This window comes from Pseudomonas sp. BCRC 81390, assembly GCF_030341915.1.
Classification (GTDB): Bacteria; Pseudomonadota; Gammaproteobacteria; order Pseudomonadales; family Pseudomonadaceae; genus Aquipseudomonas.
The window spans coordinates 318,058-401,574 of sequence record NZ_JATAAG010000010.1 but is presented as its reverse complement, the minus strand read 5'-3'; the positions used below and the strand labels follow the sequence as shown (position 1 = coordinate 401,574).

The window sequence follows — 83,517 nt, the reverse complement described above, 5'->3', positions numbered from 1 at the left end:
GGCCGCTCCTACAGGGATCGCGTTCCCCCCGCCCATTCCACTGCACAGGAGATGTTCTGCGTGCAGACGCCTATTCCCGTAACCGTACTCACCGGCTTCCTCGGCGCCGGCAAGACCACCCTGCTCAAGTACATGCTCAGGGCCGAGCATGGCCTGAAGATCGCCGTGATCGAGAACGAATTCAGCGAGGCCGGCATCGACAGCCAACTGCTCGGCGACGAGCCGGTGCAGGTGATGACCCTGGCCAACGGCTGCGTGTGCTGCAGCATCCATGGTGACCTGACCCGCGCCCTGTACCTGCTGCTCGAACGCCTGGATGCAGGCGAGATCGCCTTCGACCGCCTGGTAATCGAATGTACCGGCCTGGCCGACCCGGCGCCGGTGGCGCAAACCTTCTTCATCGATGAAGAGCTGCGTGAGCGCTATATCCTCGACGGCATCATCACCCTGGTCGATGCCGCCCATGCCGAGTTGCACCTGACCCAGGCCATCGCCCAGGCCCAGGTCGGCTTTGCCGATCGCCTGCTGCTGAGCAAGACCGACCTGGTCGAGCCGGCTGTGGTCGAGGCTCTTGGCGAGCGCCTGGCACGTATCAATGGCCGGGCCGAGATCCGCGTGGTCGAGCATGGCCGCATCGACCTGGCGGAACTGCTGGATGTGCGTGGGTTCAACCTCAACCCCGATCTGGGCGCGAACTTGAAGCCAGCGCTACGGCCACTGCTCAAACCCGCTACCCCGGACCGTATCTCCACCTTGGTGCTGCGCACGCACACCGCTTTGGACATCGACCGCCTCAGCGACTTCATGAACGCGCTGCTGGAAACCCACGGCAAGCAGCTGTTGCGCTACAAGGGGGTGCTGAACATCGCCGGTGAGGCGCGCAAGCTGGTGTTCCAGGGCGTGCTCAAGCTCTACGGCTTCGATTGGGATGCCGAATGGGCCGAGGGTGAAACCCGCGAAAGCGTGATGGTGTTCATCGCCGACGAACTGCCGGAAGCTACGATTCGGGCTGGGTTCGAGGCGCTGGCTGCGGGCTGAGCTGGCGCGGCGTCTGTGCCTGAAACCATTGCGGCCAGGAGCTGCGGTGGCGTGTCTCGACCTCGATGCACGGGATCAGGCGCTCGCTCAGCAGCGCCGTCTGCCGGGCCGCCTTGGCCGTGCGGTACTTGACGCTGTGAATGCACTCGCGATCGCCGAACTCGCAGCGGTTCAGCGCGGTCCCGCCGCAAGGGCCGTTGGCCAGGCCCTTGGGGCAGGTTTCCGGGCAGATGTACAGGGTGTCTTCCAGGCGGCAGCGGCCGCAGGTGTCGCAGCCTACCAGCGGGCGCTTAACCGCGCGTTCCACCTTGTGCAGCACCTGCGCGCCAAGGCGCGTGGTCCACAACGGCTGACGCACGGCCCAGCCGAATGCCTTGCTCAGGCCGTTGCGGCGGCTGAACAGCAGCGCGTGCATACCATGCATCAGGTGATAGCGCGCTTTCTCCGTGAACGAGGCAGCGACCCGTGACTCGCCCTGGCGCCAAGCTGCTTGTGGCGGGTGGAAACTGACCGCCGACAGGCCAGGCATCTGCCAACTGGCTTGCCAGGCCGGTGCCCATTGCTCCAGCGTTTGGATTTGCGTTTGCCAATGCTCGATGCGTGCTTCCAGCGCCAGCAGCTGCTTGAGTTCGTGAATCCCTGACAGGTGCACACCGGCATAGCCCATCAGCTTGACGCCGATGATCTGCAATGCCAGGCGGTCGACGCTACGGGCCTGGGCAAAGGCCTTGGACTGGGCCGCTTCAGCTTCGAGCAGGTCGCGCATGGACGGTGTGACGGTCACCCCGGCGACATGGTCGAGCATCGCCGCGCGCCCATGGGTAAGGCTCATGAGGCAGGCCAGCATCGGCCTGGGTGTGGCCTGGCGCCTCATCCAGTGCATGGCTTCCTGGTGTTTGCCGGCATCGAAGCCCAGTTGCAAGGTGAAAAAATCGGCGCCGGCCGCCAGCTTTTTCTCGGCCTTGAAGTACTGGGCGCCGCCTTCTTCCTCACAGTACTTGAACGGGTTGAGGGCCGCGCCGAGCAGCCAGTGCGGGCAGGCCTGGCGGGCAATCTGCAGGGCAGCGACCGATTCCAGGTAGCGCACCGGGCGTTGGCCAGGCTGGTGGCCTGGCAGGCGGTCGCCGGTCAGTAGCAGCAACTGGTCGAGGCCGGCCGCATCCATGCGTTGCAGTTGGGCGAGCAAGTGATGACGTTCACGATCCTTGCCGGAGAAGTGCGGCAGGGCCGGTACCGGGTTGCTGAACGAGGCGAGAGCATCCAGCGGTGACATATCCAGCGGGCTGCCGACGCGGTCGCCGATAGCCACCGTCATTGGCCAGCCGCACAGATGCGCGCGGGCCAGGATTGCCTCCATGGCAGCGAAACGTTCTGCGGACGGTTTCGGGACGAATTCCATCACGCAGACGAACTGGCGCTCGTGCAGCGCGGTTTTCAACAGGCTCATGGGCCGGATACCTGGTGGGGGCAGGGTGGCATTGTGCGCTACCGGGCCGGTGGGGTCATGCCCGGATGCGCAGGGTGATGCTTTGAATGAGACATCTGCTCCGAGCCTGTCGCGCCACACTATGAGTAAATCTTGTGTTCATCTCAAATTTAATGAGTTTGTCTCAAGATGTCGTCGCCCGGACAATCCCCTCATTCATTTTGCATGCTGAGGGACAAGACATGGCACTGGCACACAACCTGGGCTTTCCGCGTATCGGCCACGATCGCGAGCTGAAAAAGGCCCAGGAAGCCTTCTGGAAGGGCGAACTCGACGAAGCCGGGCTGCGCGCCGTGGGGCGGGAGCTGCGTGCCCGGCACTGGCAGATACAGAAAGACGCCGGCATCGAGTTGCTGCCGGTAGGCGACTTCGCCTGGTACGACCAGGTGCTGACCCACTCGCTGACCTTTGGCGTCATCCCCCAACGCTTTGCCAGCAACGACGCTGCCAGGCCCACCCTGCATACTTTGTTCGCCATGGCCCGTGGTGCCGTCGGTGACAGCTGCTGTGGCGGCGCCCATGCCCAGGAAATGACCAAGTGGTTCGATACCAACTACCACTATCTGGTCCCCGAATTCACTGCCGACCAGCAGTTCGTCCTCAGCTGGGAACAGCTGTTCGAAGAAGTAGAGGAAGCCCACGCCCTGGGCCACACGGTCAAGCCGGTGGTGATCGGCCCGCTGACCTACCTGTGGCTGGGCAAGGCCAAGGGCGGCGATTTCGACAAGCTGGAGCTGCTCGAGCGCCTGTTGCCGCTGTATGACCAGATCCTCAACCGCCTGGCTGCCCAAGGCGTGGAATGGGTGCAACTGGATGAGCCGATCCTGGCCCTGGACTTGCCCCAGGACTGGAAAAACGCCTACGAGCGCGTCTACAACATCATCCAGCGCGCGCCGCTGAAGAAGCTGATCGCCACCTACTTCGGCGGCCTGGAGGACAACCTTGGTCTGGCCGCCAACCTGCCGGTCGATGGCCTGCACATCGACCTGGTGCGGGCGCCCGAGCAGTACCCGACCATCCTCGACCGCCTGCCGGCCTACAAGGTGCTGTCACTGGGCCTGGTCAATGGCCGCAATGTCTGGCGCTGCGACCTGGAGAAGGCGCTGGAAGTATTGCGCCATGCCCATGAACGCCTGGGCGAGCGGCTGTGGGTGGCGCCGTCCTGCTCGCTGCTGCACAGCCCGGTGGATCTGGCCCGTGAAGACCAACTGGATGCCGAGCTGCAAAGCTGGCTGGCCTTTGCCGTGCAGAAATGCCAGGAAGTGGCACTGCTGGCCAAGGCCATCGACGACCCGCAGGCCACTGACGTCGCCGCTGCCCTGGCGCAGAGCCGGGCCGTGCAGGCCAGCCGCGCTGCCTCGCCGCGCATCCACAAGCCCGCCGTGCAAGCCCGCCTGGCCGCCATCAAGCCCGCCGACAGCCAGCGCCAGTCGGCATTTGCCCAGCGTATCGTCAGGCAGCGTGCGAAGCTCGGCCTGCCAGCGTTCCCGACCACCACCATCGGCTCGTTCCCGCAGACCCCGGCCATTCGCCTGGCGCGCCAGGCCTACAAGCAGGGCAAACTGACCGAGGCCGATTATGTCGAGGCCATGCACAGCGAGATCCGCCATGCGGTGAAAATCCAGGAGGACCTGGGCCTGGATGTGCTGGTACACGGCGAGGCCGAGCGCAACGACATGGTCGAGTACTTCGCCGAGCAGCTCGACGGCTATGCGTTCACCCGTTTCGGCTGGGTGCAGAGCTATGGCTCGCGCTGCGTGAAGCCGGCGGTGATCGTCGGCGACCTGAGCCGGCCGAAGGCCATGACCGTGGAATGGATCAGGTATGCCCAGAGCCTGACCGGCAAGGTGATGAAGGGCATGCTGACTGGCCCGGTGACCATGCTGATGTGGTCGTTTCCGCGCGAGGACGTGAGCCGTGAAGTCCAGGCGCGTCAGCTGGCACTGGCGATCCGCGACGAAGTGCTCGACCTGGAGGCGGCGGGGATCCGGATCGTACAGATCGACGAAGCGGCCTTCCGCGAAGGCCTGCCGCTGCGCCACGCTGCCTGGGCCCACTACCTGGAGTGGGCCACCGAGGCCTTCCGCCTGTGTGCTTCGGGCGTGCGCGACGACACCCAGATCCATACCCACATGTGCTACAGCGAGTTCAATGACGTGATCGAGTCGATTGCAGCGATGGATGCCGACGTCATCACCATCGAGACTTCGCGTTCGGACATGGAATTGCTGGCGGCGTTCGAGCGGTTTGCCTACCCCAACGAGATCGGCCCGGGGGTGTATGACATTCACTCGCCACGGGTGCCGAGCCGCGAGGAAATGGTCAAGCTGTTGCGCAAGGCTGCCCGGCGCATTCCCGCCGAACGCCTGTGGGTCAACCCGGATTGCGGGCTGAAGACCCGTGGCTGGCCGGAGACCGAGGCGGCGTTGATCAATATGGTGGCCGCTGCCCGTGAACTGCGTACCAGCGCCTGATCTGTGGTAGCCGGTGCCGGCCTTTTCGCGGGTAAACCCGTGAAGAGGCCAGGCCGGCCCAGATCAATCCGTGATCAGCGCTCGATCGCCAAGGCCACGCCTTGGCCGCCACCGATGCACAAGGTGGCCAGGCCTTTCTTGGCATCGCGTTTGATCATTTCGTGCAGCAGGGTCACCAGCACCCGGCACCCGGATGCCCCGATCGGGTGGCCAAGGGCAATTGCCCCACCATTCACGTTGACCCGCGCAGCATCCCACTCCAGCGCCTTGCCCACCGCCAGCGCCTGCGCGGCGAAGGCTTCGTTGGCTTCTATCAGGTCCAGTTCAGCCAGCTGCCAACCGGCTTTGGCCAGGCAGCGCTGGGTCGCCGAAACCGGGCCGATACCCATGATCGCCGGGTCGACACCGGCACTGGCATAGGCTGCGATCCGGGCCAGCACCGGCAAGCCCAGGGCCTTGGCCTTGGCGGCACTCATCAACATCACGGCGGCGGCGCCATCGTTCAGGCTGGAGGCATTGCCGGCAGTGACGCTGCCGTCCTTCTTGAACGCCGGGCGCAGTTTGCCCAGGGACTCGACGGTGGTGTCCTGGCGTGGTTGCTCGTCCCGCGCGAACACCTTGGGCTCACCCTTTTTCTGTGGCAACACGATCGGCGTGATCTCGTCGGCGAAGCGCCCGGCCTCGATGGCCGCCACGGCCTTGCGCTGCGACTCTGCGGCAAAGGCGTCCTGCTGTTCACGGCTGAGGCCGTATTTGTCCACCAGGTTTTCTGCGGTGATGCCCATGTGATAGTCGTTGAACGCATCCCACAGGCCGTCGCTGATCATGCTGTCGATGAGTTGGCCGTGGCCCATGCGCTGGCCGGTACGGGCCGAAGGCATCACGTAGGGAGCGAGGCTCATGTTCTCCTGGCCGCCGGCGATGACCACCTCGGCGTCACCACAACGGATCGCCTGGGCCGCCAGGTGCAGGGCCTTGAGGCCCGAACCGCAGACCTTGTTCAGGGTCAGTGCCGGTACGCTGTAGGGCAGGCCGGCCTTGATCGCCGCCTGGCGTGCCGGATTCTGTCCGGCGCCTGCGGTCAGCACCTGGCCGAGGATGACCTCATCGACCTGCGCCGGCTCCAGCCCGGTCTGCTCCAGCAGGCGCTTGATCACGGCGGCACCGAGGTCTACCGCAGGTACCGTGGCGAGGGCGCCCTGGAAGCTGCCGATGGCGGTGCGGGTTGCGGCGACGATGACCACGTCGTTCATGTTGTTGTTCTCCGTGCGATGGGCGTAATGCCGCAAGCATCGGTGGCTTTGGCTCATTTGTTAAGTTTGTTTTTCTTTGCGATTGATCTGGAAAGCCAATGAATGGGCGGAAGACACCCGGTACATCTAAGCTTGATAGGTTGTACTTCAATTTCGATGGAGGTCATGCTCATGCGCACGCGCGTACTGATAGCCCTGTCCCTGCTGCTCGGCAGCAGCACTGTTTTCGCTGCCACCGAATGCACCACCGCCGACAAGAGCACCTGGCAAGACCAGGAAAAGTTCCAGGCCCAGCTCAAGGAGCAGGGCTACAAGATCAACAAGTTCAAGGTCACCAAGGGCAACTGCTACGAAATCTACGGTTTCGACAAGGATGGCAAGAAGGTCGAGATCTACCATGACCCCGTGACGGGCAAGGCAGTCAAGACCGAGTACCACTAATGGACAGCGACGGCACGATACAGTTATGGGACCCCCTGCTGCGCCTGTGCCACCTGTCGATCGCCATGGTGTTCTTCGCCAACTACTTCTTCAACGAGGAGGGTGAAGACTGGCATCAGTGGCTGGGCTACTACGCCCTGGCCGTCGTGTTGGTGCGGGTGGTCTGGGGCTTTGTCGGGCCACGCAGTGCGCGCTGGGCCGACTTCTGGCCAACCCCGGCAAGCCTGGTCGGGCATGCCCGGGCACTGCTGCATGGGGAGCTTGACCATCATATGGGGCATTCGCCGATTGGCGCCCTGGTAATGGTGCTGATGCTGGCCGGCATCGCCGGCCTGGGCCTGACCGGGTGGGCGTCACAGGAAGTGGATGCGCTGTTTGGTGTCGACTGGCCGATGGACCTGCACAGCTGGCTGGCCAACGCGGTGCTGGTGCTGGTTTGCGTGCATGTGCTGGGCGCTATCTACGAGAGCGTGCGCCTGCGCGAAAACCTGCCGTGGTCGATGATCACCGGTCGCCGTCGGCGCCGCGATTGACTGCGCCGGCCTCTTCGCGGGCTTGCCCGTTCCCACAGGTATTGCGCAGCCTTCAGGATTTGCGCCGTCCCGGTGGGGCGGGTTCACCCGCGAAGGGGGCCGGAACAGGCCAACCACCGTTTTGCATCCCTATGTTCACCCCGTAATATGTGTCGGATAACCTGCGAGGGTAGTCTCACCCTCTGATCAATCGGAATCGCCCATGGCGGCGCTTCCCCCGGCATAAACCTGACGAGGTACAGACATTGGCCATCATTCATCCTAAGGTTCGCGGTTTCATCTGCACCACGACTCATCCGAAGGGCTGCGAGCTCAACGTCCGTGACCAGATCGAAGCCACCCGCAAGCTGGGCGTGCGCGAGGATGGCCCGAAGAAGGTCCTGGTCATCGGCGCTTCCAGCGGCTACGGCCTGGCAGCCCGTATCACCGCGGCGTTCGGCTTCAAGGCCGATACCCTGGGCGTGTTCTTCGAAAAGCCTGGCACCGAGACCAAGGCCGGTACCGCTGGCTGGTACAACGCTGCCGCCTTCGACAAGTTTGCCAAGGCCGAGGGCCTGTACAGCAAGTCGATCAACGGTGACGCCTTCTCCGACGAAGCCCGCGCCAAGGTCATCGAGCTGATCAAGAACGAAATGGGTGGCAAGGTCGACCTGGTCATCTACTCGCTGGCCTCGCCTGTGCGCAAGCTGCCGCAGACCGGTGAACTGGTGCGTTCGGCGCTGAAACCGATCGGCCAGCCCTACAAGTCGACCGCCATCGACACCAACAAGGACACCATCATCGAGGCCAGCATCGAGCCGGCTACCGAACAGGAAATCAAGGACACCGTCACCGTCATGGGTGGCCAGGACTGGCAGCTGTGGATCGACGCCCTGGCCGGCGCCAACGTGCTGGCCGAAGGCGCCCGCACCGTGGCCTTCAGCTACATCGGCACCGAAATCACCTGGCCGATCTACTGGCACGGTGCGCTGGGCCAGGCCAAGCAGGACCTCGACGAAACCGCCCTGCGCCTGGATCAGAAGCTGGCCAGTGAAATCAACGGCGGCGCCAACGTGGCGGTACTCAAGTCGGTGGTTACCCAGGCCAGCTCGGCCATTCCGGTGATGCCGCTGTACCTGTCGATGGTGTTCAAGATCATGCAGGAGAAGGGTGTTCACGAAGGTACCCAGGACCAGCTGGACCGCATGTTCCGCGAGCGCATGTACCGCGCCGATGGCGCGCCGGCCGAAGTCGACGAGAAGGGCCGTCTGCGCCTGGACGACTGGGAGCTGCGTGAAGACGTGCAGGACGCCTGCAAGGCCATGTGGCCACAGGTAACCACCGAGAACCTGTTCGAGCTGACCGACTATGCCGGTTACAAGAAGCAGTTCCTCAACCTGTTCGGCTTCGAGCGCGCTGACGTCAATTACGACGAAGACGTGGCGACCGACGTGAAGTTCGACTGCATCGAGCTGTAATCGCGGCTGACTTGTACCGGCCCGTTCCTGCGGGGTCTCTCCGCCCGCAGGAATGGGTTTACCCGCGACGAGGCCGGTACAGGCTACGAATCTTTGCTAGCTTTGGCGCACACCCCTAGGGAATGTGCCATGAGCAGCCTTAAACAACCTGCCACCGCCTTTCGCCACACCGCAGCCGACGGCTACAGCCTCGGCGGCTTTCGCTGGCGCCACGCCCAACCTGACACCCAGCGCCCGCTGGTGATCATCAGTGCTGCCACGTCGGTACGCTGTCGCTACTACTCGCGGTTCGCCGACTACCTGTTTGCCCAGGGCTGTGATGTGCTGACCTACGATTACCGAGGTATCGGCGAGTCCCGCCCACCATCGCTGCGCGGCTTCCAGGCCACCTGGAGCGACTGGGGCCGGCTGGATTTCGAAGCCATGCTCGCCTACGCCGCAGAATACTTCCCGGGTCAGCCGGTGGATGTGGTAGGGCACAGCTTCGGCGGCTGCGCGGTGGGCTTGGCGCCGTCCGCGGGCCAGGTACGCCGGCTGGTGATGGTGGGGGCGCAATTCGCCTACTGGCGCGACTACGCGGCCGACCAGCGCTGGCAACTGTTCGGCAAGTGGCACGTGGTGATGCCATTGCTCACCCGGGTGTTCGGTTATTTCCCCGGCAAGCGCCTGGGCTGGCTGGAGGACACGCCAGCCGGCGTGGTGCATGACTGGGCCACATGTACGCCGCGTTATGAGCAACGCCCCAGCGGGCGGGCACTGGCGATGCTACCGTTCGCCCAGGTACAGGCGGCGACGCTGGCGATCAGCCTGGCCGATGACCCTTTTGGTACCGTGGCGGCGACGGAGCGTCTGCTGGGCTACCTGCAGCAGGCTGAGCGCTGCCATTTGCGCATCGCGCCTGGGGATATATCGGTCGGGGAAATCGGCCATTTCGCGTTCTTCCATGATCGCTTCCGCGAGAGTTTGTGGCCGGTGGCGGTGCAGTGGTTGCAGCGGGGCAGGCTGGCAGTTGGCGTACCGGGGACAATCATCAATTGAGGTAATACAGACTTCGGCGGCCGCCTTGCGGCTCATCGCGACACAAGGCCGCTGCGGCTGTAGCAGCGGCCTTGTGTCGCGATGGGCCGCAAAGCAGCCCCGGCAATCTCACGCCTTGCGCGAAAGTGGCTGCCCGGCAAACTTCACACCGGCCAGGCCATGCTTGATCAGCGCGCGGATGTTGCCATGGTCGCTGCCGTCTGGCGTGGCCAGCACATCTCGGTAGTGCTCGCCAAAGGCCAGCAGCGCTTCCTGGTCGCTCAGCCCTTCCAGCAGCGCCAGGCCCAGGGTCTTGCATGAGCCTTCGTTCTGCCCGGCCGCATTCGCCACGCCGCCGTTGTCGAAGGCCTGTGGCTGGTAGTTGTAGTGGTCGGCAACGAAGGCCAGGGTATCGGCAAAGACGTGTTTGCCGCTGGCGAGGCTGGTGCGCAGGGTGTCGAGGTCAGTCACGAGGTTTTCCTTTTTCGAACGCCGCTTGTTGCTCGGCGCTGGCTTCTTTCTGGTATTGGGCTTTCCATTCGGCGTAGGGCATGCCGTACACGGCTTCGCGGGCATCGTCCAGGCTTACGTCGAGCTGGCGCTCGTCAGCCGCCGCCTTGTACCACTTGGACAGGCAGTTGCGGCAGAAACCGGACAGGTTCATCAGGTCGATGTTCTGCACGTCGCTGCGCTTTTGCAGGTGTTCGACCAGGCGCCGGAACGCGGCGGCCTCCAGTTCGAGCTGTTGCTGTGGGGTCATGGGCTTCTCTCAGGTCATGCGATTCTTCAGGTGGCGGCCACCGTTGATGACCACCTGGCTGCCGGTGCTGTACTGGCTGGCGAGCAGGTACTTGACCGTCTCGATCAACGGGCCGGCGCCGGGTTCGAACTCCAGCAAGGCTTTCTTCAAGGTTTGCTGGCGATAGGCTTCGTCACCGCCTTCCTTGAGGATCAGCAGCCCGGGCAGGATACCGTTCACACGCACCTTGGGCGCATATTTTTCGGCGAACGACAGCACCATGTTCTGCAACGCGGCCTTGGTCGCGGCATAACCGATATGGCTCTTGCTGCCGCGCGAAGAGGTTTCGTCGCAAATATGAATGATGTCGGCCTTATCCACCTTCGCCAGCAGCTCGCCCAGCGCCAGGTTGAGGTGGTAGGGCGCTTCGACGTGCAGGCGGAACATGGTCTCGAGGTTGTCGAGACCATCGTCGAGCCACAGCGAGGCGTTATGGATGATCGCGCGCAGGCCGTCGTAATGGCCATGCAAGTAGTCGATCAGGGCCTGGCGGTCGGCCGCCTGGCACAGGTCGGCCTGGAACTGCACGATGTTCGGGTGGGCCGCCTGTGGCTGGGCGCTGCGGCTGGCACTGACCACCGTATGGCCGGCCTGGGCCAGTTCAAGGGCCAGGGCCAGCCCGACGCGCTGGCTGGCTCCGGTAACGAGAATTGGGCTGTTCATGTTCGGGGCGGTCAACTGTCTGTCCTTGGGTTGCCGCCCAGCATACCCGAACTGTTCAGCGCGTGTACCGCTGGCCTCAGCGGCTGCGCAGGGCCCCCGTGGTGGGCGGCGACGCGTGCAGCCAGCCGGCCAGCAGGCGGGTGGACAGCGGGATGAACAGGTAGACCATCATGGGGGTCAGGGCCAGGGTGCTGAGCAGTACCCGAGGCAACAGTTCCAGCGCGGCCAGCCAGTGGCCGAACATCATGTTGAACACCAGTGAAACCGGGAAAAACGCCAACCAGATGGCCACGGCCTGCTTCCAGCGCGGTGGTTTCTGCCCCCTGTTGGTGCCGAACCAGTCATCAATGCCGCTTACGCGCGCCTCTCTGGGGCGCTCGAACAGGCCATTGCCGCGTTGCAACCAGGCCCGGCGCGAAGCGGAGTGCTCCCAGGCATGCAAGGTGGGTTCGTCGCCGAAGCGGAAGATGATCTGGAAATCATCGCCATCGTGGGGTGGGGCGAGGATGCCCGAGCCGAGGTAGCCGGGGAAATCGGTGGCCAGCTGCTCGCCTTCATGCAGCCAGGCCAGCAGGTCCTGGTAGCGGCCATGGGCGGCGCGGCGCGATACCATCAGGGTGACGGGTGGGGTAGACATCGTGTATCTCCTGGCAACAGGGCTGGCGGGTAGCTGGCCCTTCTGGCTGAGCCGCCCGGGGTGGTGGGCGACGCAGGCTTGCATGCAAGAATCGGGCGCGGATTATCGCGTATCGGCATGCTTCGGCCAATGTCATCCGGCAAACGGTCGATCCCTGTACCCGTTGCGGTCGTAGTAGACTATTGCTCGAACTTCCACAGGGTACCCCGTGCATATGAACGAACAGGGACGTAAGGCAGTGATCGACGCCGGCCTGATGCAGCAGGACCTGTTTCCGATCCGTGAAGTTTCCCGCCTGACCGGCGTCAATGCCGTGACCTTGCGCGCCTGGGAGCGCCGCTATGGTCTGATCCAGCCAACCCGCACCGACAGTGGTCACCGCCTGTACTCGCAGGCCGATATCGATGACGTACGGCGCATCCTCGGCTGGCTGGAGCGCGGTGTGGCGGTGAGCAAGGTCGGCAGCATACTTGCGCGCGACCATGCCCTGGCCGGGCAGGCAGGCGGGGCGACTGATGCCTGGGCACGCTGGCAGCAGCAGATTCGCCAGGCGTTGCAACGTTTTGATGCGGCAAGCCTGGATCGCCTGTTCGACGAGGTGTTTGCGGCTAGCGCCCTGGACCAGGTTTTCAGCGAAGTGTTCATGCCGGTGTGGCATGACCTTGCCGTCGGGCAGGGCGGCTATGGGCAGGCCAGCGAGTGGCTGTTCCTGGACCAGTTCCTGCGTGGCCGGGTGTTCGCCCGCTTGCGGCTTGCCCATGCGCCGCGCAGGCGCACGGTGGTGTTGGCGCCACTTCCGGGGCAGTGCCATGAGCTGGAACTGCTGGTTACCAGCCTGGCTCTGGGCTGCGACGAAGTGGGCGTGACCCTGCTGGCGAACGGGCAGCCGCTGGCGGAGCTGGCGCTGGTTTGCGAGCGTATGAAACCGGATGCCCTGGTGCTGTTCTCCCACCAGTCCCCCACCGTCGAACTCAGCCGGCGCCTGGCACGCCTGGTGGCCGGGCTGGAATGCCCGTTGCTACTGGCCGGTGAGGCGGCGGAACTGGCACAGGACAGCCTGGCTGGCAGCCCGATTGCCTGCCTGGGCGCACAAGGTAGTGTGATGCGCCAACGCTTGCGGCAGTTTCTGGCCGGTCAGCTCGATACCTGAGTGTGCAGTTCGGGGTGGGCCCGACGATGGGCCTGAAGAATGTAGTCGCGCAGGCGTTCGGTTTCTTCGGCCGCGCTTTGGCTGAGGTCGTAGGCGGCCAAGTCCGGGCCGATGCGCCGGCTCAACACGCCATGCAGTTCGATGGGACTGATGCCGCCAGGCGCGAAGCGCAGCTCGAAGCGGGCTGGCGCCGCCGGCAGGCCACGGACTTCAACCAGCGTTCCCTTGAACGAAATATCACGAACCCACAGGCCGCTGACCTGCCCATCGGCATCGAGCAACGCGCTCGGCTGCTCCATCGACAGGCGCCAGGGGCGCAGCATGGGGCCGTCTTCGTAGATTTCCGGCGAGCCCAGTTGCAGGTGCAGAGCGTGGAATTCGTCTTCCACCAGTTGCAGCGGGAAGCTGATCTGCTGGTTGTTGAACTGGGCCTGCAAGGTAACTTGCTCGTTGGCCACCAGACGGGTAAGCAAGCTCTGGATGCGGCGGTCGCCATTGACCAGCAGGCTCGACATGGGGTCGGCCAGGTTCAATTGCGGCGAATGCTGCATGTTCTGTATGAAGTCCAGTTCGTCCTGGGTAAGGAGCGCTTCTGCTTGCATGATCGAACTCAAGGGTGGCGTTTTCTTCAACGGGATTGACCGTGGCCGGCGTACTTGGTTCAGGTGCGTTCGTCGGGTTTCGGACGAGCGTGTAGCTCCGCCAGCTCGCGTTCCAGTTCGACCTGACGGCTCACGTCCTTCTGGATACCGATGAAGTAGGTGCGTTGTTCGGCATCGTGCCTCACCGGGGTGATCGACAGCTCGTTCCAGAAGGCGCTGCCATCCTTGCGGTAGTTGCGCAGCACTTCGCGGCACGGGCGGCCTTCGGCCAGCGCCTTGCGAATGCGGGCGCGGCCAAGCTGGTCACGGTCGTCGGCCTGCAGGAAGCGACAATCCTGATAGAGGATCTCGTCACGGCTATAACCGGTCAGGCGTTCGAAGGCGGCATTCACATAGATCAGGATGGTGTCGTCGCCTTCCTGTTCGGCGACCACGATCCCGTCGTTGGATGCGTCGACCATGGATTGCAGCAATTGGGCGTTGATCATTTTCGGGCCATTGGCGAAGAAGGGCTGAAGATGGCGACTTTGGTAGAGGCGGCCTTTTGCCAGCGCTGGGTGGTAGTATCCTACGATTTCACTCAGTTTCGGAATCCTCTACTTGATGAAAGTCGCCATTATTTCCGGATCGGTCTACGGCACCGCCGAAGAAGTCGCCCGTCACGCTGAAACGCTGCTCAAGGCAGCGGGCCTGGAGGCCTGGCATGCGGCACGCGCCACCTTGCAGGACCTTGAAGGTTTTGCGCCCGATGCCCTGCTGGCTGTCACCTCGACCACCGGTATGGGCGAGCTGCCGGACAGTCTCATGCCGCTGTACAGCAGCATCCGCGATGCACTGCCGGCAGCCTGGCGTGGTCTGCCAGGTGCGGTGATCGGGCTGGGCGATTCCAGCTATGGCGATACCTACTGCGGTGGCGGTGAGCAACTGCGCGAGCTGTTTGCCGAACTGGGCGTGCGCGAAGTGCAGCCGATGCTGCGCCTGGATGCCAGCGAGACGGTAACCCCGGAAGCGGATGCCGAGCCTTGGCTGGCGGAGCTGGCTGCTGCACTGAAAGCCTGACGGGCTGTGTCGCCGGTTCCGGTCTTTTCGCAGGTAAACCTGCGAAGAGGCCAGCGAGGGCAACTCATGCCCTGTCGTCGGGCACTGATCGTTCGCTCACCAGCGCCAACCACGCCTGCGCGGCTCGTGACAGGTACGCCCCGCGCCGCCAGATGAAGGCGATGTCCCAACGCAAGTCCTCCGGCGCGCGCAGCGGCAAACGCACTACCCCGGGGCGTTCCAGTGCGCTTGCCACCACACGGGGCAGCAACACCACGCCCTGGCCCGCCGCCACCAGCGCCGCGAGAAAGTCGGCCTGGCCACTGCGCCCGCCTTCCTTCGGGGTAAAGCCTTGCTGCTGGCATGCCTTCAGTAACCGGTCATTGAGCACGAAGCTGCGCTGGTAAAGCAGAAACGGGGTATCGGCCAACTGCTGCAGGTCCACCCCGTCCTGGCCCGCCAGCCCGTGGCTGGCCGGTAGCAGGGCATCCAGCGGCTCGTTGCAGAACGGTTGATAGTCGAAGGCTTCGTCAGTGGGTGTCAGGCTGCCGCCCAGTTCCAGTTCGCCACTTCTGACCGCCTGTTCGACGCTGCGGCTGCCGCCTTCGAGCAATTGCACGGTAATGTTCGGGTGACGCCGCCGGTACTCGGCGAACAACCCGGCGAACAGCGCGTCGCTGCCCAGCATCGGCAAGCCCAGGCGCAACTCGCCGCGGCCCATCTGGCTGAGGTCGTCCAGTTCACTCAGCAGCGCCTGACGCTGGCGCAGCAAGGCTTCGCCACGCTCCAGCACGATGCGCCCGGCCGCGGTCAGGTGCAGCTGTGAAGCCTGGCGTTCCAGGAGCGGCTGGCCCACATCTTGCTCCAGTTGAGCGACCTGTTTGCTCACGGCCGACTGGCTGATGTGCAGGGTTTGCGCCGCCTGGGTGAAGCCACCGCGGTGAACCACTTCGATAAAGCTGCGCAGTAGTTTGAATTCCATGATCGCAATTCCATTCTGGAATGGAGTTCAGTCTAACAATTCGCTTCTGGCCTAGGCAGCCGAATCCTAAAATGAGGGCCTGTTCGAGGAACCCCCCATGAAACCCGCGTTACTGAAAAAAGCCCTGCGCCTGCTGACCGAGCTGGCGACCCTCTGTGCCCTGTTCCTGCTTGGCGGCCAGCTTGCTTCCTGGCTGGGCTGGCCGATTCCGGGGGGGGTGATGGGCCTGGCCATGCTGCTGTTGCTGTTCGCTGCAGGGGTGCTCAAGCCGGCCATGCTGCAACTGGGTGCGGGCTGGCTGATGGCCGAAATGCTGCTGTTCTTCATTCCGGCGTTGATGAGCCTGCTCGATTATGGCGCCCTGATCCGTGACGAAGGCTGGCGCATCTTGTTGGTGATTGCCGTGAGCACCCTGATGGTGATGGTGGTCACCGCATTGACCGTTGAACTGGTGTGCCGCTGGAGGTTGCGCCATGAGCCTTGAACCCATGCCGCTGTTCTGGCTCGCCCTGACGCTGCTGGCTTATCTGGGCAGCCGCTGGTTGTACCGGCGCAGTGGGCGCTACCTGTTGTCGCCGCTGATCCTGGTACCGGTCTTGTTGCTGGCGGTGGCGGTGCCGCTGCACACCGCCTATGCCGAGTATGCCCGCAATACCCACTGGCTGATGAACGTGCTCGGCCCGGTGACCGTGGCATTCGCGGTGCCGATCTGGCAGCAGCGGGCCATGCTCGCACGCCACTGGCCGGCGCTGATGGTGGGCATGCTGGCCGGCAGCAGTGCCTCGATTGCCAGCTCCTGGGGCCTGGCTCACCTGCTCGCACTGGACAGTGCGACCAGCCTGTCGCTGGTGCCACGTTCGATCACTACGCCCTTTGCCATGCCGCTGGCGCATGACCTGGGTGGGGTACCGGAGCTGACCGCAGTATTCGTGATGTTCACCGGCGTACTCGGGGCCATGTTCGGCGGCGTGCTGCTGCGCTGGCTACCGTTGCGTACGCCGCTGGCGCGGGGTGCGCTGTTCGGCGTCGGCGCCCATGGCGCGGGGGTCAGCCGGGCACAGGAGGTGGGCCGCGAGGAAGGCTCGGTGGCGGGCCTGGTGATGGTCCTGACCGGGCTGCTGAACCTGTTCGCGGCACCGCTGCTGACCATGCTGCTCTGACCGTTCATGCCACTGACTCGCTCAGTCATCAAGCTGGCTGGCAACGCAAGTTCAAGGCCTTGGGCTGCTGGCTAGACTCAGCCTCGACTCAGAGAGCACATGCAAGTGCCGAGGTGACATGCAATGAGCGCAGCCTTGCCCTGTTCAGCCAACACCACTTCACCGGGACCCCGATGATGCCTATGGCCGAAATTCCATTGTGCGTCTGGCGGACCCGGGGGCAGAGTTTCACCTTCCGGGGCCAGAGCATCCGCTACTGGATTGCAGGGCAAGGCGAGCCCCTGCTGCTGTTGCACGGTTTTCCCACTGCCAGCTGGGATTGGCACTATCTGTGGGGGCCTTTGGCCCAGCGCTTCCGGGTGATCGCCTGTGACATGCTCGGCTTTGGCGATTCCGCGAAACCGGTCGATCATGCCTACAGCCTGATGGAGCAGGCCGACCTGCAGCAGGCCTTGCTCGCCGAGCTGCAAGTCGGGCAGCCGGTGCACCTGCTGGCCCACGACTACGGTGGCAGCGTGGCCCAGGAACTGCTGGCGCGGCATCACGAACAGCGCGCCAGTATCGGCAGCTGCGTGTTCCTCAACAGCGGGTTGTTTGCGGAAAGTTGCCGCCTGCTGCTGATCCAGAAACTGCTGCTCAGCCGTGTGGGCTGGCTGGTAGGGCGCTCGTTCGGGCGCGACGATCTGGTGCGCAACGTGACCCAGGTGTACGGGCCTTGCACCCATCCCAGTGAAAGCGCACTGGATGACCTCTGGAGCCTGATCTCCGCCAGCAACGGCACCCGCGTGTTGCACAAGCTGGTTGGCTACATGCCGGAGCGCAGGCTGCACCGCGACCGCTGGGTTGGTGCCATGCAGCGTGAAGGCGTGCCACTGCGCCTGATCAACGGCATGGTCGACCCGCTGTGCGGGGCGCACATGGTCGAGCGCTACCGGCAACTGGTGCCGGCGCCGGACACGGTACAACTGCAAGGTATCGGCCACTATCCGCATACCGAAGCGCCGGTTCAGGTCTTACGCCATTACCTGGCCTTTCGCGATCGGCCGCTGAGCTATCTGCCACAGAAGATGGCGTGGTCCTGACCAGGCGTTCCGACCATCGCATTGTGTTATTGCCAGGCATTCAGCCAGCAGGCGCTTGATTGTCCATTCGCCCTCGACGGCAGACACTCGGCTGACCTGAACCTGCCTGGAGCCTTGAACATGAGCGAGCCTGTCCGTCTGCAAGATCGCGTGGTGATCGTCACCGGAGCCGGCGGCGGCCTGGGCCGTGCCCATGCGTTGCTGTTCGCTGCGCGTGGCGCCCGGGTGGTGGTCAATGACCTCGGTGGCTCCACCCATGGTGAGGGTGCCAGCGCCTCGGCCGCTGACCGGGTTGTCGAGGAGATCCGCGCCGCTGGCGGCAACGCCATCGCCAGCCATGATTCGGTCAGCCAGGGCGCGCGCATCGTCGAACAGGCCCTGGACAGCTTCGGCCGGATCGATGTGCTGGTGAACAACGCTGGCATCCTGCGTGACAAGACCTTCCACAAGATGGAGGACAGCGACTGGGAGCAGGTCTACCAGGTACATGTCGAAGGGGCCTACAAGGTTACCCGCGCCGCCTGGCCGCACCTGCGCGCGCAGAACTGGGGGCGGGTGATCTTCACCGCCTCCACGTCGGGCATCTACGGTAACTTTGGCCAGGCCAACTACGGCATGGCCAAGCTGGGCCTGTACGGCTTGACCCGTACCCTGGCGATCGAGGGGCGCAAGCATGGCATCCTGGTCAACGCCATCGCCCCGACCGGCGGCACCCGCATGACCGAAGGGCTGATCCCGCCCCAGGTGTTCGAGCGGCTCAAGCCCGAACTGGTCAGCCCGCTGGTGGTGTACCTGGGCAGCGAGCAGTGCCAGGGCAGCGGGGAGCTGTTCGAAGTGGGCGGCGGCTGGGTCGGCAAGGTGCGTTGGGAGCGTAGCCTGGGCGTGGGTTTCGATCCGCGTGAAGGCTTTACCCCGGAGCAGGTGGCGGAGAACTGGGCGCGCATCGGCGAGTTCGAAGGGGCTGTGCACCCGCAGGACAGCTTGCAGGCCTTGCAGCAGATGATGGCGAACCTGCAGCAATACCCGTTGGGCTGAAACTTTTGCCGGCACAGGCGAAGAATATTTCCAGCGCAGATAAAAAAGGCCGCTGCAAGCCGCAGCGGCCAATCGAGACGTCAGATCAAGGAGCTTCAAAATCTACGTCGGTGAACCTCGCAGGCCTGAAAGGCGGGGGGGAGAGCCCTTCATGCCGGCCAGTGAGCTAAGAATAAGCGCTTGATCCTGTAGGAAAAATAGCGGCTTATGACATTCACCTTTACGCCTCGGGCAATAGTGCCGCAGGTGTATGACCCATCCGCCAGCTGGTTTCCCGTGCTGCCGCCAGCAGCCGTTGCGCCGCAGGGCCATGCTCGTCGGCATGGAAGATCGAGGTTGGCCCGACCACGGTCATCACCGCAGCGATCTGCCCCATGGCATTGAACACCGGGGCCGACAGCGCATCCACGCCGGGCATCAGCAGCCCGTGTACATGGTGCAGTCCACGTTCGCGAATGCCGGCCAGTACTGCCTGGTAATCGGCGGCACTGTGCTGCATGGCGGCCAGTTCGCGGTCGCGCAACTCCACGGTTTCGCGTTCGGGCAGGTAGGCGGCGAACACCAGGCCGGTGGATGAGCTGAGCAGCGGCAACACCGAACCGATCTGGGTGACCACGGTGACTGCGCGTACTGCCGGCTCGATGCTGACCACCGTCGCGCCCTGGTTACCCCATACGGCAATGAAACAGCTCTCGTTCAGTTCATCGCGCAACTGCGACAACGGCAGCGCGGCGATTTTCAGCACATCGATGCTGCCCAGCGCCGCCAACCCTACCCGCAGGGCCTCGCGCCCCAGGCCGTAATGGTTGGTGGCGGCGTCCTGTTCGGCAAAGCCGCTGGCGATCAATGCCTGCAAGTAACGGTGCACCTTGCTCGCCGGCATCTGCACATGCTCTGCCAGGCGCGACAGCGAGGTGGAGGGGGAAAGCTCCGCAAGGGCCTTGAGGATGTCGGTGCCGACCTCTGCCGAGCGGACTTTCTGCTTGCCGTTGTCGGCGGGGGAGCTGGCTTTGGTCATGGACATCTGCTTCCGGAGTTTTCGCGTCGCGCCTTTATAGCTTGACGCATTGCCCGGAGCAAATTACGTTATTCGTAATTTGATTACGATAAAAACAACGCAGACACGCTGCCAACCCGATCGGGACCGGTAGCCAGCTGCCAGCAACGGCTCGGCCAGAGCCCGGAGGCATCGATGAATCGCGATACGTCACCCGACCTTCACTACCTCAGCGGCTTTGGCAACGAGTTTGCCAGCGAAGCCCTGCCGGGTGCCCTGCCGGTCGGGCAGAACTCGCCGCAAAAGGCTCCTTACGGGCTGTATGCCGAGCTGCTCTCGGGCACGGCGTTCACCATGGCCCGCAGCGAGCTGCGCCGTACCTGGCTGTACCGTATTCGCCCATCCGCGCTGCACCCACGTTTCGAGCGCCTGGCGCGCCAGCCGCTGACCGCCCCGCAGGGTGCCATTACCCCCAACCGGCTGCGCTGGAACCCCCAGCCGATCCCCAGCGAACCGACCGACTTCATCGAAGGCTGGCTACCCATGGTGGCCAACTCGGCATCTGACAAACCGGCCGGCGTCAGCATCTACATCTACCGCGCCAACTGCTCGATGGAACGGGTGTTCTTCAACGCCGACGGTGAGCTGCTGCTGGTGCCGGAACAGGGCCGCCTGCGCATCGCCACCGAACTGGGGGTCATGCAGGTAGAACCGCTGGAAATCGCGGTGATCCCGCGTGGCATGAAGTTCCGCGTCGAGCTGCTCGACGGCCAGGCGCGTGGCTACATTGCCGAAAACCACGGCGCACCGCTGCGTATCCCGGACCTGGGCCCGATCGGCAGCAATGGCCTGGCCAACCCGCGCGACTTCCTCACCCCGGTGGCGCATTACGAAGAGGCCGCAGGGCCGGTGCAGCTGGTGCAGAAGTTCCTTGGCGAACACTGGGCCTGCGAACTGCAGCACTCGCCGCTGGACGTGGTCGCCTGGCACGGCAGCAACGTGCCGTACAAGTACGACCTGCGGCGCTTCAACACCATCGGCACGGTCAGCTTCGACCACCCTGACCCGTCGATCTTCACGGTACTGACCTCGCCGACCAGCGTGCATGGCATGGCCAACATGGACTTCGTGATCTTCCCGCCACGCTGGATGGTGGCCGAGAACACCTTCCGTCCGCCATGGTTCCACCGCAACCTGATGAACGAGTTCATGGGCCTGATCAACGGTGCCTACGACGCCAAGGCCGAAGGTTTCCTGCCCGGCGGTGCTTCGCTGCACGGGGTGATGAGCGCCCACGGCCCCGATGCCGAAACCTGCGAAAAGGCCATTGCCGCTGACTTGGCGCCGCACAAGATCGACCACACCATGGCCTTCATGTTCGAGACCAGCCAGGTGCTGCGCCCGAGCGTGCAGGCCCTCGAATGCCCGCAATTGCAGGCCGACTACGATAGTTGCTGGGCCACCTTGCCGAGCACCTTCAACCCGAACCGGAGATAACCCATGAACCAGACCGCCATTGCCCGTAGCTGGGTGGAGCACGCCAACGGGCACAGCGACTTCCCGCTGCAGAACCTGCCGTTGGGCATTTTCAGCCGGCCCGGGGAAGCCAGGCGCTGTGGCGTGGCTATCGGCGATGCGATCCTCGATCTCGAGGCAGTGCTGGCTGCCGGCCTATTCGACGGCGCCGCCAAGGCCGCTGTGGAAGCCACCCGCGGTGGCGCTCTGAACGCATTCTTTGCGCTCGGTCGCGGCGCCCGCGTGGCCTTGCGCGAACGCCTGCTGGTGCTGCTGGGCGAGCATAGCGAGCACCAGGCGGCGTTGCAGCCAGCGTTGTATCCAGCCAGCGCCTGTCAACTACATGTCCCGGCGCAGATCGGTGACTACACCGACTTCTATGTAGGCATCGAACACGCCAAGAACGTCGGCAAGCTGTTCCGCCCCGACAACCCGCTGCTGCCCAACTACAAGTATGTGCCGATCGGTTATCACGGCCGCGCCTCGACCATTCGCCCGTCCGGCACCGACGTGCGCCGCCCCAAGGGCCAGACCTTGCCGGCCGGGCACAGCGAACCAAGCTTCGGCCCCTGTGCGCGCCTGGACTACGAGCTGGAACTGGGCATCTGGATCGGCCAGGGCAATGACATGGGCCAGGCGATCCCGATCGGCGATGCCGCCGAGCACGTGGCCGGCCTGTGCTTGCTCAACGACTGGTCGGCGCGGGATATCCAGGCCTGGGAATACCAGCCGCTGGGCCCGTTCCTGTCGAAAAGTTTCGTTACCAGCATTTCACCGTGGGTAGTCACTGCCGAAGCGCTGGAGCCGTTCCGTTGCGCCCAGCCAGCACGCCCGCAAGGCGACCCGCAGCCATTGTCTTACCTGCTGGACAAGCGCGACCAGGCCGCCGGTGCGTTCGATATCGAACTCGAGGTGCTGCTGCTGACCGAGCGTATGCGCGAGCAGGGCATGGCCCCGCACCGCCTGACCCTGAGCAACACCCGCAGCATGTACTGGACCGTGGCGCAACTGGTGGCCCACCACAGTGTCAATGGCTGCCAGTTGCAGCCGGGCGACCTGTTCGGTTCGGGCACGCTGTCGGGCGCCACGCCAGGTTCGTTCGGCAGCCTGCTGGAGATTACCGAAGGCGGCAAGCACCCGGTGGAGCTGGCCAGTGGCGAGGTGCGCAAGTTCCTCGAGGACGGCGACGAGATCATCCTGCGTGGCCGTTGCGTGCGAGATGGCGTGGCCAGCATCGGCTTCGGCGAATGCCGCGGCACGGTCATCGCGGCCAACTGAGGAGGCAGGGGCATGGAGCTGTACACCTATTACCGTTCCACCTCGTCCTATCGGGTGCGCATTGCCCTGGCGTTGAAGGGGCTGGCCTACCAGTCCCTGCCGGTCAACCTGTTGCAGGGTGAGCAACGCGGTGCTGGCTACGTCGCCATCAACCCGCAGGGCCGCGTGCCGGCGTTGCGCACTGACGACCGTGAGCTGCTGGTGCAGTCTCCGGCGATCATCGAGTACCTGGAAGAGGTTTATCCACAGCCTGCGCTGCTGCCTGCCACGCCGGAGGCGCGCGCCAAGGTGCGCGGCGTGGCAGCGATCATCGGCTGCGACATCCACCCGTTGCACAATGTCAGTGTGCTCAACCGGCTGCGCCAGGCCGGGCATGACGAGACCCAGGTCAACCAGTGGATTGGCCACTGGATCAGCCAGGGGCTGGCGGCGGTGGAGCAACTGATCGGCGATCACGGCTTCTGTTTTGGCGATGAGCCAGGCCTGGCGGATGTCTACCTCATTCCGCAGTTGTATGCAGCCGAACGGTTCAACATCAACCTCGACGGCTTCCCGCGCATCCTGCGGGTTGCCGCCCTGGCCGCCGGGCACCCGGCGTTCGCCAAGGCACACCCCGCCCAGCAGCCGGACTGCCCGGCTCAGTGAATGGAACGGTTCGCCGCCGGAAGCTTGCCGATACGCTCGCACAGCTTCAGGCGCTGGACCGGGTCTTCCGTCAGCAGCAACGCATGCTCCAGGTCGAAGCGCTCGGCCTGTGGGCAATCCAGATGCTGGTAGAGCGAGGCGCGGGTCACATAGTCGCTGACTTGCGCCGGCCCCAGTTGCATGACCCGTTCAGCATCGATCAGTGCCGCCAGGTGGTTGTCATTGCTGATGTGCAACTGGCGTAGGTTGCGTGACAGGCGTTGCAATATCTGCGCGGGGCTGGCACTGCGCATATGCTCGGCAGTCAGTGCTACCTGCGGGCCAAACTGACGTGCCAGCAGTTCGCGACAATCGTTGGGGTACAGGCGTCGGCCGCCGCAGGGGTCGAGGAGGTGGTCGGCTCCCGGCACGCGCAGCAGGAAATGGCCGGGAAAGCCCACCCCCTCCAGGGGTATGGACAGGCGCCGGGCCAACTCCAGGGCGAGGATGGCCAGGGCCAGCGGTTGGCCACGGCGACGCTGCAGCACCTTGTCCATCATCGCGGCATGCGGGCGCAGGGGATGGTACTCATCCTGCTGGAAGCCCAGGGCATTGAGCTGGCGCAGCAGTGGCTGGGCCAGCTCGCACAGCGGCAGCATCGGCAGGCTGGCACTGATCTCGCGCTGCAGGTCATGCAGCGTGGCCAGGCTGGCCGCCGGCTCGATGCTGCGGTCATGCTCGGCGGCAATCCACAATGCGGCTTCCAGCAGGGCGACGGGCTCGCGTTCCAGGCAGGCCAGGCAGGCTTGACGTGGCTTCATGGGGCTTCTCCACACACGCTTGAGTATTAGCCGCGGCGCGCGGTTTCGTCCAGTGGTCCGGCGGCGGCGTCGGCCCAAGGGCCAAGCCTATACTGGAATGAGCACCTCTCAGGGGAGCCCGTCGATGTTTGCTCTGATGCAAAGCACCCGTACCCAGTCGCTGCACCTGTTCACCGACCCGCCCACCGGCCTCAAGGCTGTGGTGGCGATCCACAGTGAACAGTTGGGGCCGGCCATGGGCGGTTGCCGCTACCTGCCGTATGCCGACGACGAAAGCGCCATGACCGACGCCATTCGCCTGGCCCAGGGCATGAGCTACAAGGCTGCGCTGGCCGGCTTGCCACTGGGCGGCGGCAAGGCAGTGATCATGCGCAACCCGCATGTGGAAAACCGGGCCGCGCTGTTCGAGGCCTTTGGCCGCTTCGTCGATACCTTGCAGGGGCGCTTCATCATTGCCGTGGACAGCGGCACCTCTACCCTGGACATGGACTGCATTGCCCAGAGTACCCCGCATGTGACCAGCACCACGGCGTGCGGCGATCCTTCACCGCACGCGGCGATGGGGGTTTTCGCCGGCATACGTGCAACCACTTCGTTCCGGCTTGGCAGTGATGACCTGCAGGGGCTGCGGGTCGCGGTGCAAGGGCTGGGCAATGTCGGTTATGCGCTGGCCGAGCAACTGCATGCGGCGGGGGCGGACTTGCTGGTGAGCGACCTCGACCCCGGGCGGGTGCGGCTGGCAGTGGAACAGTTCGATGCCAAGCCGGTCACCAACGACGCGTTGCTCAGCACCCCTTGCGATATTTTCGCGCCCTGTGGCGTGGGGCCGGTGCTGAACGGGCAGAGTGTGATGCAGTTACGTTGCGCGGCGGTGGCGGGGGCAGCGAACAACCAGTTGACTACCTTGCAGGTGGCCGACCAGCTGGAATCGCGCGGGATTCTGTATGCGCCGGACTACGTGATCAATGCCGGTGGACTGATCTACGTGGCGCTTACCCACCGTGGCGTGGACCTGGGCACCATCACCGCGCACCTGGCGCGGATACCTTCGCGGCTGACCGAAGTGTTCGGCCATGCACAGGCGGAGAAACGCTCGCCGGCGCGGGTGGCGCAGATGCTGGCGGAGCGGCTGCTCTACGGCTGACGCCCGCTCCTGCAAAGACCAACGCAGCTATTACTCGGCTGCTGGCGCCTCGAGCAACTCGGCCAACGCATCCGGCTGGCTCTTGAACGCACGGGCGAACACATCGCGGTTCCTGGCCATGTAGATGCCGGCTTCCTCGACCTGCTGCTCGGTCAGCGAGGGCACGGCCTTGTGCAGCACTTCGGCCAGGCGCTCGGCCAGTTCGAGCATCTTGTCGTGACGGTCTGCTTCGGCCTTATCCATGAACAAGCGCTCCGGGTCGCGGCTGCTGCGGTACACCACTTCGACGGCCATTCATCACCTCTGTGCCTTTTTGCTGATTTATACTGTATCCATATACAGTAATAGCAATGTTGGTTGCTTCGCAAGCAGAAATTGTAGCGTGGCTTGAATCGAGCGCCGCGCGGGCGACGCTTGATATCACAAGCGCTGAACAAGTCGAGCCATCACTGCTTCATGCCCATTAGCCCGGTGATAGTCAGCTCGCGGACATAGCCGATCAGTTCCGAGGACTGCCCGCGGGCGTCCTTGCAAGGGATGCCGGGCTCGATGTGGAGCAGTGGGTGGGTGGGTGGGTGGGTGGGTGGGTGGGTGGGTGGGTGCCGTTCTCGCCTTGTAGAAGGTGGTCTTGCCGAGGGTGAACTGGTGTCGTCGGTAGTCGTTTTGTTGTTTTTCCTGGAGATTCTTGAGTGCCTGAACGGGCCTCATCGCGGGGTAAACCCGCTCCTACAGATACTGTGCAGGTCTTGAGACTGTGGTGATCAGGTGGGAGCGGGTTCACCCGCGACAGGGCCAGCCCTGGCGACACATCAATCAAGCTCAAGTGCAAAGTCCGTGGCTCTTCAGGCATCTGCTCCTAACCGGTGCCGTCTCCAGCTCATGCATCGAGGTCATCATCAGGATCCGGTGACTTGGGCTGCAGAAGCATTGCCTGATGCACGACGGTCGCAGCGCACAGCGCATAGTCCGTGGGTTTTGAAACGTGTCGCCTCAACGTGCCTTGCGGCAATCGGTCGCCTTCCAAGGCAAGGGCCTGGCCCTTTAACTGCATGGCACAAGCGTCACACCGGTGGCGCATCATCCTTCAAGACGTATCGGGGAATGGAACATCGTGAACATCAAATGGGCAGAAAAGCTGCGCAAGGGCCTGCACGGCTCGGCCGACTCGCTGGGCAACCTGTGCGTCGAGGCATTCCATTACCTGGCGCTGTTCGGCATTGGCGCGATTACCGCCTATGCAGCGGTGATGACCTTCCTGGACATGCTCGGCAAGGGCGGGGTCAGCGTCGATGACATTCTGCTGCTGTTCATCTACCTGGAGCTGGGGGCGATGGTCGGTATCTACTTCAAGACCAACCACATGCCGATCCGCTTCCTGCTGTACGTGGCCATCACTGCACTGACCCGCCTGCTGATCGGCGATGTCTCGCACCACAAGGCGCCGGACGCAGGGCTGCTGTACCTGTGTGGTGGCATCCTGTTGCTGGCGTTCTCGATCCTGGTGGTGCGCTACGCCTCGTACCGCTACCCCTCGACCAAGGTGCTGGATGCCAATGGCAAGGAAGTGGAGGAGGGCAAGTAGCCCTCAGTTGGCCATGAAATGGCGTGGCTCGCGCTGAGCGTCGCGGGTCAGCGCGGCCAGCACCTGCAAGGGGTTCTGCTTGTGTTCGATGGCCAGGCCCAGGCGGATGCTGTCGATCACCCGTTGCAGGCGCACCGGGTCGTTGCGCTGGGCCTGGGTGATGAGGCGCTTGGCGACTACGCCGCTGTCGTCGGACAGGGTCAGCATGATGCTGCCGTCAAGGTTGGCGATGCTCAGGTTGACCCGGTATTCGTGGGCGAATGCAGCACTGATTCGTTCGAATGGGTTGTTCATGGTCGTGCTTCTGCAATGAATGACTGCAGGGGTTGACCGACGTCTTCGGCAGTTGGTTCAGCGCCATTGATCGACACCAACGAAAACGCCCGGCACGAGGCCGGGCGTTGCTTGCATTGCCGATCAGGCGTCCGGGTCATTCAGTTCCAGGGCGCCGCGCTTGCTGCGCAGCTTGCCGTAGAAGTGTTCCAGCGCGTGGTTCAGCTTGGTGGCGGCACCATCGACTGCCTGGTCCAGCGAAGTGGCAGTATGGGTCACCGAGATCGGTTGATGGCCTTTGGGGCGAGCCTCCATCTGGCAGCGTTTGTCATGCGGTCCGGGCTTGGCGCCGTTCTCGTCGCGCAGGTGGACCTCGATGCGGGTGAGGTCGTCTTCGTAACGTTCCAGCGAGCTCTGCAGGGTGCTGCGGACCCACTGGTCGAGCCGGGCGTTGCCTTCGAAATGGTTGCTGCTGTTGACCTGGATTTGCATGATTCAATCCTTATTCAGCTTGCTCGCATGGAGACGCGCCTAGGCCTTTGAGACCCTTGGAAATTCTGCGTCTCTTGACTCTAAGGTCAGGCAACGGCGAAACGAATTCAAGCCCTTTTTGAAAATAAATTTCTTGTTGCATGAAGGGCCACAGCTGACCACGCAGCGCTGAGTCTTTGCTTGTGAGAATTGAAATCATTATTATTGAAAGCCCGATAACGCCCGACCGTTCGCCATGACGCGTAAAACCGCCAGCCTCCCGCTCAGCTATCGCCTGGCCGTGACTTCACGCAGCCTGGCTGCCTTGCTGGGCGGGAGGCTGGCGTCGATGGCCAGCGTCTGCATTGCTCTGGTAGCGCCATTGCCGCAGGTCGATGCCACACTCACAGGCCTGTTGCTGTCATTCGTCTTCTACCTGCTGGCGTTCATCTGGTGCTTCGCCTGCCGCAGCGCTTTGCGCGCCTGGCTGGGTGTGTTGGCGCCCACTGTGCTGCTGAGCGCGATCAGCGGCTTGGCCTACTGGATGACAAGCGCATGAAAGAAGGCTTCCGCCAGGCCATGGCCTGGCTGCACACCTGGACCGGCCTGATCTTCGGCTGGCTGTTGTTTGCCATCTTCCTCACCGGCACGCTGTCGTACTTCAAGGAAGAGATCACCCACTGGTCGAGGCCGGAGGTGCGTAGCCAGGCACTGGACCCGACCCATGCTCTGGAGGTGGCCCAGCGTTACCTGCTGGATAACGCAGGTGATTCGGGAACGTGGTTCATCCGCCTGCCCAACGCCCGTGAGGCGGGCTTGAATGCGGGCTACCGCGACGCCAATGGCGGGCCACGTGGCTTTGTCAGCCAGACCCTCGATACCCAGACCGGTGAGCCGCTGCAGGCACGTGACAGCCGCGGTGGCGAATTCTTCTACCGCTTCCATTTCCAGCTGCAGATGCCGCACCCTTATGGCCGCTGGCTGTCGACGTTCTGCGCATTCATCATGTTGCTGGGGCTGGTGACCGGCATCATCACCCACAAGAAGTTCTTCAAGGAATTCTTCACCTTCCGCCCAGGCAAGGGCCAGCGCTCCTGGGTGGATGGGCACAACGCCATCGGCGTGCTGGTGCTGCCGTTCCACCTGATGATCAGCTACAGCAGCCTGGTGCTGTTCATGTACATGGTCATGCCGGCGGGCATCATGGCCAGCTATGGCAATGACACTGGCAAGTACTTCAACGACCTGTTCGGCCGCAACGATGCGCCTGCGCCAGCCCATGTCGCCGCACCGCTGGTGCCGTTGGCAGGCCTGTACGCCAGGGTTCAGGAGCTGCAACCAGGCGCGCGTATTGGCGATATCCAGGTGCAGAACCCGGGTGACCGCAATGCCCGCGTAACCTTCACCCAATCGTCGGCCGACCACGTCGCCTACCGGCGCAGCGCCAACTGGACGTTCGATGGCACCACGGGTGCGCTGATGAGCCAGGGCAAGCCGGAGAGCGGGGTGATGATGGCCGCGTTCAGTTTCGCCGGCCTGCACATGGGCAATTTCGCCGGGCCCTGGTTGCGCTGGCTGTATTTCTTCTTTGGCCTGGCGGGTACCGCGGTGATCGGCACCGGGCTGGTGATGTGGCTGGGCAAGCGTCAGCTCAAGCATGCCGGGAACGAACGCCTGCCGGGCGAGCTGCGCCTGGTCGAGGTCCTCAACATCGCCAGCATGAGCGGACTGCTGCTGGCCGTTGCCGGTTTCTTCTGGGCCAACCGCCTGATCCCGCTGGGGGTGCAAGGCCGGGCCGACTGGGAGGTCAATACCTTCTTCATCACCTGGGGGCTGACGCTGGTGCACGCCATGCTGCGCAGTGGGCACCGGGCCTGGGCCGAGCAACTGGCACTGGGCGCGCTGGCGTTTGCCCTGCTGCCGCTGCTCAATGCCCTGACCACCGGCCAGGGCCTGAACCATTCGCTGCCGGCAAGGGACTGGGCCATGGCCGGTTTCGACCTGACGGCGCTGGCGACCGGCCTGTTCCTCGCCTGGCTTGCCGGCAAGCTGTCGCGTAAGCCGAGGGCGGCTACCGGACGCGCCCGGCGAGCAGCCAGCACGCCACCTGCCGAAACGGCGGGGGCAAGCTGATGGCAGGCATTGCACTGATCACATTCGCAGGCCTGGTTGCCTTGTGCCTGGCCATGCAAAAACACTTCGCCGACTTGCTCGGGCGCAAGCCGCGGCCAGGCCAGCTGCGCCTGTTGCGTGGCGCCGGCTGGTTGCTGTTGCTGGTTTCGCTGGTACTCAGCGTACACCTGCGTGGCTGGGCCCATGGCCTGGTGCAATGGGGCGCGGTACTGATGGCCGGGGCGACCGTGTGGGTATTCGGCCTGCCATACCTGCCCCGGCTGCTGCTGGGCCTGGCCGCTGTCAGCGTGGTGCTGGGGCCGTTGCTCGTGGTGTACACCGGATGACCCGATGAGCGAACAGGGCAACATGTTCGAGCCGGGCACCGACAACGGCGGCGGGCGTGCGCGTTTCGTCGAAGTGTTCCAGGCCCAGCGCGCGCGCATGGAGGCATTGGTCAGCCGTCGGGTCGGTTGCCGGGCCACCGCATCGGATCTGGTCCAGGAGCTGTTCCTGCGTTTCTGGCGCCGCCCCGAGGTCAAGGTCGAAGCCCTGGATACCTATCTGCTGCGCTGCGCCGGTAACCTGGCTATCGACCACTTGCGCAGTGAAGGCAGCCGCGAACGTGTGGTCGAAGCTGCGTTGCCAGCGGATGATGCCCAGGCACCGGAGCAGGCCGTGCAGGTCGACCACGATCTGCAGCGCATCGAAGCCGCCCTGCGCGCCTTGCCTGAACGCACCCGGCAGATCTTTTTGCTCAATCGCATCCATGGCTGCAAGTACGGCGAGATCGCCAAGGCCATGCAGCTGTCCCAGAGTGCTGTGGAAAAGCATATGATGCGCGCCCTCGAGGCGTGCAAGGCGAGTGTGGCCGAGCCCGCGTCCATCCCACGCCGGCCAGGGAGCGCCCGTCGATGAGCCATCTACCGCCGATTACCGAGGCGCAGTCCCAGGCTGCACTGCAATGGCTCAGCCGCATCAACGAGCAGCCTGCGCACGCCGAGGGGGCCGCGTTCAAGCGCTGGCTGCTGAGCGATCCCGCCCACCGTGCCGCCTACGCTCAGGCGCAGGCGCTATGGCGGGCCAGCGGGACCGCTGCGGCGCGCCTGGCTGAGGAAGAACAGCAAGGCCTGCAGCGCTATCTGGATGCCATGGCCCGGCCAGTGGCCAGGTCGCCGTGGCGGCAGCGGTTCGCGGCACTGGCGCTGGCGGCATGCCTGGTCCTGGCCGTGGGCATTGCCGGGGGATGGCAGCCTGGCCTGTGGTTGCAGGAGCTGCAGGCCGACTACAGCAGCGCCGGGCAGCTGCGCCAGGTGATACTGGCCGACCAGTCGCAGGTGACGCTGGATGCACGGAGCGCGATTGCCGTCGAGTTTGTCCGCGGCGAGCGCCGTGTGCGGTTACTGCATGGCGCGGCGTTCTTCCAGGTCACGCATACCGGCGAACCGTTCCTGGTCGAAGCAGCAGGTGGCGAGGTGCGGGTGCTCGGCACCCAGTTCGAAGTCCGTGAGCGGGGCGAAGGCGCGCAGGTCACGGTGCGTAGCGGCCGGGTGGCAGTAAGCCCGGCGCCGGGCGCGGCAAAGCGCGAACTGACGGCCAACCAGCAGGTGGCCTACGCTGCAGGCCGGCTGGGCGACCTTGGGACGGTGGACAGCGACAATCGCCTGGCCTGGCGCCAGGGTTGGCTGAACTACTACCAGGTCCCGTTGGCGCAGGTGGTCGAAGACCTGGGGCGTTATTACCCGGGGCGCATTCTGTTGCTCGACGGCGAACTGGGGCAGCGCAAGGTCAGTGGCAGTTTTCCTGCGACAGAACCGTTGCTGGCGCTGGATTCGCTGGGCAAGGTGATGGGCTTTTCGCGGCAGACTGTGCTGGGACGGTTGACGTTCATCCGATAGTCGCCTGTGCCGGCCTCTTCGCGGGCACCGGTAAAAATATTTTCAAAAGCGGGTGAGGTAACAGGACGTGACATCCGTGTAATGAGTGGAAGTGCGATTCATTCGCAGTCATAACCCTCTCACAGGTCAGCGTCCATGAAGTTCACCCCGCGTTGCGTCCCTCTCTGGCTCGGCCTGTCCGCGCTGCCGGCCCTCGTTTTCGCTCCACTGGCCTGTGCGGCCGAGCAACAGCAGGCGTACGCCTTCGCCCAGCCCGCGCAACCCTTGGCACAAGCGCTCAACGCCTTCAGCCGGACCACTGGCCAGGGCGTGGTCTACACCTTGGAGCTGCCCGGCGCGCAGGCCCCGGCGCTGAACGGCCGGTTCAGCGCCGAGCAGGCCCTGCAGCAGCTGCTGGGCGGCAGCGGGTTGGCCTGGCGTCGCGTCGACGCACGCACCTTCACCCTGGAAGCGCTGGACACTTCCGGCGCCCTCAGCCTGCAGGCCACCACGATAAGCTCGGAACTGGACGACTACAGCTACCAGCCCCCGGCCAGCGCCTCGATCATGCGCGGGCAGGGCCCGAGCCAGGACATTCCCCAGGCGATCAACGTGGTGCCGGCCCAGGTCATCCGCGACCAGGCCCCACGCAACCTCGACGACGCCCTGGCCAACGTCAGCGGCATCACCCAGGGCAACAACTTCGGCGGCACTTCTGACACGGTGATGAAGCGTGGTTTCGGTGATAACCGTGATGGTTCGATCATGCGCGATGGCATGCCGGTGGTGCAGGGCCGCAACCTCAATGCCAGCACCGAGCGGGTCGAAGTGCTCAAGGGCCCGGCGTCGCTGCTGTACGGCATCCAGGACCCGGGCGGGGTGATCAACGTGGTCAGCAAGCGGCCGCAGCTGCAACAGTACAACGCCCTGACCGTGCGCGGCTCGACCTACGGCAGCGGCAAGAATGGCAGTGGCGGCGGCTTCGACAGCACCGGCGCGCTGGGCGACAGTAATTTCGCCTACCGGCTGATCGTCGACCACGAGGACGAGGACTACTGGCGCAACTACGGCGTGCACCGCGAATCGCTGGTGGCGCCGTCGCTGGCCTGGCTGGGTGAGGACACCCAGGTGGTACTGGCCTACGAGCACCGCGAGTTCCTCTCGCCGTTCGATCGGGGCACGGCATTCGGCAACAACGGCCACCCGCTGGACATCCCGGCCACGCGGCGCCTGGACGAGCCATTCAATGACATGGAAGGGCGTTCCGACCTCTACCGCCTGGAGCTCGACCACCAGCTGGCCGATGACTGGAAGCTGCACTTCGGCTACAGCTTCAACCGCGAGACCTACGATGCCAGCCAGGTGCGGGTGACCAAAGTCATTGAAACAAGCGGCACGCTGTCGCGCAGCATCGACGGCACGCACGACGCCATGAGCCGTGACCAGTTCGCCACCCTGAGCCTGGCCGGCAACCTGCAACTGGCCGGCATGCAGAACGACCTGCTGTTCGGCATCGACCATGAGGACCGCAAGATCTTCCGCGGTGACTTGATCCGGCAGAAAGCCCAATCGACCTTCAGCTACGTCAACCCGGTCTATGGTCAGGAGGTGGAGGGCACCACGGTCGGTACCAAGGAAAGCGACCAGACCGACAAGCTGCGCACTGATGCGCTGTTCGCACAGGACGCGCTGCACCTGGATGAGCACTGGATCCTGGTAGCCGGTGCGCGCTTCCAGCAATACGACCAGTACGCCGGTCGCGGGCGCCCGTTCCAGGTCAACACCGACAGCAACGGCCAGGCTTGGGTACCGCACGTGGGCGTGGTGTACAAGGTCGATGAGCAGCTGTCGTTCTATGCCAGCTACAGCGAATCGTTCAAGCCCAACTCGACCATCGCGCCGCTGGTCGGCAACGTGGTGCTGGACGGCTCGGTGGCGCCGGAGGAGGGCAAGTCGTGGGAACTGGGGGCCAAGCTCGACATGCCGGGGCGCCTCACCGGCACCCTGGCGCTGTTCGACATTACCAAGCGCAATGTGCTGGTTTCCAGCCTCGACCAAGGCACGGGCGAGACGCTGTACAGCAATGCCGGAGAAGTGGGCTCGCGGGGTATCGAGCTGGACCTGACCGGCCAGCTCAGCGAGCGCTGGAGCCTGATCGGCAGCTACGCATTCACCGATGCTGAAGTGACCAAGGACCCGGAGCTCAAGGGCAACCGCTTGCAGAACGTGGCCCGGCACAGTGGAACACTGTCGGCGGTGTATGACTACGGCAGCCTGTTCGGTGGCGACCGGCTGCGCCTGGGTGCCGGGGCGCGCTACGTGGGCGAGCGGGCGGGTGATTCGACCAACACCTTCGACCTGCCTTCCTATACCGTCGCCGATGCCTTTGCCAGCTATGAAACCCGGCTCGACGAGCACAAGGTGCGGTTGCAGCTGAACGTCAAGAACCTGTTCGACAAGGTGTATTACAGCTCGGCGGTGAACCAGTATTTCGTGGCTATCGGCGATCCTCGGCAGGTGAGCCTGTCCAGCACCTTTGAGTTCTAGACCAGCCTGTGCCGGCCTCTTCGCGGCTTTAGCCGCGAATGGCCGAACGGTATTCGCCCGGCGTCGCACCGATCGCCTGGCGGAAGCGGTTGCTGAAATGGCTGGCGCTGGCAAAACCGCAGAGCAGGGCAATCTCCCCCAGCGGCATCACCCCCAGGCGCAGCAGCTGGCGGGCCCGGTGCAGGCGCCGGGCCAGCAGGTACTGGTGCGGCGGCAGCCCGAAGCTGGCGCGGAACATACGCGCGAAATGGTATTCGGACAGGTTGCAGCGCACGGCCAGTTCACCCAGGGTAATGGGCTGGTCAAGGTGTGCTTCGATGTAGTCGACCATCTGCCGGCGCAGGTTCGGTGCTAGCCCGCCTTTCATGCGCAGGCCCTGGCGCAGCCCGACCTGGTTGAGCAGCGCATGGTCGACGATCTCGTGTGCCAGGCTGCTGGCCAGCAAGCGCTCGCCAGGTTCGTCCCAGTCCAGGGTGATCAGCTGGCGAAAGCGCGCGGCCTGCTGCGGGTCGTCGACAAAGGTCGCCTCCTGCAGTTGCAGCTCACGCGGTTCGCGGTCGAGCAGGCGCACGCAGCCCAGGGCGAACTGCGCCTCGCTGATGTATAGGTGGGCCAGGCGGATCGCGCCATTGACCACCCAGTTCGATTCCTGCCCGGCCGGCATCACGCACAGCTTGTTCGGCGCGCCCTTGTCGGCCGGGCGCTGGCGGCGGAAGGTGCCAGTGCCGTCGGCGATGTAGCACGACAGGGTGTGGTGGCTGGGGGCCTGGTAGTCGCGGGCATCGTCGCGGTTGTTCCACAACGCTGCCGCCAGCCCGTCGCCCAGCTGTGCGCTCAGCTCCAGCCGGGCGTTGGGCGAGGCGTGCATGGCGTTGAACACTTGCAGTTGGCTGAATGGCGTCATGGGTTGTTCCTCTTGCCAGCCATCCTACTGCGCCTTGGGCAGGCTTACAGCTACCCGTGGGACAAATGCGCAAGTTTATGCAAGCGCGTGGGTGTTCGACAGGAGAACACTGAAATGCCTCGGCGAGGGCTGCGCCCTCGATTCGCGGGTGAACCCGCTCCCACAGGGACCGCGCCAGCCTCGAGAGCAGCGCGGTCCCCGTGGGAGCGGCTTTAGCCGCGAAGCGCCGGGCACCGATCCTGAAAGGCCCAAGGAACCGCCGCCATGAACTTGTCACTCTATCTGCTTACCGTGCTGATCTGGGGTACTACCTGGATCGCCCTGAAACTCCAACTGGGCGTGGTCGCCATTCCGGTCTCGATCGTCTACCGCTTCGCCCTGGCCGGGCTGATCCTGTTCGCCTTCCTGCTGCTCACGCGCCGCCTGCAGCCGATGAACCGCCGTGGCCACCAGATCTGCCTGGCCCAGGGGCTATGCCTGTTTTGCGTCAACTTCATCTGCTTCCTCAGCGCCAGCCAGTGGATCGCCAGTGGCCTGATTGCCGTGGTGTTTTCCACCGCCACCTTGTGGAACGCGCTCAACGCACGGATCTTCCTTGGCCAGAAGATTGCCAGCAATGTGCTCGGCGGCGGCGCCTTGGGCTTGCTTGGCCTGGGCCTGTTGTTCTGGCCGGAGCTGTCCCACCACACGGCCAGCCGCGAGACCCTGTATGGCCTTGGCCTGGCTTTGCTCGGCACCTTGTGTTTCTCGGCCGGCAATATGCTCTCGAGCATGCAGCAGAAGGCCGGGCTCAAGCCGATGACCACCAATGCCTGGGGCATGGTCTACGGCGCAGCGATGCTGGCGCTGTTCTGTGTGATCAGCGGCGTGCCGTTCAGCATGGAGTGGAATGCGCGCTATATCGGCTCGTTGCTGTACTTGGTGGTTCCGGGTTCGGTGATCGCCTTTACTGCCTACCTGACCCTGGTCGGGCGCATGGGGCCGGAGCGGGCAGCCTATTGCACGGTGCTGTTCCCGCTGGTGGCACTGAATGTGTCGGCGGTGGCCGAGGGGTATCAGTGGACGACACCGGCCTTGTTGGGGCTGGTGGCGGTGATGGCGGGGAACGTGCTGGTATTTCGCAAGCCCAGGGCCAGGTTGGCAACCGGGCTGTCGAGGCCTGTGTAGGAGCGGCCTTGTGTCGCGATGGGGCGCGTAGCGGCCCCGATTCAGCTTCTTCGGTGATATTGCCGGGGCCGCTTTGCGGCCCATCGCGGCACAAGGCCGCTCCTACAGGAGTCGCGCCGGGTCAGGCAAGCATCAGCCCTTCCACACCTGCGGGTTGACCAGGTCCCGCGGTCGCTCACCCAGCAGTGCCGCGCGCAGGTTGTCGATTGCCCGGTTGGCCATGGCTTCGCGGGTTTCGGCAGTGGCCGAACCGATGTGCGGCAAGGTCAGCGCATTGGGCAGCTTGAACAACGGCGAATCGCTCAGCGGCTCTTTCTCGTACACATCCAGGCCTGCACCGCGAATGGTACCGTTCTGCAGCGCCTCGATCAGCGCCGCTTCGTCCACCACCGGCCCGCGGGCGATGTTGATAAGGAACGCGCTCGGCTTCATCAATTGCAGCTCGCGGGTGCTGATCAGCTTGCGGGTGGCATCGGACAGCGGCACCACGATACACACGAAATCCGCTTCGGCCAGCAACTGCTCCAGGCTGCGGAACTGTGCGCCCAGCTCTTGCTCCAGCGCGGCCTTGCGGCTGTTGCCGCTGTACAGGATCGGCATGTTGAAACCGAAGTGGCCACGGCGCGCGACTGCGGCACCAATGTTGCCCATGCCGACAATGCCCAGGGTCTTGCCATGCACGTCGCTGCCGAAGTGGGCCGGGCCCACGGTGGCCTGCCAGTTGCCGGCCTTGGTCCAGGCATCCAGTTCGGCGGTGCGGCGGGCACAGCCCATGATCAGCGAGAAACCCAGGTCGGCAGTGCTTTCGGTCAGCACATCCGGGGTGTTGGTCAGGGCGATGCCACGTTCATTGAGGTAGTCCAGATCGTAGTTGTCGTAGCCGACCGAAACGCTGGACACCACTTCCAGCTTGGCCGCGCCTTCAAGCTGTGCCCTGCCAAGCTTGCGGCCGACGCCGATCAGGCCGTGGGCCGCGGGCAGGGCTTCGTTGAACTGAGCGTTGATGTCGCCCAGCTTGGGGTTGGGCAGGATCACGTTGAAATCTTGCTGCAGGCGCTCGGCCATGGCCGGGGTAATGCGGCTGAAGGCCAGGACGGTCTTTTTCATCGGGCAACTTCTCTGCAAGGCGGTGGGGCGGTGGTGGTTTCTTCGCGAGTGAACGCTCCCACAGGTATTGCACAGGCCTGCAAGGCGGTGGCGTACCTGTGGGAGCGGGTTTACCCGCGAAGAGGCCAGGAATGGTTAGCAACCTACCATTGTCCGCCCCTGCAATGCAGCAGCTTTTTAATTGGCGATCAGCACCTGATGGGTTTTCAGGTCCGCCTCGTGCGCCGCGAGGATTTCTGGCAGCGAATTGCGCAGGTACTCGACCCAGGTCTTGATCTTGGCGTCCAGGTACTGCCGCGACGGGTAGATCGCATACAGGTTCAGCTCCTGCAGGCGATACTCGGGCAGCACCCGTACCAGGCTGCCGTCACGCAGGCCGTCGATGGCCGAATAGATCGGCAGCACGCCCACCCCCATGCCGCTGCGAATCGCGGTCTTCATGGCATCGGCGGTATTCACCATGAACGGCGAGCTGGTGATGTTGACCATTTCCTGGCCTTCCGGGCCGTCGAACAGCCACTTTTCCAGCGGGATCACCGGGCTGACCATACGCAGGCAGGCATGCTTGAGCAGGTCGGCAGGCTTGTGCGGCACGCCGTGGCGGGCAATGTAGGCAGGCGAGGCGCAGACGATGCTGTAGGTGATGCCCAGGCGCTGCGACACGAACCCCGAGTCGGGCAGTTCGGTGGCCAGCACGATGGACACGTCATAGCCCTCGTCGAGCAGGTCGGGTACGCGGTTGGCCATGGTCAGGTCGAAGGTCACGTCCGGGTGCGACTCGCGGTAGCGGGCAATGGCATCGACCACGAAGTGCTGGCCGACCCCGGTCATCGAGTGCACCTTCAATTGCCCGGCGGGGCGCGCATGGGCGTCGCTGGCCTCGGCCTCGGCTTCTTCCACATAGGTAAGAATCTGTTCGCAACGCATCAGGTAGCGCTTGCCGGCTTCGGTCAGCGCAATGCGGCGAGTGGTGCGATTGAGCAGCCTAGTTTGCAGATGGGCTTCCAGGTTGGAGACTGCCCGCGACACGTTCGCGGTGGTCGTATCCAGCTGCCCGGCGGCAGCGGTAAAGCTGCCCAGTTGGGCTACGCAACTGAAAGCACGCATGTTTTGCAGGGTGTCCATGGGTCACTCTCGATGTAGAGGACAAAATTGTGTCACGAAGTAACGAAAAAAAGATGAAAAGTTGCCTTCGACCAAAGGCGGATTATCGCTGTTTTGGTAACAAAGATTCGCAGGAATCCACGCTTATCGCCAGTGCTGCCGCCCCCTAGAATTGCCCGGCCCTATCACCTCTTCCTCGGGAATTCGCAGCTGTGCCGCGTCGCATCATCAGAACGCTCAGTGCGTTCAGTGCCTGTGCCCTTGCCCTCACCTTGAGCGGCTGTATCGGAACCTGGGGCATAGCCCCGCAAAGCAAGACGCTGCAAGCCAATACCCTGACCACTGACGCGGCCATACGCGAAGCCGCCAGCGACGCCCACTGGCCCGACCAGCAGTGGTGGCAGGCCTATGGCGACCCTCAGCTGGACCGCTGGGTTGCCCTGGCCGTGGCTGGCAGCCCGAGCCTGGCCATGGCGGCGGCGCGGGTGCGTGAAGCCAAGGCCATGGCTGGTGTGGTCGAGTCGGCAGAGAAGCTCCAGGCCAACGGCCAGGCCACGCTGAAACGTCACAACTGGCCTGAAGATCAGTTCTACGGCCCTGGTGCGTTGTCCGGCGCCAACACTTGGGACAACAACGCCGCCATTGGCTTCAGCTACGCTCTCGACCTCTGGGGCCGCGAACGCAATGCCAGCGAGCAGGCCGTGGACCAGGCGCACATGAGCGTGGCCGAAGCCCGCCAGGCGCAGCTGGAGCTGCAGAACAACGTGGTGCGCGCCTATATCCAGCTGAGCCTGCACTTCGCCGAGCGCGATATCGTCAAGGCCGAACTGCAGCAGCAGGAACAGATCCTGGCCCTGGCCAAGCGTCGCCTGGAGGCTGGCATCGGCACCCACTTCGAAGTCAGCCAGGCCGAAGCGCCGCTGCCGGAAACCCACCGCCAGCTCGACAGCCTCAATGAACAGATCGCCCTGACCCGCAACCAGTTGGCCGCGCTGGCCGGCAAGGGCCCGGGCGAGGGGGCGCAATTGCAGCGCCCGAGCCTGACTTTGGCGGCGCCGCTGAAACTGCCATCGAACCTGCCGGCCGAGCTGGTCGGCCAGCGCCCCGACGTGGTCGCCAGCCGTTGGCAGGTGGCCGCCCAGGCGCGTGGCATCGATGTCGCCCACGCCGGCTTCTTCCCCAACGTCGACCTGGTCGGCAGCCTGGGCTTCATGGCTACGGGCGGTGGCCCGCTGGAGTTCCTCACCGGGCGCAAGTTCAACTACAACGTCGGCCCGGCCATCAGCCTGCCGATCTTCGACGGTGGCCGCCTGCGCTCGCAATTGGGCGTGGCCTCGGCAGGCTACGACGTGGCCGTGGCGCGCTACAACCAGACCGTGGTCGGTGCGCTGAAAGACATCTCCGACCAGCTGATCCGCCGCGAGTCGATGCAGCAGCAGTCGCACTTTGCCGCCGAGTCGGTCGCTGCCGCGCAAAAGACCTACGACATCGCCATGGTCGCTTTCCAGCGCGGGCTTACCGACTACCTCAACGTGCTCAACGCGCAAACCTTGCTGTTCCGCCAGCAGCAGGTGCAGCAGCAGGTGCAGGCCGCCCGCCTGATCGCCCATGCCGAGCTGGTCACCGCCCTGGGTGGTGGCTTGCAGGCTGGCCATGACGTGCCGCAGGCACAGCGCCAGGCGGCACCGGAAACCCCGGCCACCCTGGCCATTTTCAACAAGACGCCGGACCACGCCGAATGAGCACCTTCAGTTTGCCCGTGCGCTGGCTGCAGAGCCTGGAATGGCGCCGGGGCTTCTTTGCCTGGGCGCGCACCGACGGTGTGACCTGGGTGTACATCTTCAAGGTGCTGACCGCCGCGTTCATCACCCTGTGGCTGGCCATGCGCCTGGAACTGCCACAACCGCGCACAGCGATGATCACCGTGTTCATCGTGATGCAGCCGCAAAGTGGGCATGTGTTCGCCAAGAGCTTCTATCGGGTGCTGGGCACCTTGGCTGGCTCGGCGATGATGGTGGCGCTGATCGCCATCTTTCCGCAGAACACCGAGCTGTTCCTGCCCAGCCTGGCCGTTTGGGTAGGCCTGTGCTCGGCCGGTGCCATGCGCTACCGCACCTTCCGCGCCTATGGTTTCGTGCTGGCCGGCTACACCGCAGCGATGATCGGCCTGCCGGTGCTGCAACACCCTGACCAGGCATTCATGGCGGCGGTGTGGCGGGTGCTGGAAATCGCCCTGGGCATCCTGGTGTCGACCTTCGTCAGCGCGGCGATCCTGCCGCAGTCGGCCAGTGCCGCCATGCGCAACGCCCTGTACCAGCGCTTTGGCGTATTTGCCGGGGTAGTGGTCGAAGCCTTGCGCGGCGACAGCCAGCGCGACCGCTTCGAGACCAGCAACGTGCGCTTCGTCGCCGAGGCAGTGGGCCTTGAGAGCCTGCGCAACGTCACCGCGTTCGAAGACCCGCACATGCGCCGACGCTCTGGCCGGCTGGTGCGCATGAACAGCGAATTCATGGCCATCACCACCCGCTTCAATGCCCTGCACCGGTTGCTGGAGCGCCTGCGTGCGCGTGGCCCGCGGCAGATCGTCAGCGCCATCGAACCGGGCCTGGACACCCTGGTGGAGTTGCTGCAACCCTACGTCGGCCGGGCGCTGACCGATGCCGACGCGTTGCGCCTGACATTGGAACTGGCGGCCTACAAGGAAGGCCTGCAGGCGCAGGTGCGCAGCCTGCGCGCCGAGTACCTGGCGACCGAGCCGAGCGAGGCCGACCTGCTCGATTTCCACACGGCTTTCGAGCTGCTCTACCGCTTCGTCGACGAGATGTACAGCTATGCCGAGACGCACGCCTCGCTGGCCGCGCACCGGCACCAGCGCGAACAATGGGACGAGCCCTATGTGGCGCAGACCAGCTGGCTGGTGTCGCTGGCCGCTGGCCTGCGCGCCTCGGCGGTGCTGTTGCTGCTGGGCAGTTACTGGTTGCTCAGCGATTGGCCCAGCGGGGCCATGATGACCCTGATCGCCACGGTCACCGTCGGCCTGTCGGCGGCTTCGCCCAACCCCAAGCGCATGTCGTTCCAGATGGCCTGTGGTACGGCGATTGGCGCCTTCGTCGGCTTCTTCGAAACCTTCTTCGTGTTCCCCTGGATCGACGGTTTCCCGCTGTTGTGCATGGTGCTGGCGCCGGTGTTCGTGCTCGGCGCCTTCCTCTCGTCACGCCCGGCCTATGCCGGCTACGGCATCGGCCTGCTGGTGTTCTTCGCCATCGGCTCGGTGCCGAACAACCTCACCGTGTATGACCCGTACAGCTTCATCAACGACTACATCGGCATGGTCATCGGCATGTTCGTCTGCGCGGCGGCCGGGGCAATCATCCTGCCGCCCAACAGCCGCTGGCTGTGGAGCCGCCTGGAGCAGGAACTGCGCGAGCAGGTGCTGTTCGCCATCAGTGGTCGCCTGCGCGGCCTGGGCTCGGCCTTCGAGAGCCGCACGCGTGACCTGCTGCACCAGGCTTATGGCCTGGCTGCCGGCAAGCCGCAGGTACAAAGCCAGCTGATGGGCTGGATGTTCAGCGTGCTGGAGATCGGCCACGCGGTCATTGAGCTGCGCAAGGAACAGGCCCGCGCGCCGGTGCACCCGGCCTACGCCGAGTCGCAACCCTGGCGCCAGGCCATCCGCGTCATGGGCCGCGCCCTGGCACGGCTGTTCCTGCAGCCCAGCGCCAGCAACCACGAACGCGCCCTGGTGGCGGTGGACCACGCCATTGCCCGCGTACAGGCCACCGACGAGCCGTTCGCCCGGCACTTCGACACCTCGGTACTGCGCCGCGCGCAAAGCTACCTGCACTTCATCCGTTCATCCCTGCTCGACCCACAGTCGCCACTGGCACCGGCGAAAGGACTGCACCGTGCTCCGTGAAATCATGCCCCGTGAAATCGCCTTCCATGGCGTGTACATGCCCACCATGACCTTGATGTTCCTGTTCGCCCTGGGCCTGGCCTGGGGCCTGGACCGGTTCATCGCCAGCCATGATGGCTACCGCTTCTTCTGGCACCCGGCGTTGCTGCGCCTGAGCCTGTTCGTCTGCCTGTTCGGCGCCCTGGCGCTGTCGCTCTACTGGTGAGAAACCTTCGATGAAAAAGTTCTTCAGCCTGATCGCCACCCTGCTGGTGCTGACCGCTGCCGTGGTGATCGGTCGCCAGTTGTGGCTGCATTACATGACCACGCCATGGACCCGTGACGGCCGCGTGCGCGCCGACATAATCAACGTCGCCGCCGATGTGCCGGGCTATGTGGTGGACGTGCCGGTCAAGGACAACCAGCGGGTGAAGAAGGGCGACCTGCTGATCCAGATCGACCCCGAGCACTACCAGCTGGCAGTCGACCAGGCCAAGGCCCTGGTCGCTTCGCGCAAGGCCACCTGGGAAATGCGCAAGGTCAACGCCAAGCGCCGTGCCGACATGGACAACCTGGTGATCTCCAAGGAAAACCGCGACGACGCCAGCAACATCGCCAACGCAGCCCAGGCCGACTACCAGCAAGCCCTCGCCGAGCTGGCGGCAGCCGAGCTGAACCTCAAGCGCACGCAGATCGTGGCCACGGTGGACGGCTACGTGACCAACCTGAATATCCACAAGGGTGACTACGCGCGCACCGGTGAAGCGGTGATGGCGGTGGTCGACGAGCACTCGTTCTGGGTGTACGGTTTCTTCGAGGAGACCAAGCTGCCGCATGTGAAGGTAGGTGACCAGGCCGAGCTGCAGATGATGAGCGGCGAGCGCATCAAGGGCCATGTGGAGAGCATCGCCCGTGGCATCTACGACCGTGACAACCCGCAAAGCCGCGAGCTGATCGCCGATGTGAACCCGACCTTCAACTGGGTTCGCCTGGCGCAGCGGGTGCCGGTGCGTATTCACATTGATGAGGTGCCGGAAGGGTTCCTGCTGGCGGCGGGGACGACCTGTACGGTGGTGGTGAAGCCGGGTTCGCCCTGAGTGGGGTGGCGCCTGTGGGATCGCGCGCCGCCCGCGCGGCGCTCTATCCCACAAGCGATAAACCTCTCAAGTCATCCGCCCGCGGCCCCCACCAACACCGGCACCCCAACCCGGTCGATCACCTTCGCGCTGACCGACGGGTCCAGCAACCGCCCCAGCCGCGACAGGTGGCGGTGGCCCATGATGATCAGCTCGCAGTTCAGTTCCTGTGCCTTGCCGACAATTGCCTCGACCGGCTGCCCGGCAACCATGCAGCCCTGGCTGTCGAAGCCGGCCTGTTGCAATAGCGCCACCGCTTCGGCCACGGCGCGGTCACCCAGGCGTTGTTCCTCGCAGGCGGCGGGGTATTCCTCCAGTTCCTCGGTGGTGTAAGGCGCGGGTTTGTCGTGCACGGCGAAGGTTGAGTCGATGGCCAGCAGCACGTGCAGTTCGTGTTCGCCGGGGCGGCAATAGCGGCGGGCGAGGGTGAGCAGAGCAGTGGAGGCGGGTGAGGCATCGATGGCGATCAGGACGGGGCTGGGCATGCGTAATCCTAAGTTGAGGCTGGCTGATGTGCTTGCAGGCTCAGCCCTTTCGCGGGGCAAGCCCGCTCCCACAGGTACTGCACATCACGTGAGTATTGTGGGATTCCTGTGGGAGCGGGCTTGCCCCGCGAAAGCGACGGGCCTGCCAATGCCTCATTTATGGCCGAACCCGGCCAGTGGATAAAGGCATCACCACGCACGAGCGCATTGCGTCTGGTGCAATCCGCCAACCTGCTACCATCGCCATATTCCACAGCTGTCACGGAAAATGGCCATGCAACTCCCCGACATGAACCTGCTCGTCTCCCTCGATGCCCTGCTCGACGAAGGCAGTGTAGTCGGTGCGGCACAGCGCATGAACCTGAGCCCGGCGGCGATGAGCCGGACCCTTGGGCGTATCCGCGATGCCCTGGGCGACCCGATCCTGGTGCGCGCCGGCCGCGGCCTGGTGCCGACGCCACGAGCGTTGGCCCTGCGCGAGCAGGTGGCTGCGCTGGTGGAGCAGGCCGGCGAGGTGTTCCGCAGTGCCGACGAGGTCGACCTGCCCAAGCTCGACCGGGCCTTCAACATCCGCACCAACGACCTGTTCATTGCCCTGTACGGCGCCCAGCTGCTCAGACGCATGCACGAGCAGGCGCCACGCACGGTGCTGCGGTTCGTGCCGGAAAGCCCTGGCGGTGATGACGACAGCGTGCTGCGCGACGGGCGCACCGACCTGATCATCAGCTCGACCATGGAACTGGGCCCGGAGATCAAGGTGCAGAGCCTGTTCCAGACCTATTACGTAGGCCTGGCCAGGCGCGACCACCCGATCTTCGAACAGCCGATCACACCTGGGAGTTTCGCCAGTTATCCACAGATCAGCGTGTCACGCCGTGGCCGGGCCAACGGGCCGATCGATGTCGAGCTGGCCAACTGCAAGGTGCAGCGGCGGGTGGCGTTGATTACCCCGAGCTTCCATTCGGCGCTGTTCTCGCTGCCGGATTCCGACCTGATCCTGCCGATGCCGGCGAACATTCTCAACAGTGTGCACAAGCTTGGGTTACCGCTGCGTTCATTCGAGATCCCGGTGCCGCTGGAACGGGTCACCGTTCTGCAGGCATGGCACCCACGCTTCCACAATGACCCGGCACATCGCTGGTTGCGGCAGATCTTGAAGGCTTGCTGCAGTGTCGACCCTTGATAGCGGGTTGGCTGCCTCGACAGCAGTGGATTGCGCCTGACGCAACTTAAACCTGCCAAGAAGTCAGTTTTCGTCAGCATTCGACCTTCCTAGACTTGCTCCAGTCGCAAATTTGTTGCTGGAGTTGTCAACCAATGAGTTCCCTGTCCGCCCCGTCTGCCGCGCTTGCCGCCCCTGCAACGGCCGCGCCTGTTCAGACGGCGTTCGGCCTGCAGGTCGTGGTCGGGCTGTTCGGGGTATTGCTGGCCGTGTTGTGCGCAGGGCTCAACGAATCGGTGACCAAGATTTCCCTGGCCGATATCCGCGGCGCCATGGGCATCGGTGCCGACGAAGGCGCCTGGCTGCTGGCGGTGTACAGCGCCGCCTCGGTGTCGGCCATGGCCTTCGCCCCTTGGCTGGCCACCACCTTTTCATTGCGCCGTTTCACCCTGTGCGCCATTGGCTTGTTCGCGCTGCTCGGCCTGCTGCAACCGTTCGCCCCCAACCTGCACAGCCTGATGCTGCTGCGCGTGCTCCAGGGCTTCGCCTCGGGCGCGCTGCCGCCAATGCTGATGAGCGTGGCCCTGCGCTTCCTGCCGCCGGGCATCAAGGTCTATGGCCTGGCCTGCTACGCGCTCACCGCCACCTTTGGGCCCAACCTGGGTACGCCACTGGCGGGGCTGTGGACCGAATACGTCGGCTGGCGCTGGGCGTTCTGGCAGATCATCCTGCCCTCGGCACTGGCCATGGTCTGTGTCGGCTGGGGCCTGCCGCAGGACCCGCTACGCCTGGAGCGTTTCAAACAGTTCGACTGGCGCGGCGTGCTGCTCGGCCTGCCTGCCATCAGCTGTATCGTGCTGGGCCTGTCGCTGGGCGACCGCTGGGGCTGGTTCGATTCGCCGCTGATCTGCTGGCTGCTGGGCGGTGGCCTGCTGTTGCTGGTGCTGTTCATGTACAACGAATGGTCCGAGCCGCTGCCGTTCTTCCAGTTGCGCATGCTGTCGCGGCGCAACCTGAGTTTCGCCCTGGTCACCTTGGCCGGGGTGCTGATCGTGCTCTCCGGCGTGGGCAGCATCCCTTCGGCCTACCTCGCGCAGCTCCAGGGCTATCGCCCGGCGCAGACCAGCCCGCTGATGCTGCTGGTAGCGATGCCACAACTGCTTGCCCTGCCATTGACAGCGGCGCTGTGCAACATCCGCGCAGTGGACTGCCGCTGGGTTCTGGGCGTCGGCTTGGCGTTGCTGGTGCTGTCCTGCCTCGGCAGCAGCCTGCTGACTGCCGAATGGATCCGTGGCGACTTCTATCCGTTCTACCTGCTGCAGGTGTTTGGCCAACCGATGGCCGTGCTGCCGCTACTGATGCTGTCCACCAATGGCATGTCCCCGCAGGAGGGCCCATTCGCTTCCAGCTGGTTCAACACCGTGAAGGGCCTGGCAGCGGTGATTGCCGGTGGCCTGCTGGACGCCCTGGGCACTGTACGCCGGCACTTTCATTCCAACCACCTGGTGGACAGCCTGGGCAACGCCCCGCTGGTCGACGACAACGCCGTGGGCCTGGCCAAGCGTATCCACGAACAGGCGTTGGTGCTGACTTCGGCCGACCTCTACCTGGTCATGGCTGGCATTGCCTTGGCCCTGATCTGCCTGATTCCTTTCGTGCCTACCCGGGTCTACCCACCGCGCGCGGTGGCTTGAGCCCGGGGTGAATTCGAGAACCGCTGAAATGACCAACAACCGTAAAACCCTGATCATCGGCTCGGTGCTTGCCGTGGCCGTCCTGGCCGGCATCGTCGGCCCCTGGATGCTCGGCAGCGACCACCGCCAGAGTACCAATGATGCCTATGTGGCCGCCGACTACACCGTGGTCGCGCCGAAGGTCGCCGGCTTCATCAAGGACGTGCTGGTAGAAGACAACCAGCAGGTCAAGGCCGGCCAGCTACTGGCGACCATCGATGCCCGTGACTACCAGGCTGCGCTGGATGCCGCGCAGGCGCAGCTGTTGGTGGCCAAGGCGCAGAGCGCCGACGCCAGGGCTACTTTGGAGCGCCAGGCCGCACTGATTGCCCAGGCCGAGGCTGAGGTGAAAGCCGCCCAGGCCGAAGCCGCATTCGCCGACCATGAAGTGAACCGCTATAGCCGCCTGGCCGAACAGGGCGCCGGTACCGTACAGAATGCCCAGCAGGCGCGCAGCAGGGTCGACCAGGCGCGCGCACGCCTGGCCAATGCCCAGGCGGCATTGCTGGCAGCGCGCAAACAAGTGGATATCCTCGGCGCCCAGGTGGCCAGTGCCGATGGCCAGCTCAAGCGCGCCGAGGCGGGGCTGGAAAAGGCCCAGCTCGACCTGTCCTACACCCGTATCACAGCGCCGGTGGATGGCATGGTCGGCGAGCGCGCCTTGCGCGTCGGCGCCTACGTCAACCCGGGCGCCCGCCTGCTGTCGGTGGTGCCATTGCAGCAGGCCTACGTGGTCGGCAACTTTCAGGAAACCCAGCTGACCCATGTGCAGCCCGGCCAGGCGGTGAGCATCAGTGTCGACACCTTTGCTGGTGAGCAGTTGCGCGGTCATGTGGAAAGCATCGCCCCGGCCACCGGGGTGACGTTCGCCGCGGTCAAGCCAGACAACGCCACTGGCAACTTCACCAAGGTGGTGCAGCGCATTCCGGTGAAGATCGTCTTCGATGACGGCCAGCCGCTGTTAACCCGCCTGCGCGTGGGCATGTCGGTGGAAGCGACCATCGATACCCGTGGCGACACGCTGCATGGCAACGAGGTGAGTGCGCGATGAAACCGGCATTCCGCTTGAGCCCATTATTGCTGGCTGTGTGGCTGGCCGGCTGCACCCTGGGCCCGGATTTCCAGCGCCCCGACAGCCAGGCACCGCAACACTGGGCGCCGTTGCAAGGCGAGGCGGCGGCCAGCCAGCCACAGGCCGAACCGCTGGAACTACGCTGGTGGGAAAGCTTCCATGATGCCCAGCTGAGTGCCTTGATCCAGCGCGTTGCCGAGCGCAACCTGGACTTGCAGATGGCCAGCGCCCGGCTGCTACAAAGCCGGGCCCTGCGCAGCAGTATTGCGGCCGATGAGGTACCGTCGGTGGACGTGAACGCCGGCTATAGCCGCGCGCGCAACAGTGCCGAAGGCCTGAGCGACCCGTCCGGCAAGGCGGGCAAGGAAGCCTTCAACCTCTGGCAGGGCGACTTGGTGGCCGGTTGGGAACTGGACTTGTGGGGCCGCGTGCGGCGCCAGGTCGAAGCTGCCGATGCAACCGTAGCAGTGGCCGAGAATGACCGTCGTGGCGTGCTCTTGGCGCTGCTGGCGGAAACCGCCGGCAACTACATCCAGCTGCGCGCCGTGCAGCACACCATTGATGTGACCCAGGACAACCTCAAGGTCGCCCGGCACAGCCTGAAGCTGTCTGAGGAGCGCCAGGCCGAAGGCGTTGCCACCCGGCTCGACGTGGCCCAGGCCAGTGCCCAGGTGGCCTCGATCGAGTCGCGCCTGCCAAGCCTGGAGGCCCGCCGCGACGACCTGGTCAACGCGCTCAGCCTGCTCGCTGCCGAACCGCCGCGCAGCCTGCAGGCCGAACTGCTCAAGGGCGGCGAACTGCCTGCACCAGAGCAGAAGTTTGCCATCGGCCTGCCGTCGGAGCTGGCCGAGCGGCGTCCGGACATTCGCCAGGCCGAGGCTCGCCTGCATGCTGCGACTGCCAGCATCGGGGTGGCCGAGGCCGACTTCTACCCCAGCATCCGTCTGTCGGGCAGCGTCGGTTTCCAGGCCATGCAGCTGGCGGATTTCGGCGGCTGGGATTCGCGTCGCTTCGCCTTCGGCCCGCAGCTGTCACTGCCGATCTTCGAGGGTGGCCGGCTCAAGGGCACCTTGGAACTGCGCGAGGCACAGCAGCAGGAAGCGGCGCTGAACTATCGCAAGGTGGTGCTCGGCGCCTGGCATGAAATCGACGATGTGCTACGCCTGTACAACGCCAGCCAGTTGCGTCGCGACCACCTGGCAGAGGCGGTGCGGCAGAACCGCATCGCCCTGGAAACCGCCCAGCGCCAGTATGTGGAAGGGGCGGTGGACTTTCTCAACGTGCTGACCGTGCAGGGTGCCTTGTTGGCCAGCGAAGAGCAGTGGATCGACAGCTCGGCGGCGGTGTCGCAGGCGCTGGTGGGGCTGTACAAGGCCTTGGGTGGTGGCTGGCAGGCATTCGATGAGCAGCCGCATTCTCACAGTTAGGGAGGGAGCACAGATGCACATTTCTTTGAACGGCAAGCGTGCCATCGTCAGCGGTTCCACCGCCGGCATTGGCTTGGCCATTGCCATCGGCCTGGCCGAGGCGGGCGCCGAAGTGGTGCTCAACGGTCGTACCCAGGCCCGGGTCGACGACGCCCTGAATGGTGTGCGCGAGCGCCTGCCACAAGCCCGCATCATCGGCATTGCCGCCGACCTGGGCACCCAGGCCGGTGCGCAGGCACTGTTCGACCAGGTGCCGCACACCGACATCCTGATCAACAACCTTGGTATCTTCGAGCCCAAGCCGTTTTTCGAAATCGACGACCAGGACTGGCAGCGCTTCTTCGACGTCAACGTGCTCAGCGCCGTGCGCCTGTCGCGCCACTATGCCCAGGGCATGGCCGACCGCGGCTGGGGCCGGGTGATCTTCCTGTCCAGTGAATCGGCATTGCAGATCCCGACCGAGATGATTCACTACGGCATGACCAAGACCGCGCTGCTGGCGGTATCGCGTGGGCTGGCCGAGACCCTGGCCGGGACCGGGGTGACAGTGAACTCGGTGTTGCCAGGGCCCACACGCTCGGAGGGAGTGGGGGACTTCTTCGCCAAGCTGGCTGCGGAGCAAGGGGTGTCGACGGAAACGCTGGAGGCGAACTTCCTCGCCGAACACCGGCCGACCTCACTGATCAAGCGGCTGGCGACAGTGGAAGAGGTGGCGAACATGGTGGTGTACCTGGCTTCGATGCAGGCCAGCGCCACCACCGGGGCGGCCTTGCGGGTGGATGGTGGTGTACTGCGTTCAATAGCCTGATTGCTTGTTGCCTTGTGCAGGCGACGCGGTGGATGGCAGCGGCTGCGCCGGTGATCGTGGCTGAATGCCGCGCCTACAGGTACAGCGCCAACCCGAGGCCAGCGCGGTTCACATCTGTGGGAGCGGATTTATCCGCGAAGCAGGCGACGCGGTGGAGGGCACCGGTTGTGCCGGTGATCGCGGCTGAAGCCGCTCCTGCATCCAGCACAGGTGGCCGAACTCTCAGAGCGGGCGCAGCAGGCCAAAGCGTTTGCGCAGCGCCCAGTCCAGCAACCGTCGTGGCAGCAGCCGGGCCATCAGCGGCAAGACCGTGCTGCCATTGCCCAGGCGCACCATTGCTGGCACCGGCGACTTGCCGACTGCTGCCAATACGCCTTGGGCAAACACCGCCGCCGAAGTCGGTTTGTCCTGCGACGCACGTGCCCGAGCCTGCACCTGCTCACGCAACGGCCACCACGCTGAATCCGCCGCCAGCACCTGCTCGGCCTGGCGCTGGGCATTGCTGGCGAACTGCGAGGCAATCGCCCCCGGCTGCACTTCCATCACCCGCACGCCGAACGGTGCCAGCTCCAGGCGCAAGGCATCGCTCAGCGCATGCACGGCGGCTTTCGAGGCGCAATAGGCTCCGGCGAAGGGGGTGACCAGCACGCCGGAAACGCTGCCGATGTTCACCACCAGACCACGCGTACGGCGCAGCAGCGGGAACAGGGCGCGGGTGACGCCGACCACGGCGAAGACGTTGGTTTCGAACTGCTGGCGCAGGGCGTCCACGCCGCCATCAAGCAACGGGCCCATGGCCCCGTAACCGGCGTTGTTGATCAGAATGTCGAGGGTCTCCAGCTCTTCGGCCAGGCGGGCCAAAGCAACGCTGTCATTCACGTCCAGTTGCCGAGCGGTGAAACCGGCGGCGTGCAGTTGCTCGACATCTTCCGGTTTGCGGGCAGTGGCCCAGACATGGTGGCCGGCATCGCGGAAGGCGTCGGCCAAGGCGCGGCCGATACCGCTGGAACAACCGGTGATCAGGACGGTGGGCATGGTTGGGACCTGTTGTCTGGGAGTTTGTGTTGCTGAGTCGGCCTCTTCGCGGGTTCAGCAGCGAACAGGGCGGCACAGGCAAACGATCAATTGGCAAATGTACCCTGCAGGTGCTCAGCCCGAAACTCCAGGGTTTGCGGCCGGTACCCGGAGCGCAGCGGCGGCAACGGCAGGCAGTCTTTCCACTCGGCACCCGGCTGCAGTTCACCCGGCCCACGGTAGCGCGGGGCATTGTAGGTGTTCTCCGCCAGGTTCACGGTATCGCCCGGCGCGTAGGCCGCCACGCGCCAGCGCAGTTCGGTTAGCGGCACGTCGTTGCCGTTCTTCATGTGCACCTGCAGGGTACGGTCGGCGGGGCAGTGTTCGGGGGCGTAGGTCAGGCGCAGGTCCAGGCGGGCCAGTCGGTTGCTTTCGCGGTTGTCTTGCCAGACTACGAACAAGGCCACCAGGCCCAGGCCACATATGGCCGCCAGGGAAATTGGAAGCGCCTTGGCTGGATGACGCAGCAACAACACCAGCCAGGAGAGGATCAGCAGGGCACCGAACAGCATCGCGTAATCGCCTTATTCGTGCGGATGGATGGCTATAGCCTAGCGGCAACTCAGCGGTCAGGTAACCGGTGAACACCTATGCCTAGGAGGCAGACCTGGCATTTCTGCTAGTAGAGGAAATGGCCCATGTTCTTAAAATCCATCATGCCTATTCAAAAGGAGCATGGCCATGACATCGGTTGAGCAAAAGCGTGGGAAAGCACTGAGATTGCCTGCCAAGGGAACAGTAATCGCTGACATCAGCCTCGCTGGTCAAGGGGAGAGTTTCGTTTCGGAAGGTGTGGACTATGGGGCCAATGAAAAATACGCGGCGTTGTATGCGTACAAGGGGGAGGCCGCGGATGCGGAAGTCTTCATCGACTTCCTGCTGGAAGTACACGATGGCGTGAGAGATATCACTATCGATGAACAGAGGAACCAGGTACTTGTCCACAAGCGCGGCACAACCTATGGCGGCTATGCCAGGTCCGGGACTATCCGGCAACTCGAAATGACAGCCACGCGCATCAAGGCTGAATCCTTCGAATGTGAAGGGCTGGATGATTTGCAGCGACCTTTCAGGGTGGTAGGGCGCGCATTCGACATCGTCGTCATAAACCCGAGCATTGGATAAGCAGTCTCGCCCCTGGCCAGGCCAGGGGCGAGTCAGCATTTACTGCGCGATGGTCTTCACCGAAACGCCGCGCTCGATGGGAGTGGACGTACGCCCATACACATCCTCGAAGCGCTCGATGTCGTCCTCGCCCAGATAGCTGCCGGATTGCACCTCGATGATCTCCAGCGGGATCTTGCCCGGGTTGCGCAGGCGGTGCACCGAGGCGATCGGGATGTAGGTCGACTGGTTCTCGGTCAGCAGGAACACGTTCTCGTCACAGGTCACCTCGGCAGTGCCGGACACCACGATCCAGTGCTCGGCGCGGTGGTGGTGCATCTGCAGCGACAGGCTGGCGCCCGGCTTGACGGTAATGTGCTTGACCTGGAAGCGGCCGCCCATGTCCACCGAGTCGTACGAGCCCCATGGGCGGTACACTTCCAGGTGGTTCTGGGTTTCGCTGCGGCCCTGCTCGTCGAGGGTCTTGACCATCTGCTTGACGCCCTGGACCTTGTCCTTGTGGGCAATCATCATCGCGTCCTTGGTCTCGACCACCACGATGTTTTCCAGGCCGATCACCGACACCAGCTTGCCGTTGCCGTGGATCATGCAGTTGTGGCTGTCCTGTACCACCACGTCGCCCTTGGTGACGTTGCCGTTGTCGTCCTTCTCGTGCACTTCCCACAGCGACGACCAGCAGCCCACGTCGCTCCAGCCGGCCGACATCGGCACCACGCAGGCGCGCTGGGTCTTTTCCATCACCGCGTAGTCGATGGAGTTGTCCGGGCAGCAGGCGAAGGTGGCTTCGTCGATGGTCAGCACATCGCCGTCTTCACGGCTGCGCTCCAGGGCCAGCACGCAGGTGTCGTAGATGTCGCCGTCGTGCTTTTTCAACTCTTCGAGGAAGCGGCTGGCACGGAACAGGAACATGCCGCTGTTCCAGAAGTAGCCACCGGCCTGGACGAATTCGGCGGCGCGTTTCTCGTCGGGCTTCTCGACGAACTGGGCCACGCGGGCCACGCCTTCCGGCAGCAAGGCATCCTGGCTGGAGCGGATGTAGCCATAGCCGGTTTCCGGCTTGGTCGCCGGTACGCCGAACAGCACCATCTCGCCACGCTCGGCGGCCACGGTGGCCAGGGCCAGGGCACGTTGCAAGGCCTTCTGGTCATCGATCACATGGTCGGCGGGCAGCACCAGCATCAGCTCGTCGCGGCCTTCGTTGACCAGTTTCATCGCCGCCATGGCCACCGCCGGGGCGGTGTTGCGGCCGAACGGCTCCATCAGGATGCCCTGGGTTTCCAGCTTCAGCGCGGCCAGTTGCTCCTGGACGATGAACTTGTGGTCCTTGTTGCAGACCACGATCGGCGTGTCCATGCCTTCGAACACCAGGCGTTCCAGGGTTTGCTGGAACAGGGTGTGTTCACCGGTCAGGGCCAGGAACTGCTTGGGGAACTGCTTGCGCGACAGAGGCCACAGACGGGAACCGCTACCACCAGAAAGAATTACCGGGATCATCATGTTTCTCCAATAGTCGTTGAGAGGCAGTGGAATCAGTTGCTAGCCACGGGGCGAGTTACCCACACCGGCGACAAGGCGCTGCCGGAACCCGTTACGTACAGCACTGCGGCTTCGCCGCGCTCCAGGGCGACCGGTTTCACGTCACCCACTTTCTTGTCTCCTTGGTACAGCGCCAGGTTGACCTTGACCGGGTTGATCTCACGCTCGCCGCGGCCGTTGGCGGCCACTGGCTTGACCACTTCGGTCTTGCCGTCGGCAGTCTTCAGGGTCAGTTGCTGGTCGCTCAGGTTCTGCACGCGAACCAGGGCTTTCTGCTTGTTCTTGAACGGCGGCTCTTCGATCAGCTTCGGGCTGCCGTTGGCGCTGTTGACCAGGGTGTAGTACTTGTCCGAGGCCAGCTTGACCGGCACGCTCTTGCCGCCGACCTGGGCGGTATAGTCACCGCCTGGCAGGAAGCTGAAGTCGCTGCTGGCCTGGGCGCCAACCTGCTTGATCTGGGTATTGCCGACCGAGGCTGCGGTCGGGGTGCTGGAAGCGTTGTACAGGCGCACGAAGGTCGAACCTTTTGGTGCAGTCGGGCCGTACAGCGCGGCGTCGGCACCGGCGAATGCCTGCATCGAGGCCAGGGACAGGCCGGCCGCGAGGGTGAGGGCTTTGGCAATGGAAGTCTTGGTAGTCATTGGCGTGTTCCTCTCTATCAGTGGTTCGTCCGGGTGGACGACAAGGCCAGGTTTTCTTCGGATTTACGGGAGTTCTTCAGCTGCGCGATCCACTGCGGGTCGAAGCTGCTGAGGTCGTTCTTCATTGGCAGATAACGTTCGGGGAATTCCCACACCACCACTTGTGGTGCGGCGTTCTTGAAGGCATCGCTTTGCAGGTACTTGAGCATCGGCAGCAGCGGGCCGTGGCCGTCTTCGGCGTAGTTGGCCACGTCGCTGCGCAGGGCCTGCTGCAGCGCACCGAGGAAGTTCCAGTGCGGGTTGGCGCTATAGCTGGTGCCCACCAGGGCAACCGGGATCTGCTTGTCGGCGAACAGTGCGTCACCGGCTTCACCCTCGGCTTCGACCGGGCGGGTGGTGCGCTTCTGCAGGTTGTCCGGTGCCGGCAGCAGGTTGCTGAACAGCGGGTCCAGTGGCAGGAAGTTGGTCAGGTCGCCCTTGTACGGCGCGGTGCTGCCGGCTTCGGTGACGAACGTCTGTGGCTCGCCGTTGAGCAGGTTTTGCCGGCTGACCGCTTCGGCCAGCGCCTGTGCTGCCACTTCGGCGCCCATCGGCGTCCAGTGGGTATCGGTGCGCAGGAACACCTGGCCTCGGGCCTTGGCCTGTTCCAGCGGTGCCATCAGGTCCGGGGCGAACACGTTGGCCTGGCGGGCCTGGGCGTGGAACTGGTTGTACAGGTCGCCATGCAGGCTGGTCGGCAGTTCCTTGCCCAGGTATTCGGCGTATACCCGTGCCTTGGCCGGCACGATTGCCAGCACCAGCTGGCTGCCGTGCTGCTGCAGGGTGTCGCGTACGCCACGGATCAGCGCCAGGTTTTCGGCCATCAGCTGTTCGGCCCCGGCGGTGGGCTTGAATTCTTCGTCGCTGAACAACCACTGGTCGCGGCCCAGTACCACACCGGGGCGGCCTTCATTGAACAGCTTGAAATCCATCGCCGCCCACAGGTTGGTGCCCAACCGCTTGATCGGGAAGTGCTCGTCGTAGTGGGTCTCGGCGGCCTTGGCCAGCTTGCCGTTGAGCAGGGTCATCTGTTCGGTGCGCTGGAAACTTTGCAGGCCACCGGTCGACCACACGCCCATGCCTACCAGCAGGCCGAGGAACGACAGTGAATAGGTAATGCGTAATGTGCGGGTCATGTCATCCACCTCAGAACTGGAAGTAGAGGAACGGCGAGTAGCTCTGCGCCGAAAGCTTGAGGATCGAGGCCACGAACAGCAGCAGTACCAGGGCGCGGGTCATCACGCGGGACCAGTCCAGGCCGATCGAACCGTCGGCGTTGACCGCCACCGGGGTGGCCTTGGGCGTCGGCCTGGCATTGCGATAGAAGTCACGCAGGCCGAAGAACGCCAGGGTGATGTAGGCGACCACCAGGGTGGCGACCTGCAGGCCGGTGAGCTGGGCGCGGTTGAGTTCCGACAGCTGCCAGTCGCCGAAGCTGAACATGGCGCCGTACATGCGGCCGGCCACTTCGAGGTTTTCGGCGCGGAAGATCACCCAGCCGACCACCACCAGCAGGAAGGTGAAGGCCCACTTCACCGGGTTGAAGCGCTGTGGGTTGGTGTCGATGCCCAGTGCGCGCTCGATGGCCAGCCACATGCCATGCCACGCGCCCCAGATGATGTAGGTGAAGTTGGCGCCGTGCCACAGGCCGCCCAGCAGCATGGTCAGGAACAGGTTGCGGTAGGTGTTGAAGGTGCCTTTGCGGTTACCGCCCAAGGTGATGTACAGGTAGTCGCGCAGCCAGGTCGACAGGCTGATGTGCCAGCGCCGCCAGAACTCGGTGATCGACTGGCTGATGTACGGCTGCTTGAAGTTCTCCATGAAGCGGAAGCCCATCATCAGGCCCAGGCCGATGGCCATGTCGCTGTAGCCGCTGAAGTCGAAATACAGCTGCGCGGTGTAGGCCAGGGCACCGAGCCAGGCATCGCCGGTAGTCGGGTTCTGCAGGGCGAAGCAGTGGTCGGCGACGACGGCCAGGGTGTCGGCGATGAACACTTTCTTGATGAAGCCCTGCATGAAGCGGGTGCAGCCTTCGGAGAACTTGTCCAGGGTGTGGGTACGGTTGTTGAACTGGTCGACCAGGTCCTTGAAGCGCAGCACGGGGCCGGCGATCAGGTGCGGGAAGATCGCCACGAATGCGGCAAAGTCGATCAGGTTGCGGGTGGCCGGGGTGTCGCCACGGTACACGTCGATGATGTAGCTGATCGACTCGAAGATGTAGAACGAGATACCGATCGGCAGCAGCACGTGGGTGAGGATGAACGGCTCCAGGCCGAACGAGGTGATGATCGCGTTCAGGCTGTCGACGCCGAAGTTGGCGTATTTGAAGTAGCCGAGGATCGCCAGGTCGACACCCACGCCGAGCAGCAGCCAGCGCTGGGCGGGCTTGGTGCGGACACCGGCGGCGCCGACCTTCAGGCCGATCCAGTAGTTCCACAGGGTGACCCCGGCGAACAATGCCAGGAAGTCCACTCGCCACCAGGCGTAGAAGATGTAGCTGGCGACCAGCAGCAACAGGTTGCGATAACGTTGCCCGCTCAAGTAATACAAGCCGAGGAAGATCGGCAAGAACAGGAACAGGAACACGTTGGACGAGAAGACCATCCCGGTTCTCCTTTTTGTTCACAGCATCCGGGGCACAGCGCCCCCCAAACCCCCCACTCAAAAAGTGGGGGAAGCCTTGGTACCTGTGGGAGCGGGCATGCCCGCTCCCACAGGTTCCGACCCCCAAAGGGGTTCAACTCATTTCTTGCTCTCTGCGCTCGGGTCGTAGACCCGGGTCAGGTCGCCGCCCAGCCGGAAGCTGTTGAACGGCTGCATCCCGCGTTTGCGTTGCAGGGTGTCGCCGCTGCACGCATACAGGCTGCAATAGGGCTCCATCCACGAGTACTTGCTGTCGATCTTCAGGTCTTGCATGTCCTGCTTCTCGCCATTGCGCGCCTTGAACGTGCTCGGGTCCTTGACCCCGGCCAGCACCCGCTGCGCCAGGCGATGCAGGGCGTTGTCGTTCTCGCCGCGCACATCCACGCCGTTGACCTGGGCAAAACTGGCGATCATCGCCAACGGCGGCAGGGCGTAGTTGTGGTAGGCCAGGGCGCGTTGCTTGCGCTTGAGCTCGTTGGGCAGGAAGCCCTGCGCATCGACCTGGTTGGCACCAATCCGGTATTCCTTCACGGCCCAGTCGAACAGGTCGCGACGGTCGGTGGCCACGGCGGTGGCCATCACCGCCCAGGCTGCCCAGTAGCTGTGGTTGTTGATTTTCTCCAGTGGCAGGTCGCTCCAGTCGCGCACGGTCTGCTCGGCGAGGCGGGCGAACCATTTCTCGATCAGCTCGGCCTCGGCCTGGTGCGCAGCCAGTGGCTGCGAGTTGGAGAACTTCAGGCGCAGCCATGAACCGCTCATGCTGCCCAGCGCCCATTTGCGCATCGACTTCCCGGTGTGGTTGTAGTCGGTGGACATCAACGCATCGGCACGTGCCCAGCTGCCCAGCCAGGCCAGGGCACACTCGAGCTGTGCCGGGCGACCATCGCGCATGTACTGGCCGATCATCTTGCTCACGCCTCTTTCAAGGGTGGTGATGTCCTCGGTGGACTTGCGAAAGGCCTTTTCCGAGCTGACGTTGAGGGTGGCCCGCGCCTTGTCCGAACCTTCGTACTTGCTGCGGAACTGCAGGGCCCCGGTGTACGGCTTGGGCACAGCTTCGCAGCGGAAGTTACCGTCGCCGGTCTTGAGCTTTTCGATCCCTTCGTAGTACCCCTGCGGCGGTACCAGCGCGGCGTGCGCGGCACTGCCGCACAAGGCCAGGGCGAGCAGGGCAGGGCGGAAAATTCGCTTGAACGCAGTCATGGTCGCCTCACTGGCCGGCCTGCGCGGTCTGCGCGGGCACGGCGAAGTTGTTGCGTTTGCAGAGCTTGGCCTCGACCTTCTGGGTACCGCTTTCCGGGCCCTGTACCTCGAAGGCCAGCAGGCCCTGGCTGGCCCAGTCCTCGTCTTCGCGCATCTGGAAGACGAAACGGCCATCGGTCTCGGCGGTTTCCGGTTTTTCCAGCTTGATGTCCTCGTGGCGGCCGTTGAGGTACCAGAGGGTGGCCTGCAGGACTTTCACCGACGGGTCCTCGAACTTCACGTCCATCTGGATGTTGCGGTTGACCAGGTCCTTGATCACGCCGCCCTTGCCGTTCACCATCAACTCGTTCTTGCCGGGCTTGAGGGTGGTGCTCGCGCTCATCAGCGCCGGGCGGTTATCGCAGCCGTCGTCGAGCAGGCCGAGGATCTGCCGCCAGATGGTTTCCTGGTCCAGGCGGTACAGCGGAGAGAACTCCCAGATCAGGATCTTCGGCGGGTTCTTCTTGAATTCCTCGCTGCCCAGGTACTGGATCATCGAGCCTTCCAGGCCACCGCCGGGGAAGGCGACGTTGAGCACATCGGCACCGATGTACTGCTGCAGGAAGCCGGCGAAGTTGTAGTTCTTGCCACTGTGGCTGGTGCCGACCAGGGTGATCTGGGCGTTGCCAGCGTCACCGAACAGGTCGTCACCGCCACCGTCGGAGCCTTTCGGCTCGGTGGTGAACTGGTCCATGTACTGGACTGCATAGCTGGTGCCGCAGAGCTGGCCGGCAACGTTGTGCAGGGTGCCGGTCTTGCCCATGCGGCCGGACTTCTTCGTCTCGAATTCCTTGCGCGGGATACCTTCGAAAGCCGGCATCTTGTGCACGGTCTCGGCCACGATCTTCGCCGCGCGCTCGGCACCGTATGGCGTCCAGTGCTGGTCGCCGCGGAAGTAGAAGTCCTTGCCTTGGTCGGCGGCGGCCAGCTGTTCGTTGGTCAGCGGCGACAGGTCGGGCACGTTGTAGCCCATGCTGGCGAAGCGCTTGAGCATGGCCTGGTAGTTGCCCAACGCCTTCTGGTAGTCGAAGGCAGCTTTTTCCGCCGGGTTGAGCATGTTGCGGTTCACCAGGCCACGGGTCGGCTGGTACACCACCACCAGTTCCACGCCGCGCTTCTTGAACGCGTCGTGCACCTGCTGCAGGCGCTTGTAGCCGGCCGGGGTGGTGGTGAACTCGGTGCGCAGGTCTTCGCGGGTACGGAACAGCCAGTCACCCTGGGCCTGCACCAGCGTGGTGAAGTTCTGCTGGTAGCGGGTGGTGTAGCGGCTGGGGTCGTGCGCTTCCGGGCACAGCTGGCAGCAAGGCTCGGCGGTGAAGGTCGGGGCCTTCACGTCGTCGGCGCTCACGCCCTGGCTGATGGCCAGGAGGGCAGTGGACAGGCCCAGCAGTTTCATCAGGTGTGGAGTCATGGTCTGGGCTTCCTTATTCGATCATTTCGGTCTGGCGTTCGACCGGGTCGATCAGCACAGCCTTTTTCTGGCGGACCAGCAGGTCGAGGATTTCGTCCTGGCGCTCACCCAGCACGCCGTTGAGGCTGATGCCGCTGGCCTTGCGTGGGGCGAGCATGGACACCTTGTACAGCTCGACCGACAGCGGCGAGTCGATCGACAGCGGGCCGGAGCCGTTGGCAGCCAGTTCGCCACCGACCAGGATCAGCGATACCTTGGTGTCGAACGGGTCGAGAGCGATGTCACGGTCGGTGTCGGACAGGTCCTTGATGTGGCCGTACACACCCACCAGGCCGTTGGCCATGGCGACGTTCTCGTACAGGCGGATGTTCACGCTGTTACGCACACGGATGCCGTGGCGGCGGTTGTTGATCAGCTTGTTGCCCCAGATCAGGTTGTCGCCGCTTTCGTACAAGGTGATGCCGTCGGTGTGGTTGCGGTAGATCTCGTTGTAGGCAATCAGGTTGTTGACGCTGTTACGGTCGATCACCACCCCGGAGAGCTTGTTGTCGTAGCTCTTGTTGTTGATGATCCAGCTGTCGTTGACCTCACGCGAAATGATGATGCCGTGCTTCTTCTTGGTGCCGTACACCGTGTTGCCGGCGATGATCAGGCGGTGCGAGCGGTCGTGCGGGTCGATGCCGTAGACGATGTTGTCGCGGTAGGTGTTGTCCTTGACCACGAAGTCCTGGGTCTCGTAGCAGTAGAAGCCGTACCACATGTCGCTGAATTCCGAGCCGATGATCCAGCCGGTGGGTTCCGGGCGGCCCATGCGCTTGGCCATGTTCGGCGTGTACTGCGAGATACTCACCCCGTACGACTTGGACTTGGCATAGCCGAAGCTGGCCATCTTGCTGTTGACGATGTAGGTCTCGGTGCCGCCCCACGACAGCAGGAACGGGCGGAACTCCTTGGGCGAGCGGAAGGTCGCCGGGCCGTTGTCCTTTTCGCGCCAGGCGGTCACCTGGGTATCGGTGACGAACAGCTTGCCGTCGTTGACCAGGAACGAACCGCCCTCCTGGGACAGGCGCAGCTGCTTGACCTTGCCGTCGATCTCGAGGATGCCCTTCTGCCCGACCACGATCGGCAGGCGCGCCAGGTACACGCCCGGCTCCACTTCGCTGAGGTACTGCCTGGGTACCTTCTTGCTCAGCTCGACCAGGTCGACATGCCCGTCATCGACGAAGATGGCCTGCGGAATGCCATGCTGGCGCTGGACCCACTCGGCCGCCTTGTTGTCGCCACCGACGAACTCCTTGAGCGTGTCTTCCTGGAACATGCGGCGCAGGCTGACCTTGCCCTTGTGACGGCGGTCGATCTTCTTCTGTACCGCCTCGGCGGTGTAGCCGGTCAGGTCGGGCAGCTTTGGCGGGTCCATGTGCAGTGGTTCGACCGGGGCACTGGAGACCGTGTAGGTCTTGGCCTGCTGCAAGCCCTTGGCCGTGGTCGTCGGCTCGGTGGCGGCGGCCAGGCCTGCTGCCAGCAGCAAGGCGCTGGCCAGCAGGCTGTGACGTAGGTGCGGGTGAAGGTTCATAACGGTAAGTCCCCTACCGGCCTCAGAAGCGCCAGATCACGTCGACGAAGGCACGGTGCATGTACGAGTCCGCTTCCTTGCCGTAGGCGTCGCCCGGCTTGAACACGCCGGCACGCAGGCGCACCAGGGCGGATGGTTCGTCGATGGCCTGGCTCATCGAAGCCGGCAGCAGGCCTTGCTTGAAGTACTTGGTCACGACCACGTCCATCTCCTGGCCAAGGTCTTTTTCGCCATCGACCAGCGGACGGTTCACGCCGTTGTCGTTGACCACCGCGTTGATGCCGCTGGAGCCGATGTTCTGGCTGTCATCGACACGCCAGAACTTGTGGTAGATGAAGCTGGCGTCGTAGTCGTCGCGCAGCTGCCAGGAGGCGAACAGGGTGGCCGCCTGCAGGTTGCCCAGCTCGCCGCGGAAGGCTTCACCGAAGCGGTGCACGCGCGAACGGGTACCGGTGTAGTTGGAGCGGTTGCTCTCCAGGCCGGTCTGCTCGTAGTTGCTCGAACCGTCGTCGCCGCCACCGCCGCTGCCGCGGGCGTAGGCCGCACCGACCTGCCACTGCGGGTCGAGGCGCACGCGGATGCCAAGGTCGGTGGCCCAGGCGTTGACGTCGCCGCTCTGCTTGCCGGTGGCCACGGTCTGGTCGCCCACCACCTGGCTGCTGAGGGTGTCGCGGTCACCGGTCAGCCAGGTGACACTGCCCCAGTAGTTGACGGTGTGGTCGTTGCGCCAGTTGTAGGCATCGCTGTTGGCTTCCAGGCCCAGCCAGGTCAGGTCGCCGGTGCGGGTCTTGTCCAGCGCATCGACGGTTTCGCCCGGGTTCTTCAGGCTGCCACCGTCATGGGTGTGGTGGGCGCGGACGCCGACCCAGTGGCCAGGGGTCCACTGCGTGGCGACGTTGCCGTAGATGTGCGTGCGGTCCTTGTCTTCCGGGGCCAGCTCGGTGAGGTCGGTGCGGTATTCGCTGAAGCGCAGGGCCACGCCCAGGTCGGCCTTGAGCAGGGTGGTGTCGAAGGTCCAGTTCAGCGCCTCGATGTTGGTGTCACGCCACATGCCGTCGTCGCTGCGCAGGCGCTGGCGACCGAAACGCAGCTGCTCGCCGGGGTAGGCGGTGAGGCCGCTGTAGCCGACCCAGAATTCGCGCATGGCCAGGTAGCTCTTGTCCTGCTCACGGCCGTCGGCGGCGGTGTCGGTGGTGGTGCCGTCGTCGTTCTGGCGCAGGGTGTCGGTTTCGATGGTGTCGGTAGCAGTGACGGCCTGGCCCATGGCATAGGCGCTCCAGTTGCCGCGCTCGCCATATACCCAAGGGCGCAGGTCCAGGCCCAGGCCGCTGACGTCGCCGCCAGAGCGGGTACCCAGGTCGCGGTCGTCTTCCGACTGGCCGGTGATTTTCACATCCAGGCCGAAGTTCTTTTCAGCGGTCATTTCCGCCAGGGTCGGGCAGGACCACAGCAGGGCGAAGCTCAGGCCGATGCCGGCTTTCAAGAAGGGATTGAGCGTCATAGCGAGTCCTCACCGGTTACTTCTTTTTCGTCGTCTTGCAGGGCTTCGATGGCCAGGGTGCTGTTGGCGCCCAGGTTCATGCTGCCGCGGGCCTGCTTCTCCTGCGCCAGCAGGGTCTGCGCCTGGCTGCGCTGGTCAGGCGTGAGTTGCTGGTCGAGTTGCTGCAGCAGTTCAGCGGACTGCGGCGTCGGGTTGGCCTGGGCCAACTGGGCGAATACCCAGGCATTGCCCGGTTGCGGGCGAATACCGTGGCCTTCGCTGAACAGCTGGGCCAGGGCATAGTCGGCGCTGTTCTGCCCGCCACGGGCGGCGGCCAGCAGGTGGTCGACGGCCTTCTGTGGCTCGACGTTGCCCAGGTAGCCACGGCGGTACAGCTGCCCCAGGTAGTAATGGGCGCTGACTTCGCCAGCGTCGGCGGCGGCCTGCAGGTGTTGCTCGGCTTTTTCCGCGTCAGCAGGCAGGGTCTTGCCTTCGTAGTAGAGGCGGCCCAGCAACAGTTCGGCGCGTGGCTGTTCAGCTTCGCGGCCTTTGTCGATGTAGGCCATCAGCTGGTCGGTATCGCCCAGCTCGGGGAAGTCGTACACCAGCTGCGCCAGGCTGACCCAGGACGCCGGGTTGGCCGGGGCTACCTGCTCGAGCAGGTCCTTGGCGGTTTTCTCGTCGGTCTGGCCCAGGCTGCGGTCGGCCAGGACACGGGCGACGCTGTCGACTCGGGTGGCCGGTACCGCGCCGCGGGCATAGGCCGCCTTGAGCTGGCCGAGCAGGGCAGCCTGCTGGTCGGCCTGGCCACGCTTCTGGTACACGGTGGCCAGTTCGACGTAGCAGATGTCGGTGGCGTCGAGGGCGGCCTTGCAGATTTTTTCCACCTCGCCCAGGTGCTGGTCATAGGTGCCCTGGGTGCGATACAGCAGAATCTGGGCCAGGCCCGCTTCCGGGTTGCCGGCGGCACGCCACTGGTCGATCTGCTGCTGCGCATTGACCTTGGGGAAGCTCTGCGGGTAGCTCAGGTAGAGCATCGCCAGCGGGATCAGGGTGTTGCCTTCGCCCTGCGCGGCGGCTTGCTTGAGCAGGGTCTCGGCTTCCTCGCGCTCGGCCTGGGTGCTGTCGGGCTTGGCAACCAAGAGGCGGCCAAGGCGCGCCTGGGCCCGCGGCGAGGTCGCTGCCGCGGCGCGGTAGGTGGCCTCGGCTTCCTTGATTTTCGCCGGGTCGCGGGTGGCGACCTTGATATCGGCCAGGCCCACTTGCGCGTCGCTGTAGCCCAGGTCGGCCAGTGCCTTGTAGTTGCGCTCGGCCAATGCCGTGTCACCGCGCTTCATGGCTTCGTTGGCCAGGCGCTGGTCAGGCAGGCCGGCACAGCCGGCCAGGGTCATGGCTGCTGCCAGGGCACACAGGCCCAGGCTGGCGCTTTTCTTGTGGGGAATCATACGACGATCCTCTTACAGCCCACGGGCCATGGCTTTGTCGATCAGCCAGTTCAGCGAAGGGCCACGGTCGCTGTTGACCGAAGCCGGGCGCCCGGCGAGCTCGGCGGGCAGGGTGCTGTCGGGCTTGATCTGCACACGGATGTCGGAGGCCAGGTCGTCGCTGTTGAGGCTGGCGCTGCTGACGATCTGGCCGGTGCGCACTTCGTCTTCGCCGGCGACCTGGAAGTTGACCCGGGTCCCTGGCTTGACCTCGTCGAACTGGCGGTAGCTGAAACGCGCCTCGACCATCGGGTTGGTGGTGCGCGGGATCAGCTGGAAGATCGGCTGGCCCTTGGCCGCGTACTGGCCGTTGTCCACCAGCTGGCGGGCGACCACGCAATCACAGGGGCTGGTGAGGGTGCCGGACAGCTGCTTGCCGAACAGTTCCTCGATCTTGGCCGGCTCCAGCTGTGCGTCTTCCAGGTTGCCCTTGAGCATGTCCAGCATGCTGGTGGTGAAGGTAGCCAGTGGCGCACCTTTGCCGATCATCCCGCCGCTGTCGACCAGGCTGCTCACGGTGCCGTCGCGTGGCATGGTGATGGTGGTGGTCGGCACTGCCACCACGCCGGCTTCGGCGTGGCTGACGAAGTACATGCCGTACAGCGACTTGGCGACGAAGCCGAAGGCGGCGACACCAACCACGAACACGCCAAGGGTGACGGTGACCGCCTTGAGGCGACCGAATGCGCTCAGGCCACTGCCGCCGTCCTTTTGCTTGCGTGCCTTGGTGAAGTTGTCGCGCTGCAGGGTGCTGAGCACGTCGCCGACGCTGATCAGCTCACCCGACAGGTGCGTGGTGATGATGTGGCGCAGGGTGGCGATGTCACGTGGCTCGAGGTTCTGGAACTGCGCGCCGGTACGGCCGCTGTCCGGGTGGTAGGAGCGCACCTGGAACTCGATGTCCATCGACAGGCCGAGGTTGTCGACCGTGAACTGCAGCCGTCCGCGCAGCACGTCGCCAACCGACAGGGGTTGCTTGGTGTGGAAGCTCAGGCCACCGGCGGAGAGGTCGTCGACCTTCACATCGTGGGCCTGGCGCTGGGCGTCGAGGAAGCGCAGCTTGGCGGGGATGCGTACCCGGGCATGCTGGCGCTGGGCTTCGGACTCATGCACGACGTTGACGTTCACGGCGGTATTCATGTGGTTTGTTCCTGTTAGTTCCGATCCGGGTTGGGCTCACACGACCATGAACAGCACAGCGACGAAGATGCTGGCAGCCGAGAAGGTCATGGTCCGCGAGGACCAGGTGTTGAACCATTGTTGAAAACTGGCGAGGTCACGCTTGAGGGCAGTGGGCTGACGCGTCCAGGACTGCTTGTCGAGGCGGAAGAACACGTAGATCTTCATCAGCGCGCCGATGATCTGGTTGTAATAGAGAATCAGCGGGTAGGCCGGGCCCACGTTGTGGCCGGAGCACAGCAGCATGATGGTGAGGATTAGGCGGGTGATGCCGATCCACAGCAGGTACACCAGCAGGTAGCCCATGCCGAACTTGAGGCTGGCGATCACCGCCACGGTCAGGCCCAGCAGGCTGGTCCACATCGACACGCGCTGGTCGAACAGCACGATGCTGGTGAACAGCCCCAGGCGGCCCAGGCCCAGGCCCAGCGCACGGGAGTTCTGCCGCAGGTTGTTGCCGTACCAGCGGTACATCAGCTTGCGGCTGGCCTTGAGGAAGCTCTTCTCCGGCGGGTGCTCGACCGTGTTGATGGCGGCGTCCGGCACGTAGAAGGTGTCGTAACCCAGGCGCATCAGGCTGAACCAGCTGGACTTGTCGTCACCGGTGAGGAACTTGAAGCGGCCCAGGCGCCAGTGCATCAGCGAGTCGCTTTCGACGTCGGCGATGAATTCCGGGTTGGTCACCACGCTGGCGCGGAACATCGACATGCGCCCGGTCATGGTCAGCACGCGCTTGGACAGGGCCATCGAGCACATGTTGATATGGCGCTGGGCGAAGCGCAGCTTGTGCCACTCGCTCATGATGTAGCCGCCACGCACTTCGCAGAACTCGTTGGTGGTCAGGCCGCCGACGTTGGGGAACAGCTTGAACCACGGCACGGTCTTGCGGACCACGCCGTCGCCCAGCACGGTGTCACCGTCGATCACCGCCACCACGGCGTTGTCGTCCGGCAGCATGCGCGAGATGGCACGGAAGCCATAGGCCAGGCCGTCACGCTTGCCGGTACCGGCGATGCGCACGATGTCCAGCTTGACGTGGGCCGGCGGGTTGTATTTGGCCCACAGGCTTTTCACCAGCAGTTCGTCCGACATCTCCACCAGCGAGCAGACCACGGTGGTGGGGAAGCCACAGTTGATCGCCTCGCGAATCACCGAGCTGTACACCTGGGCGGTGGTCAGGGCTTCGATACGGAAGCTGGTCACCATCAGGTACACGTGCGACGGGTCGGCGGCATTGCCCATTTTCTGCACCTTACGACGCAGGTACGGGTACACGCCGTAGAGGAAGATCATGCCGCGAATGAAATGGGTAGCGCCCATGGAATAGCGCCAGATGCCGACTGCGCCGACCAGGAAGATGAAGTGCTTCGACTGCGAGTCGAAGATATCGGCTGGCAGGGCCAGGGCGATCAGCATGAGCAGGCTCATGTAGAGCAGCCACCCGGCGCACTGCAACAGCACTGTCTGGAGCCTTTGCATGTTCAGCATCCGTCGAGAATTCGGGAAAGGGTGGGCGACGCAGGTTCCACCTTGGTGGACAACACCTGCGCCGCCGGGCCTGCTGTTACCAGCAGATGCCTTCGGTACGGCTGGTAGTGCAGGTTGGCTTGCTCATGAAACCGACCAGGTCGATCACGTGCTTGCCAGCCGGCGCTTGCTCGGCCAGTGCGCGGAACTGCTCGTCACGGTTGCCCAGGACGATGATGTCGGCGTTGTCGATGACCTTCTGGAAGTCGGCGTTGAGCAGCGACGACACGTGCGGGATCTTCGACTCGATGTAGTCCTTGTTGGCGCCGTGAACACGGGCGTACTGGACGTTCTCGTCGTAGATGTCCAGCTGGTAGCCTTTGCCGATCAGGCGCTCGGCCAGTTCCACCAGCGGGCTTTCGCGCAGGTCGTCGGTGCCGGCCTTGAAGCTCAGGCCAAGCAGGGCGACCTTGCGCTTGTCGTGCGCTTCGATCAGCTCGAAGGCGTTCTGCACCTGCGATTCGTTACTGCGCATCAGCGAGTCGAGCAACGGTGCGCGGACATCGAGGCTGGCGGCGCGGTAGGTGAGGGCGCGCACGTCCTTCGGCAGGCACGAGCCGCCAAAGGCGAAGCCAGGGCGCATGTAGTACTGGGACAGGTTCAGCACTTTGTCCTGGCACACCACGTCCATGACCTCACGGCCATCCACGCCCACCGCCTTGGCGATGTTGCCGATCTCGTTGGCGAAGGTAACTTTGGTGGCGTGCCACACGTTGCAGGTGTACTTGATCATCTCGGCCACTTCGATCGGCTTGCGGATGATCGGTGCATCGAGCTCTTCGTACAGCGCTTGCAGGATGTCGCCGCTGGCGCTGTCCAGTTCACCGATAACGGTCATTGGCGGGTGGTCGTAGTCCTTGATCGCGGTGCTTTCGCGGAGGAACTCCGGGTTCACTGCAACGCCGAAGTCGACACCGGCCTTCTTGCCCGAGCAGTCTTCGAGGATCGGGATCACCACGTTCTTCACGGTACCCGGCAGCACGGTGCTGCGGACCACGATGGTGTGGCGACGGTCGCTGTCACGCAGCACGTAGCCGATTTCGCGGCACACCGACTCGATGTACTCGAGGCCCAGGTCGCCGTTCTTCTTGCTCGGGGTACCCACGCAGATCATCGACACGTCGCTGGCACGGATGGCTTCGGCGAAGTCGGTTGTACCGCGCAGGCGGCCATTGGCGATGCCTTGTTGCAGCAGTGCTTCCAGGCCAGGTTCGACGATGGGCGACTTGCCCTGATTGATCAGGTCGATCTTGGTGCTGGACACGTCCACACCGATCACTTCATGGCCTCGCGCCGTCAGGCAGCCTGCACAGACTGCACCCACATAACCCAAACCAAAGATGCTGATACGCATCGCTATCACCTCATGTGTTTATCACGTCGACATCTCCGCAGAGAGCCGGACTGGGTTGATTAACAACAGTTTTCAGGCGCACGGATACATGGCGAATGCACACTTCGCCGAGCGCAGGCAAAATAAATCCGGAGCGCAAAAAGTTATGCACTCAAATGTGGCAGTAAAAAGCCATTAATTAAAAAACGTGCCCTGGAATGCAGCCGTCTTTATTGCAATGCGCTACATGGCGCGTTGCTGTGCTTGTTTTTTCAAGTGGATAAATCCTTTGAAATCAACCACTAGGACGAATTGTAAGGACGCGTCTCTCCTGCGTGGACAGGGGCTTCGGGGGTTCCCGTGATTCCTGTCGAAGTTATCGAGGCAGGCAGTGGATACCTGCTGTTGTCACCTGTAAGTCATCTCTCACAGCCCGTGGGCAGGAAAATCGTTACGGCACTATGAGCGATGGCTCGTAGCAGAAGTTCCTGGGTGGTTCGACGCGGATGAAAGATTTCTAAATATTTTTTCAGTGGTGGCCAGATTTCAATTTGATAGCACGCAGGGGTTTCGCCCCGATATATAAAGGGCGAAACTGTTGCGAGATATTTTTGTGCCAGCATCGAAAAAAATTTTGAAAAATTCGTCAAAAAAGCTACGAACGGTCTTATGGCGTTTAGCTATAAAACCTGTATGGACGGTTTATTGGCGTCGATTTTATGGCGTGATGGCGATATGAAGCGTGCCCTGTTGCGGGGCGGAAGCGGTCGAGGAGGGAGGTCCCTTTTCAAGAGCGGACATGTGTCGCGAAAGGGCCGTGTAGCACCCTGGATGGCCAGCATCAATGCAAGAATTGCCGGGGCCGCGATGCGGCTCTTTCGCGGCAGAAGGCCGCTTGTGTCTTAAAAGGGGGGTTAGATTCGGGAGTGGTGAATGGACTGCGGTGGATGGCACGGGCTTCGCCCGTGTTCGCGGGCAAGCCCGCTCCCACAGGGACCGCGCCAGCTTTGTAAATTGAGCAAGACAGTTGCTCTTCCAGGCTACTCGCCTGGATGATCGCGCAGGAACACCAGGTGGTCCGGTTTCGACTGCTCGGCACTGTAGTAGTAGCCCTGCACATCGAACTGCTTGAGCTGTGCCGGGTCGCTGATGCGCTGCTGGATCACGAAGCGGCTCATCATCCCCCGTGCCTTCTTGGCGTAGAAGCTGATGATCTTGTACTGACCGTTCTTCAAGTCCTTGAAATCGACGTTGATCACCCGCGCCTTCAATGCGCTGCGTTTCACCGCGCTGAAGTATTCGTTGCTGGCCAGGTTGAGCAGCACGTCATCGCCCTGCTCGGCCAGGGCCTGGTTCAACCATTCGCTGATGCGCGTGCCCCAGAACGCATACAGGTCCTTGCCGCGGGCATTGGCCAGCTTGGTGCCCATTTCCAGACGATAAGGCTGCATCAGGTCGAGCGGACGCAGCAGGCCATACAGGCCGGAAAGCATGCGCAGGTGTTCCTGAGCGTAGCTGAAGTCGTCCTCGCCCAGGCTTCCGGCATCGAGGCCGGTATATACGTCGCCCTTGAACGCCAGCAGTGCCTGCTTGGCATTGGCCGGGGTGAAGTCCGGGGTCCAGCTGCCAAAACGCGCGGCGTTCAGGCCGGCCAGTTTGTCGGACAGGTGCATCAGTTCGCTGATCTGCGCCGGTGACAAGTCGCGCAGTTGGCGGATCAATTCCTGGGCGTCGTCCAGGTACTGGGGCAAGGTGTAGCGCTCGGTCACCGGCGGGGTGTCGTAGTCGAGAGTCTTGGCGGGGGAAATCACCGTCAGCATCGGGTCGGCTCCTGGCATCGTTGGCCGGGAATTCTACGGGCTGGGCGCTGCAAGTCCAAACTATGGCGACGATAGTCACAGACCATGGCCGAAGCAGGCGCTATAGTGCGCGTTTCGCCGTTGCGGAGCTTTCAACCGTGCGCATTGCCTCTGCCTTGCTGGCCGGCCTGCTGAGCCTGGCTGTGCAAGCCGCCCCGTCACCCCAGGTCAGCCTGGACCGCAGCCTCTGGCCCGAGCAACTGGACAGCCCGGCGCTGTTCGATGTGGCCTCGCGGGCGGAAATCCTTTCGTTCGCCCAGGTGCTGCATGAGAGCGAACTGCTGGACGACGCGGCGTTGGCGACCCGGTTGGGGCTGCGGCAGATAAACATGCAGAAGGTGCGCCTGGTAAGGGCGCGCATGTGGCAGCGGTTGTGGCAAGGTTATCAACAGGCGCAGCGCAGCTGCGAGCAGGATGCGTCGTTCTGCTACGCGGTTACCTCGATGGCGGAGTTGCGCACCCAGGCGGCGACGTTCGCTGCCGATGTCGGCACGTTCTACACTGGATGGGTCGAGCCCAGCCACCAGTTCCATGTTCATTACCTTGACGAACAATTGCGCAAGGCCGCCGTGCTGCCACAGACCAGCAGCGAGGTGGAGCGGCTGTCGGCACGCGAGCGCAATGGCGACGAATTGAACGACCGCATGTTCCTGCTGACTTTTGTCGGTGGCCCCGGGCCGCAGGGCGGCACTACCGACCAGCTGGCCGCTTACCTGCGCCGACAGAAGCTTGCAGGGACGTTTTTCGTGCTGGGCAACCGCCTGCAACAACGCCACGATGCCGGCGCGGCAACTGCCTTGCGGCAGCTCTATGGCGGCCAGTGTGTGGGCATCCAGGGCTGGGAATACCGCTCCCATGCGCAGTGGACCGGCTGGCAGGACTCGCTGCGGCGCAGCCAGGCGCGGGTGCAGGCCGACCTGCCGCAGCAGTACGTGCCATTGTTCCGCCCGCCTTACGGGCAACGCCGCGCCGACGGCGAGGCGTTCATGGCCAGCCAACAACTGCGGGTATCGCTGTGGGATATCGATGCTCAGGATGATGGCGCACTGACGGCGCAAGCCTCGGCGCAGCGGGTGCTGACCTTGATGCTGCTGTGGCGCAAGGGCGTGATCCAGTTCCACGACAGCCTGCCCAAGGCCCAGCCGGCGCTGGACTGGTTGCTGCGCCACACCGCGCAGAGCGGAATCGGCTGGGAAGGTTGCCGCGAGTACGGATACCGCGAACCGGGGGTGTGACTTCTGACTGTAGTCCCCTCAGGCGCTGCCGCCAAGGGCCCTTCGTCATTCGGAAAAATAAACTTCAAAAAGTCGTAAAAACGCTTTTTCCGGTCATGGCTTTTGCTGTATGAAGAAACCAGACAGCCGATTCCTGCAGCACAGGTGGCGTCATCCAGGCCCACCTAGCCAGGTTCGCTTCCCGCCCGTAACAACGCGGATACGGGGAGAACGGCAGTCACTCTGCGGCGTAACAGAGCACGCCGTGTGGCTTCGACATAAGGTGACCGAGTATGGATGACCAAGGACGCAACCCTTCCTCCAGCAAGCCAATCCTGTATGTGCTCGATACCAACGTCCTGATTCACGACCCCAACGCGTTACTCAACTTCGAGGAGCACCATGTCGCCATCCCGATGACGGTGCTGGAGGAACTCGACAAGCTCAAGGCCGGCAAACAGAGCATCGCTGCCGAATGCCGCCAGGCCATTCGCCTGATCGACCAGACCCTTGGTGACGCCTCGCCCAGCGATGTCGAGCAGGGCGTGCCGATCCAGCGTGGCAAGAGCGGGCCCAAGGGCTTCCTGTCAATCCTGATGACCCCGCGCAACGAGCCCAACAAGCTGCTGCCGGAAAACCTCAACGACAACATCATCATCAACCAGCTGCTCGAAGTACGGGCCCGGCGCACCGACCTGGACGTGGTGCTGGTCACCAAAGACATCAACATGCGCCTGAAGGCCCGCGCCTGTGGCATCGCGGCCGAGGACTACAGCACCGACCAGTTGGTCGATGACGTGTCCTTGCTGTCCAAGGGCTACCATTCGGTCAGCGGTTCGTTCTGGGACCGGGTGAGCAAGGTCGATACCCGCCAGGAGCGGGGCCGCACCTGGCACCGGGTGCAACTGACCGACAACCTGCCGGCGGTGCATGTCAACGAGTTCATCATCGACGAACAGGGCTTCGTCGGCTGGATCAAGGGCATCCGCAACGACGAGCTGCTATTGCTCGACCTGCACCAGGAGCCGCTGCTGCACCAGGAAGCCTGGGGCCTGAAACCGCGCGATATCCACCAGAGCCTGGCGCTGTTCGCCCTGCTCGACCCGGATATCCACCTGGTCAACCTGACCGGCGCCGCCGGTTCCGGCAAGACCATCCTGGCCCTGGCCGCGGCCATCGAGCAGACCATGGTCAGCAAGCGCTACCGGCGCATCATCGCCACCCGCAGCGTGCAGGGGCTGGACCAGGAGATCGGCTTCCTGCCGGGCACCGAGGCGGAGAAGATGGAGCCCTGGCTGGGCGCCATCACCGATAACCTCGAAGCCTTGCACATGGATGACGAAAGCACCCATGGCAGCGTCGAGTACATCCTTGAGCGTGTGCCGTTGCAGTTCAAGTCGCTGAACTACATCCGTGGTCGCAGCTTCCAGCAAAGCCTGATCCTGATCGACGAGTGCCAGAACCTGACGCCGCACCAGATGAAAACCATCATCACCCGTGCCGGCTCTGGTTCGAAGGTGGTCTGCCTGGGTAACCTGGCGCAGATCGACACCCCCTACCTGTCCGCGACCAGCTCGGGCCTGACCTACCTGACCGAGCGCTTCAAGGACTTCCCCCATGGCGTGCACATCACCTTGCAGGGCGTGCCCCGCTCGGTGCTGGCCGAGTACGCCGAATCGCACTTGTAAAACCCTGCAGCCGGGCAGTTCACTGCCCGGCCCCCTGCTCAAACCTGACCCACCGGTTTACACTGCCAGTTCCCTTCACAGGAGCAGAGCAGTGCTGACACATCTTGATTCCCAGGGGCGGGCCAACATGGTCGACGTCACTGAAAAGGCCGTGACCGAGCGCGAGGCCACCGCCGAGGCGCGGGTGCGCATGTTGCCGCAGACCTTGCAGATGATCGTCGACGGCGAGCACCCCAAGGGCGACGTGTTCGCCGTGGCGCGCATCGCCGGGATCCAGGCGGCGAAAAAGACCAGCGACCTGATCCCGCTGTGCCACCCGCTGATGCTCACCAGCGTCAAGGTCGAACTCAGTGCCGAGGGCGAGGATGCCGTGCGCATCGTTGCCCGCTGCAAGCTGGCCGGGCAGACCGGCGTTGAGATGGAGGCGCTGACCGCCGCCAGCGTGGCCGCGCTGACGATCTATGACATGTGCAAGGCTGTGGATAAAGGTATGGTCATCGAGCAGGTGCGCCTGCTGGAAAAACTCGGCGGCAAGAGCGGCCACTACAAGGTGGATGTGTGATGAAGGTCAAGGTGATGTACTTCGCCCGATACCGCGAACTGCTGGGTGTCGATGCCGAGCGGGTAGAGGGCGCTTTCAAGGTGCTGGACGATGTGCGCCAGGCCCTGGTCGCCAAGGGCGGGCAATATCAGGTGCTGGCCGAGCAGAACCTGATGTGTGCGCGCAACGAAGAGCTGTGCAGGCTCGATGAAGCGCTGCAAGAAGGCGATGAAGTGGCGTTCTTCCCACCGGTGACCGGAGGCTGAACATGGCAGTGCGAGTTCAGGCAGGCGCGTTCGACCCGGGTGCCGAGACCAATGCCATGCATGCGGCCAATGTCGGCGTGGGCGCGGTGGTCGCCTTTGTCGGCTATGTCCGGGATTTCAACGATGGCCGGGAAGTGGCAGGGATGTTCCTCGAGCACTACCCGGGCATGACCGAGAAGGCCCTGGCCAAGATCGTGGTCGAGGCCGAGCAGCGCTGGCCGTTGCTCAAGGTCGAGGTGCTGCACCGCATCGGTGCGCTGGAACCGGGTGAACCGATCGTGTTCGTTGGCGTGGCCAGTGCCCACCGGCAGGCGGCGTTCGATGCCTGCAATTTCATCATGGACTACCTGAAGACCCGGGCGCCGTTCTGGAAGAAGGAAAATACCCAGGAAGGGGCAAGGTGGGTGGAAGGGAAACAGAGTGACCAGGATGCCGCTGGGCGCTGGTAGATCCTGGTTTGATGGCCGGGGCGGAGCCCCGGTTCGCGGGTGAACCCGCTCCCATAAGTACTGCACCGGTTTCGAAAGCTATGCAGTACCTGTGGGAGCGGGTTTACCCGCGAAAAGGCCGGTACAGGTCAGTGGTGCTTGCGCGGCACCGGCTTCAACAGCTCATCCGGTGGCATTTCGCACTTGATCTTGCGCCCCAGCAGCTCTTCGATCGCCGGCAACTGGTAGGAGTCATCTTCACCGGCAAAGCTGATCGACACACCGCTGGTACCGGCACGCCCGGTGCGGCCAATGCGGTGCACGTAGTCGTCCGGGTCTTCCGGCAGGGTGAAGTTGATCACATGGCTGATGCCATCGATGTGAATGCCACGCCCGGCCACGTCGGTAGCCACCAGCACGGTGATGCGCCCTTCGCGGAAGTTCTCCAGGGTACGGATACGCTTGTGCTGTGGCACATCGCCCGACAACTGGGCGGCGTTGATGCCGTCGCGCACCAGTTTTTCCTCGATGCGCCGCACTTCGTCCTTGCGGTTGGCGAACACCATTACCCGTTCCCACTTGTTCTGGGTCACCAGGTTGTACAGCAGTTTGTACTTGTCGCTGCCGGCAACGGCGTACACGTGCTGTTCCACCGTTTCGCTGGCCACGTTCTCCGGCTCGATCTCGACGATGGCCGGGTTGGTGGTCCACTGCTTGGCCAGGTTCATCACGTCGTCGGTGAAGGTGGCGGAGAACAGCAAGGTCTGGCGCTCGCTTTTCGGCGGCGTCTGGCGAATGATCTGGCGCACCTGGGGGATGAAGCCCATGTCGAGCATGCGGTCGGCTTCGTCCAGTACCATCACCTCGACCATGTCCAGGTGCACCTCGCCACGCTGGTTGAAGTCCAGCAGGCGGCCGGGGGTGGCGACCAGGATGTCGCAATGGCGCGCTTCCAGGGCCTTGAGCTGCTTGTCGAAGTCCATGCCGCCGACGAAGCTCATGACATTGAGGCCGGTGTACTTGGTCAGGGCAACGGCGTCCTTGGCGATCTGTACCACCAGTTCGCGGGTGGGGGCGATGATCAGCGCGCGCGGCTCACCCATGTAGCGTTCCTTGGGCGGAGGCGTCTGCTGCAACTGGGAGATAATCGAGATCAGGAACGCCGCAGTCTTGCCGGTACCGGTCTGGGCCCGGCCGATGGCGTCCTGGCCACGCAGGGTATAACCCAGCACCTGCGCCTGGATCGGCGTGCAGTAGGGGAAGCCCAGGTCGTGGATGGCGTGCATCAGTTCGTTGGACAGCTTGAAGTCGTGGAAGCGGGTCTTGCCTTCCTGCGGCTCGACCACGAAGTCTTCCGGTTTCCACAGGCTGGCCTGCGGCTTGGGCTTGCGCTCGCGGCGCGGTTTGTCCTTGGCCGGCTTGTCGGCGGCTGGCGCAACGGCAGCAGGTTGTTCAGCCTTGGGCGCAGGGGGGGTGCGTGGGGCGGTCGGTTTGGCCGCCGGCCGGGTTTCGCTGGCGGGCGCAGGCGCCGCCACGCTGGCAGCAGGAGCGACGGCCTGTGGCGCGGCGTCTCCCTTGCCGAATATTTTCTTGAGTGCCTTGAGCACGATCGTCTCATCAACTGGTTAAGGAATGTACGCCGGCAGTGTAATGCAAGATTCAGGCGCGGCGTAGTGGCTTGGGCTTACAACTACAGACGGCTTCTGCTTATTGCAACTGCCTGGCCAGCCAGCCGTGGATGTCGCCCAACTCTTCGACCACCACCTCGTGCTCCATCGGGTATTCATGCCAGCGGGCGGCAACGCCCCAGGTATCCAGGTACTCGAAAGCGGTGCGGCCCATGGACGGGATCACCACCGGGTCGTGCACACCATGCAGGCACAGGGCCGGGGTGCGTTGCTGGCAGGCGCTCAGCTGATGCTGGTCATTGAAGGTAGGCGCGTAGGTCGACAGGGCGATCACGCCTCCCAGGGCTTCCTGCCACTTTATATAGGCGGTGTGCAGCACCACTGCGCCGCCCTGGGAAAAACCGGCCAGGAAAATTCGCGACAGGCTGACGCCCTTGGCCTGCTCGGCCTTGATCAGGGCAATCACCTGTTCGGCCGATTCCTCCAGTTGCGCTTCGTCGATGGCACGGGCCGGGGTCATGGCCTTGATGTCATACCAGCTGGGCATGGCATAGCCGCCGTTGATGGTCACCGGGCGCGTGGGGGCCTGGGGCATGATGAAGCGGGTACTGAGCAGGCGCTCCTGCATGAATTCGGCGACTGGTAGGAAGTCGTAACGGTCGGCACCCAGACCGTGCAACCAGATCACACAAGCGTCTGCGGTTTTCTGCGGTTCGAGAATCAGCGGGTTGGTCATGACTGCTCCGAAAGTGTGCGGGTCTCGTTGTGGCGTGCGTGAAAAGAAGGCGCTGGAAATGATTGTCTGAAAAAGAATGTCGCAACGATACAACTTTCCCTACTTGACGAGCGCTTAAACGCTACAGCCAGACAATCTGGTACGCGCTTTGCAATTCAACCTTCGATGCAAAGGGCAGGCCGTGACGGTAACACCCTTTGCACGCGAAGGCTGTCATAGAACAGCCCATTGCGCCAATTGACCCAATAACAAGCCAATACGGGTCGGATACGCCTCAAAAGGGTGCGGTGCAATTCCGGCTCGATACAACAAGAGCGATTTGGAGGTTGTGAATGAAGATGTTGAAAACCACCCTGGCAGTCCTGACCGCTGCCGCTGCACTGGGCGCCGTGAGCAATGCCCAGGCCGGCGCCACCCTCGATGCGGTAAAGAAGAAGGGCTTCGTCCAGTGTGGCGTGAGCGACGGTCTTCCGGGCTTCTCGGTACCTGATGCGCAGGGCAAGATCGTCGGTATCGACGCCGATGTGTGCCGTGCCGTCGCTGCCGCAGTGTTCGGCGACGCGACCAAGGTCAAGTTCAGCCAGCTCAACGCCAAGGAGCGCTTCACCGCGCTGCAGTCGGGCGAAGTCGACGTGCTGTCGCGCAATACCACCTGGACCAGCTCGCGCGATGCAGGCATGGGCCTGGTGTTCGCCGGTGTTACCTACTACGACGGCGTCGGCTTCCTGGCCAACAAGAAGCTGGGCGTATCCAGCGCCAAGGAACTCGACGGCGCGACCATCTGCATCCAGGCCGGTACCACCACCGAGCTGAACGTGTCGGACTACTTCCGCGCCAATGGCCTCAAGTACACCCCGATTACCTTCGACACCTCCGATGAAAGCGCCAAGTCGCTGGAGTCCGGCCGTTGCGACGTGCTGACCTCGGACAAGTCGCAGCTGTTCGCCCAGCGCTCCAAGCTGGCCGCGCCGGCCGACTACGTGGTACTGCCGGAAACCATCTCCAAGGAGCCCCTGGGCCCGGTGGTGCGCAAAGGCGACGAAGAATGGTTCAGCATCGTCAAGTGGACCCTGTTCGCCATGCTCAACGCCGAAGAGGCCGGCATCACCTCGAAGAATGTCGAGGCCGAAGCCAAAGGCACCAAGAACCCGGACGTCGCCCGCCTGCTGGGTGCGGACGGCGAGTATGGCAAGGACCTCAAGCTGCCCAAGGACTGGGTAGTGCAGATCGTCAAGCAAGTCGGCAACTACGGCGAAGTGTTCGAGAAGAACCTGGGCCAGGGCACCGCTCTGAAGATCGACCGTGGCATGAACGCCCTGTGGAACAACGGCGGCATCCAGTACGCGCCACCTGTGCGCTGATGGCTGCACCCTGCGGCGGCATCCCGCCGCCGCAGGTTGTTCGGAACCCTACTTTCCGGGGCACTTCATGCAAAATCGAATTGGCGCACAAAAGGGGTTATCCCTGAGCGATCCACGTGTGCGTGCGTGGCTGTTCCAGATCCTCACGATAGCCTTCGTGGTCGGTCTGGGCTGGTACCTGTTCCACAATACCCAGACCAACCTGCAACACCGGGGCATCACCTCGGGCTTCGACTTCCTCGACCGCAGTGCCGGCTTCGGCATCGCCCAGCACCTGATTCCCTACGTGGAATCCGACAGTTATGCGCGGGTGTTCGTCATCGGCCTGCTCAACACCCTGCTGGTGACTTTCATTGGCGTGATACTGGCGACCATCCTCGGCTTCATCATCGGCGTGGCACGGCTGTCGTCGAACTGGATGATCAACAAGCTGGCGACGGTGTACGTGGAAACCTTCCGCAACATCCCGCCGTTGCTGCAGATCCTGTTCTGGTACTTCGCCGTGTTCCTGACCCTGCCGGGGCCGCGCGGCAGCATCAACCTCCAGGACACCTTCTTCATCAGCAACCGTGGCCTGAACATGCCCGGGGCGACCATGGCTGACGGCTTCTGGCCATTCGTCATTGCCTTGGGGCTGACCGTGCTGGCCATCGTCGCGATGGTGCGCTACGCCAACAAGCGCTTCGACGAAACCGGCGAGCCATTCCACAAGTTCTGGGTGGGGCTGGCGCTGTTCATCGCCATTCCGGGGGCCTGCGTACTGCTGTTTGGCAGCCCGGTGGTCTGGGAAGTGCCGCAATTGAAAGGATTCAACTTCGTCGGTGGCTGGGTGCTGATCCCCGAGTTGCTGGCGCTGACCCTGGCATTGACCATCTATACCGCCGCGTTCATCGCCGAGATCGTGCGCTCCGGTATCCGTTCGGTCAGCCATGGCCAGACCGAGGCCGCGCGCTCGCTGGGCCTGCGCGAAGGCCCGACCCTGCGCAAGGTGATCATCCCCCAGGCTCTGCGGGTAATCATTCCGCCGCTGACCAGCCAGTACCTGAACCTGGCGAAGAACTCGTCGCTGGCGGCCGGTATCGGCTACCCGGAGATGGTCTCGCTGTTCGCCGGTACCGTACTCAACCAGACCGGCCAGGCCATCGAGGTGATCGCCATCACCATGAGTGTCTATCTCGCCATCAGCATCAGCATTTCGCTGCTGATGAACTGGTACAACAAGCGCATTGCGTTGATCGAGCGGTGAGGATACGCCAGTGAATGCCCATGTTTTCAAACCCGACATGCCGCCACCGGTGAAAACCGTCGGCGTGCTCGCATGGATGCGTGCCAATCTGTTCTCCAGCTGGCTTAACACGCTGCTGACCCTGTTCGCCATCTACCTGGTGTGGTTGATCGTGCCGCCGTTGCTGCAGTGGGCGTTGCTCGATGCCAACTGGGTCGGTACAACCCGCGCCGACTGCACCAAGGAGGGCGCCTGCTGGGTGTTCGTGCAGCAGCGTTTCGGCCAGTTCATGTATGGCTACTACCCGGCCGAACTGCGCTGGCGCGTGGACCTGACCGTGTGGCTTGCCGTACTGGGCGCCGCGCCATTGTTCATCAAGCGTTTCCCGCGCAAGGCTGTCTATGGCCTGGGTTTCCTGGTGCTGTACCCGATCCTGGCCTACACCCTGCTGCACGGCGGCGTGCTGGGCCTGGAGAATGTACCGACCAGCCAGTGGGGCGGGCTGATGCTGACCCTGGTGATCGCCACCGTGGGTATCGTCGGTGCCTTGCCGCTGGGCATCCTGCTGGCCCTCGGGCGGCGCTCGAAGATGCCGGCGGTGAAGGTGGTATGCGTCACCTTCATCGAGTTCTGGCGCGGCGTGCCGCTGATCACCGTGCTGTTCATGTCATCGGTGATGCTGCCGTTGTTCCTGCCCGAAGGCATGAGCTTCGACAAGCTGCTACGGGCGATGATCGGCGTGATCCTGTTCCAGTCGGCGTACATCGCCGAAGTGGTGCGTGGCGGCCTGCAGGCCATCCCCAAAGGCCAGTACGAAGCGGCCGCGGCCATGGGCCTGGGCTACTGGCGAGCGATGGGCCTGGTGATCCTGCCGCAGGCGCTCAAGCTGGTGATCCCCGGCATCGTCAACACCTTCATTGCCCTGTTCAAGGACACCAGCCTGGTGATCATCATCGGCCTGTTCGACCTGCTGAACAGCGTCAAGCAAGCCGCCGCCGACCCGGCCTGGCTGGGCATGGCCACCGAGGGCTACGTGTTCGCGGCCCTGGTGTTCTGGATTTTCTGTTTCGGTATGTCCCGCTACTCCATGCACCTGGAGCGCAAGCTGGACACTGGCCACAAGCGTTAGGAGTTTCGAAATGAGTGAAGCGATCAAGCAGCCTGCCGGCCCCGAAGGCATCATCCAGATGCAGGGCGTGAACAAGTGGTACGGCCAGTTCCATGTGCTCAAGGACATCAACCTGAACGTGCGCCAGGGCGAGCGCATCGTGCTGTGCGGGCCGTCGGGCTCGGGCAAGTCCACCACCATCCGTTGCCTCAACCGCCTGGAAGAGCACCAGCAGGGGCGCATCGTGGTCGATGGTGTCGAGCTGACCAACGACCTCAAGCAGATCGAGGCCATCCGCCGCGAAGTGGGCATGGTGTTCCAGCACTTCAACCTGTTCCCGCACCTGAGCATCCTGGAGAACTGCACCCTGGCGCCGATGTGGGTGCGCAAGATGCCGCGGCGCAAGGCTGAAGAAATTGCCATGCACTACCTGGAGCGCGTGCGCATTCCGGAGCAGGCGCACAAGTACCCGGGGCAGCTGTCCGGTGGCCAGCAGCAGCGTGTGGCGATTGCCCGTGCGTTGTGCATGAAGCCGAAGATCATGCTGTTCGACGAACCGACCTCGGCGCTGGACCCGGAAATGGTCAAGGAAGTGCTCGATACCATGGTCGGCCTGGCCGAGGATGGCATGACCATGCTCTGCGTAACCCACGAGATGGGCTTTGCCCGGACCGTGGCGAACCGGGTGATCTTCATGGACAAGGGCGAGATCGTCGAGCAGGCGTCGCCGGATGACTTCTTCGACCGGCCGCGCAGTGACCGGACCAAGTTGTTCCTGAGCCAGATCCTGCATTGATGCCGTAGCGGCTGCACGCGCGGTCCATGTAGCAGCGGCCTTGTGTCGCGATGGGGTGCGCAGCGGCCCCGGGATTTTAGCTTCACCGCTAATATCGCTGGGGCCGCTTTGCGGCCCGATCGCGGCGCAAGGCCGCTCCTACACGGGTTGCCAGATCGGAGCGTTACTTCTCTTCGTTGGCCACCGCCGGCGCTGGCGGCGGCCGCAGCCCTACCTCGGCAACCAGCTTCAGCTGCTGCCCGTTGCGCATCACTTCGATGGTGATTTTCTCGTTGGGCTTGATCCGCGCCACCTGGTTCATCGACTTGCGCCCGTCGCCGGCCGGCTCGCCGTTGATGCTCAGGATCACGTCACCCAGCTGCAACCCGGCCTTTGCCGCCGGCCCCTCGCGGAAGATACCCGCCACGACGATGCCCGGGCGGTCCTTCATGCCGAACGATTCGGCCAGTTCCTGGCTCAGCGGCTGCACTTCGATGCCCAGCCAGCCACGGATCACCTGGCCGTGCTCGACGATCGACTTCATTACCTCCAGCGCCAGTTTCACCGGGATGGCGAAGCCGATGCCCTGTGAGCCGCCGGACTTGGAGAAGATCGCCGTGTTGATGCCGATCAGGTTGCCGTTGGCATCCACCAGTGCACCACCGGAGTTGCCTGGGTTGATCGCCGCGTCGGTCTGGATGAAATCTTCGTAGTTGTTCAGCCCCAGCTGGTTACGCCCAGTGGCACTGATGATGCCCATGGTCACGGTCTGGCCGACCCCGAACGGGTTGCCGATGGCCAGCGATACGTCGCCGATGTGAATGGTGTCGGAGCGGCCGATGGTGATCGCCGGCAGGTTCTTCAGGTCGATCTTCAGCACCGCCAGGTCGGTTTCCGGGTCGCTGCCGATGACGCGGGCCAAGGTCTCGCGACCGTCCTTCAGCGCCACCACGATCTGGTCGGCGCCGCTGGTCACGTGGTTGTTGGTCAGCAGGTAGCCTTCGGGGCTCATGATCACGGCCGAGCCCAGGCTTGATTCCCAGCGGCGCTGTTTGGGCAGGTTGTCACCGAAGAAGCGGCGGAACTGCGGGTCTTCGAACAGCGGGTGCGAGCTCTTGTTCACCACCTTGGTGGTGTACAGGTTGGCGACCGCCGGGGCGGCCAGGGTCACGGCGTCGGCATAGGACACCGGGCCCTGCATGATCCGTGAAGTCTGCGGGGCCTGTTGCAGGTTGACGTCCTGGCTGGGCAGGCCGACCCATTCCGGAAAGCGCTGGATGATAAGCATGGCGACCAGTACGCCGGTAAGCAGGGGCCAGCCAAAGTAACGCAAAGCCTTGAACATGAACGAATCCTGGAAAGAGCGAAGACCGGTGGGCGCACGGTGGGGCATGAGCGCGCGCGATCATACACCGGTTCCCCCAGTGCCGGCGACGGCCCATAATGGCCGGCATTATATGGGCGTTGCGTGGGCGTTGTGCCCGTTAAAAATGCAGATTTCGAGGAGATTTTCATGGCCGTCGCTCTGAACACCCTGGTTGAGGAAGCCGAGCGTTACCTGGGCAGCGCGAAGATCCAGGATTACTGCCCCAATGGCCTGCAGGTCGAGGGCCGGCCGCAGGTCAGCCGCATTGTCAGCGGGGTCACCGCCAGCCAGGCGCTGCTGGATGCCGCGGTCGAGGCCGAGGCCGACCTGGTGCTGGTGCACCATGGCTATTTCTGGAAGGGCGAAAACCCGTGTGTCACCGGCATTCGTCAGCGCCGCTTGAAGACCTTGCTGAACAACGACATCAGCTTGCTGGCGTTCCATCTGCCGCTGGATGTGCACCCGGACGTGGGCAACAACGTGCAGTTGGCGCGGCAGCTGGAGATTACCGTCGAAGGCCCGCTGGACCCGGAAAACCCCAAGGTGGTCGGGCTGGTCGGTTCGCTGGCCGAGCCACTGACCGCACGCGACTTTGCCCGCCGCGTGCAGGAAGTGCTGGGGCGCGAGCCGTTGCTGGTCGAGGGTGAGCAGATGATCCGCCGGGTCGGCTGGTGCACCGGCGGTGGCCAGGGTTACATCGACACCGCGATTGCCGCCGGGGTCGACCTGTACCTGACCGGGGAGGCCTCCGAGCAGACCTACCATAGCGCGCGCGAGAACGGCGTCAGTTTCATTGCCGCCGGCCACCATGCCACCGAGCGCTATGGGGTGCAGGCACTGGGCGATTACCTGGCGCGGCGGTTTGCCGTGGAGCACCTGTTCATCGATTGCCCGAACCCAATCTGAGACTGGCGTCGCTTTGCTTCGCGGGTAAACCCGCTCCCACA

At 63.9% G+C, this 83,517-nt stretch carries 80 protein-coding genes and 2 pseudogenes; 44 read left to right on the top strand and 38 right to left on the bottom strand.

All coding sequences use genetic code 11. From position 1 onward, the window contains the following. Positions 1-60 precede the first annotated feature (60 nt). Positions 61-1,038: a GTPase gene (gene yjiA / locus QSV36_RS06340; RefSeq protein ID WP_289130870.1), complete on the top strand. Its 978-nt coding sequence runs from the start codon at positions 61-63 to the stop codon at positions 1,036-1,038. On the opposite strand, the gene QSV36_RS06335 is transcribed toward yjiA, so the two are convergent. After that, entirely contained in the window at positions 998-2,485 is a 1,488-nt protein-coding gene (locus QSV36_RS06335) for a methylenetetrahydrofolate reductase C-terminal domain-containing protein (protein WP_289130869.1), read from the bottom strand. The genes yjiA and QSV36_RS06335 overlap by 41 nt on opposite strands. Positions 2,486-2,706: 221 nt before the next feature. Between QSV36_RS06335 and metE the strand changes: the two genes are divergently transcribed. Next, the gene (gene metE / locus QSV36_RS06330) at positions 2,707-4,998 is read left to right on the top strand and encodes a 5-methyltetrahydropteroyltriglutamate--homocysteine S-methyltransferase (RefSeq protein ID WP_289130868.1); all 2,292 of its coding nucleotides are present in this window, start codon (positions 2,707-2,709) and stop codon (positions 4,996-4,998) included. 74 nt (positions 4,999-5,072) lie between these two features. Here the strand turns inward: metE and QSV36_RS06325 are convergent, their stop codons facing one another. Then, positions 5,073-6,251, bottom strand: coding sequence for an acetyl-CoA C-acetyltransferase (locus QSV36_RS06325; RefSeq protein ID WP_289130867.1), 1,179 nt, complete (start codon positions 6,249-6,251; stop codon positions 5,073-5,075). Between the two features lie 171 nt (positions 6,252-6,422). On the opposite strand from QSV36_RS06325, the gene QSV36_RS06320 reads away from it, so the two are divergent. The 4 genes from QSV36_RS06320 (at position 6,423) to QSV36_RS06305 (ending at position 9,720) form a co-directional block, all read left to right on the top strand. Beyond that, on the top strand, positions 6,423-6,692 hold the full coding sequence (locus tag QSV36_RS06320; protein ID WP_225779246.1) for a PepSY domain-containing protein: 270 nt from the start codon (positions 6,423-6,425) through the stop codon (positions 6,690-6,692). Then, on the top strand, positions 6,692-7,225 hold the full coding sequence (locus QSV36_RS06315) for a cytochrome b/b6 domain-containing protein (RefSeq protein ID WP_289130866.1): 534 nt from the start codon (positions 6,692-6,694) through the stop codon (positions 7,223-7,225). Before QSV36_RS06320 ends, QSV36_RS06315 begins: the two co-directional genes overlap by 1 nt. 245 nt (positions 7,226-7,470) lie before the next feature. After that, positions 7,471-8,682, top strand: coding sequence for an enoyl-ACP reductase FabV (gene fabV / locus QSV36_RS06310; RefSeq protein ID WP_289130865.1), 1,212 nt, complete (start codon positions 7,471-7,473; stop codon positions 8,680-8,682). Between the two features lie 129 nt (positions 8,683-8,811). Further along, positions 8,812-9,720 carry an alpha/beta hydrolase family protein gene (locus QSV36_RS06305; RefSeq protein WP_289130864.1) on the top strand — a complete coding sequence of 303 codons (909 nt, stop codon included), beginning with the start codon at positions 8,812-8,814 and terminating at the stop codon, positions 9,718-9,720. 108 nt (positions 9,721-9,828) lie between these two features. Here QSV36_RS06305 and QSV36_RS06300 read toward each other — a convergent pair whose 3' ends face one another. The 4 genes from QSV36_RS06300 to QSV36_RS06285 all read right to left on the bottom strand — a co-directional run bounded on the left by QSV36_RS06300 (position 9,829) and on the right by QSV36_RS06285 (position 11,798). Continuing rightward, positions 9,829-10,170: a HopJ type III effector protein gene (locus tag QSV36_RS06300; protein ID WP_289130863.1), complete on the bottom strand. Its 342-nt coding sequence runs from the start codon at positions 10,168-10,170 to the stop codon at positions 9,829-9,831. Beyond that, positions 10,163-10,459 carry a DUF1244 domain-containing protein gene (locus QSV36_RS06295; RefSeq protein WP_225779241.1) on the bottom strand — a complete coding sequence of 99 codons (297 nt, stop codon included), beginning with the start codon at positions 10,457-10,459 and terminating at the stop codon, positions 10,163-10,165. Before QSV36_RS06295 ends, QSV36_RS06300 begins: the two co-directional genes overlap by 8 nt. 9 nt (positions 10,460-10,468) lie before the next feature. Beyond that, positions 10,469-11,161 (bottom strand): dihydromonapterin reductase, encoded by a 693-nt coding sequence (gene folM, locus QSV36_RS06290; protein WP_289130862.1) that lies wholly within the window; start codon positions 11,159-11,161, stop codon positions 10,469-10,471. Positions 11,162-11,237: 76 nt separating this feature from the next. Next, positions 11,238-11,798 (bottom strand): putative antibiotic biosynthesis monooxygenase, encoded by a 561-nt coding sequence (locus QSV36_RS06285; RefSeq protein WP_289130861.1) that lies wholly within the window; start codon positions 11,796-11,798, stop codon positions 11,238-11,240. 214 nt (positions 11,799-12,012) lie between these two features. Here QSV36_RS06285 and QSV36_RS06280 point away from each other — a divergent pair, with 214 nt between their 5' ends. Continuing rightward, complete coding sequence (locus QSV36_RS06280; protein WP_289130860.1) at positions 12,013-12,948, top strand: MerR family transcriptional regulator; 936 nt, start codon at positions 12,013-12,015, stop codon at positions 12,946-12,948. Here QSV36_RS06280 and QSV36_RS06275 read toward each other — a convergent pair. Continuing rightward, positions 12,933-13,550, bottom strand: coding sequence for a hypothetical protein (locus QSV36_RS06275; protein WP_289130859.1), 618 nt, complete (start codon positions 13,548-13,550; stop codon positions 12,933-12,935). The two genes, QSV36_RS06280 and QSV36_RS06275, sit on opposite strands and share 16 nt — an antisense overlap. A gap of 59 nt (positions 13,551-13,609) precedes the next feature. Further along, entirely contained in the window at positions 13,610-14,038 is a 429-nt protein-coding gene (locus tag QSV36_RS06270) for a PAS domain S-box protein (protein WP_225779237.1), read from the bottom strand. Positions 14,039-14,153: 115 nt separating this feature from the next. Between QSV36_RS06270 and QSV36_RS06265 the strand changes: the two genes are divergently transcribed. Further along, complete coding sequence (locus tag QSV36_RS06265; RefSeq protein ID WP_225779236.1) at positions 14,154-14,609, top strand: flavodoxin; 456 nt, start codon at positions 14,154-14,156, stop codon at positions 14,607-14,609. A 64-nt stretch (positions 14,610-14,673) separates the two neighbouring features. On the opposite strand, the gene QSV36_RS06260 is transcribed toward QSV36_RS06265, so the two are convergent. Continuing rightward, positions 14,674-15,570, bottom strand: coding sequence for a LysR family transcriptional regulator (locus QSV36_RS06260; RefSeq protein ID WP_289130858.1), 897 nt, complete (start codon positions 15,568-15,570; stop codon positions 14,674-14,676). A 97-nt stretch (positions 15,571-15,667) separates the two neighbouring features. Here QSV36_RS06260 and QSV36_RS06255 point away from each other — a divergent pair, with 97 nt between their 5' ends. From QSV36_RS06255 to QSV36_RS06240, 4 genes are all read left to right on the top strand, one after another. Then, positions 15,668-16,054 (top strand): CidA/LrgA family protein, encoded by a 387-nt coding sequence (locus tag QSV36_RS06255; protein ID WP_289130857.1) that lies wholly within the window; start codon positions 15,668-15,670, stop codon positions 16,052-16,054. Beyond that, the gene (locus QSV36_RS06250) at positions 16,044-16,730 is read left to right on the top strand and encodes an LrgB family protein (RefSeq protein WP_289130856.1); all 687 of its coding nucleotides are present in this window, start codon (positions 16,044-16,046) and stop codon (positions 16,728-16,730) included. The genes QSV36_RS06255 and QSV36_RS06250 overlap by 11 nt, the downstream gene beginning before the upstream one ends. Before the next feature lie 176 nt (positions 16,731-16,906). Then, positions 16,907-17,812 (top strand): alpha/beta fold hydrolase, encoded by a 906-nt coding sequence (locus tag QSV36_RS06245; RefSeq protein WP_289130855.1) that lies wholly within the window; start codon positions 16,907-16,909, stop codon positions 17,810-17,812. Positions 17,813-17,932: 120 nt separating this feature from the next. Beyond that, positions 17,933-18,847, top strand: a complete 915-nt coding sequence (locus tag QSV36_RS06240) for an SDR family oxidoreductase (RefSeq protein ID WP_289130854.1) — start codon at positions 17,933-17,935, stop codon at positions 18,845-18,847. Between the two features lie 220 nt (positions 18,848-19,067). Here the strand turns inward: QSV36_RS06240 and QSV36_RS06235 are convergent, their stop codons facing one another. Beyond that, positions 19,068-19,865 carry an IclR family transcriptional regulator gene (locus tag QSV36_RS06235; protein WP_225779230.1) on the bottom strand — a complete coding sequence of 266 codons (798 nt, stop codon included), beginning with the start codon at positions 19,863-19,865 and terminating at the stop codon, positions 19,068-19,070. Positions 19,866-20,039: 174 nt separating this feature from the next. Between QSV36_RS06235 and hmgA the strand changes: the two genes are divergently transcribed. The 3 genes from hmgA to maiA are packed head-to-tail and all read left to right on the top strand — an operon-like array spanning position 20,040 to position 23,282. Beyond that, on the top strand, positions 20,040-21,341 hold the full coding sequence (hmgA, locus tag QSV36_RS06230) for a homogentisate 1,2-dioxygenase (RefSeq protein ID WP_289130853.1): 1,302 nt from the start codon (positions 20,040-20,042) through the stop codon (positions 21,339-21,341). A 3-nt stretch (positions 21,342-21,344) separates the two neighbouring features. Beyond that, a complete protein-coding gene (gene fahA / locus QSV36_RS06225; protein ID WP_289130852.1) occupies positions 21,345-22,637 on the top strand; it encodes a fumarylacetoacetase in 1,293 nt (430 codons plus the stop codon). Between the two features lie 12 nt (positions 22,638-22,649). Then, positions 22,650-23,282: a maleylacetoacetate isomerase gene (gene maiA, locus QSV36_RS06220; protein ID WP_289130851.1), complete on the top strand. Its 633-nt coding sequence runs from the start codon at positions 22,650-22,652 to the stop codon at positions 23,280-23,282. On the opposite strand, the gene QSV36_RS06215 is transcribed toward maiA, so the two are convergent. Next, positions 23,276-24,082 (bottom strand): SirB1 family protein, encoded by an 807-nt coding sequence (locus tag QSV36_RS06215; protein ID WP_289130850.1) that lies wholly within the window; start codon positions 24,080-24,082, stop codon positions 23,276-23,278. The two genes, maiA and QSV36_RS06215, sit on opposite strands and share 7 nt — an antisense overlap. A 124-nt stretch (positions 24,083-24,206) precedes the next feature. Here QSV36_RS06215 and QSV36_RS06210 point away from each other — a divergent pair, with 124 nt between their 5' ends. Next, the gene (locus QSV36_RS06210) at positions 24,207-25,226 is read left to right on the top strand and encodes a Leu/Phe/Val dehydrogenase (RefSeq protein ID WP_289130849.1); all 1,020 of its coding nucleotides are present in this window, start codon (positions 24,207-24,209) and stop codon (positions 25,224-25,226) included. A 30-nt stretch (positions 25,227-25,256) separates the two neighbouring features. On the opposite strand, the gene QSV36_RS06205 is transcribed toward QSV36_RS06210, so the two are convergent. The 3 genes and pseudogenes from QSV36_RS06205 to QSV36_RS26010 form a co-directional block, all read right to left on the bottom strand. Beyond that, positions 25,257-25,520, bottom strand: a complete 264-nt coding sequence (locus QSV36_RS06205) for a YebG family protein (RefSeq protein WP_063913370.1) — start codon at positions 25,518-25,520, stop codon at positions 25,257-25,259. Positions 25,521-25,678: 158 nt separating this feature from the next. Then, positions 25,679-25,871, bottom strand: a pseudogene (locus QSV36_RS26015) (hypothetical protein); the annotation flags it as partial. A gap of 178 nt (positions 25,872-26,049) precedes the next feature. Continuing rightward, positions 26,050-26,277, bottom strand: a pseudogene (locus tag QSV36_RS26010) (hypothetical protein); the annotation flags it as partial. Between the two features lie 60 nt (positions 26,278-26,337). Here QSV36_RS26010 and QSV36_RS06200 point away from each other — a divergent pair. Next, positions 26,338-26,808: a phosphate-starvation-inducible protein PsiE gene (locus QSV36_RS06200; RefSeq protein WP_225779224.1), complete on the top strand. Its 471-nt coding sequence runs from the start codon at positions 26,338-26,340 to the stop codon at positions 26,806-26,808. Between the two features lie 3 nt (positions 26,809-26,811). On the opposite strand, the gene QSV36_RS06195 is transcribed toward QSV36_RS06200, so the two are convergent. Both QSV36_RS06195 and QSV36_RS06190 read right to left on the bottom strand, forming a co-directional pair. Then, entirely contained in the window at positions 26,812-27,102 is a 291-nt protein-coding gene (locus QSV36_RS06195) for a DUF3509 domain-containing protein (protein ID WP_289130848.1), read from the bottom strand. Positions 27,103-27,225: 123 nt separating this feature from the next. Further along, on the bottom strand, positions 27,226-27,573 hold the full coding sequence (locus QSV36_RS06190) for an HPF/RaiA family ribosome-associated protein (RefSeq protein WP_225779222.1): 348 nt from the start codon (positions 27,571-27,573) through the stop codon (positions 27,226-27,228). A gap of 235 nt (positions 27,574-27,808) precedes the next feature. Between QSV36_RS06190 and QSV36_RS06185 the strand changes: the two genes are divergently transcribed. From QSV36_RS06185 to QSV36_RS06160, 6 genes are all read left to right on the top strand, one after another. Then, positions 27,809-28,111 carry a DUF3649 domain-containing protein gene (locus tag QSV36_RS06185; protein WP_289130847.1) on the top strand — a complete coding sequence of 101 codons (303 nt, stop codon included), beginning with the start codon at positions 27,809-27,811 and terminating at the stop codon, positions 28,109-28,111. Then, complete coding sequence (locus QSV36_RS06180) at positions 28,108-29,685, top strand: PepSY-associated TM helix domain-containing protein (RefSeq protein ID WP_289130846.1); 1,578 nt, start codon at positions 28,108-28,110, stop codon at positions 29,683-29,685. The genes QSV36_RS06185 and QSV36_RS06180 overlap by 4 nt, the downstream gene beginning before the upstream one ends. Further along, positions 29,685-30,011: a DUF3325 domain-containing protein gene (locus tag QSV36_RS06175; RefSeq protein ID WP_289130845.1), complete on the top strand. Its 327-nt coding sequence runs from the start codon at positions 29,685-29,687 to the stop codon at positions 30,009-30,011. Before QSV36_RS06180 ends, QSV36_RS06175 begins: the two co-directional genes overlap by 1 nt. A gap of 4 nt (positions 30,012-30,015) precedes the next feature. Beyond that, positions 30,016-30,582: an RNA polymerase sigma factor gene (locus tag QSV36_RS06170; RefSeq protein ID WP_289130844.1), complete on the top strand. Its 567-nt coding sequence runs from the start codon at positions 30,016-30,018 to the stop codon at positions 30,580-30,582. After that, positions 30,579-31,562 carry a FecR family protein gene (locus QSV36_RS06165; protein ID WP_289130843.1) on the top strand — a complete coding sequence of 328 codons (984 nt, stop codon included), beginning with the start codon at positions 30,579-30,581 and terminating at the stop codon, positions 31,560-31,562. Before QSV36_RS06170 ends, QSV36_RS06165 begins: the two co-directional genes overlap by 4 nt. Positions 31,563-31,697: 135 nt before the next feature. Then, positions 31,698-34,088 carry a TonB-dependent siderophore receptor gene (locus QSV36_RS06160; protein ID WP_289130842.1) on the top strand — a complete coding sequence of 797 codons (2,391 nt, stop codon included), beginning with the start codon at positions 31,698-31,700 and terminating at the stop codon, positions 34,086-34,088. Positions 34,089-34,116: 28 nt separating this feature from the next. Here QSV36_RS06160 and QSV36_RS06155 read toward each other — a convergent pair whose 3' ends face one another. Then, entirely contained in the window at positions 34,117-34,992 is an 876-nt protein-coding gene (locus tag QSV36_RS06155) for a helix-turn-helix domain-containing protein (RefSeq protein WP_289130841.1), read from the bottom strand. A 264-nt stretch (positions 34,993-35,256) separates the two neighbouring features. Here QSV36_RS06155 and QSV36_RS06150 point away from each other — a divergent pair, with 264 nt between their 5' ends. Further along, positions 35,257-36,159 (top strand): DMT family transporter, encoded by a 903-nt coding sequence (locus tag QSV36_RS06150; protein WP_289130840.1) that lies wholly within the window; start codon positions 35,257-35,259, stop codon positions 36,157-36,159. A 132-nt stretch (positions 36,160-36,291) separates the two neighbouring features. Here the strand turns inward: QSV36_RS06150 and QSV36_RS06145 are convergent, their stop codons facing one another. Continuing rightward, positions 36,292-37,266 (bottom strand): 2-hydroxyacid dehydrogenase, encoded by a 975-nt coding sequence (locus tag QSV36_RS06145; RefSeq protein WP_289130839.1) that lies wholly within the window; start codon positions 37,264-37,266, stop codon positions 36,292-36,294. A 177-nt stretch (positions 37,267-37,443) separates the two neighbouring features. Then, positions 37,444-38,391: a LysR family transcriptional regulator gene (locus tag QSV36_RS06140; protein ID WP_170032535.1), complete on the bottom strand. Its 948-nt coding sequence runs from the start codon at positions 38,389-38,391 to the stop codon at positions 37,444-37,446. 191 nt (positions 38,392-38,582) lie between these two features. On the opposite strand from QSV36_RS06140, the gene QSV36_RS06135 reads away from it, so the two are divergent. Genes QSV36_RS06135 through QSV36_RS06120 form a run of 4 tightly spaced genes read left to right on the top strand, consistent with a single transcriptional unit; the run spans position 38,583 to position 43,362 of the window. After that, the gene (locus QSV36_RS06135; RefSeq protein ID WP_289130838.1) at positions 38,583-40,112 is read left to right on the top strand and encodes an efflux transporter outer membrane subunit; all 1,530 of its coding nucleotides are present in this window, start codon (positions 38,583-38,585) and stop codon (positions 40,110-40,112) included. Further along, on the top strand, positions 40,109-42,286 hold the full coding sequence (locus tag QSV36_RS06130) for an FUSC family protein (protein WP_289130837.1): 2,178 nt from the start codon (positions 40,109-40,111) through the stop codon (positions 42,284-42,286). Before QSV36_RS06135 ends, QSV36_RS06130 begins: the two co-directional genes overlap by 4 nt. Before the next feature lie 4 nt (positions 42,287-42,290). Further along, positions 42,291-42,491, top strand: a complete 201-nt coding sequence (locus QSV36_RS06125; protein ID WP_008097766.1) for a DUF1656 domain-containing protein — start codon at positions 42,291-42,293, stop codon at positions 42,489-42,491. 10 nt (positions 42,492-42,501) lie between these two features. Continuing rightward, a complete protein-coding gene (locus QSV36_RS06120; protein ID WP_289130836.1) occupies positions 42,502-43,362 on the top strand; it encodes an efflux RND transporter periplasmic adaptor subunit in 861 nt (286 codons plus the stop codon). A 71-nt stretch (positions 43,363-43,433) separates the two neighbouring features. Here the strand turns inward: QSV36_RS06120 and QSV36_RS06115 are convergent, their stop codons facing one another. Next, positions 43,434-43,886: a universal stress protein gene (locus QSV36_RS06115; RefSeq protein ID WP_289130835.1), complete on the bottom strand. Its 453-nt coding sequence runs from the start codon at positions 43,884-43,886 to the stop codon at positions 43,434-43,436. Positions 43,887-44,160: 274 nt separating this feature from the next. Here QSV36_RS06115 and QSV36_RS06110 point away from each other — a divergent pair, with 274 nt between their 5' ends. The 5 genes from QSV36_RS06110 (at position 44,161) to QSV36_RS06090 (ending at position 50,088) form a co-directional block, all read left to right on the top strand. Next, positions 44,161-45,069 carry a LysR family transcriptional regulator gene (locus QSV36_RS06110; protein WP_289130834.1) on the top strand — a complete coding sequence of 303 codons (909 nt, stop codon included), beginning with the start codon at positions 44,161-44,163 and terminating at the stop codon, positions 45,067-45,069. Between the two features lie 134 nt (positions 45,070-45,203). Further along, complete coding sequence (locus QSV36_RS06105) at positions 45,204-46,742, top strand: MFS transporter (protein WP_289130833.1); 1,539 nt, start codon at positions 45,204-45,206, stop codon at positions 46,740-46,742. A 28-nt stretch (positions 46,743-46,770) separates the two neighbouring features. Beyond that, positions 46,771-47,832: an HlyD family secretion protein gene (locus QSV36_RS06100; protein ID WP_289130832.1), complete on the top strand. Its 1,062-nt coding sequence runs from the start codon at positions 46,771-46,773 to the stop codon at positions 47,830-47,832. Continuing rightward, a complete protein-coding gene (locus tag QSV36_RS06095) occupies positions 47,829-49,280 on the top strand; it encodes an efflux transporter outer membrane subunit (protein WP_289130831.1) in 1,452 nt (483 codons plus the stop codon). The genes QSV36_RS06100 and QSV36_RS06095 overlap by 4 nt, the downstream gene beginning before the upstream one ends. Positions 49,281-49,293: 13 nt before the next feature. Continuing rightward, complete coding sequence (locus QSV36_RS06090; RefSeq protein ID WP_289130830.1) at positions 49,294-50,088, top strand: SDR family NAD(P)-dependent oxidoreductase; 795 nt, start codon at positions 49,294-49,296, stop codon at positions 50,086-50,088. Positions 50,089-50,310: 222 nt separating this feature from the next. On the opposite strand, the gene QSV36_RS06085 is transcribed toward QSV36_RS06090, so the two are convergent. Together QSV36_RS06085 and QSV36_RS06080 are read right to left on the bottom strand one after the other, a co-directional pair. After that, positions 50,311-51,123, bottom strand: a complete 813-nt coding sequence (locus QSV36_RS06085; RefSeq protein ID WP_289130829.1) for an SDR family oxidoreductase — start codon at positions 51,121-51,123, stop codon at positions 50,311-50,313. Positions 51,124-51,209: 86 nt separating this feature from the next. Beyond that, positions 51,210-51,674, bottom strand: coding sequence for a multidrug transporter (locus QSV36_RS06080; protein ID WP_289130828.1), 465 nt, complete (start codon positions 51,672-51,674; stop codon positions 51,210-51,212). A gap of 163 nt (positions 51,675-51,837) precedes the next feature. Between QSV36_RS06080 and QSV36_RS06075 the strand changes: the two genes are divergently transcribed. Next, positions 51,838-52,287: a hypothetical protein gene (locus QSV36_RS06075; protein ID WP_353853213.1), complete on the top strand. Its 450-nt coding sequence runs from the start codon at positions 51,838-51,840 to the stop codon at positions 52,285-52,287. Positions 52,288-52,326: 39 nt separating this feature from the next. On the opposite strand, the gene QSV36_RS06070 is transcribed toward QSV36_RS06075, so the two are convergent. The 13 genes from QSV36_RS06070 to yaaA form a co-directional block, all read right to left on the bottom strand. Continuing rightward, positions 52,327-53,781 carry a mannose-1-phosphate guanylyltransferase/mannose-6-phosphate isomerase gene (locus QSV36_RS06070; RefSeq protein WP_170034287.1) on the bottom strand — a complete coding sequence of 485 codons (1,455 nt, stop codon included), beginning with the start codon at positions 53,779-53,781 and terminating at the stop codon, positions 52,327-52,329. Between the two features lie 35 nt (positions 53,782-53,816). Then, positions 53,817-54,464 carry an alginate O-acetyltransferase AlgF gene (locus QSV36_RS06065; RefSeq protein ID WP_289130826.1) on the bottom strand — a complete coding sequence of 216 codons (648 nt, stop codon included), beginning with the start codon at positions 54,462-54,464 and terminating at the stop codon, positions 53,817-53,819. Between the two features lie 17 nt (positions 54,465-54,481). Next, entirely contained in the window at positions 54,482-55,639 is a 1,158-nt protein-coding gene (locus QSV36_RS06060) for an alginate O-acetyltransferase (RefSeq protein WP_289130824.1), read from the bottom strand. A 10-nt stretch (positions 55,640-55,649) separates the two neighbouring features. Beyond that, a complete protein-coding gene (locus tag QSV36_RS06055) occupies positions 55,650-57,107 on the bottom strand; it encodes an MBOAT family O-acyltransferase (RefSeq protein ID WP_289130823.1) in 1,458 nt (485 codons plus the stop codon). 138 nt (positions 57,108-57,245) lie between these two features. Further along, positions 57,246-58,349: a mannuronate-specific alginate lyase gene (locus QSV36_RS06050; protein ID WP_289130822.1), complete on the bottom strand. Its 1,104-nt coding sequence runs from the start codon at positions 58,347-58,349 to the stop codon at positions 57,246-57,248. A gap of 7 nt (positions 58,350-58,356) precedes the next feature. Beyond that, positions 58,357-59,799: an alginate O-acetyltransferase gene (locus tag QSV36_RS06045; RefSeq protein WP_289130821.1), complete on the bottom strand. Its 1,443-nt coding sequence runs from the start codon at positions 59,797-59,799 to the stop codon at positions 58,357-58,359. Positions 59,800-59,812: 13 nt separating this feature from the next. Next, positions 59,813-61,372, bottom strand: a complete 1,560-nt coding sequence (algG, locus tag QSV36_RS06040; protein WP_289130819.1) for a mannuronan 5-epimerase AlgG — start codon at positions 61,370-61,372, stop codon at positions 59,813-59,815. A gap of 22 nt (positions 61,373-61,394) precedes the next feature. After that, positions 61,395-62,873 (bottom strand): alginate export family protein, encoded by a 1,479-nt coding sequence (locus QSV36_RS06035; RefSeq protein ID WP_289130818.1) that lies wholly within the window; start codon positions 62,871-62,873, stop codon positions 61,395-61,397. Beyond that, positions 62,870-64,297, bottom strand: a complete 1,428-nt coding sequence (gene algK, locus QSV36_RS06030; RefSeq protein ID WP_289130817.1) for an alginate biosynthesis TPR repeat lipoprotein AlgK — start codon at positions 64,295-64,297, stop codon at positions 62,870-62,872. The genes QSV36_RS06035 and algK overlap by 4 nt, the downstream gene beginning before the upstream one ends. 12 nt (positions 64,298-64,309) lie before the next feature. Further along, entirely contained in the window at positions 64,310-65,476 is a 1,167-nt protein-coding gene (locus QSV36_RS06025; RefSeq protein ID WP_289130816.1) for an alginate biosynthesis protein Alg44, read from the bottom strand. 36 nt (positions 65,477-65,512) lie between these two features. Further along, positions 65,513-66,994, bottom strand: a complete 1,482-nt coding sequence (locus QSV36_RS06020) for a glycosyltransferase family 2 protein (protein WP_289130814.1) — start codon at positions 66,992-66,994, stop codon at positions 65,513-65,515. A gap of 85 nt (positions 66,995-67,079) precedes the next feature. Beyond that, complete coding sequence (locus QSV36_RS06015) at positions 67,080-68,396, bottom strand: nucleotide sugar dehydrogenase (RefSeq protein ID WP_289130813.1); 1,317 nt, start codon at positions 68,394-68,396, stop codon at positions 67,080-67,082. Between the two features lie 1,019 nt (positions 68,397-69,415). Continuing rightward, positions 69,416-70,195, bottom strand: a complete 780-nt coding sequence (yaaA, locus tag QSV36_RS06010) for a peroxide stress protein YaaA (protein ID WP_289130812.1) — start codon at positions 70,193-70,195, stop codon at positions 69,416-69,418. Between the two features lie 137 nt (positions 70,196-70,332). Between yaaA and QSV36_RS06005 the strand changes: the two genes are divergently transcribed. From QSV36_RS06005 to moaE, 5 genes are all read left to right on the top strand, one after another. Continuing rightward, positions 70,333-71,469: a polysaccharide deacetylase family protein gene (locus tag QSV36_RS06005; RefSeq protein ID WP_289130810.1), complete on the top strand. Its 1,137-nt coding sequence runs from the start codon at positions 70,333-70,335 to the stop codon at positions 71,467-71,469. Positions 71,470-71,741: 272 nt separating this feature from the next. Further along, positions 71,742-73,136 (top strand): PhoH family protein, encoded by a 1,395-nt coding sequence (locus QSV36_RS06000; protein WP_114170545.1) that lies wholly within the window; start codon positions 71,742-71,744, stop codon positions 73,134-73,136. A 91-nt stretch (positions 73,137-73,227) separates the two neighbouring features. Next, positions 73,228-73,698 carry a cyclic pyranopterin monophosphate synthase MoaC gene (moaC, locus tag QSV36_RS05995; protein WP_289130805.1) on the top strand — a complete coding sequence of 157 codons (471 nt, stop codon included), beginning with the start codon at positions 73,228-73,230 and terminating at the stop codon, positions 73,696-73,698. Next, a complete protein-coding gene (gene moaD, locus QSV36_RS05990) occupies positions 73,698-73,943 on the top strand; it encodes a molybdopterin converting factor subunit 1 (RefSeq protein WP_289130803.1) in 246 nt (81 codons plus the stop codon). The genes moaC and moaD overlap by 1 nt, the downstream gene beginning before the upstream one ends. Positions 73,944-73,945: 2 nt before the next feature. Further along, a complete protein-coding gene (moaE, locus tag QSV36_RS05985) occupies positions 73,946-74,392 on the top strand; it encodes a molybdopterin synthase catalytic subunit MoaE (RefSeq protein WP_289130800.1) in 447 nt (148 codons plus the stop codon). Positions 74,393-74,520: 128 nt separating this feature from the next. Here the strand turns inward: moaE and rhlB are convergent, their stop codons facing one another. Together rhlB and QSV36_RS05975 are read right to left on the bottom strand one after the other, a co-directional pair. After that, complete coding sequence (gene rhlB / locus QSV36_RS05980) at positions 74,521-75,978, bottom strand: ATP-dependent RNA helicase RhlB (RefSeq protein WP_289130798.1); 1,458 nt, start codon at positions 75,976-75,978, stop codon at positions 74,521-74,523. Between the two features lie 100 nt (positions 75,979-76,078). Next, positions 76,079-76,735 carry an alpha/beta hydrolase gene (locus QSV36_RS05975; RefSeq protein WP_289130795.1) on the bottom strand — a complete coding sequence of 219 codons (657 nt, stop codon included), beginning with the start codon at positions 76,733-76,735 and terminating at the stop codon, positions 76,079-76,081. Positions 76,736-77,067: 332 nt separating this feature from the next. Between QSV36_RS05975 and QSV36_RS05970 the strand changes: the two genes are divergently transcribed. From QSV36_RS05970 to QSV36_RS05955, 4 genes are all read left to right on the top strand, one after another. Then, the gene (locus tag QSV36_RS05970) at positions 77,068-78,096 is read left to right on the top strand and encodes an amino acid ABC transporter substrate-binding protein (RefSeq protein ID WP_225779182.1); all 1,029 of its coding nucleotides are present in this window, start codon (positions 77,068-77,070) and stop codon (positions 78,094-78,096) included. Positions 78,097-78,163: 67 nt separating this feature from the next. Further along, positions 78,164-79,342 (top strand): amino acid ABC transporter permease, encoded by a 1,179-nt coding sequence (locus QSV36_RS05965; protein WP_289130790.1) that lies wholly within the window; start codon positions 78,164-78,166, stop codon positions 79,340-79,342. A 10-nt stretch (positions 79,343-79,352) separates the two neighbouring features. Next, on the top strand, positions 79,353-80,450 hold the full coding sequence (locus tag QSV36_RS05960; protein ID WP_289130789.1) for an amino acid ABC transporter permease: 1,098 nt from the start codon (positions 79,353-79,355) through the stop codon (positions 80,448-80,450). A gap of 10 nt (positions 80,451-80,460) precedes the next feature. Next, positions 80,461-81,225: an amino acid ABC transporter ATP-binding protein gene (locus QSV36_RS05955; protein WP_170032466.1), complete on the top strand. Its 765-nt coding sequence runs from the start codon at positions 80,461-80,463 to the stop codon at positions 81,223-81,225. A gap of 163 nt (positions 81,226-81,388) precedes the next feature. On the opposite strand, the gene algW is transcribed toward QSV36_RS05955, so the two are convergent. After that, a complete protein-coding gene (gene algW / locus QSV36_RS05950; RefSeq protein ID WP_225779179.1) occupies positions 81,389-82,549 on the bottom strand; it encodes a Do family serine endopeptidase AlgW in 1,161 nt (386 codons plus the stop codon). A gap of 168 nt (positions 82,550-82,717) precedes the next feature. Here algW and QSV36_RS05945 point away from each other — a divergent pair, with 168 nt between their 5' ends. Next, on the top strand, positions 82,718-83,476 hold the full coding sequence (locus QSV36_RS05945) for a Nif3-like dinuclear metal center hexameric protein (RefSeq protein ID WP_289130782.1): 759 nt from the start codon (positions 82,718-82,720) through the stop codon (positions 83,474-83,476). Positions 83,477-83,517: the final 41 nt, after the last annotated feature.

Excerpts from the sequence above, each read along its gene's own strand:
- QSV36_RS06335 (WP_289130869.1), bottom strand. The coding sequence starts at position 2,485 with ATGAGCCTGTTGAAAACCGCGCTGCACGAGCGCCAGTTCGTCTGCGTG.
- metE (WP_289130868.1), top strand. The coding sequence starts at position 2,707 with ATGGCACTGGCACACAACCTGGGCTTTCCGCGTATCGGCCACGATCGC.
- QSV36_RS06325 (WP_289130867.1), bottom strand. The coding sequence starts at position 6,251 with ATGAACGACGTGGTCATCGTCGCCGCAACCCGCACCGCCATCGGCAGC.
- QSV36_RS06320 (WP_225779246.1), top strand. The coding sequence starts at position 6,423 with ATGCGCACGCGCGTACTGATAGCCCTGTCCCTGCTGCTCGGCAGCAGC.
- QSV36_RS06315 (WP_289130866.1), top strand. The coding sequence starts at position 6,692 with ATGGACAGCGACGGCACGATACAGTTATGGGACCCCCTGCTGCGCCTG.
- QSV36_RS06305 (WP_289130864.1), top strand. The coding sequence starts at position 8,812 with ATGAGCAGCCTTAAACAACCTGCCACCGCCTTTCGCCACACCGCAGCC.
- QSV36_RS06295 (WP_225779241.1), bottom strand. The coding sequence starts at position 10,459 with ATGACCCCACAGCAACAGCTCGAACTGGAGGCCGCCGCGTTCCGGCGC.
- folM (WP_289130862.1), bottom strand. The coding sequence starts at position 11,161 with ATGAACAGCCCAATTCTCGTTACCGGAGCCAGCCAGCGCGTCGGGCTG.
- QSV36_RS06285 (WP_289130861.1), bottom strand. The coding sequence starts at position 11,798 with ATGTCTACCCCACCCGTCACCCTGATGGTATCGCGCCGCGCCGCCCAT.
- QSV36_RS06280 (WP_289130860.1), top strand. The coding sequence starts at position 12,013 with ATGAACGAACAGGGACGTAAGGCAGTGATCGACGCCGGCCTGATGCAG.
- QSV36_RS06275 (WP_289130859.1), bottom strand. The coding sequence starts at position 13,550 with ATGCAAGCAGAAGCGCTCCTTACCCAGGACGAACTGGACTTCATACAG.
- QSV36_RS06270 (WP_225779237.1), bottom strand. The coding sequence starts at position 14,038 with ATGATCAACGCCCAATTGCTGCAATCCATGGTCGACGCATCCAACGAC.
- QSV36_RS06265 (WP_225779236.1), top strand. The coding sequence starts at position 14,154 with ATGAAAGTCGCCATTATTTCCGGATCGGTCTACGGCACCGCCGAAGAA.
- QSV36_RS06260 (WP_289130858.1), bottom strand. The coding sequence starts at position 15,570 with ATGGAATTCAAACTACTGCGCAGCTTTATCGAAGTGGTTCACCGCGGT.
- QSV36_RS06255 (WP_289130857.1), top strand. The coding sequence starts at position 15,668 with ATGAAACCCGCGTTACTGAAAAAAGCCCTGCGCCTGCTGACCGAGCTG.
- QSV36_RS06250 (WP_289130856.1), top strand. The coding sequence starts at position 16,044 with ATGAGCCTTGAACCCATGCCGCTGTTCTGGCTCGCCCTGACGCTGCTG.
- QSV36_RS06245 (WP_289130855.1), top strand. The coding sequence starts at position 16,907 with ATGCCTATGGCCGAAATTCCATTGTGCGTCTGGCGGACCCGGGGGCAG.
- QSV36_RS06240 (WP_289130854.1), top strand. The coding sequence starts at position 17,933 with ATGAGCGAGCCTGTCCGTCTGCAAGATCGCGTGGTGATCGTCACCGGA.
- QSV36_RS06235 (WP_225779230.1), bottom strand. The coding sequence starts at position 19,865 with ATGACCAAAGCCAGCTCCCCCGCCGACAACGGCAAGCAGAAAGTCCGC.
- hmgA (WP_289130853.1), top strand. The coding sequence starts at position 20,040 with ATGAATCGCGATACGTCACCCGACCTTCACTACCTCAGCGGCTTTGGC.
- fahA (WP_289130852.1), top strand. The coding sequence starts at position 21,345 with ATGAACCAGACCGCCATTGCCCGTAGCTGGGTGGAGCACGCCAACGGG.
- maiA (WP_289130851.1), top strand. The coding sequence starts at position 22,650 with ATGGAGCTGTACACCTATTACCGTTCCACCTCGTCCTATCGGGTGCGC.
- QSV36_RS06215 (WP_289130850.1), bottom strand. The coding sequence starts at position 24,082 with ATGAAGCCACGTCAAGCCTGCCTGGCCTGCCTGGAACGCGAGCCCGTC.
- QSV36_RS06210 (WP_289130849.1), top strand. The coding sequence starts at position 24,207 with ATGTTTGCTCTGATGCAAAGCACCCGTACCCAGTCGCTGCACCTGTTC.
- QSV36_RS06205 (WP_063913370.1), bottom strand. The coding sequence starts at position 25,520 with ATGGCCGTCGAAGTGGTGTACCGCAGCAGCCGCGACCCGGAGCGCTTG.
- QSV36_RS06195 (WP_289130848.1), bottom strand. The coding sequence starts at position 27,102 with ATGAACAACCCATTCGAACGAATCAGTGCTGCATTCGCCCACGAATAC.
- QSV36_RS06190 (WP_225779222.1), bottom strand. The coding sequence starts at position 27,573 with ATGCAAATCCAGGTCAACAGCAGCAACCATTTCGAAGGCAACGCCCGG.
- QSV36_RS06185 (WP_289130847.1), top strand. The coding sequence starts at position 27,809 with ATGACGCGTAAAACCGCCAGCCTCCCGCTCAGCTATCGCCTGGCCGTG.
- QSV36_RS06180 (WP_289130846.1), top strand. The coding sequence starts at position 28,108 with ATGAAAGAAGGCTTCCGCCAGGCCATGGCCTGGCTGCACACCTGGACC.
- QSV36_RS06175 (WP_289130845.1), top strand. The coding sequence starts at position 29,685 with ATGGCAGGCATTGCACTGATCACATTCGCAGGCCTGGTTGCCTTGTGC.
- QSV36_RS06170 (WP_289130844.1), top strand. The coding sequence starts at position 30,016 with ATGAGCGAACAGGGCAACATGTTCGAGCCGGGCACCGACAACGGCGGC.
- QSV36_RS06165 (WP_289130843.1), top strand. The coding sequence starts at position 30,579 with ATGAGCCATCTACCGCCGATTACCGAGGCGCAGTCCCAGGCTGCACTG.
- QSV36_RS06160 (WP_289130842.1), top strand. The coding sequence starts at position 31,698 with ATGAAGTTCACCCCGCGTTGCGTCCCTCTCTGGCTCGGCCTGTCCGCG.
- QSV36_RS06155 (WP_289130841.1), bottom strand. The coding sequence starts at position 34,992 with ATGACGCCATTCAGCCAACTGCAAGTGTTCAACGCCATGCACGCCTCG.
- QSV36_RS06150 (WP_289130840.1), top strand. The coding sequence starts at position 35,257 with ATGAACTTGTCACTCTATCTGCTTACCGTGCTGATCTGGGGTACTACC.
- QSV36_RS06145 (WP_289130839.1), bottom strand. The coding sequence starts at position 37,266 with ATGAAAAAGACCGTCCTGGCCTTCAGCCGCATTACCCCGGCCATGGCC.
- QSV36_RS06140 (WP_170032535.1), bottom strand. The coding sequence starts at position 38,391 with ATGGACACCCTGCAAAACATGCGTGCTTTCAGTTGCGTAGCCCAACTG.
- QSV36_RS06130 (WP_289130837.1), top strand. The coding sequence starts at position 40,109 with ATGAGCACCTTCAGTTTGCCCGTGCGCTGGCTGCAGAGCCTGGAATGG.
- QSV36_RS06125 (WP_008097766.1), top strand. The coding sequence starts at position 42,291 with ATGCCCCGTGAAATCGCCTTCCATGGCGTGTACATGCCCACCATGACC.
- QSV36_RS06120 (WP_289130836.1), top strand. The coding sequence starts at position 42,502 with ATGAAAAAGTTCTTCAGCCTGATCGCCACCCTGCTGGTGCTGACCGCT.
- QSV36_RS06115 (WP_289130835.1), bottom strand. The coding sequence starts at position 43,886 with ATGCCCAGCCCCGTCCTGATCGCCATCGATGCCTCACCCGCCTCCACT.
- QSV36_RS06110 (WP_289130834.1), top strand. The coding sequence starts at position 44,161 with ATGCAACTCCCCGACATGAACCTGCTCGTCTCCCTCGATGCCCTGCTC.
- QSV36_RS06105 (WP_289130833.1), top strand. The coding sequence starts at position 45,204 with ATGAGTTCCCTGTCCGCCCCGTCTGCCGCGCTTGCCGCCCCTGCAACG.
- QSV36_RS06100 (WP_289130832.1), top strand. The coding sequence starts at position 46,771 with ATGACCAACAACCGTAAAACCCTGATCATCGGCTCGGTGCTTGCCGTG.
- QSV36_RS06095 (WP_289130831.1), top strand. The coding sequence starts at position 47,829 with ATGAAACCGGCATTCCGCTTGAGCCCATTATTGCTGGCTGTGTGGCTG.
- QSV36_RS06090 (WP_289130830.1), top strand. The coding sequence starts at position 49,294 with ATGCACATTTCTTTGAACGGCAAGCGTGCCATCGTCAGCGGTTCCACC.
- QSV36_RS06085 (WP_289130829.1), bottom strand. The coding sequence starts at position 51,123 with ATGCCCACCGTCCTGATCACCGGTTGTTCCAGCGGTATCGGCCGCGCC.
- QSV36_RS06080 (WP_289130828.1), bottom strand. The coding sequence starts at position 51,674 with ATGCTGTTCGGTGCCCTGCTGATCCTCTCCTGGCTGGTGTTGTTGCTG.
- QSV36_RS06075 (WP_353853213.1), top strand. The coding sequence starts at position 51,838 with ATGGCCATGACATCGGTTGAGCAAAAGCGTGGGAAAGCACTGAGATTG.
- QSV36_RS06070 (WP_170034287.1), bottom strand. The coding sequence starts at position 53,781 with ATGATCCCGGTAATTCTTTCTGGTGGTAGCGGTTCCCGTCTGTGGCCT.
- QSV36_RS06065 (WP_289130826.1), bottom strand. The coding sequence starts at position 54,464 with ATGACTACCAAGACTTCCATTGCCAAAGCCCTCACCCTCGCGGCCGGC.
- QSV36_RS06060 (WP_289130824.1), bottom strand. The coding sequence starts at position 55,639 with ATGACCCGCACATTACGCATTACCTATTCACTGTCGTTCCTCGGCCTG.
- QSV36_RS06055 (WP_289130823.1), bottom strand. The coding sequence starts at position 57,107 with ATGGTCTTCTCGTCCAACGTGTTCCTGTTCCTGTTCTTGCCGATCTTC.
- QSV36_RS06050 (WP_289130822.1), bottom strand. The coding sequence starts at position 58,349 with ATGACTGCGTTCAAGCGAATTTTCCGCCCTGCCCTGCTCGCCCTGGCC.
- QSV36_RS06045 (WP_289130821.1), bottom strand. The coding sequence starts at position 59,799 with ATGACTCCACACCTGATGAAACTGCTGGGCCTGTCCACTGCCCTCCTG.
- algG (WP_289130819.1), bottom strand. The coding sequence starts at position 61,372 with ATGAACCTTCACCCGCACCTACGTCACAGCCTGCTGGCCAGCGCCTTG.
- QSV36_RS06035 (WP_289130818.1), bottom strand. The coding sequence starts at position 62,873 with ATGACGCTCAATCCCTTCTTGAAAGCCGGCATCGGCCTGAGCTTCGCC.
- algK (WP_289130817.1), bottom strand. The coding sequence starts at position 64,297 with ATGATTCCCCACAAGAAAAGCGCCAGCCTGGGCCTGTGTGCCCTGGCA.
- QSV36_RS06025 (WP_289130816.1), bottom strand. The coding sequence starts at position 65,476 with ATGAATACCGCCGTGAACGTCAACGTCGTGCATGAGTCCGAAGCCCAG.
- QSV36_RS06020 (WP_289130814.1), bottom strand. The coding sequence starts at position 66,994 with ATGCAAAGGCTCCAGACAGTGCTGTTGCAGTGCGCCGGGTGGCTGCTC.
- QSV36_RS06015 (WP_289130813.1), bottom strand. The coding sequence starts at position 68,396 with ATGCGTATCAGCATCTTTGGTTTGGGTTATGTGGGTGCAGTCTGTGCA.
- yaaA (WP_289130812.1), bottom strand. The coding sequence starts at position 70,195 with ATGCTGACGGTGATTTCCCCCGCCAAGACTCTCGACTACGACACCCCG.
- QSV36_RS06000 (WP_114170545.1), top strand. The coding sequence starts at position 71,742 with ATGGATGACCAAGGACGCAACCCTTCCTCCAGCAAGCCAATCCTGTAT.
- moaD (WP_289130803.1), top strand. The coding sequence starts at position 73,698 with ATGAAGGTCAAGGTGATGTACTTCGCCCGATACCGCGAACTGCTGGGT.
- moaE (WP_289130800.1), top strand. The coding sequence starts at position 73,946 with ATGGCAGTGCGAGTTCAGGCAGGCGCGTTCGACCCGGGTGCCGAGACC.
- QSV36_RS05975 (WP_289130795.1), bottom strand. The coding sequence starts at position 76,735 with ATGACCAACCCGCTGATTCTCGAACCGCAGAAAACCGCAGACGCTTGT.
- QSV36_RS05970 (WP_225779182.1), top strand. The coding sequence starts at position 77,068 with ATGAAGATGTTGAAAACCACCCTGGCAGTCCTGACCGCTGCCGCTGCA.
- QSV36_RS05965 (WP_289130790.1), top strand. The coding sequence starts at position 78,164 with ATGCAAAATCGAATTGGCGCACAAAAGGGGTTATCCCTGAGCGATCCA.
- QSV36_RS05955 (WP_170032466.1), top strand. The coding sequence starts at position 80,461 with ATGAGTGAAGCGATCAAGCAGCCTGCCGGCCCCGAAGGCATCATCCAG.
- algW (WP_225779179.1), bottom strand. The coding sequence starts at position 82,549 with ATGTTCAAGGCTTTGCGTTACTTTGGCTGGCCCCTGCTTACCGGCGTA.
- QSV36_RS05945 (WP_289130782.1), top strand. The coding sequence starts at position 82,718 with ATGGCCGTCGCTCTGAACACCCTGGTTGAGGAAGCCGAGCGTTACCTG.